Here is a 115,343-nt window from a genome sequence, read left to right on the forward strand (position 1 = left end):
TAATTCGCCCCTACACGCCGGTAGATCCTTTCCCGGAAATCACCTTAGTCGAGGACGACAACGACAACGACAACGACAACGAAGATGATCTCGGACGGTCTCGGAATCCACGCATCAGGTGCCGACGCAGCGACAAGCGCTGCCCCGCGCTCCAACCACCGGAGAGGATGATGAACGAAGAAGACAAAGGCACGACGACCGACAAACTGGTAGATGCCTACGAGCGGATGCTCAAGGAAACCCACGAGACCATCGAAAAGACCAAAGAGGAGTCGGTCCCGAAGTTTCGGGAGATCCTCGACAAGGCCCGCGACAACATGGTCGAGCTCGGCGAGCTGACACGCGAAGAAGCCGACAAGGTCTCCGACTATATCAAGCGCGACATCGAGGATGCGGCCAACTATATCGCCGAGACCGGCCAGGACATCCGCGACTGGTGGCGTTTCGACCTGCAGTTGATCGAGCAGCGCATGATGGACGCCTTTTCCAAGGTCGCCGACCAGACCAGCCTGCAGCTGGCCCAATGGGCCGAAGTTGCACGCCAGATGAGCCTCTATCAGGCCGGCGAGGTCACCGGCCCGGGCACCCTGGTGTGCGACCGCTGCGGGGCCGAGACCCATTTCGTCAAGGCCGGACGGATCCCGCCCTGCGCGGACTGCGGCGGCATGAGCTTCCGCCGCCGCAGCGACGAGCCAAGCGATAAGGGTTGAACCCGGACCCCGGCGCGAAGCCGTGGCGAGCCCGACGCCGCGAGCGACCCGATCAGCTCGTCGCCACGCAGTTGCATCACAGGCCCTGCGCCGACTAGCATCGAAACGCTCATACGACAACACAAACAGCGGGCACAGGCACCTCGATGCCCGCATACAACATCACCAGACGAGGACACCATCATGATTCGCCGCATCGCGCTCGCTCTCCCGGCACTCGCCCTGACCCTCTCCGCCGGCGCTCAGGCCGCAACCTTCATGGACGCCGATTGGGCGGCGTCCGCCTGCCAGGCATGGAACGGCGCCGGCACGCTTACCGCCGGTCTGGCCGGCGAAAACTGGGCGGCGAACAACGCCGGTCGCGGATACAAGGTCATCCAGCTCTACCGCACCCAGTGCGGCGAGGGCAGCCGTGTGGAGCTGCAGATCAGCGACAAGGACGGCAAGGCCCTCTGCACCTACGGCGGCGCAGTGAAGACCACGACGCTCGACCCCGCGGTCGATTACCTGATGAATGCGACCGACGAGGACTGGGCCTGCATGGGCGAGGGCCGCTTCGGCTGCGGCGCGATGGGCGCGATGACGACCGGCAAGCTCAAGTTCAAGGGACCCAAGATGGAGGCCATGAGCGTCATGGGTCCGTTCGACACCTTCCTGCAGTTGACCGGCAAGGTCGCGGGCGATAAGAGCGCTTGCCCATAGGCGGAGCCGGAGGCGGGTTGATGGTGGCGCTTTAGGCGATTTCCGGAAATCTACCTACCCTAGGTTGTGCTGACGATAGGAGGCACAACTTGCGCCGACGGTTGGTTGTGCCTCGCACGGCTCGGCACAACCTACGAACGCGGACAGACTCAACAGGCAAGTGTAAGCAGTGCGTGCGAATGAATTCGCACTACACGCAGATTATTCCCTTCCCGGGAATGACTTAAACCGCGCCAGCTCCGAGGGTTGTCGGAGCTGGCGCGGTCAAGCCAATCCAACAAACAACGCATGCCGCACCGAGCGCGGTTTAAGTCCGCAACCGCCATGGCTGGAAATCCGACCGAACCGCGCTTATAGTCCTGTTTCGCGTCAAGTCCCGCGGGAGAGTCCGGCCTCGGCCGGCGCCGAAGGCGCAACACTGCCCGGAATCGCTCAGGCAAAAGGACCGCGGGAATAACGACCGACTCTGGAGAGCGGTCCGGACTGCACCGACAGTCGGGATCCACCGAAGGGGCAGCGGCGACCGAGTCTTCGGCCGCCTGCAAACTCTCAGGTCTGGGACAGAGGGGCGGTGTCGAGGATCCGGGTGGATCCCGAAGGAGCGTGCCTGCACGAGTCCGGAACGCGCCGCGCGCCTGCTCCGTCGTCCCCGCATCCGGGGTCGCACCCTCAAGCGCATTCGCATTCGGGCTCGCCGTCCTGTATCGGACGGTCGACCCGTACGCGGCCTTCGCGCATCACCCGTTTCCTTCGCCCTTTGTATCGAGCGCACCTGCGCCCGATATTGACCCTGGTCGACGCCTCGCGAGCGGTGACGACTCAACAGGCCAGCCCGTCGGGCGAGCCACCAGGCGAACGGAGAGTCGGATGGGATTTCGCACACCCTTGTTTTCGGAGCATGAGCGTCTCGGCGCCCGGATCGTGCCCTTCGGCGGCTGGGACATGCCGCTGCAGTACGGCTCTCAGATCGAAGAACATCACGCGGTTCGCCGCGCCGCCGGGATGTTCGACGTCTCCCACATGCGCCCGGTCGACATCGAAGGCCCGGATGCCCTGCCCTTCCTGCGACATCTGCTCGCCAACGATGCCGCCAAACTGAACGCAACGGGCAAGGCGCTCTACGCCTGCATGCTCAACCCTCAGGGCGGCGTGATCGACGACCTCATCCTTTATTTTCGCGGACCCGAGCGGTATCGCGCGGTGGTCAACGCCGGCACCGCAGACAAGGACATCGACTGGATGCAGTCACAGGTCACCGGCCGGCAGGTCGACATCCGAAGCCGCGACGACCTCGCCATGATCGCCGTACAGGGACCGGATGCGCGTACCCGCGTCGAGCCGCTGTTGTCCGATTGCCTGCGCGCCTCGGCGATGCAGGTCGGGCCCTTCTTCGCCGCCGAAGACGCGCACTGGTTTGTCGGGCGCACCGGCTACACCGGAGAGGACGGCTTCGAGATCATGCTGCCGAGCGCGGATGGCGCTGCACTCTGGCGCGCGCTTCTCGCGGAGGATGTGCGCCCCTGCGGCCTCGGCGCTCGGGATACCCTGCGCCTGGAGGCCGGCATGAACCTCTACGGTCAGGATATGGACGAGACGGTCGGCCCGCTCGACGCCGGCCTGGGCTGGACCATCGCCTGGCAGCCGCAGGAGCGCAACTTCATCGGCCGCGAGGCCCTGACCGCTCGGCGCGACCATCCCGAGAGACGCGACTTCGTCGGCCTCCTCTTGACCGGCCGCGGCGTCCTGCGCCCGCACCAGAGCGTCCTCGCGGACGGCCGGGTGGTCGGCGAGGTCACCTCGGGCGGCTTCTCGCCCACCCTGGAGCGCTCGATCGCGTTCGCGCGGGTCGAGCCCGGCACACCCGCGGAGTGCGCGGTCGACATCCGCGGTAAACCCGTGAGCGCACGCATCGTCAAACCACCGTTCGTGCGGCAAGGCCGGAGCTGCATCGACCTCTGACCGCTGCAGTCCGGGGTCCGGACATGTGAACCGCCAACGTACGACGACCGCATAGACAACCCGTCGATTGATCGGAGAGAACCATGAGCGACGTCCCTGCTGACCTGAGATACACCAAGAGCCACGAGTGGATCAGAGACAACGGCGACGGCACCGTCACCGTCGGGATCACCGATCACGCCCAAGAGGCGCTCGGCGACATCGTTTTCGTCGAGATCCCGGATCAAGGGCGCGAGGTCGACGCCGAGGAGGCCTGCGCCGTGGTCGAGTCGGTCAAGGCCGCCTCCGATATCTATTCACCGCTCGCCGGCGAGGTCATCGAGTCCAACGCGATCCTGAACGACAGCCCGGAGTCGATCAACAACAGCCCCTACGACGAAGGCTGGATCTTCCGCCTCGCCCCGAACGACATGACGGCGCTCGCCGGACTCCTGGACGCAGCCGCCTATCAGCAGGTCGTCGAGGACGAGGCATAGACTGCGTTGGGTGATTCGTGGACAAGTCACGAACGCAATGCCGGGACGCATGTAGGGGCGACTTAAGTCGCCCCTACGCTCGGGTGGTCAAGCCGAGCAGGCACTGCAAACGACCGCAGCAGACGCGGTTCGGCCGGGAACCTGAGTTATGCTCAACACACTTCGGTTTTTCGGCTTTCCGGTCGCTAAGCCACTGTTCAAGAAATTGTATCTAGCCACTAGCCACTAGCCACTAGCCACTAGCCACTCACCACTCATCACTATATGCCCTTTGTACCCCACACCCCCGACGACATCGCCGCGATGCTCGACACCGTCGGCGTCGCCTCCATCGATGATCTGTTCGACGAGATCCCGGCCGAGCTTCAGATCGGGGAGCTAGCCGCTATCCCCTCCGGCATGGCCGAGATGGACATCGCTCGACTGATGCAGTCGCGCGCGCGCGCCGACGGGCAGCCGCTCTGCTTCATCGGCGCCGGTGCCTACGATCATCACATCCCGGCCGCAGTCTGGCAGATCGCCGGCCGCGGGGAGTTCTACAGCGCCTACACGCCCTATCAGGCGGAGGCCAGTCAGGGCACCCTGCAGCTGCTCTACGAGTTCCAGTCCATGATGGTCGCCTTGACCGGACTGGACGTCTCCAACGCATCGCTCTACGACGGCGCCTCGGGTCTGGCCGAGGCGGTCTTGATGGCCGTGCGCGCGAACCGCAAGGTCAAGTCAGAAAAGGTCCTCGTACCGCGATCCCTGCATCCGGCCTATCGACGCACCCTGCGCTGCATCGTCTCCACCCAGGGGATCGAGCTGGTCGAGGTGCCGTTTGACCTGCGTGGCGGACACACCAGGATCGAGGCGCTGGATGCGCTGGCGGAGCAAGGCCCCTACGCCGCGCTCGTTGTCAATCAGCCTAACTTCTTTGGCGTGCTCGAAGACGTCGACGCGCTCACCGACTGGGCCCACGCCCGCGACGCACTGGTCATCGGGGTCGTCAACCCGGTCGCGCTCGCCCTGCTCTCCCCGCCCGGAGACTGGGGCAGCACCGGCGCGGATATCGCCTGCGGTGAGGCGCAACCCTTGGGCATGCCGCTCGCGTCCGGCGGACCCTATGCAGGGTTCCTCTGTTGTCGTCAGGAATTCGTGCGCCAACTGCCGGGGCGCATCGTCGGCCGCACGCTCGATCTCGACGGCAAACCGGGCTTCACCTTGACCCTGCAGGCCCGCGAGCAACATATCCGGCGCAACAAGGCGACCTCCAACATCTGCACCAATCAAGGGTTACTGGTCACCGCCGCGACCATCCACATGACCCTCCTGGGCGCCGAGGGATTGGAGCGTGTCGCCGCGGCCTGTCATGCCAACACACGACGGCTCGCCGAGCTGCTGTGCGCAGTCCCGGGCGTGGAGCCCCTGTTCGACCGCCCGGTCTTTCACGAACAGGCGCTGCGCCTGCCGGCACCCGCGGCGGTCGTCCTTCGCTCGCTGGCTTCACACAACATCCTGGGCGGATGCGACCTCGGCGCGGAGTATCCGGAGCTCGATCCCGCGGTCCTGGTCTGCGCGACCGAGCTGAGAACGGAGGAGGAAATGCACTCCTACGCAAGCAAGCTCGGGCGTATCATCGCAACCCAAACGCAGGCGTCCTACCCGGTGGCGCCCAAGATTTAGCAGCGCTTGCCTCAACCCTGTGAATCGGACCGGGCGTGAGTAAGGGGCGGTTTGAAAACAAAGCGTAAAGATATGTAAACGCCTTCAGCCGTAGGTTGGGCAAAGCGTAGCGTGCCCAACCCGCGCCGACATGGATGCAACATCCAACCACCAACGATCGGAACACACTCATGGCTCAAACAGCACTGCAAGGCAACCCCGTCCAGCTCGCCGGCGACCTGCCCGCCGTCGGCAGCACCGCGCCCGACTTCAAGCTGGTCGACAAGGATCTCGGCGACAAGTCCTTGGCCGATTTCGCCGGCAAGAAGAAGCTGCTCAACATCGTTCCCAGCCTGGACACGCCGGTCTGCGCGACCTCGACCAAGCACTTCAACACGGCAATGGCCGGCAAACCCGACTCGGTCGCCTTGGTGATCTCGGCCGACCTGCCCTTCGCGATGGGTCGCTTCTGCGCGGCCGAGGGCATCGAGAATGTCGTCGTGCTGTCCATGATGCGCTCGCGCAGCTTCGCAAAGGACTACGGCGTGCTCATCGAGGACGGTCCGCTCGCCGGCATCACCGCCCGCGCCGTCGTGGTCCTGGATGCCGACAACAAGGTCGTCTACACCCAGCTCGTACCCGACATCACCCAAGAGCCCGACTACGACGCGGCCTTGGCTGCACTCTGAGGCGCATTCTTGCCGACTCGAATTAAACCGCGCCCGGTGCGGTATGCGAGGTTTTTGGATGGGATCGGCCCCGGCAGTTTTGACGACCGCTGGAGTCGGCGCGGTTTAAGATATTAAAAAATATATTATTTTAAACCGCGTCCCCGCTAAGGGCGGTGGATGCACCAAACGTCGAGCCCACTCGAAAGTGAGCATCTCGCTCTGGGCGCGGTTTACCTCTCACGGAGACCTGGAGGGCACGGAGAATCCGAGATCCGTCCTACATACGCTCCGTGTCTTCGTGTCTCCGTGTCTCCGTGAGAGACTTTGAAGCTGATAGGTGCTCAGCCCGACGCCGTCACGCATTGCGCCGTTGTGCCCTTGCGGTTCCGACTCGACCCACTCACCGAAGCCGACTGCCATGCTGATACATGACCGCTCCAGACCCGGACGCCGCGCCACCGCGCAGGCACCGCTCGCCATGCCCGAGGTCACGGATATTCCGGCCGCGCTGCGGCGTCGGAGCCGACCCGTCCTGCCGGAGGTTTCCGAGCTTCAAGCGGTCCGCCACTACACACGGCTGTCGCAGAAGAACTTCTCGATCGACACCCATTTCTACCCGCTGGGCTCCTGCACGATGAAGTACAACCCGCGGGCCTGCAACACGCTGGCGATGCTGCCCGGATTCCTGGCGCGGCATCCGCTGGCGCCCGAGTCCCATAGCCAAGGCTTCATGGCCTGTCTCTACGAGCTGCAGGAGATGCTCAAAGAGGTCACCGGGATGCATGCGGTCTCCTTGGCCCCCGCCGCCGGCGCACAAGGCGAGCTGGCCGGCGTCGCCATGATCCGCGCCTATCATCTGGCCCGCGGCGATCTCGCCCGCACCGAGATCCTGGTCCCCGACGCGGCACACGGCACCAACCCGGCATCCGCAGTCATGTGCGGCTTCAAGGTCCGCGAGATCCCGACCGGACCCGACGGCGACGTCGACCTTGCCGCGCTCGAGCAGGCCGTCGGGCCTCGGACCGCCGGCATCATGCTGACCAACCCAAGCACGGTCGGCGTGTTCGATCGCAACATCCAGGCGATCGCCGCGCGCGTCCATGCCGCCGGCGGACTGCTCTATTACGACGGCGCCAATCTCAACGCCATCCTCGGCAAGGTCCGCCCGGGCGACATGGGCTTCGACGTCATCCACATGAACCTGCACAAGACCTTCTCCACGCCACACGGCGGAGGTGGTCCGGGCGCCGGACCGGTCGGTGTCTCGGCGCGGCTTGAGCCTTACCTGCCGGTCCCGTTGGTCGCCTTCGACGGCGACGCGTATCGTTGGCTCGCCGAGCCCGAACGCCCCGAGAGCATCGGGCGCCTCACCGCGTTCGGCGGCAACATGGGCATCCTGCTGCGCGCCTATATCTACGCGCGACTGCTGGGACGCGAGGGGATGCGCCGCGTCTCCGAATTCGCGACCCTGAACGCCAACTATCTGATGGCGCGGCTGAAGGCCGCCGGCTTCGATGCCGCCTATCCGCAACGTCGCGCCAGCCACGAGTTCATCATCACGCTCAGGCGCGAGGCGAAGGAGCTGGACGTCAACGCGATGGATTTTGCCAAGCGCCTGCTCGACTACGGCTATCACGCCCCGACCACCTACTTCCCGCTGCTGGTTCCCGAATGTCTGCTGATCGAGCCAACCGAGAGCGAAAGCAAGGAGGAGCTCGACGGCTTCGTCGCGGCCATGATCGCGATCCGGGAGGAGGCACAAACCAATCCCGAGTTGGTCAAAACCGCTCCCCACACCATGCCGGTACGTCGACTCGACGACGTGCGGGCCGCTCGTAACCTGGATCTCGCCTGGAATCCGCAAGAACACCACAAGGACATGCATGGCTAATCAGAATGCCAAGGGGTGGCGCCGAGTCATCTATGCGTTTGGATACTCGATGAAGGGTTTCAAGGCCTGTTTCGAGCTGGAGGAGGCCTTCCGTCAGGAGGTCTTCCTGCTGATCCCGCTGCTCCCGTTGGGACTGTGGCTCGGCGACTCCGCAGTCGAGCGCGCCATGCTCGTCGGCAGTCTGCTCATCGTCCCCATCGTGGAGCTGTTGAATTCTGCGATCGAAGCGAACGTCGATCGTGTCGGCATGGAGCGCAACGAGCTGTCGGCCCGCGCAAAGGACATCGCCTCGGCTGCGGTCTTTTCGAGTATCGTGTTCGCCTTGGTGGTCTGGGGATTGATCCTGATTCCGAAGTGGATTTGACGGCCGTTCCGCCGGAATGCTTCGAACCGAAAACCGGGTGCACTCGAAGCGCGTTCATTTCGCGCCACGCCACCGGTGTAAAATGAATACATGACCGCGGGCTGTTCTTCACCCACCCCGGCCGCGCCCCCGATCGCTGAACCTATTTTTCCAACCAACGCTACGGCCATCCCGTCAGTAGCGCGCAAGGGGTTAGATCACACGCCATGACGATATCGCTGACCTCAGCCAACAGCCACGCCCATTCAAACTGGATCCCGTTTTGGCTTTTTCTGATCGCTTTTTCGCTACGACTCGTCGTCCTTCTTCTTACCATCGATGTCCCGGGCGACGGACCGACTCGCGCCATTCAAGCGTTTCAATGGTTCCACGCACCTTCGATAATGATCTCCGGGGTTTGGCTTCCCGGGAACACCTATCTTCATGGCCTATTTTACGTTCTCTTGGATGATCCGACCGTTACATCGAGACTCGTCAATCTGTTGATCGGATCTTTCACCGTCGTCATCCTGTATTTTCTTGTTCTCAAGGTCTTCGACCCCCTCACCGCCCTGCTGACTGGGATTGTCCTCACACTCCTTCCGATTCACATCGGGCTTAGCGCGACCTCACTCACCGAGCCAACGTTCCTGTTCGAGGTCCTGACCGGAAGCCTGTTTCTGGTTTCCGCGGCAAACACCAGGAGCAACACCCGCTATCTTCTCCTGACCGCAGCTGTGCTCGTCCTCGCGTTATCGGTCATGACCCGTTACGAGGGGTGGGTCCTCGCGCCGATCTTCGTCGCGTATTATTACGCCAAGACCCGCAGCCGCACCGAGTCCATCTTGGTTCTCTGTGGACTTTTCCTGTACCCACTGATCTGGACCTACGGCAACTATCTGCATACCGGAGATCCTTTCCTCGGCTTCAGTCAGGCCAAGGGCTGGTATCACGGCGTCAAGCCCGTCGGAGCGATTGAAGCCGCTCAAGTTATCAGCGAAAAATCCACGAAACACCTAGGCTACGGCATAGCGATTGCTGTTATCATCGGCCTCATTCTTCTCCTCTCAGACATCGCGCGCCGTCGATTCTCGCTGGAGAAAGCATTTTACCTGCTCTTGTTTGCGGTCTACTCGACCATTATGTATCGTTTCACGCTTGATCGCGGATGGGATCTATGGGACCGATATCTTCTATTTGGTTTCGTGTTGGCACTTCCGCTCGCCGTTTCGCCGTTTGCACGCCTGACAGTCAGCTGGCAACCTCGCTGGCGAAACGTGCTTGTCGTTCTTGTTTTGCTTTTCCCAATGCTCTACAAGCCTAAGCTCTACGATACGCTCGACCATCTCTACAACGACTTTTATGTCACGCTTTGGAGACCGAACGAAATCACGCAGATCTCGTCTTGGCTGCAAGAAGGCCCATACCGCGATTACGTCATACTTCTGACAGAGATCGAAGGACAATCCTGGTATCTTCCTACGTATGTGGCTCGCCCCGAGCTACAACATTGCGTTTTCGCCTATTATGCCGAGGATCATTATGTGCGATCGTGTTTGGATTTAGGCAACCACGTCCTGTTTGTGACCAGCGATCAGGATCGAGACGTGCAGAGCCGAATCGAAGGCCTGATCGGCGCTTTCATCGAAGACCATATGCTCGTGCATACCGAAGGAGACATCAGGGTCTACGACATCAGTCGAATCCATCAAACCCGCACGAGCGATTGAGAGCGGCTTCTTTATTTCGGCTGAACCGGGCGTGGACCATCGCTTCGGACAACACGTAAGACCGAGGCGGAACGCCGGGACACAAAATGTGGGCCTTATTCATCAGGCCCGCCGGGAAAGCTCCGTACGCGCGGGTGAACTGCGCAGCGCTTGTCCACCCGACCACTCCGATCGGCGGCTTAACGGATCTTTGAGTGATACCGCTTTCTTCTTCTGCACATCGATTCCTCATGTCGACTTGCCGGAATCCGGATCCACCAGGTCCAGATAGCGTTTCGCGATCGCAGTCCAGTCCAGCGCATCGACATAGGTCTTGGCGCGCTCGGCGATGGCTCGCGCTTCTCGCGGATGTTCGAGCAGCCGCACGACCGCGTCAGCGATTCCATCAAAATCGTCGACGATTACAGCGTGGATACCCGGCTCGGCGGGTATCCCTTCGATCCCCTTACTCGTGGTCACGACCGGCACAGACGCGGCAAAATACTCCAGGATCTTCATACGCGTGCCGCCACCCTTCTGCAAGGGCACCACGGCAATGTCGGCGCTCTTCAGGTAAGGTGCGAGGTTATCGACCGCCCCCGTGAAGACGACATCCGGATGCGGACTCTCTGGGGGTGGCTCCGGGCCGATCGCGAACACCCTCGCATCAATCCCCCTCGTTCTCAAACGAGGCAGGATCTCGGATGCAAGTAATTCGACCGACTCAAGATTGGGTCGATAACTATAGATCCCGTGATACACGATAATCGGGCAGTTCGGCGGCACCTCATGGAGATCCCGCAAACCGAAGGAATAGGTTTGATCAAAGAGTCGCAGATCCACGCCATGAGGCACGACCTGCACCTTCCGCGGCTCCACCCCGTGAGCGATCAGGAGATCGCGATCCGGCTCCGATACGGCTATCACATGATCGACCTGATTGCAGACCCCGATCTCCAGTTTCCGCAACCATTCATAAGCCTTCGGCGTGGTCATCGGGTATTGAGATAGGATACGATCACATTCCACGTTATGCTCGACGAGCAGGGTTTTCGCGGGTTTGATTCGGCTGATCTGCAAACATGGCCTGGCATAGGCTGGAAACTCGGCCTGATAGAGTTTGATCCTATACTTGAATGCCAGATAAAGAAGCCTCGCGGTATAGCTCCAATCATGCCATGCCTGATAGATGTATGCCTCGTTCAGCGGCATTCCAGAGCGCAAGACCCTCTTGCGGCCGAACCGATTCATGAGACCCGTAAGCCGGATCCACCGCGGAAAGAGATGCTCTTCGGCGACACCGGCTTTGAATAGATAGTAACGGCCCCAGTCACCGCTGATCAGGAGAACACCATCGACAAAATGAGAAAGCCCCCAAGCGGTTCGTTCGATCTTGACCGCCGCGCCATGATTGGTTGGAAAGATATCTTCGCGGGAGACGATGGCGACATAGCCCGATCGACGCTCTTCGTTAGGCCTTAACAGCGTAACTGCGGAACCGGTATATCGACCGGCCGAGGCGAGAAAGTCATCCGAAGGCGCGGGCTCTTCCCAGGCCAGCCTGATCGCCTGCCATCCGCGATAGCGCAATGATCCAAACCAACTACGCGCCTTGTTCAAGGTATTGCGGAGCGGCTCGGTCAGTCGCCAGCTTGTGCTGTTGAGAATTTCGTCAAGGCGCTGCTGCAATTTCTCTTCATGATGACTCAGTTCGGCGATACGGTGACATTTGTTATCACTCTGATGGCGCAGATCATCAATATTACCGCGCAGATCATCAATATGACTGCGCAGATCGCTCATCCAGTCGTTCCTAAGTCGAATATCGCGGTCTAGCCTAGCTAGTTGTAGTTCGGCGTCGATGAAAAGCCAATCCGCCTGTTTCTCGGGAGGCTTCAAGTGTTGAAGGTACTCCATGAGTGGTCGAATCGTTTTAAAATAATGATAGCGCTCGTCGACCAGGCGGATCGCATTGGCGGATTTTCGGGAGAAACCCGAGGCCGCCTTGGAGATCGAGCCGAGCAGCTCGGGCAGATCCTCCGGACCATCGATGACCCAACCGGCGTCATAGTCCATGAGCTCCCGAGCCAGCTCCAGGGTTCTATTACAAATCACCGGCAGGCCGCAGCGCAGGAACTCGACGGACCGGAATGAGGCGCTGAAATCCCTTTCGATATTGTAGTCGGACAATTCGATCCCGATGTCGCATTCATTCCTGAAGAATTGCGCCATGTCGCGATAGGGCAGCAACCCCATTGTCATGAGTGTCGGATCCGGATCGGAAATTGCCACGTCATTCGCGTCCGGCGCATCGTCTGACGCCGCCTCTTGAACATAGCCTCCAGACAGGATGACCAATTTCCCCGACATCTTGGAGCCGTCGGCAAGCGTTTCGCGGATGCTTTGGTGATAGCGTTCGTCCATCCGCCAGGGCCAGGATACGCCGCCGGTCACGATCGACCAATCGTCCGAGGACCCTCGATCCGGCAGGGGCGAAAATGGCTCCGTGGAAATCGGGATGATGTCGATTGGAACATGGAATCGACAGTCGAATCCAGCCAGTATCAACCAGGGAATCAGGAATTGGCGCTGGCGCGGTGTTCCACAAATGAAGCGGCTCGCCTTGCGATACTGTGCCAACATTCGACCGGCGTAGTGACTGACATTCTCACTCTCCTGAAACAGGATCTCGAGGATCCGGGGAGCGATCAGATCGACGATCAGCGGGATCTCGAAATCGTACGGGAAGGATTCCAGCAGCTCCCAATAACCGACCAGGATCGCTTGCGGCCGGACCTCGCGAATCAATGCGTGCAGATCAATGCTGTTTCCGAAGTACCGGATGTGAGGTTCGGAAACGCTGGGTTCGCTGTGACTTTCCCGATGAGATGAACGCGATCCTGGATAAGCGATTTCGACATCGACCCCATGCTCTGCGAGCCCTCGACCGAGGTAATATGCCCTAATGGAATTACCCGACAGGACGTGGTCAGGCTGAAATGACGAGCCGTGGGTAACAATAAGCACTTTCATTACAAAAAAGCCTGAGCGACGGGGACGCACACTGACAACCTAAATGCATGTTTATGCCTTTTCGATTGCCTGATTTAAGGGCGTTTAGTGACTTTGATTAAAAGTAAATGGGCGGGAAGCAATTTCCGGCAATGCAGGTCGAGGCAGGGAGCACGACTACCGGTTCGTGGAGACCTCGGCGGGTTACCCCGCCATGATGCAGGAAGCCAAGAATCAAGACAAGTGAACTCGGAACCAAGCTCAGAACCCCGTCATCTCTCGACCTCGGGAAGGGGTCATTGATCACATCAAACAGCCGAAAAACAGCCTGCCGGCGGCAACGCTATCGAGATCAAGGGCCGGGCAAACAACTCGACACAGTATCTGCAGCCTCGGGTCGATGCATCTGAGCCGCGTGAGGCGACAAACATCGAGCACGACAACGCCGCCTCAAAGCGCATCGTTTCGCGCGCAGATGCCGTAGAATAGCGACATCGTAACAACAGCGAAGCACGACGATGGAAAGTTTTCGCGGTACGACGATTCTCTCGGTTCGGCGCGGCGGCAAGGTCGTGATCGGCGGCGACGGGCAGGTCTCGCTCGGGCAGACGGTCATGAAGGGCAACGCGCGCAAGGTCCGTCGGCTCTTCAAGGGCCAGGTGATTGCCGGGTTCGCCGGCGCCACGGCGGATGCCTTCACGCTCTTCGAGCGCTTCGAGGGCAAGCTCGAAAAACACCAGGGTCACCTAACCCGATCCGCCGTCGAGCTGGCGAAGGACTGGCGAACCGATCGCATGCTGCGTCGGCTCGAGGCGTTGCTTTGCATCGCCGACGCGCAAACCTCGCTCATCATCTCCGGAACGGGCGACGTGGTGGAGCCCGAGAACGACCTCATGGCCATCGGGTCCGGCGGGGCCTTCGCTCAGGCCGCGGCCCGCGCGCTGCTCGAGAACACCGAGCTGGGAGCCAGCGAGATCGTCGAGAAGGGCTTGAACATCGCCGCGGACATTTGCATCTATACCAATCACAATCTGGTGCTTGAGGAGCTCGACACGAACCGGTGAAGACTGTTTGTCGCGCCATAGCTGAGACAATCACCGGGGACCGGTATTGTTTCCTGCAGAGACGGTCGTCGGCACGCGCAGCAGACCTTGGCGACGATCTGTTGACGCCGGCACCCTGGTTCAAGCTCAAGAGACCTCTTACGAACACACGGAGAGCACGGAGAAATCGAGATCTTAACGTCGCCCCCACACTTCCGCAGTATCTCCGTGAGAGATCTTGGAAACTGATTGGTACTAAGGCGAAATCCGGAAACCTTCATGCCGAGGACGTAGGTTGTGCCGAGCCGTGCGAGGCACAACCAACCGTCGGCGCAAGTTGTGCTTCCTATCGTCAGCACAACCTACGGGTATGGAATTTTGCGGAAATCGCCTAAGGCCTCCGTTCCCGGTTCTTGAACAGGCGCTGGTCCACAACGAAGCCTCTTGAGGTCGCTCCTCCATCCAACCGGTCGCGCGATCCAGGCGACCCTCTCGACGGACAGATCCAGATGTCGGAAATCACCCCACAACGCATCGTTTCGGAGCTCGACAAGCACATCGTCGGTCAGGACGAGGCGAAGCGCGCCGTCGCCATCGCCTTGCGCAACCGGTGGCGTCGCTCCCAGATCCCGGAGCCGATGCGCTCGGAGATCACACCGAAGAACATCCTGATGATCGGCCCGACCGGCGTGGGCAAGACCGAGATCGCCCGGCGCTTGGCCCGCCTGGCCAACGCGCCGTTTTTGAAGGTGGAGGCGACCAAGTTCACCGAGGTCGGCTACGTGGGACGCGATGTCGAGTCCATCATTCGTGATCTGGCGGACATCGGGATCAAGCTCGCGCGCGAGCAGGAGATGGCGAAGCTCGCCGGGCAGGCCGAGGCGGCCGCGGAGGAGCGCATCCTCGATGCGCTCCTCCCGCCGCCATCGAGCTTCGAGGAAGAAAGTCGCTCGACCACGGGCTCGGCCACACGCGAGAAGTTCCGCGAACGTCTGCGCGCCGGCGAGCTCGACGAGCGCGAGGTCGAGGTCCAGGTCTCAGCCTCTCCGATGGGGGTCGAGATCATGGCCCCGCCCGGGATGGAGGAGATGACCAATCAGCTCCAAGGGCTCTTCCAGAACCTCGGCCAAGGGCGCATGAAGCGACGCAAGCTGCGCATCCGCGACGCCCGACAACTGCTCAAGGATGAGGAGGCCGCCAAGCGGGTCAACGACGAGGAGCTGAAGCTGCGCGCCATCGAGAACGTCGAGCAGAACGGCATCGTCTTTCTCGACGAGCTCGACAAGGTCACCAAGCGCGGCGAAGGCATGGCAGGCGCCGATGTCTCGCGCGAGGGCGTGCAACGCGATCTCTTGCCGCTGGTCGAGGGCAGCACCGTGTCGACCAAGCACGGCTCGGTGCGCACCGATCACATCCTCTTCATCGCCTCCGGGGCCTTCCATCTCTCCAAGCCGTCGGATCTGATCCCGGAGCTGCAGGGCCGCCTGCCGATTCGCGTCGAGCTCAAGGCCCTGACCACGGAGGATTTCGTGCGGATTCTGACCGAGCCGGACGCCTCTCTGACCGATCAGTACCGCGCCCTGCTGGCCACCGAGGGCGTCGGCCTGGAGTTCACCGAAGACGGCATCCGCCGACTCGCCGAGATCGCCTGGCAGGTCAACGAGCGCACCGAGAACATCGGGGCGCGACGGCTGCACACGGTCCTGGAACGGCTGCTCGAGGACGTCTCCTACAACGCCTCGGACTTGGACCGCGTGACCGTGACCATCAACGCCGCCTATGTCGATCAAAACCTCGCAGGGCTCGCGGCAGACGAGGATCTGTCGCGCTACATCCTGTAAGGAACCGTTCAGTAACAACTGATCCATCTTAGCCCCTCTCCCCTCGCGGGAGATGGGTTGGGGAGAGGGGGAGAATGAACCAGAATGGCTAAGTTGTTTCTGAACCGTTACTCAGTGAGACGCCGGAAATAAGGCGAATACCGGAAACCCTCATACCAAAGGCGTAGGTTGTGCCGAGCCGCGCGAGGCACAACCAACCGTCGGCGCAAGTTGTGCTTCCTATCGTCAGCACAACCTACGGGTATGGAATTTTCTTTCTTGATCCGACCAATCCCATTCAATAACGTCCGCGGCAGATTCGCGGGCGCCGGAGAACACCATGCCGACACCAACCGAGCTGAACCTGCATCAACAATCGCGGATCCTCGAGATCACCTTCGACGACGGCTCGCACTTCAACCTGCCGTGCGAGTACCTGCGCGTTTACTCCCCCTCGGCCGAGGTCCAGGGTCACGGCCCGGGGCAGCGCGTCCTGCAGCTCGGCAAGGAAGACGTCGGGGTCGACAAGGTCGAGCCCGTCGGCAACTACGCCGTCTGTCTGCACTTCGACGACGAGCACAACACCGGCATCTACTCCTGGGAATACCTCTACACCCTCGGGGTCGAGCAGGAGCCCCGTTGGAAGGCGTATCTCGACGAGCTGGAAAAGGCCGGACAGAAACGAAAGGTCCGTGCCTCCTGATCCGCGACGCCGATGTTGTAGACCCGATGTTGTAAACTTAGCCGCGCTCGGCCCGACGCACGACTGATGTTCGCGTTGACCGTCCCGGACCTCACGGCCGTCGCCACACAACGGCCGCGACCTTCGAAACAATCACTCATCATGAACCGCGCCGCCAAGGGCCCGCGTTTGCGACAAGGCGAAGCAGACCCCCGAAGCGGTGCGGATCCACTCGAGCGCGGCTCAACAGGGACACAGCATGTCCGACGACAAGACGACACATTTCGGTTATCAGCAGGTTCCGGTCGATGAGAAGGCGTCGCGCGTGCGCGCCGTGTTCGACTCGGTCGCCTCCCGATACGACCTTATGAACGACCTCATGTCCTTGGGCATCCATCGGCTCTGGAAGCGTCACACCATCGAGCTCTCGGGCGTGCGGCGCGGGCAGAGGGTGCTGGATCTCGCGTCCGGAACAGGCGATCTCGCCGAGCGCTTCTCCGGCATCGTCGGCTCGACGGGTCTGGTGGTCATGTCCGACATCAATGCCTCCATGCTCACCGAGGGGCGCGAGCGCATGCTCGACCGGGGTCGCGTCGGCAACCTGCACTACGCCCTCATCAATGCCGAGAGGCTGCCGTTCCCGTCGGACTATTTCGACTGCGTCACCATCGGTTTCGGTCTGCGCAACGTCACCGACAAGCAGGCTGCACTTGTGGAGATGCAGCGGGTGCTGCGGCCCGGCGGACGGGCACTGATCCTGGAGTTCTCCCACCCGGTCAGCCGCCCCCTGAGCAAGGCGTACGATCTCTACTCCTTCTCGGTCCTTCCGACACTCGGTCGCCTGGTTGTGAACGACCCCGAGAGCTATCGCTATCTGGCCGAATCCATCCGCATGCACCCGGACCAAGAGACGCTGCGCGCCATGATGGAAGCGGCCGGGTTCGAGCGGTGCGACTACTTCAACCACAGCGGCGGTATCGTCGCCATCCACCGAGGTTACACACTGTGACCGAAGGCATCCAGATTCCGGACGCGGTGCTGGCCGTCGTCGAGCAGGCACTGAACGGCTATATCGCGCTGGACCCGGAGGGTGCGGCTGCATTCGCTGCACTGGAAGGGCGGATCATCGCCATCGAGCTCAAAGGATTCGGCACGCGCGTGACCATCATCCCGAGCGACCGGCGCCTCCAGCTCTTCGGCGCCTACGACGCCGAGCCCGACTGCCTGATCCGCGGCACCCCGCTCGCACTCGCCCGCATGGGCATGGCCGAGCGCAAGGAGACCCAGATCATCCAGGGCGAGGTCGAGATCCTCGGCGACACGTCCCTGGCGCAAGCCTTCAACCGTGCGATCGCCGGTCTCGACGTGGATTGGGAGGAGCAGCTCGCGCGCCTGATCGGCGACCCCTTCGCCCACCAAGTCGGCAACCAGGCGCGCGCGGCGGCGCAGTGGGCACGCAAGACCTCCGAGTCCCTGACCGCGGATCTCCAGGAATACCTTCAGGAAGAGGCCCGCCTGACCCCGACCCGCTACGAGGTCGAGGCATACCTGGCGCAGGTCGACATCTTGCGCGACGATGTCGCGCGCGCCGAGGCGCGCATCGAGCGCCTCGAGCGAACGCTTGCGGGGCGCGGCACTCGGTCATGATCGGACCCCGCGAGGCCCTGCGGCTCTTCCGCATCAATCGGATCCTCCTGCGTCACGGACTCGACGAGGTCATCCTCGCGACCCACCTGTTTCGGCCGCTGCGTTGGATCACCTACATCTCGCCCTGGCACTGGTACAGACGTGACCTGCCGACGTCCTACCCGGTGCGCGTGCGCCTCGCGCTGGAAGACCTAGGGCCCATCTTCGTCAAGTTCGGTCAGATCCTCTCGACCCGACGTGATTTGATGCCCGACGACTTGGCCGTCGAGCTGGCCAAGCTCCAGGATCGGGTGCCGCCCTTCGACGGCGCCGAGGCGCGCGCCATCATCGAGAAGGCTTGGGGCTGCTCGGTCGACGACGTCCTCGACGAGTTCAACCCCATCCCGCTCGCCTCCGCATCCATCGCACAGGTCCACACCGGACGTCTGAAGAACGGGACCGAGGTCGTGGTCAAGGTGCTGCGACCCGGCATCGAGCGGACCATCCGCGGCGATCTCGGGCTCATGTATACCGTCGCCCAGCTCGCCGAGCGCTACTGGAAGGACGGGCGGCGACTGCGCCCGGTCGACGTGGTCCGCGAGTACGAAAAGACAATCTTCGACGAGCTGGATCTGCAACGCGAGGCCGCCAACGCCTCGCTGCTGCGTCGCAACTGGATCCACAGCGAGATGCTCTACATCCCGGAGGTTTACTGGGACTGGACCCGCCCCGGCGTCATGGTCATGGAGCGAATCTACGGCACGCCGGTGAGCGATGTCGCGACGCTCAAGGCCCAGGGCGTGACCATGAAACAACTCGGCGAGCGCGGGGTCGAGATCTTCTTCACCCAAGTCTTCCGCGACAACTTCTTCCATGCCGACATGCACCCGGGCAACATCTTCGTCGAGCCGTCCGGGCGTTATATCTCAATCGACTTCGGCATCGTCGGCACTCTGACCACGGAGGACCAGCGCTATCTCGCCGAGAACCTGCTCGCCTTCTTCGAGCGGGACTATCGGCGCGTCGCCGAGCTGCACGTCGAATCCGGCTGGGTCCCGTCCGGCACCCGGGTCGACGAATTCGAGTCCGCGATCCGCACCGTCTGCGAGCCCATCTTCGAGAAACCGCTGGCCGAGATCTCCTTCGGCCACTTCCTGGTGCGGCTGTTCCAGACCGCGCGGCGCTTCGATATGGAGATCCAGCCGCAGTTGGTGTTGCTCGAGAAAACCCTGCTCAACATCGAGGGCCTTGGCCGTCAGCTCTACCCCGAGCTGGACCTCTGGACGACGGCAAAGCCTTACATGGAACGCTGGATGAAGGATCAGATCGGGCTCGTCGGCCTGCTCGAGCGGACCAAGCGCAACTTCATCTCCGTCGCCGATCAGACCCCCGAGATCCCCTTGATGGCCTACCGGATCCTCAGCACCTACGACAAGCGTCTGCGGGCAGCGGAGGCCGGGGCATTCGGAGACCACCGCCACAACTCAGGGCACGACAAGGCCGCATCGACATCCCAGTCGGTCCGCGCACTCGCCGGCGCCACCGTCATCGTCTGCGGAACTCTCATCCTCCTGCTCGGCCCAGGTCCCTGGCTGCCGGCGACGACCGGGGTTGCGCTCGTCGCAGGCTGTTACCTGGTCGGCGCGTTGCTGTTTTTCTCTGCGGGACGGCAGGCTTAGCGACGACTCCGTAACAAGGTGAACACCTTGACTAACGGGTAGGATGGGTAGAGCGCCAGCGAATCCCATCCAGCCCGCGCCAATGGCATCAGACCGAAACCCGGCAACGCGGCGGTTTGGAAGATGGGTTTCGCTGACGCTCTACCCATCCTACAGCGTTACGGCACCGGTGTGCCGAGCCGTGCGAGGTACAACCAGCCGTCTCGACGGCAGGCTTAGGCCTAAGCGTAAGCACTCAACTCTTCGACTCAGGACGCGCGAGCAACTCCACCTCGTTCACGAGACGCTCCAGATCCACATCTTGCCAGCGGCGCTCACGGAGCAGATGCGCTGTTCGATCCGCCCAGGTAGCGCGATCCTTTGCGGAGGCGTCTGCACCTGCCTCACGGGGCGCCGGCGCAACGGCTTGCTCGGTCGCAGACGCACGCGAGATCGCGGCCTCGAGCGGCGGCGCCTTCGGGGACCCGTCGCGCAGCTCCTTATACTGCTCCAGCACATCCGCGGTCGTTCCTGCCCCGACCACACGACCGTGCTCCATCAACACTGCCTTCGTGCACATCTTCGAGATCAACGCCTCCGAATGAGACGAGAGCACGATAATCGAAACCTGTTCGGTAAACAGCTTCAAGCGCTGGCTTGCCTTTTCCAGGAAGGCCGCATCGCCGGCCCCGATGCCTTCGTCGATCAAGAGGATGTCCGGCGCGACCGAGGTCGACACCGCAAACGCCAGACGCATCCGCATACCGGCCGAATAGGTGCGAATCGGAAGGTTGAGGAAGTCTCCCAGCTCCGTAAAATCGGCAATCTCGTCCAGCCGCTCCCGCATTTGGGAGCGGCTCAGGCCCAGATAGAGTCCGCGGAGCAAAATGTTTTCGTAGCCGGTGCTCTCGGGATCCATCCCTAGACTGATATCGAACAAAGGCACGGTCGAGCCATGAATGGACACCCGCCCTTCGTTCGGCTCGTAGATGCCGCCAAGGACACGAAGCAGCGTCGTCTTACCCGCCCCGTTATGCCCGACCAATCCGATCCGATCCCCGCTTTCGAGCTTGAGATTGATATCCTGCAATGCCTGCACGACCGAGATCCGATCCGAACCCGAGTCGGAGCGAATCTGTCCGCCCGTCGCACTTTGGATCAAGCGATTCTTGATGGATCGCGTCGCCGAGCTGTAGACCGGGAAGGAGACCGAGACCTTCTCCAGAGTGATCGATGCCATCGTCCCTATCCTCAAACCCAGTAGGCGATCCGCCAACGGTAGGCGGAGTAGAAAAAGAGCGTGATCGCCCACCCGAAGACCGCGATCAGCAGGACCGCCAGCCAGTTCTCGAAGGCAGGGGGGTTGCCCAGCATCGGCGCGCGGAGGATCTCGACCATGTGATAAAAGGGATTAAGCTGCAGGAACAATGCGCGATCCGGCAACATATCAGGTCGCCATATCACCGGCGTCAAGAAAAAGAGCACCTGAACCACACTGCCGACAATGAGAGGAACATCGCGAAAGCGCGCACTCAAAAGACCGAAAAAGAGCGCCATCCAGAAGCCGTTGATCAGGAGAATCAAGACTGCAGGAAATAACCAGAGAATGTTCCAGGTCACACCCACGTCATACCACCAGGCCACGGCCACGAAGATCCAGATATTGTGGGCAAAGGAAATGACCGCCGACCACAATTCACGGTAGGCATAGATGGAGACGGGCGCATTGAGCTGCCGGATCATGCCCTCCGCCGCGATAAAGGTTGTGCAACCGCCCAAAATGATTGCCGAGACAAGGCCCCATATGATAAAGCCTGCAGCGAGGAACGGTAGATACTCTTGCAGATCCTGGCCGAAGATCTGACCGTATAGAAGCCCCAACGCAAAGACCATGACGCCCATCGAGATGGTGATCCAAAATGGACCGAGGGTTGAGCGCCGGTAGCGCTGACGCACATCGTGGAGTCCGAGCGTCGCCCAGAGCTCGCGACGGCGCCAACCTTCAAGGATATCGTCCAAGGCACGGCGTAATTGCTCAGGCTGCAAGCCGAAACGAAGCTGTTGGATCAAAGGCGACTGGACTCGTTCGGCGTTAGTCGACATCACAGTAGGTTTCCGCAGGGGCGATTATAGACAAAAACTTATATCGCATAATCAACTTCATAAAACTCCAGAAAAGCAAAAGAGGCGCGCATCAAACACACGAATCTCAAGCCACCCTGGCGACAAGTTTAGCCGTGACAGGGATGACAAACAACGCATGTCGCGCCGGCCCCACCGCGATAATCACCAACACGCCGGTTTCGCGAGATCATTCGCTGTTAAGTTGAGTGCTGAAGTTTCCGGCTTCCGGAGGGGGTCGGCGACAGGGGTGGGGAGTATTCTGAGGGGATTTGCCTAGATTCGCGCAAACCCTGTTGAAATCCCAGCCTCCCGAAGCACTACTGACGCCTGCCCGCGCCAGAGCCCGGAAACTTCAGGTTGAGTGCTGTATGCTTGATTTCAGGTAACCTTGCGAGAGCTTGTCGGTTGAACAGGAATCGCCAGCAAAGGCACCTCTAAAGATCAAGCTCCATGACAGTCAGGATCGCTGCCGCTGCGCCACGGGCGGAGCTAAACGATTCAAAAATATACTATTTTAAACCGCGCCACGCTAGAGATCGTAGATGCAGCAAACGTCGAACACACGCGAAAATGAGCATCTCGCTCTTGACGTCGCTCCCGATGCGGTTTAGTACATTAGTTTTTTGATAAAGCTGCTCCGTTCAGCGTGACCCCTTACTGCGGCAGTATTACGTACAGCCTTCGCTGACGGTTTTCAGCGTGAATTCAACACCGGATTTGCCCAAGAATCCTGTCAGTTCCCAGGAGTGGCTCACGGCTCGCCTCCAGCGTCGCATCTCGACACTAAAACGTTGATCTTAACTGATTAGGCTCGGAATGATTGAAGTTGATACACGTTACGGCAGTCTAACGGTTCCGGACACGGCGACGGATCTGATCGGGCGTTTTCTGGATCGCTATGGTGAGTGGGCATGGGAAGAAGCTCGTTTCGTTGCCAATACGTTACCGGGAGATCGAGTGCGTGTTCTCGACGCCGGTGCATTTATCGGCACCTTTGGTCTCGGTTTAGCGCTCCAGAGGCCCATCGATTTTCTCTGCTCAATCGAAGCCAACGGCGCACTGATTCCCTTTCTCAAGGGGAATATCGCACGCAACTATCACGGCACGTCATGTGTTACCGAGGCGATTCTCGGATGGCCCGAATTCAATTTCCATGATGGACACACCGACCCCTGCAATCTTGGTGCAACTTCCTTCGTTGCTGGAGATGAAGAAGTTCCCCTATTGTCGGAGACCGAAACCGTCTTTCAAGAGCGTCTCGTCACACTCGCTGAGCTTCGCGCGGAGCACGGGGCCTTCGATCTCATCAAGCTTGATTTGGAAGGCATGGAGCTCGGAGTTCTCGAAGGCGACCGAGAGCACCTCGCATGCGGCAAAACCAGCATCTGGGTCGAGTGCAGAGAAGATCCGAAATCCTTGGACATTGCATCCGTACTTCTATCTTGGGGATTGGATCTTTACTACTTTGCTTTTCCTGCCTACAATCCGGACAACTTTCGAGGTGATCCCGTCCTGATTTTACCGCTGGCCTACGAAGCCGGAATACTCGCTGCACCCAAATCTCCGCCTGTGTTGGACGGTGAGATGCTCCGTCATGGCTGCATCCTCCGCCGCGTTAACCACCAAGACGACCTGAAAGAAGCTCTTTGGCACACCCCTCGCTGGGGGGAACGAGATTGGGTCGGTCTCGGCACTGCAGAGGTGATCGCTCTTGCGGTACATAGGCTTCGGGGCGAGGAATATGAGACCTATCTCTGCCCTGGCTGGCACCCTAAGCAGCTACCGGACATCGGTGTCTTGGCCCGGCTAGCCGAAACCGAAGCGGGACTGAGAAAAGCCGAGAAGCTCGCCCTCGAGCGCCTCGCTCTACTCGAAACCGAGCGAAAGCGGGCGCTGAGCGCCGAGGCGCGCATGACACACGCCTGTGTTGAAGCACTCGACCGCCTGTCCGACCTTGGAGCGGAGCGAGACCGTGCCGACGAATTCGAGAAACGCGCCCTAGCCGCTGAGCGGCGAACCAGCGAGATCGAAATGAGCACAACCTGGCGCTTGACGTCGCCACTCCGTCAAATCCTCAACGTGAGTCCACGTCTCCGCGCCGTTTTGCGCCGGATCCTGGTCAGGCATCAAGCCTGATAACGCCTTGCCGTTAGCCGATTCAACAACCAAAAGGCGATCGCGTGTGGATAGCTTAGATGCAAGATGTTCCGACTTGGTGCGACGCGCAAGCGAAGAGGAACGCCGAGCGGTCGCCGCGCATTTCGACTGTAGCTATTATCTGACGTCCAATAGTGACGTGCGCGACGCGGGCATCGATCCACTAACGCACTTTCTCGAATGTGGTTGGCGCGAGGGCCGCAACCCCAGCCGATTTTTCGACACGGACTACTACCTCGCAAAGTATCCCGACGTCGCGGCAGCCGGCATCAACCCACTTCTACATTTCATCCGGGCCGGTGCTCGAGAAGGGCGACAACATCGCCGTCCGCTCGATGCGTTCCGCCGGCAGCTCGAGGACAGCGTGTCGCTGCGAGTCAAAGCGAAGCGTTGGGCCGCAACTACAGAGTGCTCGCCAACGATCTCGACAGCCGCGCTATCGGAAGCCATCGCAATTACATCGGGTCGCGGATTAATCCTGTCCCTTAGTCATGACGACTACGCGCGCAATTACGGTGGTGTTCAGTTGGTCATCGGCGACGAGCAGGCCGTGTTCAGCCGAATCGGTTGGCGTTACCTCCACGTTTCGCCAGCGACGCCGCTTCCGATGCTCGCAGACCCCGAACCTGCCGACGATTTCGCTGTGAGCCTTCGCGTCGACGCCGAGTGGATTGGAATCGCCAAGCTCGCAGACCTCATTGCCGTCGTTGCAGAGCAGCGTCGTCAGAGCATCGACATACGATCCGTTATTCACCATCTAATGGGTTTCGCTCCTGAGCTTGTTTGCGAGCTTCTCCGCGCGAGCGGCGATCGCCGCCCGATCATCTGGATTCACGATTTCTTTACAGTCTGCCCGAGCTACGCACTCATGCGTAACGACGTCGTTTTTTGCGGCGCCCCGCCACCCACATCTGCCGCCTGCGGCATCTGCTCTTACGGGGATGAGCGTATACCTCATCACGCAAGAATGAGAGAGTTTTTCGAGGCAATGCACCCCTCCGTGCTGGCACCGTCCGAAATCGCCCTAAGCCTTTGGCAACGGCTTGCTGGCTTGCCTCATGCGCAGGGCGAAGCGCATCCTATTGCCCGAATCATAACCGCACCCTCGGAGCGACGGCCCCCCCCCAACGCATCAAGTCGACCGCTTCGCGTAGCTCACCTCGGCGCCCGGGCGTTCTTGAAAGGATGGTCGATTTTCGAGGATCTCGCAGAACACCTGGGCAACGACGGCCGATACGAGTTCCTGCAACTCGGGTCGCCGGACTCCGGTTCCCCCCTACCCAGCTTCATTCGCAACATTCCGGTCATTGTCGATATGAGAAAACGCAATGCAATGGTTGAAGCGATCGCCGAGGCACGCGTCGACGTCGTCGTGAGTTGGCAGCTTTGGCCGGAGACCTTCTCGCTGTCCGTCCATGAAGCGCTTGTCGGCGGTGCATTCGTTGTTGCGCGAATCGGTGCAGGTAACGTCTGGCCCGCTGTCGAAGCGAATGCTCCCGAGCAAGGCTGCGCTGTCGTTGACGAAGCAGCGCTGATCAATCTTTTCGAGCGCGATCGGCTGCGGCTACTCGTCGAATCCTCTCCAAAGCTCCGCGGCGCGCTACTCCCGATCGAAGTCACCGTAAGCTGGCTCCAGATGCATTTAACAGTCCGTTAACAACCAACGCTCAACGACGGCGGCGGAACGCAACAAGAAAACATCGTGAACAGTCATGTCTGAGACCCATTGTTTTACCAGTGCCTCATTCGCATCTCTTGACCGCGTGCGCGTACTCGGCAAAACACTGCGCCGCCATCACCCCGAATGGACATTTTGGCTGTGCCTATCCGACCGTGAGCCAGCGGGCTTCATGTTCGACGCCGCACACGAGCCGATCGATCACGTGGTGCGTTTGGAAGAACTCGGCATCGCAGACCTTGAGCGTTGGACGTTCGATCACGATGTCATCGAGTTGTGCACAGCCGTGAAGGGGCCGATGCTCTGTCGACTTCTCGAGACGGGCGCAAACAAGGTCGTCTATCTCGACCCCGACATCGCGCTCTTTGGAGATCTTCACGACGTCGAAGAGCTTCTCGACCTCCACGATGTCCTTCTGACGCCTCACCATCTCGAGCCCGACGGCGAGCGCCAGACGATTCTCGACAACGAGATCGGTTCACTAAAACACGGTATCTACAACCTTGGATTCCTTGCTGTCGCCAACACCGACGAGGGCTGTCGCTTCGCACGCTGGTGGCGTGACCGGCTTTTTGAGTTCTGTTTCGACGATATCCCCAACGGCATCTTTACCGACCAGCGTTGGTGTGATCTTGCACCGGTCTTCTTTCCGGGTGTCCATGTGCTGCGCGACCCCGGCTACAACGTTGCAAGCTGGAACCTGAGTCGACGGCCGATCTCGATCGGGGAAGACGGCAACCTCTACGCTGCAGACCAGCCGTTGCGTTTTGTCCATTTCGCAAATATCAACGGGGCCGGAGAAACCATGCTGGAACGCTACGCAGGCGGACGATTAGCCGTCTTCGAGTTTATCCATTGGTATCGATCCCGCTTGGCCGCCTACGCGTCTTCCGGACTCCCGTCCGGTTGGTGGGCTTACGGTACTTACTCGAATGGCTCGCCAATTCTGCGTGAGCATCGACTCGCTTACCGGACCCAGCCGGATCTTCGCGAACGCTTCCCGTCTCCTTTTACTGTTGGACCCAACTCCCTTGCCGCATATTTCGCGGCTACTGAACCCTAACCATAAAACACAGATGACCGCATACCCTCCATGGATTAAGGATCTGGTCACTTTCAAGCGGGCAAACCCAGCTCAACCAACAGATTCTTGATCCGAGGCCGATTCGCAGCAACCGAGAAACGTTCGGTGACTGCTCGCAGACCAGCCAACGAAGAACGCTCCCACTCATCGGCACTCTCGTAGAGCTGCACGATCGCCGCAGCGAACGCCTCGGACTCTGCAGCCACAAGAATGCCCTGACCGTCGTCCAACCCAAGTCCCTCGGCGGCCGTCGGGGTAACGACACAGGGCACTCCGTACCCAAGACTGGTCACCACCTTGCCCTTAAGGCCAGCGCCGTAACGCAGCGGCGCGATTGTCAGACGCGCCCGAGCAAACAGCGGCTCAATGTCCGCGACATAACCCAGAACCTCCACGCCGTGTCCCTTGAGTCCAAGAATCTGTGGAGACGGATAGCTCCCCACAATCGAAAGCTCGGTCTCGGGCAACCGACGACGCAAGCTAGGCCAGACGCACTCGCAAAACCAAACGATGGCATCCACATTGGGCGGATGACGAAAACTGCCTATAAAAACAAGACCTCGTCTCCCGCCATAGCCCAAACTGCGGCCAGGAATCTCGCGAAGCAGCGGAATAACATGTAGGCGTGCTGCCGGCACCTCCTTGGCGAGCAGCTCGCGCTCGAACGGACTGATGACAATGGTACTGTCGGCCCCACGCACAACCTCAAGCTCTTGATCCTTCATGCGGCGGGCAATCGATCGGCTTCGCGTCTCGGACTGCGTCGCCTCCCGTCGCTCTGCGCGCAGATAATGCAGATCGACCGTATTGAAGATCACCTTGGCGCGCGGACAATGTGCGCGAACATGTTTCAGATACCTTAATCCTTGTCCCAGGCGCATGAGCATGACGACATCGAACTCATCGCCGCGAGTTCGGAGAACTTTCTCTACGGAATACGCGAAAGGTAAATAGAGACACTCGACGCCCAGATCCTGGAGATCCCGGGTATAGGGTCCTGCATACAAGAGATCCGCTGGCAGAAAGGTGACACGATAGTCAAGCGATTCGAGGACACGCAAGTAGTTGAGTAGGTCGATCGAGCCAGAGTCCCGGTCAGGCGTCGGAGTGCAGGCGTCGATGATCAGCATCCGCGCCCTGGGTTGGCGATCGGCATTGATGCCGTCCTTCTGCGCGTCTTGCCCGAAACGCGCAGCAAGGTTCTCCCGCCACTTCGTACGGTCCGACCACTGCAGCTGTTCGAGCCAATCCCGATAGGCGGGCGTACCTCTAAACCATGGCCGGAGGAGCCGAAATGCGAGAGACTTGACGGCGAACCTGAGCCGTCCACTGAGCGGCAAACGATGCCAGAGCACCTGCAGCGCCCGCTCGATCCCAAACATGCAAGGTTTCATTCTGATTTCCGGCGTCTCGTGAACGACGATATCGAGGTGATCACTTCGGATTGGCTAGCGGAAATGGTTTCCCGGGCGTGTCGATCCGAGACCGGCGAGGTTGGCGCCATGATCTATCCTCCGGATGGTAGCATCCAGCACGCTGGCGTCATTCTGGGCTAGCGCGGAATCGCGACACATGGGTTCGCGGGCATGCCGAGGGGTTAAAGTAGGTCACGGCGGTCGAACCCGCGTGGTACAAAACTTTTCTGCTGTTACAGGCGCTTGTTTAGCCGAATACCGGAAACCCTCATACCAACGGCGTAGGTTGTGCCGAGCCGCGCGAGGCACAACAAACCGTCGGCGCAGGTTGTGCTTCCTATCGTCAGCACAACCTACGGGTATGGAAGTTTGCGGAAATCACCTTAGTCGTCCGGAGGACCGTCTACGAACAGGTCGGCGGCTTGGACGAACAACTCGCCGTTGACTACAACAACATCGATTCTTGTCTGCGTGTGCATGAAGCCGATTACGTCGACCTGTGGTCGCCCTTTGCCGAGCTGTGCCATCATGAATCGGCATCGCGGGGTACTGAGGATTCGCCCGATAAGATCGAACGATTCCGAGCAGAGGAGATCCTGATGGAAGTGCGCCCGGGAGGCCTCCTGCGTAAGGATCCGACCTACAATCCAAACCTGAGTCTAATGGATTTTTATTTCGCTATAGCCTTTCCAACATGGATCCAATCGGCTACGTCGAGGCTGATCAGCTCCCCGCGGTCGATGTCGAACTCGATTGCACCATGAGATCATACACACGCTTAGCGACCACCTCGGGTCCCTGGACCGCCGGTAGTTGATCCGAGATCGAATGATCAAATTGGCTTTCCAGGGCGGCGAGGGTGGTGACAGAGAAAGAGAGTAGATCTGCCTCACTAAAGATCGTCACGGGATCCTCGAATTCATCCTCCTCCTCGAGCGCGAAGCCGAGGTGGCTTTGGATATAACTTAGGCCATCGCGGTTCTTCTCGATGAGCGGCGCGATGAGCGAAGGATCTAGAACCAGCTTACTGCCTCCGAGTGGAGCGACTCTGGAAATCAAATGATCACGAAGCTGATGATGATCGGGGGTCACGGCGCCGTATTTATTGAAGATATAGATCAATTGCAGGGCTTCCAGCGATAGGGATCGATTACTTCTTTCTGGGGCTAGGTTGAATTCAAATTCGATTCCAAACGTTTGACAAAAATCTTCGACGACATCGCGTTTGAAGAGTCGGCTCGGCACATAGGGCTTCAATAGGACGTTTTCGCGGGAGAATACCTGCTCGAAGGTTTCGAATCGCACGTATTTGGGGTCGCAGTCATCGAAACTGAACCGATTTTTGCCGTGCTTGATAATTTCGCAAAAAGCGCTCGTGATATAACTGTGTGGCGGACGAACGTAGATCATGATCTGTATTCGCTCGAAATGCTTACCGAGGAATGACTTGACTCGGATCAGTTCTTCATGGTTTAAAAAGCCGATTTCCTCCCCTGAAATGATTTCAGTGACACCTGGGGCGATGGCAGAAAAGCTATTTAAGAGACGATTTAGTACTTGGTCGTTATAGCTTTCAATTTGCTCAGGAGTACGCCCGAGTAAACGATGAGGAAGCAAGCACTTTGGGTCGCTGATAAAGACGCTCGAAACGGGAATACTGTGATTAGCTTCGTGGAGATCGGAATAGTGAAATCGAGGGTCCTTCAGCCCTCGGAAAAGCGCGTTCTGAATGCTAGAAGTTCCTGTTTTATGCATGCCGACATGTAAGATACATAATTCTTTTTTCTTGGCGGAGGTTTGTCTCGATGTCGTTGTTGCATTGCCCTCGTCGGCTCCCTCATTGATGCGGGAAAGGGTTTCGAGTAGGGCCCCCTTGAATCGAATAGGATCACAATCATCGCGAATCTTTACGAGTGCGCCGTCTCTTAGTGTCGACCAGAGGCCAGATTCCCCGTGGAGACGATGGCAAGCCTCGGCGAAGTGCCGCGCGGTATCCGCGACTAGCAAATGTGACCCTGATGACCATAAGAGTTGTTGCGCGAGAATCGTGGTGGCGACGATTGGCACGCCGTTAGCCGCCGCCTCGTGGATCTTCATCGGTACGCCCGCCGCGTAGCGAGTTGGCGCTATGAATACGCGAGCCGTAGCGTAAAGCGGACGCAAATCATGTACGCGACCGAGAAAACGAACACGTGGATGATTGATGGTCGCGAGGCTAGGTGCTGAGCAACGTCCCGCGACTGTGAGTGAGATCGTATTTTTCGATGCTTGGTCTAGAATTGGCATGACATCCTGCACGAACCAGAGCAGTGAGTCGACATTCGGGGAATCGTCTTCATCTAATGCGCCAACAAAGAGTAAGCCCCAGCGCTCTTCGAATGATGGCTCAGTTGGCATGGGCGTTATGGCATGTCCGAGCACTCGCACATCCCGCTTTCCCGATGCGCGGAACCGGTCGGCGTCGATCTCATTAACTGTCAGAACAGTCCGAGCGAATCGAGCCAAAGCCAATTCGGCATCGACGAGATGCTGCTCGTGCTCGACATCCATTGGTCGACCGAGTAACGAGCAGCGCATCGCGTCGCGCGCGGCGAAAATTGCCTCGGCATCGTAAATTAGCGCAATTTCCTTGAGTCGATCGGATTCCGCTCGAACGGCATCGAGGAAAACTCGCATGTTGTGGGGGCGACTGACCAGAATGACATCGTAATATCCGATACGACTCGATAGGAAATCGACCAGACCGTCCGCGCCAGTTCCCACTGAAAATTCGATTGAATTTGGGAAACTGTGATAGGTTTCCTCGTAACATACATCTGGGTAAACCAGCGGATAGAATGTCACGAACCATCCGGAGCTCGCGATCGTTTCAAGAATATGCGCTGCTCTCGGGTAACCCGCTCCAAGAGACGCAAAAGGTACGCGATCGTCGACGATGAGCAAGCGGCCTTGTCGATTTGGACGCATGCGTGCGGCGAGTGCGCCTACCTTTGGCTCGAGATGAGAGGATTGTAGTGCCTCGAAGTGACGTTCTACAAAGACAGCGCGATTCCTGGACTGTAGAACCAATGCATCCTTCGATGATTTGGAACTGCCGAACTCGAAATGAGTCACTACGATTCTCGGATCATAGGCCACTCGATATCCCATTTCTCGTACACGCATGCAAAGGTCGGTTTCCTCGTAATAGGCTGGCGCGAATCTCGTGTCGAGGCGACCAAGTCTCTCGAATAGCTCACGACGGATCATCAAGAATGCCGCGGAGCAATAATCGACATCTCGCTCGAACTGAAATTCAGCTTCGCCGGGATCACGTCCTCGTCCGTAACCAAGACAACTGCCATCGCGCCAGATAATGCTCCCCGCTTCTTGTAGACGACCGTCGAGCAAAACGAGCTTGCCGCCGACGGCGCCGAGGTCTGACTCGGCATCGAGACGCCGGCATGCAGCCGAGATCGAACCAGGCTTCAAGCGTGTATCGTTGTTCAGCAGCAGAATGTAGGAACCACGGGCGTGCGCCGCTGCTGCATTCACACCTTTCAAAAAGTGTAGATTTTCCTTGCCGCGAATGACCCGAGGACCTTGCAGGCGATCGAGCAACTCACCCGTAAAATCGGTCGAGCGGTTATCGAGGATGATGATCTCGCAGGGTACATCGAGCGCATGTTGCAGGTTTTTCAAACAATGGAAGGTGAGCTCCCCCTGATTGAAAAGTACGAGCAGTATGCTGACCTTGGGGGCGCTGAAGGTGGGGAACCATAAACGTTCATCCCGAGCGAGAAAAATTTCGATATCCTTGCGACATTGCGAGCGGAAGTCCTGCTTGATCCGTTCGAGCCCATAGTCAGCAGTCATTGCATCGATATCGGCGGGTCTCGGGCGGATACCTGGAAGCAGCAATGCTGGCATCTGATCGCTGACGATGCGCCCGAGACCGAACACGGAATCAATCCTAGACGGGCTTTCGGGCGGCCGAAGATTGCCCTCGAGTCCGACGCGGACCCAGCGATAACCGGCTTTTTCGCAGGCATAGAAGTAGAGACGCTCGATGACATGAGCGAGTGTCGAATCGGTCTGTCCCTGCTCGACCGGAAAATCATCGAAACTAAGGCCCATATGCAAGAGTGGTTGCAAGGCGGCTGTGCGTGCCCAAAACATCGAGCCAGCAGGGAAATCGAGAGGGCTATCGATTGCTAAGTCGACACCCATGCGCTGGGCCATGTCGCGAGCCAACTCGAAATTGCTCTCCCAAGTCATGTAGCGGCGAACGAACGGATGTGTTCGAGGCGCGATCATGCCGAGCTTTGGCAGGCGAACAAAGGCGCTCAGGATACTCTGCACAGCCGCGGTCGAGCCCAACAATGACGTGAGTATGAGTCGACGCCAATTCGCTAAGGCTTCATTATGAGTTGATTTTTTGGTGTGAAGATGCAGGACGAGATCATGATGTTCGTAAATGTCACTCAAGCCGATCAATTTCGGTGCGATATCTCGTCCCCGATTCGGATAGACTCTGACTTCGGCATGTTGTTGACAAGGTGTTTGAGCGAGTGTGAGATGAATCGCACTCGCTTTTTGCTCTGTGTCGGTGGTCAGGAAGAGATTAAATGGAATGTCGATATTGTCGAGAGCATCCAGGAGTTCAGGCAATAGCTCAAGATGGAATGCGTGGAGACAGACTGCGAGTCGGAGTCCAGATAGATCCTGATTCTCTTGGTAGTTGAATGGAATAATCGTGACAGGCTCTCGGTATGAGGGCGAGTTCGTGTGAACGAACGATGCCTTGGGTGACCGACCTTCTTTGATTCCGTGCAACATGTAATGTGCGAGTGGATTGATGCCCTTTCGGGCGACATCAGGATTATGGCTCAAATACCAGCCGCTATCGAATCGGGGGCTCGGATCTCGACCTTCTTGAGCGCCGTACAGGATGTAATGTGCGAGCGGATTTTGGCCGGTCATGGCGACATCAGGATACTGGGTTAAGTACCAAGTGGTATCGAACAATGGATTGGGATTACGACCGGAGGGGGCTCCGTGCGCGAGATAATGGGCGAGCGGATTGAGCCCAACCGCAGCGACATCGGGATACCGGGTCAAGTACCAAGCAGAATCGAACAATGGATTGGGATTACAACCGGCGGTGGCACCGTGCGCAAGATAATGGGCGAGCGGATTGAACCCAGCCGCGGCGACATCGGGATACCGGGTCAAGTACCAAGCGGAATCGAACAATGGATTGGGATTACGACCGGCGGTGGCACCGTACGCGAGATAATGGGCGAGCGGATTGAGTCCAGCCGCTGCGACATCGGGGTACCGGGTCAAGTACCAAGCGGAATCGAACAATGGATTGGGATTTCGTCCGGCGGTGGCGCCGTGCGCAAGATAATGGGCGAGCGGATTGAGCCCAGCCGCAGCGACATCGGGGTACCGGGTCAAGTACCAAGCGGAATCGAACAATGGATTGGGATTTCGTCCGGAGGTGGCGCCGTGCGCGAGATAATGGGCGAGCGGATTGAGCCCAGCTGCAGCGACATCGGGATACCGGGTAAAGTACCAGTCGGTATCGAACAGTGGGTTGGGATTATGACCGGCGGTAGTGCCATGATTGAGATAATGGGAGAGCGGATTGAGCCCAACCGCGGCGACATCGGGATACCGGGCCAAGTACCAAGCGGAATCGAACAGTGGGTTGGGGTCAAAGCCGGTGGTTGCACCCTGCTCGATATAATGAAAGAGCGGATTCATCCCGCTAGACTCGATCTCCGGGTATCGACTGAGATACCAATGCATATCAAAAAGTGGATTTGGGTCGCGCTGCTCTTTCCAACCCGCGACCATCCAGTGAAGGACGCAGTTGTTTCCATGCAATACGATGTCTGCATTCTGTTCGACATACCAATCACGATCGAACAGCCCACTGATCAAGAGCTGCGTTGCTTCACGGCGAATGCGTAACCGCTGCGATAACCCCAAGCTTAAGGTCCACCGTATGAGCTTGAGCGGTGCGAGGAAACCTCTAATTAGTCTCGGCGACCGTCTTTCGATCGCAAGGAATGGTCGAGTGAACTGCCATGCCGCTGTCGTCTGGATGAGGTCGAGTCGATGTAGTGCTCGATTTCTGGTGATCTTTTGCTCTTGAAGCGTTTTCTGCGCGGTATCCAGTCGTGCATCAAGCTTGGCAATGGCGTGCTTGAGCTCGCCGATGCGGGTCTCGCGCGCGGTGCTTTGGGTTTGCTGGTCGGCCAGGGCGTGCTCGAGCTCGCCGATGCGGGTCTCGCGCGCGGTGCTTTGGGTTTGCTGGTCGGCCAGGGCGTGCTCGAGTTCGCCGATGCGGGTCGCGCGCGCGGTGCTTTGGGTTTGCTGGTCGGCCAGGGCGTGCTCGAGCTCGCCGATGCGGGTCGCGCGCGCGGTGCTTTGGGTTTGCTGGTCGGCCAGGGCGTGCTCGAGCTCGCCGATGCGGGTCTCGCGCGCGGTGCTTTGGGTTTGCTGGTCGGCCAGGGCGTGCTCGAGCTCGCCGATGCGGGTCTCGCGCGCGGCGAGCACGTCAATTTTGTCGGCAAGGTTGTCCGCTGTCTGCCGAAGGGTTTTTTCATCGAGTCGCAGGATGGCTCCGAGTGCGTCGCTGGCTCGATCGAATTCCTTGCGCGTGCGATCGAGTCGGGGCAAAGGCTCGATCGAAATCGGGTCCGATTCCAAGATTCGCAGTGCAGCGTAGGTCTCTTTGACCCAAGGCGCCAATGCCGGATGTCTGGCGACCTTCTCGGCGTCGAGCGCGTGATGGCGGTGACGCGCCTCAAGGAACTCGTCGATCTCGATGGCCGATGTCGCCGAGTAGCGGGGCCAAGCAAGGCCGATTCGATCTCCTAATGACGTCATGACGCCACGCCAATCATCGAGCAAGTCGTCGTAGCTCAAGAAGGCCCGAGCCAATCCACGAGAATCATGCTCGGCATCGAGCGCATGACGGAGCCAAAGGATGGATGAGAGCGAAGGGCTGAAACCATTGCGTTTTTTGAGCGACGCGGCCACCTCGAGCGGATTGCGAATCGGTATGATGCACTTGGTCTCGGTCTGGAATGTCTCAAGGACGTCCAGCCAAAAGGGTAGCAAGCGGCAGATACGCGGATCTTTGAGAACGAAGAGCGATGATCTGTCGAAATCCTGCTCCAAAATCCTAAGTGCCCTACTCTTGAATGCGAGCGGCGTGGGGGACGCGAACCAGTCGGAATTGAACCGGCGCCAGTCGTCCCAGCTTGAGCCAGCGCTTTCAAGGATCTCGTCGTTGAGTCGATAGATGTCAATCGACTCCCAAAATCCGGCCTCGTTGTCGTCGTCCGGGGGCATGAGGTTGGAGGGTAAATCCCCCCCCAGCCGGTTGACCACGCGTGTCAAAGCTGAGGTTCCGCTACGATGCATCCCGAGCACGAGGATCGCAACGCGTCGCGGACCCGTTGCTGGCCCGAGCAACGCCATGCTGGTGGGAGACATGTCGACTCGGGCCGGCGATTGAGTCTGGTTCACGCGATTTGTATCTCCATGGGCATTGACGCCAGTCGGGGATGAGTCGTGTCTGGGGCGTTGATCATCGTTTCGCCCAAAACCCTAGTCAAGGAAAATGCATCACATGGCATGGCGTTGCAAATCATAATGTTACGGCAGGAGGTCGCCCGACTATCCCGCAAGTGGACGAAACGATGATCAAGGCCGTCGCGCGGGAGTAGTTTGGAAAAGCCGAATGAAATTCTGTTCGAAGTATCTGACTGTGTCTCAGTTTGGCTCAACATCATAGCCCAATGCTGCAACAAAGGCTACATCGCTCGAATCGAAAAGATCCATCTTATGTGACTTGAATCGATTAATCGACAATGGGGGAGCTACTCGATCCAATAATCTTGAATAGTCTCCCGGTGGAACCGAGTCCCCCAAGAACTCCAGCAATCTGTGCAACTCGTAAATTGGCTCAGCACAGAAGCGTTCGTATTTGATCAGGAGAAAATCTCCACCCATATCGTTTCCGACGGCGAGAGCCCGCTCGTTTACTAGTCGCCAGAACTTAAGAGAAGAACCGGGCGTAATTTCAACATCCTGCCCCATTAAGACGGGCCCCCATAAGCGAAGCTGATTCTGGTTTTTGCTGTGGGCCATATCTAAACCGTTGCGCATAACATGAATATACTTCAATCCGGGGAGGATCCTGCGTAGACGCGCGATAAAAAAATGGGTATTGGGCTCTTTCCAACCCCAGTTCTGACCGGCATCGGCGCCGATTCCGTTCACGAGGGAAGTTGCTCGATTTTGAGCCCATTGCAGTGGAAATTCCGGCAGTCTGTCCTCGAGGGCCAGAGATTCGATGATCTCAGCAGAGGACGGATCGATTGTCTTCTTGCCTGTCATTCGCTCACGAAAAATCCGCACGAGCTTCGTGAACTCATCGTCCGGAACGGTAAAGATCTTTGGACGTTTGAAGAGCAGGGTAAACCAGAGGTTATCGAGAGACTCATTGAGGTCTCCGCCCATGAAGTAGCCAATATCCATCATCAGCCTAGCGATCAGACGCGTTCCACTTCCCCCGAGCCCACCAACAGCGACCGGCGCAGGCGCCGATTGATTACAACGACCGATGACGCACGTACCCACTGCCTGACTATTCACGGACGCTCTCACTTCACGATAATCATTCAATCCGATGTTTCAATAACGCCTGCTCAAGAGACCAAGCAAGTTTCGGTAGAACCGGGACAGGGATCCTGCCTACATACAGGGGAGTAATAACGGGTGCTCGATATGGTTCGGCGCGAATCTGCCGATATTCCTCGTCGAAAACTGAAAACATGGGGCGATCCGCGTTGGTCGCAACACCGCCATGAAGCTGATGAAAGGTTCCTTCGCCAAGTAAGATGATGACTTGGCTCCTCTCGGCCATGCAGGCGCGTCGCCAGATATCGAGATTGGCGAGCCCCCCTCCCGGCATCTGAAAGCGCTCGTCGTATCCACCCAGCTCTTGCCATTGGGCACGAGTAAGAAAGAGCGCATTGCTTTCCCCCAGCGGCGCGAACCAGCCATGTGCCGATGAACCACCGAAAGACGAGATCTCAAATAGCCGATAGGCGTCCGTGGTCCAGTCGACCGAGGCCAGTAGGGCATCCTCTCGCTCTTGATTATATCCGGCCTTGATGGAAAGGCGCTGAATGTCAGGTCCTAAATGGAGATTCACGGTGCCGATCACCGGCCGCGGATGAATTCGGGCGGCACGCATCGCCCCACTTAGAATGCCGGGGGAGGCAAGCCGTGCCCCATCAATCCAAACGCCGATCAAATCCCCTTTCGCCAACCCGAGTCCCTGATTGATTGCGGCAACAGGAGATGCTTGAGCATCTCGTATGGTGTGAATCCGCAGGTTCGGATACCACTCCCTGCAGGCTGCGGCCTCGACAGGCAATCGTGAGCCGTTGTCGACCAAGATGAGCTCATAGTCGGAGGGATCGATCCCCCTCTGGATATCCATAGACAGAGAGCGGATCGTCCTTGGGATCTCGCGCGCCATGTTGTGCGCAATGATCACGATTGAGAGTGCAGGTTTCGACACGGGACCACCAATAACGCATTACGATGAGTACACAGGTGATGCCGGCAGTCATCTGCGATCGCGGATCAGCGTTTGCAGCTCGGCGGTCACATCGACGCGGCGCGCCATCTTATCCCGGAGCTCGCGGAGCTTGCAAAGAAGCTGGGCAACGATCGGGGCGCATGGATCGAGCGCGCCGTCTCGCGCGATGACTGCCGCAGGCAGCGTCTCCGGTTGACGTTTGACGTAGCGATTGACGATTGGATTGTAGCGGTCCCAGAGGGTGCGGTTGGATGCGTCCAGGCCCGCGATGAGCAGCAAGCCGGTGGGGCTTGTATCCAGGGACAGCAGGAGCAGGTCGGGGCGTTCTTCGGCGAGACAGGCGTGCAGCTTCCAGACATCGCCGGTCCACACGCGCGTGCACCGTTCCCGAGTTGCCTGATCCGGGTGATTCGGGAAGATGTCATCGACGATGACAAGAGAGGATGACTTTGACCATCGCTCAACATTCATGAAATCGCGGAGTGCGTACTCGAACAGATGCATGCCATCGATGAAGCTCAAATCGGGCGGAGTGGTAAGCGCTTCGCCGGCCTTAAACTCGAAGAACTCATCACTCGTAGCCTGAATAATGGTGGTCGCTGCATGCAGCGGTTGTTCAACATCCGGAGCACAGTCCACCCCTACAGCCGGCCCATGGGCCAACGCCAAACTATCGCCATGACGTACGCCGATTTCCAAGTAGAGCTCAGGCTTCAGGATCTCGTGGGCTTGGGCCAGTATGGCTCGATAGTGCACCTGGCCGGCGGTGACTTCCGCATTCGGCGAGCCGGAAGGTGGGAATCCGTGAGGGACTGAATTCGACGATGGCAGCCCGGAGCGGATTTGCATTTTGGTGCCCTTGAGCGCTTCATCGACGAACGGCTGAAGTGGTGTCTTCCGGAAGACACCGACGAGATCCTGCCAAGGTCCCCGTTCGTCGCGCCACAGTGCTTCCAGGCGACAGTCAGCGTGCCGCGCGAGGGCAGCAAAGGCATCCGGGAAGAATCGGTAACAATCCACTGGATAACGATGAATCGGACCTGAGGATGGCGCAATCAAAAAGAGAAAGCCATCCGGTTTCATCAGACGAACCATTTCTTTGAAGGCCAACCAAAAGTATTCGCAATGCTCCAGCATCTGGCCGCTGAGAACGATATCGACACTCTCATCGGGAAGTGGGATTTGGTAGGGATCCTCAAGCAAGATATCCACCCCTTCGGCAGCAAGATCCGCGGTTAGGTATCGAAAAACGGGATGAGAGAAGATCGGGCGATAATTTCCGTTGATGTCGGCGCCACCGATATCAAGAACCAAGACATCACTGCGCTGCTCTAGTCCGGCCGGCACAACGTAGCGGTCGTAGCACTTGCGCATGTTTTCAAGGGACGTCGGATGCATTGCGCCATTCACCGCGATGTTTAGGATTGTTTTCGGGGCACAGCGTTCAGGCGAACCGGTGGCGGGGCGCCGGTTTACTCCCTTCGACACGAGCGGATAAGGCTCCGATATGTCATTGGGATGCGCATTTGCTATGTAAAAAGGCGCCCGAAGGCGCCTTTCGTTATCGATGAGGATTGCCGACTACCTACAGCCGGGCCCCGACATCAATTAATTACCATTCGGCACATCATCAAAGATCGCTCTTAGCTCCCCGGTGTTGCGGTTCAGCTCACGAAGGGATCCGTTGTTGATCGTCGGATCATCGGTCGAGCGCAGAAGGAACAGCAAACCTGCCGTTGCCGCACCGTCACGAACATTTGTCGCGTGTGTGGGAATAATCCTATTGGACACCCAGTTGAAATACACCTCAGCCCAACCACGGTTACCCGGTATGGTACCTGTTTGATTGAACTCGAGAATCACGCGTTGGGCGGCCGTTTGCAACAGTGAAGGCTGGATAACTTGACCAGGCTCCGCGAAGGTATACACAGTGGTTTCATTACAGAAGTCGAACAGGTCAGCGTTGGACGGCGAGAATAAGGTGTCGCGCCTTTCTTCCGTATTGAACACGGTACCAATGTCTTCTCCGGGTGCGGAGATGATGCAGTTATCGTCGCCGTTGAAACCGAAGGGCGTGGGTGTTGTGCACTTCGGACGCTCACCAACCACCCTGTTTCCGACGTTGACGAATTCCCAGTCCTGAATCGGGCTGCAATCCTGGTCGATATAGACGTACTTCGTCGGGAACGTGGTGATCCAGTCAAAGCCCACGTTGTTTGTCGGATTGTTGGACCAGTCTCCTTGCAACGACACTGATGCTGTCAAGAGACCATCCATGCGCGCGACGGTGTTGTTGCGACCAATCGGTTCCTGACCCGGGAGATCCCGCGAAACCCAGTTGATGTCACCGAGATGCGGATGATTTTCTTCCTTTGTGTCCCAGGTGTACAGCGAGGAGCATCCGTCGGTGCCTTGGTTGACGCCGTTGTTGACGAGCGTGCAAAGCTGCGGGCTCTGGGCCGCCAGGAATCCGCGATTGAAGGTATTTCTGACATGGATCGCATCTTCTCCGGCCTCGATTCCGCCGCCTGGGATCGTGATCACATGAGCGCCGACCAATGCGTTTTCGACATCCTGGCGGGCCAGGAGGCCAATATCCCCGCCTATCGGTCTGCCTTCGAGCCTGATCGCATTGACATTGGCGCGCGTTCTGAATGCCTCCAAGGCGACATTACACGCCAACGGAATTCCGTCGTCGTTGTGCCTGACAACAACATCCAGATCGACATTCGCTCTGTCCTGAAGACCCTGGAGGTTGATCATCCCGATCACTTCGACGTGACCGACAGCCAGATCCGCATCAACAATTTTTCTACCGGCTTCTACCGCCGGCATAAGAAGTCTCTTAGTCTGATTTGGCGTATTCAAGACGCCGGTGACACAACTGTTATCATTCCAACTGACTACTGGGCGGCCTTGGTTTACAGCCGGGTCGGCGGAGATGAAGAAGTCGAACTTATCGTTTGGCGACAGGAATACGATGAAATCCAGCACATCGAACGAGTATTTCTGCTCGCGGAAACGAACCTTAGCCGCGATCGTCTGCTCGGACGAGGTGTTGGTCAAAGAATAGCTCGTCGTTGCTCCGTTGACCGTGGTGTAGAAGGGGTAAATCACCGAGTCACCGGCCCCAGGAACAGCGATTGAGTTGGTGTTGAGATCGACCGAGAAACCGTAGCTGGTGGCCGGGACGATCGCGGAAACTCCGAGAACGACCCCGAGCGCGACGCTCAAGCGTGTTTTACGAACAGCATTCATTTGCATTCTCCTGCGTTGTTGATCAAGGTTGGTTTCACATGGCTCACAGTTCAGAATCCTAACAAGCAGGTCACTAAGCACGATACGACCCGGCAATGTTCAAGGCACGGGTAACAAAGCTATCTTGAGGAGCATGATCGACCTAAAGTCCGATGTTAGGCCATTTTAGCGCCCGAGCCAAGCACAACACGTTAACCCTCTGTACCTTAATTCGGTCAGATTATCTGCAGATAGTAACCGGTTTTTGCGCAGTCGATTTCGATGGACTGCGGACTGGGCGTTGTTTATTTACCAATAGAGCGAACAACCGTTCCTCATGTACAACGTAGCAGACCAACAGTGTGGCGTCAACGACGAAAGCACAAAAAAGCAAATCACGCTCCGGCAGCGCCGAGCCGAGGGTTATCGGTGCTGACGGGTGGGCGACGAAGCACGGACAAAACGCTTCCTTCACCGTCGCGACGGCACGCCGCGTTGATCGATGACTACCGCATTAAGGTGCCGTTCGACTCAAAATCGAAACATGTCCGCCCTGTCACGCAACCGAATGCTGCCGACAAAGCCCGCTCCCAAGAGTATCATCCAAGGGAGGGAGGATTCGCGGCCTGGTCGTGTCCCGATCAGAATCGCCGATGTCAGCATCGCTCATGCAACGGGTCTTCGCTGCGTTTCGGCGGAACTGCTCGGAACACTACCCACGATCGATGCCTGCCGACCCATCGCCCCATCGCGTTGAAGTCTTCAGAGGAGTCGACATGCCGGACACCCCTGCCGAACCGAAACCATCCGTGGCCGCTTCGCTATGCGATCGCAGCCGATGCCTGGACACTGACAACCTCGGGGGGCTCGGCGAGCTCAAAGGCGCCCCGGTCTTCATCCTGGGACATCATCGGTCCGGGACGACCCTGCTCTACGAGCTGCTCGAGCGCACAAAGTCGCTCAATATCATCACGGCCTATCATGCCGTGTGCTACGACTGTCTGCTGACGCACGCGCAGCGGGGTGAGTCCGATGCCTACAAGCAGAGGCTGAACGACTACCTCGCCGAGCACCGCCTGCAGACGCGACTGATCGACAACGTGAAGATCGACGCGGACATGCCCGAGGAGTACGGCATGATCTTATACAAGAGAAGCGGATCCTTCTCGATCACCCGCAAGAACGTGCCGCTGCTGCGCGAGCTGTGCCGGAAGGTCCAACGCATCGGGGATCCAAGCAAGCCTGTGCTGCTCAAGAATCCTTGGGACTACGACCGTTTTCCGCTGATTCACGAGTTGCTGCCGAATGCGAAGCTGGTCTTTATCCACCGCGATCCTTTGAATGTCCTCAACTCTCAGATCAAGGCGTTGCAGAAGAATTGGACAGCCGACCCGAATCCCTACATCGGGATCCTGTTCGACAGCTACGCACGGGCTCAACGCAATCCGCTGATCAAGACCTTCATGCGCTGGGCGACAAATCCCGATTCCAAGGCCCAGCTCGTGCGGCGCTTCCTGACACGCAAATACATTCGCATGGAAACCTTCTTCCGCCGGCAAATCGGCGCCTTGCCGCCCGAGAGCCATCTCAGCGTCCGTTACGAGGAGCTGTGCGCGGACCCCAACGCGGTCGTGGATCGCATCATGGCCTTCATCGGTGTGGAGGCGGAATTGACCTGCGACTATGCGTCTTTCGTGAATCCTCGCGAGGTTCGGTTGCTCCCCGGGATCGAACGGAACCGAGAAGCCCTACTCAAGAAGCTCGCGACCGTGTCGCAGATTCCCGTATCCGGATCGAGCGTCTCATGAAAATCAGTGTCTTGACCTTCGGCTCACGCGGCGACGTGCAACCCTATGCGGCACTTGCAAAGGGCTTTCACGACGCTGGCCATGAGGTGTGCCTAGCCTGCGACGCCTACTTCGAGACCTTCGTGAAGGAGCAAGGGCTGGCGTTTTGCCAAGCCGGCGATTATGTCCGCGAGATGCACGACGTCATACGCGAGCATCTGAAGATGCCCGCCATCCTTCAGCCCTTGAGCTTCACGCGTTGGGTGGGCTCCAAGCTGCCTGCGATCCTCGAAGGATCGCTCGCCGCCTGCGAGGGCGCGGACGTGATCCTGACATCGCCTGCGGCGATCGGCAGTCTGCATATCGCGGAGAAGCTCGAGATCCCCTGCATCTACTCTGTGGTGGGTCCGCCGCTGACGCCGTCGATCGACTCGCCCAGCGGCTATGTCCCAGGCTTTCGGTACCTGCCGAAATTCCTGTACCGCGGCAGCTATACCCTCACCGAGCAGGCACTGTGGCAGCCCTTCCGCAAGGCGATCAATCATTGGCGCTCGGAGACCCTCGGGTTACCGCCGCTCGCGCTTGCAGGGCCGTTTGCGCGGATGCGCGCATCCAAATCGCCGGTGCTGTACGGGTTTAGCCCGCAGGTTATTCCGCGCGACCCGATCTGGCACGAGAATATCCATATCACCGGGAATTGGTTTCTCCAAACCGATCCGGGTTGGTCCCCACCGCCGGACCTCGCGGATTTCCTCGCGGCCGGCCCGCCCCCCGTCTATATCGGATTCGGGAGCATGGTCAGCGACGACGCAGCACGCTACGGCGAGATGGCCGTCTCTGCCCTGCTGAGGACCGGACAGCGGGGTGTGCTCGCCCGCGGATGGGGCGGGCTCGACCCGGCGAGCTTGCCCGAGACGATCCACGCCATCGAGGCCGCACCCCATGATTGGCTGTTCCCCAAGATGGCTGCCTTAATCCATCACGGTGGAGCCGGAACCACCGGTGTCGGGCTGCATGCCGGCGTCCCGGCCACTGTGATACCCTTCTGGACGGAACAGTTCTTCTGGGGATCTCGGCTGCGGCAGTTGGGCATCGGCCCGGCGCCGATCCCGCATCGTGCCATGACGGCCGATAAGCTGGCCACGGCCATCGACACCATGCTCAATGATTCGGAGATGCGCCGGAGGGCGTACACGCTGGGTCAGCGAATGCGTTCGGAGGATGGACCTCGGCGCGCCGTCGAGATCGTAGAGCAATTCGTGGATCGGGCGGATCCTGTCGCCGATCGACCACATCATCTTTGAGCGAGACATCGTCAGTGAATCAGTCGACACCCAACCAAGGTCGCGGAGCGTCTTTGCGCTGTCCGAGTTGCAAGCAGGTGGGCGGATTCACACTGCCGCCGGCTCGGGCCGGTGCCGAAGCAAACCAGCCTCCGACATGCCGTTTCTGCGGTCATCGACTCGCATGGCACGAACGTGCCATCGCGGATGTCCTGCCTCCCGATGAGGACCGAAGCGATCGGCCCTTCACTCAAAAGGTGATGGAGACGAATCTGTTCGCGCTGATGTACGAGACGCCGGTGTGGCGTCCGTTGCACACGCTGGTGGGCTCGGGCATGTTCATCGGGCGTTGGGTGGAGCGCCTGCTCGATCTTTCCGAGACCGCCGAGCCGAAGCGCGCAATCCTGGATTTGGCGTGTGGGACCGGCCATTATGCCCGCGCCCTCGGCTTGCGTGATCCGGAGGCGGAAGTCTACGGTCTCGATCTGTCGTTGAGCATGCTGCGGCAAGGCGCCCGGATCCATGCCAAGCGCGAATTCCGGCCCGAGCGCCTTGTTTGGGTGCGCGGCGACATGATGGAGCTGCCGTTCGGCGATGCCAGCATGGACCAGATCAACTGCTGCGGTGCCTTGCATCTCTTCCCGGATTTGGTTCCTGTCTGGAAGGAGATCGCCCGAGTGCTGAAGCCGGGCGGCATTCTGACCGGAGAGGCGGTCTGCGTAAATCCGCTGGTCGCGCCGCTGCAGCGACGGCTGATGCGCCGAAAAAAGGCGACCTTCTTCGAGGAAGCCTGGTTGCGCGACGCGCTCGCCGCGGTTGGCCTGTTCGATCTCCACTACGAGCGTCATCGCGTCCTCGCGATGTTCCGGGCGACGCGGCGAGACTGAAAGGTCTATGGGCGACTCCTGGCGAGGTCGGCGCGTCCTGATCACCGGAGCCTCCTCCGGACTGGGCGAGGCGCTGGTCCATGTTTTGGCGCGCGAAGGCGCCGAGCTTGCATTGGCGGCGCGCCGGGTCGAGCTTCTGGATCAACTCGCCACAACGCTGGCGGTTCATGAGCCGACCATTCACACCTTCTATTGTGATCTTGCGCAGCCAGGCGCTGCTGCCGCGCTTGTCACTCAGGCCGAGGCGGCGATGGGCGGCGTCGATCTGCTGATCCTGAATGCCGGCGCGGTCCGAGAAGAGCACCTGCTCGACAGTGACGAGCAGGCATCGCGAGCGATGATGGAGGTGAACCTCTGGTCCGGTTACTCGGCGATTCGGGCGGCACTCCCCGGGATGCTCGAGCGCGGGTCGGGGCACATTGCCGTGGTTACGTCATTCTGCGCCTATGCCCATTTGCCCTTGTCCTCCGCCTATTCCGCAAGTAAAGCCGCGATGGCCAGTCTCTCGCTGGTGCTGGCGAACGAGCTCCCGCGCAAGATCGGCGTGACCTTGGTCTATCCAGGGATCATCCGCACGCCGATGTTCGATCACGTCCAACGCCAGGTTCCGGCGATGCGCAAGCTGTCGTTTCTCGGAATCGACCCGGAACCCGCCGCACGCGCCGTCTTGCATGCCGTGCGAAGACGCAAACGGCGCCTGTATTTGACCGCTGCAGCCAAGGCCATGAACCTTTCGATGCGCCTGGCACCACAGTGGACCGACGCGGCCGTCGCGCACATCTACCGTCGTCTGCCTTCCGAATGGCTGGGTCCATCATGACGCATCTTGTCGCCGTCACGGGCGCGAACGGATTTCTCGGCCGGCTGCTGGTGCCGGCCCTGCTGCGATGCGGTTGTGCGGTGAGGGCGGTCGTCCGCGACCCATTCAAGTGGCAAGAGGTCGCAGCCGACCTCGGAGCGTCGGCCGACGCAGTCACCTACGCGGTTGCCGAGCTGGGCGATCGTAACGCCCTGGCACGCGCCTTCGACGGCTCGGACATCATCCTCCACAACGCCGCACTGGCCAACCCGTTCAAAAACGGCTGGGACGAAAACTATCGGCCCAATGTACTTGGAACCGAAAACGTGCTGCATGCCATGGCCAGGAGCGGAATCCGCCGGCTGATCTACGTCAGCTCGATCGGCGCCTACAAGCTTACGGCACGTCACGCACTCGGTTTACGACTCGTCCGAGAAGAGGATCCCGTCTACAGCGATACCGGACGCCCGCAGCGCAATGCAAACCGGGTCACCAAGGCGCTCGCCGAGGAACGCTGCCGAGCAGCGGCTGGCGCCGGAGCGATCGATCTCACGATTCTGAGAACCTCGGCGATGTACGGCCCCCACGACCCTAATGTGACGCCGATTATGCAATTCGTGACGAGCAAGCGCGTGATGCCGGTGCCGAAACTCTATTTTCCGCTGGCCTTTGCACCCGATGTCGCCTCGGCCATCGCGGAGGCCGTCGTCCGGGCAGACTCGCGCGGCCGGACCTACAATCTTGCCGGACCCGCAGACGTCTCGATCGATCGTTTTTGCCGGACCTGGCGCGATCGCATTCAGGCAAGGACGCGGCTCGTCCCGATTCCGCTGCCCGTGAGGATCGCCTTCGACAACACCCGCGCGATGCGCGAGCTCGATTTCAGGCACACGCCGTTGATAGCTTCGCTGGATTTTCTGGAAAGCGACGGTCCTTCCCAGTAACTCACCGCGCGAGGATCAAGCGCGACCGTTCCGGATCACCATGACAGACAAACAACCCACAACGCGAGCCGCCGACGGGTCGACCTTCGAGACGAAGGTCCGGGAGACCCTGCCCTATTTCACGAACCGCGCCCCCCGATTGGCCAAGATACAGCGGCTGTTTCCCGTCGCACACGCACTCTACAGGCTGATCGGGCGCCCCCTCCATGAGTTGCGTTGGATGACTCAAGATCCTGCGGCGCTCGACGCGTGGGTCGAGCAACGACTCGACCTCGGGCACAGCCCTTGGCTGTTTATTCTGGGTCTCAACAACTCCGGGACGACCCTCCTCACGCGCGTGCTGGAACAGCATCCGATGATTCGCTCGTTGCCGCACGAAGGGCAATGGCTGACCCCCGCGCTTCCGCACCCGCCGACATTCGGTGCTGCGCGCGCTTGGTCGAGTCGCACGGACATCTTTCACTGGATCGAGACCGACGACCCGACACCTGCACGCAGGATACGCTACGATTGGGCTCGTTATTACCCTGTTCGACCAGGTATCCTGTTGGAAAAAAGCCCTCCCAATACGCTACGCTCGCGTTGGCTGGAAGCGAATTTTTCGCCGAGCCGATTCATCGGAATCGTACGTCACCCTTACGCCTTATGCGAGGGCGCGCAGAGACGGCTCGGTGTACCGATTGAGGAGACCGCCCGACATTGGCGAGACGGCACCGGGATTCTACTCGACGACGCTGAGCACCTGCAGCAGGTTGTCCTGATGCGTTATGAAGACCTCACCGCACACCCCGCTCCGCTGATGCGACGCCTTGAAACCTTCCTTGATGTTCCTGCCGCATCCTTGAACGAGGCCGTGCTGGGCGAGATCAGAGCAAGTTATATCCGCAAGGAATCGGCGCCGCTCCGAAACATGAATCCGGAGAGCTTCGCGCGGCTTTCCGACGCGGATCACAAGCGCGTCGCCGCGATTTGCGGCGATCTGATGGAACGCATCGGATACGAGACGCAGCCCGTCGAGGGTGCCGACGGATTGGTGGACGGCGTCGCGCCAAAAGGCCGCGCTTGGCTGATACCCGCCCTGATCCGCCGTGACTGAACGCCGAGCTTGATTCGATCGCCGCGCGTCCAGACTCAGATCCGCAAGCTCAGATCCGAGGGTCTTGAGGTGCGCGTCCGTCCCCGCGCGCGAGCAGGTAATCGATCAAAAGGCCGTTGATGACGGCAAAGATCATCACCTGAATCGCCAAGATCAGCGTGAAAGCCCAACCGAAATAGCCGATGATCAAGGGGAGGAAGAAGATTTGAATGGTGCGGGAGAAAAAGAAGGCCGCGATCAAGCCTTCGCGCATCCCCTTAGCACGCAGATCCTGCAGGATCGCGACCCAGACGTGCATCGGCCCCACCGACAGCGTACCTGCCGCCAGCGCGATCAACCAGCCGCGTGGACCCGAGGAGTATCCGACCCAGCGGCCGATCGATCGCGCATCCAGAAAGGTTTCGGACAGGGCCACCATTAGAAGAACGAGGATGAAGAGTGGCGCAAGCTTGAGCATAAGCGTCCAAGCCTGGATTAAAGTCGCGACAACGAGATCGGCGTCGATGAGTGCAACAACGCCCAACATAACAACCACACATAAAAGAAATAGCCATCCAGCGGGCCGAAACAGACGCATTCTACATCCACTCCAACATGTGGGCGGTCACGTAAGCGATCATCAAGGTCGAAACAAAGGCCAACAAGTTACGCAGGATCGCGAATCGGTTGCCGTAGGCACGCATTTCATAAGGCAGAAAGGTCAAGCCGACCGTTGCCCAAGAAACGATTAGCGCAGTCGCGGTCGCGAGGCTGAGCCCGTTTCGGACCAACTCACCGCCGACGAGGTATCCGACGAAGACTTGCCCCATGGCAAGACCGCCGACAACCGCACCAACGAGCGCATCAAGTGCCGGATTATTGCCGAAAAATCGCTGCAAAGGCTGATCGGGCAACAACTGCGTTATCAGGCTGAAGGCCAGCAGCACCCCCGGCACCAACGGCATCAGAAAAAAAATGCGCTCAATGGCTCGCTTTGCGCTGACCGTTCCTCTTTGTTTCAAGGACACTTGGATGCCTCATTCGAAATCGGTCGCGGGTCGACCCCTGCGACATCTGTCGGCTCATCCCGCTTCGGCGGCAACCTGTCCTGAAATCGCTCGAACCTTTGATGGCGACATCCGAACAAGGTGCACGAACGCCAATCAGACGCGCCGTTGCGCCAGAGCTCGCAAGTGGGACCAGTCTCTTTAACGCTAACGAAAAGGTGCGAGCCTCACGGCGCTCGGACAAGACGCCGCACCGGCGGCGGAGCTCTGGCGCCTCAGCGAGGGTTACTGCGGGTTTCTTGTTCTAATTTAACGTGAGGAATCCAGTCCTTACTTTTTTTCGGCCGAATTGCCGCCCAAATATCTGTTTTAAGGCATCAATGTATCGGGGTAAACGTCCGACCGGATCTGCGAACCGGTCCCGTTACGAACCGCGGCTCCATGACAGATGATCCCCAGGCATACGCACCTGATCGGCTTCAAAAACATGTCTAACCCCAACGCTTCCCTCAGACCGACGCCCAGTCCGACACTTAATGCCTAACGAAAAACCAAGATGACGAGTGTCCTGTCCGGCCAAGTTTCAGTTGCATCATCAATGTCGAAAGCACAATCGCTCGCGCTCTGCAGACTCCTCCTTGGATTATCCGAAGTACTACGCGAATGGCGTTTCGGAAGCCTCCCGTGTAACCTTCATTCGTGTCGCAGTGCCTCGATCGGATCCAAGCGCGCGGCACGTCGGGCCGGAACATAACCGAACACGATACCGACGGCTGCCGAAAACAGAAAGGCGAAGACAACCACTCCGACGTTAAAGACAAAAGGCAGGTTCAGCAAGGCGGCCAACCAAACAGAGACGCCGATCGCCAAAACAATGCCGATCAATCCACCGAGCGTCGAAAGCACGACGGCTTCGACGAGGAATTGAAGCATCACCTCGTCCTCTTGAGCCCCGATCGCCAACCGAATCCCAATCTCCCGTGTGCGCTCGGTCACCGACACGAGCATGATGTTCATGATTCCAATACCGCCGACCAACAAGCTGACCGAAGCCACTGCACCCAAGAGGGCGGTCAATATCTTGGTCGTCGTCGTGAGCAGTCCGGAGATCTCGCGCATATCCATAACCATAAAATCGGCCTGATCGCCCGGAGAGATCATCCGGCGCTCCTTCATGAGTCGCTCGATATCGGCCTTTGCGATGTCGATCGAGTCTCCGGCACGCACCGATGCGTAGATGAGGCCGACGTTCTGATTTCCAGTGAAGCGTCGCTGAAGCGTCTTGAGCGGGATGAGGATGAGATCATCCTGGTCCAGCCCTACGCTGCTTTGCCCCTTGGCCTCAAGCAAGCCGATGACGTCGCACGAAGCCCGCCTTAGGCGGATACGCGACCCGATTGGATCCTCCTGACCGAACAACTCACGCTGAACGGTCGCACCGATCACGCACACCGCCTTACCTGCACGAAGCTCGGTTTCGGTGAAGGACCGACCCGAAACCAGTGTCCAGTTCCGTACCGTTAGATAGGCGTTGTCGCTGCCTGTGACGGTCGTTGCTCGTTTCCGATTTCCGACCACGGCCGTCATCGGCTGCGACGCGGCCGGGGCAACCCCATCCAAGCCCGGGATTTCATTACGCAGCGAGATTGCGTCGTCCAAGTTAAAGGATCTTGCATCAGACAGGACACCCGGACCAACACGCTGCCCAGGCCGCACAATCAGCAGATTACTTCCCAGGCTTTCGATCTGACGCTGCACCTCGAGAGTAGCGCCTCCTCCGAGGATAACCATAATAATGACCGCTGCAACACCGATCACGATTCCGAGAATGGTCAGAAACGAACGTAATACATTGCGGCGGACTGCCCTCCCGGCGAGCACGAGGCTACCCCAAAGCATCAGATCGTTTCCTCGCGTGAAACATCCTTGGCAACGAGCCCGTCGAAGAACTCGACGATGCGACTCGCATATTCCGCCATATCGTGCTCATGAGTGACCATGACGACGGTGATCCCACGCGCTCGGTTTAACTCAGTCAGCAACTCCATGATTTCGCGGCTTCGCGCCGAATCCAAGTTACCCGTGGGCTCATCGGCGAGCAGCACGGCCGGTTCGCTGACCAAGGCTCGTGCGATCGCAACTCGTTGCTGTTGCCCGCCGGACATCTCCGCCGGGGTATGATGCTCCCAGTTCGAGAGCCCGACCGCATTCAATGCCTCGCGCGCACGACGACGACGTTCTTGGACACGCACACGTCGGTAGATCAAAGGCAGCTCGACATTCTCGATCGCGGATGTTCGGCTCAAGAGGTTATAACCTTGGAAGACGAACCCAAGATACTCGCGACGCAGAATCGCACGCTGATCGCGCGACAAACTGCCGACTTCGGTACCGCGAAACAGGTACGCACCGGAGGACGGCGTATCCAGGCACCCGAGTATGTTCATCGACGTCGATTTTCCCGAACCGCTCGGCCCCATAACGGCAACAAACTCGCCGTCCCAAATCGTCAAGTCCACTCCTCGGAGCGCCTGCACTGCCGCGTCGCCTCGCCCGTATATTCGCGTGACGTTACACAGCTCGATAACCGGAGGACGATCGGCCACGTTCGAGATCGAGGCCACGCGTCAGAGCACCGGGGTCGACACGCCGACCACCAAATCATCCCCCTCCTTGATGTTCCCGCCGAGAATTTGTGTCACGCTGCCATTGGATACCCCGATCTGAACGGGGACCGCTGCGGGGACTCCCGACTCCAAAACCCAAACCAGGCGACTATCACTGCCGGCATCGTCCGGGGTGGGAGAAGGCGGCTTCTCGCGCGCTTGGCCGGCAAATCGATTGAACAGCGAAGGCTTCGCCGAGCCGATGTCGACGTCTTCCCGCGGGCTGAAGCGAAGCGCAGCGTTGGGAATCAGCAAGGCGTCTTGGAAGCTCGCGACACCGATCTCGGCGGTCGCCGTCATCCCGGGCATTAACAAGAGCTCCTTGTTATCGACGTTCAACAGCGTTTCGTAAGTCACAACGCCGTCCAAGCTCTTGGGCGAGAATCGAACCTGCCGAATGTCGGCCGGGAACTGCTTTTCGGGATAGGCATCGACACTGAAAAATGCCGTCTGACCGGCAAGCACCTGCCCGACGTCTGCCTCGTCGATATCGACATGAAGGACCATTTCGCTCAAATCTTCTGCCATGACCAGCAGGATCGGCGTCTGCAGGGCCGCTGCCACGGTCTGTCCGGGTTCAACCCGCCGCTCAAGCACAATACCGTCGATCGGTGAACGAATGATCGCCTTCTCCAGCGCTCGCCGATCGGCATCCAGCTGCGCCTGCGCCTGCTCGACCTTTGCTTCGGCGACTGCAAGTCCGGCCTCAGCCCTTGCGAAAGCCGCAACTCCACGATCCAACTCTTCTTCCGTAGAGAGGTCTTTGCCGATGAGATCTCTGATTCGTTTCAGACGATTTGCGGTTTCGGTCAGTGTCGCATTCGCCTCCATAACTCCGGCTTGCGCTAAGCTTAAAGAGGCTCTTGATTGACGATAACCTGCCTCCAGTTGCTCGGTGTCGAGCTTAACCAGGATTTGACCAGTAATAACATGGTCATTGAAATCAACCTCGACCGACTCGATCGTCCCCGAGACTTCGGTTCCTACGTCGACTTGGTTGACGGGTTGAAGTCTGCCCGTCGCCGTAACGGTAAGAGTCAGATCCCCTCTCGTTACCTTCGCCGTCGCGTAGGAAACCTCACTTTCGCTCCCGTTGAAAACGAAATAACCGGCCGCCCCAAGGAAGACGAGAATGAGGAGGAAGGTGAAATTCCGTCGCGAACGCGCGCCGCGCGCCTTCGTTTCCGCACGCGACAAGGCTTCGCTTATTCCCTGTGCAACAACCTCCGAACCGTCTTTCATGACGGCGTCTCCGCGCCAGACTCATTACACAATGTGATCATTTGGTGCCCCGAGGTCAAAAAGCCGCAGCCGAGATCGGCGCGACGTGTGGAGCGGACCCTTCGACCGCCCGGAAGCGAACGCACAAGACGGGGCTTTCCGAGACTCGTCTTGACCCTGAACGGGCACGCGAATTGACCGAAGACGCCTAGCACCTCGCCCGCAGTCTCCGAGGAGAATTGGACGTTATAGAAGGTCATGGATTGCCGGAAAATCACTCTAGATCTGCGCCGCACACATGAGCTCCGCAATCGCTACCTGGACACCGCCGACGCAGGCTTCCGCATGAAACTTTCCCACTCCTTGAGTGGCCCGTAAAACCCGCACCTTGATCGCTAATCGATCGCCGACCTCGACATGCCCCGAAAAAGACGTGCGATCGACGCCGATTAAAAAAAACCGCGAATCGGCGGAAACCTCTTCGGCACTAAGCACGGCTAGGATCCCTGTAGCCTGGGCCATCGCCTCGACAATCAGGACCGGTGGAAAGTAGCGCGATTGGCTTGCCACGTAGTGCTCGTTGCCCGTCACAAGTTTAAGCGCCTCGAGCGCAAGACCGGCTTTGTAATCAACCACGCGATCAACCAAAAGGAATGGGAAGCGATGCGGCAATAGGGAGAGAATTTCCGCAATCCTGACCGGACTCAGACATTCACTCGTCATCACCGATTCCCGGATGGTCGTCAATTTGCTCGAAGAGGCATCGAACCCGGCGAGTGGCAAAGAATTCACGGTACCACCTTTCAACACACGGTCAGCAGCATCCCAGCCACGGTAAAACGAGCACTCTCAGGCACTGCACAGAAAAGCGTCTCGCCCTCCCGAAGGCGACCCGATCTCGCAAGCTCATCCAGCATGATGAAGATCGATGCCGATCCGGTGTTTCCTTTGTCAGCGAGGTTTGTAAACCACTTCTTCTCTGGAATCTTCACACCGTTCGCTTCGAATTGCTCCATCAGAACATCTTTAAAATACATGGAGGACAAATGCGGCAAGAACCAGTCGACGCGGCCGACATCGAAACCCTGATCTTTGAAGAAATATGTCATCCCCTGTACGGCGACATCCACCATATGAGCTTCAAGTACTCGTACGTCCTGCTGCAATAGGAGGTAACCTTTCTGAGGAATCTGGCTTCGGTCATCCTCATCGAACCAGAAGGTCAAATCACCGTCTTTGCTTTTGTTCATCCCGGCATACATACACACGGGAAGGCTTCCTGCCCAAGACCTTAATACCACTGACTCGACCTTGAAATTGACCGCGCCGGGCCTCCGCTCGGGCTCCAACAGGACCGCCCCGGCTCCATCCGACAGCATCCAACGCAGAAACTCTTTCTCGAAAGCGACCATCGGAACTGTATCAGGATCGGCAAGTAGCGCATCAATCATCGGTTCGTATTGCTTGACCTCCATGGAGACCGATGCGCATTCCGACCCCGTCACGATGAAGTTGCGCGCGCCGCCAAGCGCCACATCCATGTAGGCATACTTGAACGCAGACATCCCGGACGCACAGACCCCGGCAGTCGACACAATCTCGGCCGGCGGCATCCCCAACTCTCCGGCCACCATGTTGGCATGCGACGGGATAAACTGATCCGCAGAGGAGGTTCCGCACGCCAGACCTTCGACTTGCTCCAGCTGTAGACCGGCATCGCGTAGGAGTGCGGTAACTGATTCGCTTGCAAGTTGAGCGTTGGAGTGCGTCTTTTTTCCGGTTCTCGGGTCGATGGCGTAGTATCGAGTCCGAATTCCGTTGTTGGCCAGCACGAACTGTTTGACGCGTTCCGGCTGCTTTTTCAACCGCCCGATGACCGACTCGATATCATCGTTACCGACCGGAGCGTTCGGTAGGTATGAACTGGTGCGTGTGATATAAACGTCTTTCATGAAAGCCTCAAAATTTGGTGCGTCGCCGGTAGTTCATCAAGGTAAACAGCACTTAGCCGCGTCGCGGGCAATGGAGAAATGCCCTCGATGAGCTGGAGCGCGTCTCCGGGGTTCGTCGGGCACAAAGCTCATCAGAGGGACGTCGAGTATGAATCCCGCAAACGCAGGTGACTTACAGAAACTTGCGAGCGACGAGAATTGCGTTATTTCCACCGAAACTAAACGAGTTGGAGATCGCGACGTCGATATCTGCGGATCTTGATTGGTTGGGGACATAATCCAAATCGCAGTCGGGATCGGGAGTCTCGAGGTTGATGGTAGGCGGAATCATCTGTTCACGGATCGTCATGCAGGTCGATGCAAACTCGATTGCACCGGCAGCGCCGATACTATGACCGATCATTGACTTGATTGATGAGATCGGAATCCTCTGCGCCTGCTCGCCGAAGATCGCCTTGATCGCGTTCGTTTCAGAGACATCGTTGGCCGCAGTGGCCGTGCCATGAGCATTGATATAATCGACGTCGGCCAAGCCGACGTCCGCATCACTCAGTGCCAAGCGGATCGCCTTCATCTCACCTTCCATGGAGGGCCTAGTCACATGATAGGCATCGTTGGTGACACCGTATCCGATGATTTCCGCATAAATCGAAGCCCCGCGATCAACCGCTTGCTCGCGTTCCTCGAGGACCAGGACCGCCGCACCTTCGGCCATCACGAAACCTGTGCGATCCCGGCTGAAGGGACGCGACGCACCGGCCGGATCCTCATTTCGCTTTGCCATGACGCGCAGGGCGTCCCAAGCCGCAAAGAAACCGGGGGTGATCGCGGCTTCGACGCCTCCGACCAGCATCACATCCGCGTACCCGTGCGCGATGATTCGCGATCCTTCGCCGACCGCATTGGCACCCGACGCACAGGCTGTCGATATCGTCAACGACGGACCCCGTACACGATAACGAAGACCAATGTGCCCTGCTGCGGCGTTCGGCATCACCATGGGAACGGTGAGAGGATTCACGAATCGGCGACCCTTCGTCCGTATCGCCTCGTACTGGATATCGGTAGTGGTGGCCCCGCCCATCCCAGTACCCATCACGACCCCGGTTCTCTCCGATGGCGGACTCAAGCCGCTATCCGCAAGAGCTTCGTCGGCCGCCGCCATGGCGAACAGGGAAAATCGGTCATAGCGGCGAGCCTCGGAGGGATCCACTACGATCGAGGGATCGAAATCCAGGCACTCACCGACGACATGAGAACGATAAGGCTCCGGATCAAACGCTTGAATCAAGCGAGTAGCGGAACGCCCTGCCAATGCTTGCGACCAAAAAATAGCGCGACCCACACCGAAAGGTGTAATCATGCCAATCCCTGTGACAACGACCTTGCGCTTCTTACTTCTACGCTGACTACTCATGATCGTTTGGAAATCTGCTCCCGAATCATATCGGCCAGTTTCTCGAGGTTGAGATCACGCCCCCCCCCGACGTCCGGCAAACTGATATCGAATCGTGTTTCAATCGCGAAGAGTGTTTCAATAAAATCGAGCGAATCACCACCCCAGTCATCAAGAGAAGAGTTTTTCTGGATCAAATCTTTGTCGACCTTCAGGCTTTTTGCGATGATCTCACGCAGGGTTTCTTCAATTTCATCGAACATGCGGAAAACTCCGATTCATAAATAAAGATTGGGCCTGTGCAAGACGTCTTGACACCATCAGTATAAGGACGATACTGCATCGCTCGATCCCAAGTTGGCGCACCTCGATAAGCACGCAGCACCCCGACGCCGAGTAAACCGTCGAACCTGAAGAGCAGGCCGTCAGTAAAAGCCATCCTCAGTAAATGACATTGCAAGCATGGTCTTACAGCTGATTGAGGTGTATAGATAAGCTAAAGGCCTTGCAAGCCGTGTTGATTTGTGGATAAACGACGCGTTTGTTACACAAGTATCGCGCCGTTCTGGCCAAAATGCCATACCCGCGAGGCAATCTCCTGACCCGGCAGCCAGGGAGCTTCGGTGCAAGCCGGTCCACCCGACAGCCAGAGCGCACCTCAGCAAGGCCCCCGGCGCCCAACCCGCCGCTGCAGGGTCAGGGACGACACCTCACACTTTCAGCGACTTTGCCTGATAGTATGCCTCATCAGAGCGGTTGCCTCATTGACATTGGCCCAGGTATCGGGACTGAGTCGGCAGCCGAGAACAAAACGAATACTGTCAGTCAAAGAGAATTCTCCGTTTCTGTCGAGGTCGCATTCCCATGTCGCCGTAGCATTTTTGCAACCGATCGCAAAGATCCTAATGTCCAGAATGCCAAACTTCCTGTCTCCGTTCAGATCGCACTGCTCTGGAGTCGGCGGCACGACCGCCAGGGGGATTGTGAAAGTCGTCGCCAAGACCTGCTGCCCTTGAGGAACATCACATTCGCCGCGCAGGTAAGGCAACATTTCGCACGTCCGAGATAGGTTTCGAACGGTCATATTCATATCGCCGGTCATGAGCCCCTTGCTTGCAAGCAGCTCTTCGACATTGAGGTCCGCGATTGTATCACCGTCGGTATCGAGCCAGCGACCTTCCGTGTTCGGCGTCCGGTAGGTCATCTCTGCGATGTCTGTCGCTTGGCAGCAATCGATCGAGGCCGTTTTACCCACAACTTCGACATTCGGATTGAACGAAACAACGTCCGGGTTTTCGACCACAACAGGAAACGCGAAGCCTTGAATAAACCCAGTCGATGTCGAGAAGGCCGTCCCAAACGTGTAGTCGGTGCCGTATTGGCCGAGATACGGGATGCATGCGTCCGTGCCTTCATCGGGGATTGCGGATTCATCGAACGTGATCATTTCGTAATTGAACCCGGTCTGCCAAAAGGGATCTACAGCGTCGACTGCGAGATTTCGAATGCCGAGCGTCACCGTATCCAGGATCAGCAGGGACAGCATATTCGCTTGCAGCGTGTGGGGAATATTGTCGATTGTATTAGGCCACAACGCATTTTTCAGCCCGGTTTCATTGGCATCGTCTATTACAGCTTCACCGCCGGTCGTCCAAGTCACAGCGGCGACGACCTCATTGGGTCCGAGAGATTCGACCGCGGACGTCGAGCCCACTGCAGCGACCAGCATCACGACGCCTAGAGATGCCCGCGTCATCGATGATTTCGTCATTGGAGATATCCTCTGATTTTCAGAAGAAACCAGCCGACCAGTTCCTGGTGCGACGGATCTAGGGGTGATCGAGGACGCTGCCTGCCCTGAAAGTTCAAGCCTCGGGGTCGTGCACGCTGCTGATCACCCGCAGACACGGTCATCCTCTTGCCGGGGTTTCGTTGAACGCTCGGGCGGATCAATGGCGCACGAGCGAGGCTTGGTCACGACGGATCTCTTCTCGACGACTCGGTCAGCCAGTCACCTCGATCCGACACGATAAAAGAGTAGCGCCTGTCCTGTCGCAAGAGATGAGACGTCCGTCATGGTTCTCCGGATTGGCGCAGGAGCTCGAACACAACCGGGGCATGCGGAGAACGCAGAGCACGCAAAAAGTCAAGGTGCGGCGAGCCCGTGACGAGCATGCTCGTGAGGCCGGTCGCGGCGGGCCGATGAGCTCGCCGCTGAGGTAGGTCGCCTCGCCGGCGCTGCCGCCGTTGCCACATACAAAATGGGTGCCGCGGCGCGCCGGATGGCCTCGGCCGTTCGGATCGCGGCGTCGACGGTTGCGGCCAACAGCGCGGTGTCGCTTTGAACGGCTTCGATCAATCTAACCGTTTCTTTCAGTCGCGGATCCAGCAGTGCGGTGAGGTCTGCAGGTGGATGCGTTGCGGCCACTCGCGTTTCCCGTGACTCACCGATCCTCCTAAATGGCCTAAAGATCACTCCCTCCGACCTTAACCACCGTGTAAGTCATCGAACAATGACACCATCAGGGCTCCAGCAACACCCGCCAGTCATCGAGACCAGCACGAAGGCGTGTAGACAGCCTTCAGGCATCGTACGCATCACCCCGCCGGGCGGTGTTGCTGGAACGGTTTGCTGTAGGCCTCGCGCACGCGGCAGTCGCCCTCGCCCGGAGCCGCATCCAGTCTGCATTCTCCACGCACCAGTGAACGCGCACGGCTCCTCCGAAGCCGGCGACGCCGTTGTCGATGTCGATGCCGATGCTGCCGATGAAATATAGTGAGTTTCACGCGAAACCATGCCGTCGATCTCGCGCGTGCGCGCAACCACGCCGACCCTATTCATGCCATCTCACAAAGCGCGGCGCGCAATACCGGACAAATCACCAAGTGTGGGGTAGCGGCAGCGTCTCGACCCGGCCCTTGGCCGGGCTCAAGAGTTTAGACCGCTCTACGCACCAGGTGAGTGACACGCGACGACCCCTGATATGTCGGACTCTCCTTCGCTTTCGGAAATTTCAATAATACGATTGCCGATTTGCCCGGAAAGAGTCTGCAGTACTCCATTCGGCCACCTGACTGTTATCTTATCGATGACTTCATTTGCGCCCAAGCCAAAATGAAGCCGCGTGTGGTTCTGCGCCTTAGTGTGCATGCCACCAGACTGCTCACGCAACTGCGTTTTGCCGCCCGCCTCGACGCTAACGATAGCCCCGATCCCGTCACGGTTGGACACTGTACCGACGAGGTCGATCTGGATCCAGTTGTTCGAATTCCCACGATTCCGGAACAACTGATACGGTCCGTCGCTGTTCCGGAACCCCATCAGACCCCACTCGCCGTTTGTCACGAATAGATCCAAAAACCCATCGCAATCAAAATCGGCATTTACCGCTGTATCGCCCCGCCCAAGTGCTCTCGGACCAGCTGCACCGCCGGCATTAGGCACAACTTGAAAAGTGCCGTCGCCGTTGTTTGCATATAAACGATTTGGCTGGTTCGTGACTTCAGTTGTATAGACAACGTATAAATCGATGTCCATGTCGTTGTCGAAATCACCGGCTATTACGCTTTTGCCCCCGTATCCCACATCCATCAAACCTGACTCGGCCGTCTTGTCCACCAATCCCGAGGCCGAGTTGATCAGCATGATGCCAGGAGACCCGATACGCGTGCGATAGATATCCATCAATCCATCGCCGTTAAAGTCCGCAGCCACGGCGTCGGTGTCGACTTTGACAGGATCGACAGTTTGACCGGAGGGAAAGACTTCATCAGTGATGTCATCGAACGGGAGTGTTGAGATGTCGTATACAATCAGCGATTGTTGTTTAACGACGAGCTGTAAACTACCCCTACCTGCTACGTCTGTCAAAAACGCAAAGGGCAGTTGGCTAGCATCAAAGGGCCCGAAGCCTGCCTGCTCACCAATGTCTTCAAATCCATTGTCGGTCTGCCTGAAGACAGTTGAAGGCAGCTCTGCATCCTTTTGCTCGGCATCCTTTTCAGAGTTGCTCTCCGAAGACGGGCTTTTCGCCATCGACACGAGGTCTAATCGACCGTCGTTATCAATGTCCACCCAAATCGGCGTCCGTCCGTGATGCCAGCGGTCGACTAAATTTTGGACCTCTGGATTTTCCCTGAAGATCCCGCCATCGTTAATGAAGAACAGATTCCTATCAAATTTGCGGTCGGGGAACCACAGCGAGCGTGGACCGGCTCCGGAGAGGACGACCAAGTCCTTATCCCCGTCGTTATCGAAATCTGCCCAGGCCCCTCCATGCGTATCATTGGCACATTTCGCTGGGTTGACACATTTTTCGCAGCCCGTGGAGCACGTAGCGGTCTGCTGGACGACACTCGCAGACGTAACGTCGCGGAATTTCCCGCCCCCCTCGTTGGCGTACCAAGTCGCTGGTCCAAAATGATTGCTCATCCAAAGATCAGGTCGCCCGTCGTTGTTGAAATCGGCCCAATTGGCGCCCCAGCTCTGTCCGCGATAAGAAATTCCACTCGATGCCGTAACATTATCGAAGCTGATTTCGCTTTTCGCAGAAGCACTATCGCTCGACACACGACCAGCCCCCAGAGTTAAGAAAGCGGCCGTCAATCCAATCATTACCATTGTGTAATGAGGCCGGAAGCGACGCGTTTCGACGGCGATTTGCGTAGAGACCGGCGGTGTGATGTGAGAATCCATAGTGATATCCAGAATAAATCGCACTAAAAAACAAGTGAGGGGGCAATCCTAAGCCTATGAAAATCTACAGAAAGGACCGACCATCCCCCAGGCTGAGCCAGCCGAAGTGAACTCATCGCCTCGGACCGTACACCAGTTTTATCCCAAACCATCCAACCGCGCAACGGCAATGCGTCCCGAGCTATTTGCGCTGCAGTGTTTTCCCGGGCCCGTGGAGTGTCGTCGGCGGTTGATCCGGCATGCGCATCATGGCTATGCGGCCATCGGGGACACACAGCACAGCGTCAATGTCTGTAAATTAGGATTCACTCGCCGCAGAACCAGGCGACGGACAGCCGTGCCCGCGGGCGACCCAGCGGGCGGACTTGAGAGGACAAAGCGAGAAAAGCTTGCCGGGGGCGAGGGTCGGTCGCAGCAACCTACGAGCGCATCAGCGCGAAGCGCCCTTCACGGATATTCCCCAAGGCCATCGCCATCACCTCGACGGGCGTTGCCTCGAAGCACGAATCTCGGTGCCATCACGCGAGCCTGAAAAGGTGTTGCTTGCCTGTTCCGGCAACGCCCAGCACTCAACACCCCAATCCAGGCACAACAGCCTTTCTAATCTTTTGCGCAAGAAAGCGTTTAGGCGATTTCCGCAAACTTCCATACCCGTAGGTTGTGCTGACGATAGGAAGCACAACTTGCTCCTACGGTTGGTTGTGCCTCGCACGGCTCGGCACAACCTACGCCCTTGGCATGAAGGTTTCCGGAGTTCGCCTTAGCTTGGTATCCGCGCACCCCGAAGGGATGCGCAGACTACTCCGCGTTCTCCTGTGATTTCGACAGTTTCTGCGAAGCTGCCCGAACTAGCCAGCATTGTTTTCCGGTTCGGACCGGGTTCGGTGGTCCCCTTTTACCGGTAACAATTGGCCGAACTGGCCCGGAACACTCAGGACCCTAAACCTGCTCGAAATGGCAGGTTAAAAAGGCTCGGCATTTCTTCGCATTTGAATGCGGGAAGCTTTAGAAGCAACCAAACAGCTATTTGTTTTGTCGGCGGGGCAGGGATCAACAGCGTCGAGGATTCCATCCTGATCACGATCGACCGCCATACGATGCCCTGACCCTGGGGGTACGCAGGTAAAGGTTAGCGGATAATTGTCACTCAAAACCCGGAGATTACTGATCATCGTATAGTCGCCACTATCGGTAAGGAAACGTCCGTCACCAACGTGGAGCCAACCGCGCTGAACGCCATCTAGCGATCCCTTGACCACCACCTCGCACTCCGTGGTTTCACCCCCGAGCACTTTGGAGACAAATGGAACCTCCGAGCGCGCTAGTAAAAGGTCGATTCGCGAATCAACGGCATGCCCATTGGCATGTCGCGTGACTTGCTGCCCTACAATCGGCGCGAGATCGCTATCGTAGGCAAGCACAAATTGGACTACATCGTGACGCTGAGGATCACCCTCGTCAAACCCGCCGCCACGGATAGGATTTGCAAGGTTGGGTAATGTTTCTGGATGCGCAAAAAATTTTCCGCGGAAGAATCGGAAGAGGGTATCGACCGACCCGTCGTGTACGTAGCCGAACCCCCTAACCTGAGGCCCTTTAGGCCCGTTGTCACCTTCAAGATAGAGCGGATTCGGAGCGACACCGAACATGCCGACTTTTTGGTACATATTTCGGATCTGAGGAATTTTCATGATCTGCTCTTCTTGAACGAAGGCTTGATCTCCGTCTGTTCCGAAGAAGCCTTGAGCAGGGTCCAGTCGATGGCAACCATCGCAAGTAAAACCAGTGCGCCCTGGAATGAGTGGCAAGCCTCCGGCAACATGAGTACCGTCAGGTCCGCCGAAGTAGAATGTGCGACCGGCCTCTTGTCGAGCCGTAAGAGAATTATCCAGTGCCCGAACTGGGTTTGGTGGCATGGTGATTTCGAGCGCGAAATCGGTCAACCGCGAGGTCATCTCTTGAAGCTGTGAGTCTTCGCTCGACATCTCGCTTCCGAGCAACCCATCAAACGCAACAATAAAGTTCATGAACGAGAGACGGGCATCGTTAGTGTTGTCTTCGTCTACGCCGAAGAACCCATTAGACCTGTCGCCGCGCCAGTGCATGTGACCCGAGTTAACCATACCCCGCAGCGTCTGGGTCGTCATCGGCCCTTTCATAGGGCTGAACTCGTTCGCATCTCCGGTGCCATTAAGGCGAGGGAAGTAACCTTCGGGTAGAACGCGCCGTACGGCCTCCAAGACGACCTGCATTTTTACTGTGAGGGGGCTTTCTGTTGGCTCATCGTCTGGATTGCCAAGATCCCACGCGAGGCTGTCGAGATCTCCGAAGACGTGGCAGGCCGCGCAGGACGCTTCGCCGTTACTGGATGTGGCTACGGCGTCGTATAATACCGGGCGGCCGTCAACGACATGCTGGGGCTCTGGGTTGGGCATCAGGATATGCGTCACCTCCTTACCGTTAGAGAGGTCGATAACCGAGATACCATTGTCGAAGCGAGTCAGGGTGTAAAGCTGACGGCGAGCCTCGTCAAGAATGATGCCGCTGGGACCTCCACCGGTGACACTCACGTAGTTACTACTGGATTCGGTCGGGTCGAAGCTGTTATCTTCCAATGACTCCGTGCTGAATATACCCACTTTACTTGAGCCGAAAGCAGCCACATAAAGCGACTTTCCATCCTTGGATACCTGTATCTCCAAGGGCGTTGCAAGGCTGTGTTCCTTTGTTCCCTGTGGAGCAGGATGGACCGCGTAATCTATGTGCTTGTTTAGATGCCTAGGTACCACGGAGCCATCGCGAATCACCGTAATACGTGCTTCGTGAAGGTGGCCGAGGACGGTGCTTCCAGCGAAATGCCCAGGTCCTTCAAAACGCACTTCGTTTCTGGCTTCCGTGTTTGACACGTAGATGGCACCGGTTTGGGGGTTCACGGCCATATTGAAGAGGATTGTTCCTACGCCTCGATATGCCGCAATCTCCTTCAGGTCGACTGCATCGATCGCGAAGACGTCCAGATCAGGTAAGTCAAGTCGAATGATAGAATCCCAATTTCGACCAAGCTCGTCTTCCCAATGACCGGTGCCGTTGTTGTATTTAACAATCAAGCCGACCTCAGGCGCAGGCACACCGGAAGCGTTAGTAGCGGGTCCGGGGTTACCGCCCGGTGCTATCGCGTCGCCTGCTTCGCAGGGCTCGAATGGCTTGAACCCGTCACAGACCAGTCCGTCCGGGATCACCGTAGTTTGATTGCCACTATGGAATACAGCTGCGTATACAGTGCGTCCGTCGGGACTGACGGCTAGCGATCGCGGCGTGTCACCAAATAACTCGATGATTTGAAGTGGCTTACCCCCGACTGCGTCTCCCGGCTCCGCGGCATCGAATACCCAGACGTCTGCACGCGGGACACTGGGCTCCAGAAACAAGGGATCCCCTGACCCCGGCACATCGGCAATGGATGGATGGGTGCGATGTTGCCCGCGATGCGCGGTTGCCACGAACGCCCGCCCGCTAGCGAACACAATATCGCGTGGCTCGTCACCAACAAGTAAGGTTCGCCGGACATGGCGTGCCTTCAGATCGACAATACTTACACTGTCCGATAGATGATTCACTACCCAGACCTCACGATCGTTTCGCACTGCGATTGCAGTGGGCTCAAGACCGACCGGTATCGATCCGTCATGCAGGAGAACACCCTTGTCGATGTTGAAGATTTCGATGCGGTTATCGGGAGTGTTGAGCGCCAGCAATTGCTTTCCGTCTTCCGTCAACGCCAAAGGCCGAACCTGCCCTGTCTCGAAGGTGATGAACGATGGCTGCGAGCCGGCGGCCGAGACTGCGTAGGAAAGGAGAAGACTGACAGTTAGAGCCAGACTGGTAAGTTGTCGGCGATCCATGATTACAACCTCTTGAAGCTAGATAATGTTGACATCAGACGAGCTAGATCCAAGCCGCAGTGACACAACGAACGCTTCGTCACGCCGGTCCAGCTTGTTGAATCGTGTGGAGATTCTGCGAAAGTGCCTTTACGACAAAATAGGTGCTCGCTCAGGTTGCGCTTATTGTGGTGGTCGAAATGGTGCCGTGCGATGCGTTTAGCGCGCGGGAATGCCCGTTACGGCGAAGCCGGCAGACCAGGGTTTTATGCTATCGTGAACCGATCCGCATACAATCGCGCTTGCGGCGACACGCTTGCCTTGTCGTCGCCGACGAGGGCCCGTTGCACGGTTTTCCGAGGAAACGTAGATCGGGGTCCGATCTTCTTTGGCAAGACCGGTTATAAGGTGTTCCCTGATGTGCTTGCAGCGCTCGCGACGAGCGTGCCGGTTAGTGTCCACTCTCATGCCCTGATGACCAATCATGGTCATTTGCTGGTGACATCCGCGACCGACCGCGGACTCGGACTTGCTCATGAAGTGCTTCGGGCAACGCTAAGTTCAGCACATTAGCGGCACCTATCGGCGGACCGGCACGCTCTCCGAAGGCCGCTTCCGTTCTTCGATAACCGAGGCCGAAAGCCATCTCTTCGCCTGCAAACGTGACATCGAGCTCAACCCTGTCCGGGCGCACATGGTACCGGCCCCAGTACAATACCCCTAGTTGGGCTACCTCGGCAATGCGCTCGGTACCGCTGCGCCCCTTTAGTTTCGGCGCGCCCGCATTGATGCGGCGCTCGGCGAGAGCGAAGACGCACGACGCGCGCTACCGGCCCCTGCGTCTGTTCGCCCAAACGGCCTCGGAGGCCGAGACGACCGCGCAGCGCAATGTAACCAACCGCGGATTCGCCTTGGGTAGCGATCGCTACCAGCGACAAATCGCTGTGGTCGGTGCGCGCAGCCGGGTTTCGGGCTCGGCGATGGTCTTGGTCCCGTCGAGACTGACGGTGCCGAGCTTGACCAGCCCCATCGCCTGCGCCCGACGGTTGGCGCAGGGAGCAGCACCTCGGTGAACACACCCGCCATCTCATCGAGAAAGCGCTTGAGTAAAGATGGAGTCCTGCCTGATCTGGTGGACCATTCCACCCAATTGCCCGATCGCGTGCGCACCGGCGTTTCAACGACCGCACCCGACTTCGGGGGAAACGACAGTACCTCGACCCGGTGCAGCGTTCTCCCTCAGCGGCTTACTGAGAGAGCTAAAGGCTCTGTTGAAAACGCTAAATCGATGGCCGCAACACGCTTCTCCCCATAAACCGACACCAAGTGATCGGCCAGAGAACACCGAAATTGCTCTGATCTCCGCTCCGTGCCTGGCTGAGGCCGCTTGCGTGCTGCCATTCCGGGATTATCGGCAAGTTCGAAGCGGACACCGTTGGATGGAGATTCCCGAGGAGACCGCGATCGTGACTCGGGAATCGGCGCGGCCCAAAGAAAAAACCGGACGCCATATAGCGTCCGGTCAATGGCGAGCCCACTCGGGGCACGAGGCCCGGTTGGCTTCGTTATTTGAACAGTTTGCTCTTGTCAACTACATCGACGTGGGCGCGCTTGAAGCAGGTCCAGGTCTTGGTCTCTTTGTCGTAGACCGAGTTGACGAAGCATTTCCAGTTCTCCTCGTCTAAAACGTTGTCAACCATCCGGTAGTAGAAGCCGGGGTAGCGGCTCTCCTCGCAGAATTGGCTGTACTTCATGTGGGCCTCGGCCTTCATGGCGGAGCCGGTTTCGGAACCAACCTGGTCCGGCTTCATCAGGTCGTGGGGGGCAGATATCCATGCAAGCGATCTTGTCTTGACCTTTGCAACCATCGCGCTTATTTCTCCTGACAGACGCGGGCATGGTGCTCGACATCCTAGAGTCTCACGCGTAGTGGTCGTCGCCCTTGACGGGACACGGGAGGTGGCTCTGCAATTCCGAAAGCGATTATTCTTGCGAAGCTCTTCAAACTCCAGCCGGTCGACGCTCGGTAGCCTCCCGCTACGTACATCCCCGGTACGACCGTCATCGGGACAGGTTTTTTGCGCCGACTCGGTCGATCAAAGTGCTGAGTAAGGGTGGAGAGTGCACCCCTCGCGGTCAAAACAGAATTTCGGCCTGCTTTCATAAATCCGCCTTATTGGGTATTTCTGATGACACCGGAATCGGCAGGTGAAAGCAGATGAATCGACCACGATTTTGGATGACGACGGGCGCTTTCTGCGGGTTGGTCACGGTCGCATTGGGTGCCTTCGGCGCACACGGTTTGAGAGACATCGTGAGCCCGGAGCGACTCGCGAATTGGGCCACCGCAACGGACTATTTGGGACTACATGCGCTTGCTATCCTGGCCTGCGGGCTGTGGCTGCTGCAGCGGCCCGATGATCGGCTCGTCCACGGGGCTGCCGGTGCCTTCCTGGTCGGCATCCTGCTCTTCAGTGGCAGCCTTTATGCGCTCGTGCTGACGGATCAGCGTGCGATCGGGATGATCACCCCGATCGGCGGCGTGCTCCTCCTTGCGGGTTGGGCGCTGCTCGTAGTCGGTGCCAGAGGTATCCGCGTCAGCAGCCACGCGGACTCCCCGCCCGGAGCGGATTGACGTCTCGCCGATGCGAATCCCGCGCGTCTATGTCGACCTGCCTTTGGAGCCCGGCGCGGCCCTCGAGCTGCCGTCGGCTCAAGCCCGTCACCTCACCCAAGTCCTGCGTCTGCCACCCGATGCACCCTTGGTGTTGTTCAATGGCAACGGATATGACTACCCGGCGCACCTCACGCGAGCCGATCGCGGCGGGTCGAGTGTCCGAGTCGGCACGCCCGACGCTGCGGAGCCGATCGCGCCGTTAAACATCCACCTCGCGGTCGGCGTCTCCAAAGGCGAGCGGATGGACTACGCGCTGCAGAAGGCCGTCGAGCTCGGCGTGGGCCGCATCACGCCTCTGTTCGCCGAGCGCAGCCAGGTCCAGCTGAACGGCCCAAGACTCGAGCGGCGTCTGGATCACTGGCGCGGTATCCTCATCGGGGCCTGCGAGCAGTCGGGGCGGCGACGGCTGCCGCATCTCGCCGCTGCGGCAACCACTAGCGATTGGCTGAGCAAACACGCGGGCGGCGGACTACTGCTCGACCCCGCTGCCGTTCGGCCCTTGACCGCCTTGCCCGCGCCAGGCGCGACGGTCACCTTGCTGATCGGCCCGGAAGGGGGGCTTAGCCCACGCGAACGCGCGAGTGCTCGGGCTCGGGGTTTCGAGGGGGTGCGCCTGGGGCCGCGGATCCTGCGGACCGAAACGGCGCCGCTCGCCGCCATCGCCGTCATCCAGGCGCTTTGGGGGGATCTCGGCGTCTAAACTGCGTCCAGAGCGACATGCGTCGTTCTCATGATGCGTTTGGCTTCGGAGATCTCCTCGATCCCGGTGAGACGCGATTTAGAATTTAATCCGGTGACTCCAGGTTCAGCTTGACCAAGGCGTCCATGACGGCCTCGAGGAGTTTCGCTTGTCGCGCCCGCGGCTCGGCCGACGCCTGTCGATCAGCGATCAGTCCTCGCCTGACGCTCTCCAGATCATCGAGGATCTCGCCCACGCGACCGCAAAACTCGCGCTGCCCGAATCCCTCGCCCATGTCGTCCACCCCTAAGCCAATCGGCCCGCCGCCTGGGTGCGGATCGCTCTCGAGGCGATCGACAAGGTCGCGCAGACGGGCCAGCCCAAGGTCGAGCGCGGCCAAGCCGGAGACCTGTTGCGCATGGGTGATATCCAACTCTGCGCGACACCGCGCAATCTCGGCAATCTGTTCCACTAAGGGTGCCGCCAGCGGGATCGGATCCACCTCCGGTAGCCGCGGCGCCGACGGAGCGAGCGCCGGATCCGGCGTGAACTCCGTCGACGGGTCGAGGAGACCGGAGAACGCCTGGTCGAGCTCCTCGCCGAGGGTCTGCTCCGAGAGCCCGAGCACGTCGTCCGAAGCCGAACGCGCGTCGACTGCCTCGCTATCGGGAGACTCATCGACATCGGGCAGCACCGATTCGCCCGGAATCTCCGGCGCGGCTTCGTAGGTGTCGAGCAGATCCTCGATCGGGATCTGCGGGGCGTTGTCCCAACTCGTCAAACCATCCAAGGGGACCAACGCCGACAAGCCGTCGACCGCGAGGTCCGTATCCGTCGCCGCCCCGATGATCTGCCCGTCGATCTCCTCGAGAAAGATCTCCGCGAGCGCCGGAGCGATCCTCTCCTGCTCGGAGATCCGGGCAATCGGGAGACTCGGCACATCCGCGGACGCGCCGTTCGGCGGCGTGGGCGGCATGGGTGGACCGGACGTCTCCTCGATCGCACGCGCGGACGCGATCAACGCCTGCTCGACACACCCCGTCGGAGCCGACGCCGCAAGCCCTGCGGCCAAGCGGGCGGCGATTTCTCGCCGCAAACAGGCCAGCGCCTCTGCCATCGTCTCGCGACCGACATCGACCGAGCGTGTATCGGGGACTGCGTCGTGTCGACCCACCCAGCCTGCGCAGACCGTCGCAAGATCGGCAGCCCCAGCCAGCCCGAGCAGGCGCAGGACGCCCGCGATGCGGGCAAGCATTGCCCCGACCACGTCCGAGCGTATCGACACCCCCTCGAGACCCGGGGCAGCGAACAGCAGATCGGTCACCCCGAGAAGCTCGCGATCCAGCTCGCGCAAGGCGGCGAGTGTGAGCTCGGCCGGATCTATCCCGGAGCCGAGCGAAGGCGCTTCGGCGACAACACCGTCATCCACCCAAGCCTGCAGGATCGACTCCAAGGCAAGAAGGTCGGCGGCCAGGGCCTCCAGCAGCGTCGACTGCTCGGACACGTCGGCCGACACCAGCGCCTTCATCTGATCGGCGATCGCGGCCAGTCGCGGCACCAGCCGACAGGCATCGGATGGATCCATGACACCGACAAGCTCGTGGAGTGCTGCGTAGGAGGCATCGAGCGCGGCCGGATCGACGAAGGCGCCGCGGTCGATCAACTCGAGCAGCTCCTCGAGGGCGACAAGCTCGGCAAGTCTCCCGCCGGTGCGATCGAGGTCATCCTCTCGGGATGGCGCCGGTCGATCGCGACGCAGGCTCTGCGCCGCCCGGATCGCCTCGGACGACCGGTAGACCGCTGCCAGATCGAGCACCCGGCGGTCTCCCGACTCCAAGCCCACCAGGAGATCCAAAAGCCGATCGATCAACGCTCGAGCCTCGGCCTCCGGCCACACAGGCAGCGGCTGCGCAAGTGGCTTCAAGACCCGATCGAGCTGCCCCATCAAGGAGCGCGTACCCGCATCGCAATCCAGTCGCCCGTCGCGCAGCGCCGCCGCGAAGATCTCGGCCAGGCCGAAGAGATCGGCCAGAACACCAGTGCCGATGCCGGCATTCACCTTACGAAACAGCATCTCGAGGCGCATCAATCCACGCAGATCCGTCGCGCCTCGATACCAGTCGACCAGGTCGAGATGAAACCTGTGGCGCACCCGCTGCATCGCCTCGGCAAGCGTCTGCAGGTTCGTCGTCGCTCGCGGCGTCTCGGCGTCGAGCGCGACGGAGGGGCGCGAATCAGCCATCGGAGAGCGCCCCGGCAACGGCATTCAACAGCTCGCCGGCGGTGAACGGCTTCGAAAGGAAAGACAGCGCGCCGGCCTGATGAGTCCGAACGCGCGCGTAAAGCCCCCCGCAGTCCGAGACAATGACGATCGGCAGGTCGGCAAACCCGGGGGCTCGCTTCACGAGAGCACAGACTTGAAAGCCGTCCAGACGCGGCATCCGGCTCTCGAGGAGCAGAAGGTCGGGCTTCACCTCGAACACCATGCCGAGCGCATCGAAGCCGTCGAGACCGACCTCGACGCGGTAACCACGATCGCGCAGAAGCTTGGCGGCGAAGCGTCGCGCGACCGGACTGTCGGCGGCCAGCAGAATACGGGCATCGCTCCGAGCGGCACCCACGACAGGCGGCACCATCGGCGACACATCGGGCCCCGGATCGAAAGCCGGGTCCGACGGGAGCAGATCGGAGGTTGCCGGTAATCGTGTCGTCATTCCTGACAAGCCCCCGGCCACTGAAGTACACTCGGGTATATGTCTATCGAGCTCGGCGTCGTGATGGATCCGATCGGGTCCATCAACATTAAGAAGGATAGTACCTTCGCCATGCTGTTGGCCGCGCAGAAGCGCGGCTGGCCCCTGTGGTACATGGAGGTGGCGGATCTGTCGCTGCGCGACGGGCGCACCCTGGCGCGGATGCGACCGCTCGAGGTCACGGACGATCCCGCGGGTTGGTATCGTCTCGGGGCCGAGATCGAGCGCCCGCTCGATGCGCTGGGCGCGGTGCTGATGCGCAAGGACCCGCCGTTCGACATCGAATATATCTTCACGACCTATCTCCTCGAGCAGGCCCACGAGGCCGGCTGCATGGTCGTCAACCATCCGCGAAGTCTGCGCGACGCCAATGAAAAGGTCTACACCGCCGCCTTCCCGCAGTGTACACCGCCCACCCTGATCACGCGCAGCGCGGGGGCGATCCGGGACTTCCATCGCGAGCACGGCGACATCATCCTCAAGCCGCTCGACGGCATGGGTGGGGCCTCGGTGTTTCGCGTTCGCACGGACGACCCGAACCTAAGCGTCATCATTGAGGCCCTGACTCTGCACGGCCGGCGTTTCTGCATGGCCCAGCGCTTCATCCCCGAGATCCGCGACGGCGATAAACGCATCCTGATGGTGGACGGCGAACCCGCTCCCTACTGTCTTGCGCGCATCCCGGCGCCGGGCGAGACCCGCGGCAACCTCGCGGCGGGAGCATCCGCCGAAGCGCGGCCTTTGACCGAACGGGATCGCTGGATCGCCGCGCAGGTCGGCCCGCAATTGCGCGCCCGCGGGATCCTCTTCGCCGGTCTGGACGTGATCGGGGACTTCTTGACCGAGGTCAACGTCACCAGCCCGACCTGTATCCGCGAGATCGATGCCGCCTACGGCACCGATATCGCGGGGGATCTGATGGACGCGATTCAGGCACGAGTCATGCGCTACACCTGAGACCTTACCCACCGGTCAACCGACCCGCTCGGCCTCGCGAGCGACCGCGACCGGCAACCCATTCCCGGAGATGTCCGTGCTGTATTCATCCTCCCGCCCCGACCGGCTTCGGCGCGCGCCGCGTTTGTATGCGATCGCGGCGGCCCTCTTCGGACTCGCCGCCTGCGGACAAGAGACCCCGGTCACCACGATACGCTTCGACGCCTTCGGTGGTCAGGTCGACCTGAGCCTGGTCAGCGTCGACCGACAAGAGGCGCAACAGGCGGCCTCCCTGGTCCAGCAGGACTTCGCCTTCCTGCAGGATGCATTGCATTCCTGGCAACCCGGCCCGATGGGTCGGGTCAATCAGATGCTGCTGACCGAGGAGCCCTTCGTGGCCCCCCCGTCGACCATGCCGTTGGTGCGTCTGAGCAAGGACTTCGAGTCACAAAGTGGCGGACTCTTCAATCCCGCCATCGGCTATCTGATGGACCTCTGGGGGTTCCATGCCGACGCGGTTCGCAGCCGCCCGCCGCCGCCCGAACAGCAAATCGCGCGATTGGTTGCAGCAACCCCCAGAATGAGCCAGATCGATATCGAGGGGCTCGAGCTGCACGGCCACAATCCGGCCATCAAGCTGGATTTCGACAGCATCGCCAAGAGCCATGCCATGGATCTGGCCATCGAGCACCTGCGTGAGCTCGGGATCAAGAGCGCGCTGTTGCAGGCCGGCGGCGAGGTTCGATTGATCGGCGATCGCAGCGGCCAGCCTTGGCGGATCACGATTCGCCGACCCAGCGGCTCGGGTGTACTCGCTATCGTGCCGATGCGCGGAGACGAGAGCCTCGTCACCAAGGCCGACTACGACCGGAACTTCGTGTTCAAGGGTGAGATCTATCATGCGATCATCGATCCGCGAACCGGCTCGCCCGCGCGCGGCACCCGCTCGGTGACCGTGCTCCATCGGGACGCAACCACTGCGGCCGCTGCAGCCACGGCCATGTTCGTGGCGGGGCCGACCGACTGGGAGGCGGTGGCGCGCGCGATGGACATCAGCTATGTGCTTCTCGTCGATGCCGAAGGCACCCTGCACATGAACCAAGCGATGGCCGATCGGATCGAATTGGTCGACACAAGTGCTCCGATCGCGCCGAGGATTCAGGCGAGCGAGGTGCCCGGGGCGACTGACCCCTGATCCCCGAGCAGATCCCCGGATGGGGTGATTTCATGGCAAGGATCTAACTCCACCTCGGGTCGCCCCGACAGCCGCAACCTTCCGGGGCCGTTGGTTGTGCCGAGCTTTGCGAGGCACAACCGACCGTCGGCGGACGTTGTGCCTCTTACCGTCAGTACAACCTACGTCTTCGGCATTCTCCGGAAATCGATCCACAGTCATGCCCACCCGCTCGACCGATCCGCAGATTCCGCGTGCGCTCCTCGCGACGCCCGGTCACGACTCCTCGGGCTTGACCCTCTCGTTTGCCCTGTTGGCCGCAACGCTGCTGCATGTCGGTGCGATCACCCTCGTCTCCTTCGAGCCACCCCGGCGCGAGGCCAGCAGCGTCTCGGAAACGGCGCTGGAGATCTTGATCTTGCGCGACGCCGGTCGGGGTGCAGCGGCCCCGAACGCGGCCCTCTCTCGGATCGATCGGTTGGGCGCGTCATCCAGCGGCAATGCGGTCTACGACGATCCGATCCCGATCGTCTCGGAAGACATCGCGACGACAGAGCCACCGACGCCGATCTCCGAGACGCAGACGGAGTCGGTCGAGGAGTCTCCTGTCGAGCTAGAACCGGAGACCGACACATTGGCCGATCGGGATCCGGTCGTACCGGAGCCGCCCCCGAGCACGCTCGATGCAGACGCCGTCGATCCGCCTCTCGAGCCGATCGGTGTCGAGACGGTTATTCCGGACCCGACAGAGATTACTGAGCCGCCGGCGTTGGACCTCGAGACGCTCGCACGATTGGAGCCTCCGCCCGAACCCGCGCCAGAGATCCAACCCGAGCCACTCCCTCCTCCCGACCCGATGGCCGCACGGGAGATGTTCGCCCGGGAAACGCCGGTCGACGCAGCTGCGATCCTCGCCAGCCGCGGCGAGGAAATCGATCGACTCACGGCCAACCTCCAAGCCAAGACCGCCGCCTACGCAAGCCGGGTCCGGCGCAAATCGGTGAGCGCGAGCACGCGGGAGTTTCGGTATGCAAGCTATCTTGGCGCGTGGGCGCGCAAGGTGGAGCGCATCGGCAACCTCAACTATCCGCAAGCGGCGCGGGATCAACGCATGTTCGGCAGCCTCATCCTGCATGTTGCCGTGCGCTCGGACGGCAGTGTGGAGCAAATTCGGGTCGTGCGCTCCTCGGGTTACGACCTGCTCGACGAGGCGGCCGTGCGGATCGTGGAGCTTGCGGCACCCTACGCGCCCTTCCCGCCCGACATCGCCGAGGAGACGGACGTGCTCGATATCGTGCGGACCTGGCAGTTTTTGCGCGGCGGCGGATTGGGGTGGGAGCAATAAGCAGGGCATGCGGAGCGGGAATCAGGCACTGCGAAAACCGCCCTCCAGCAAGGCCAGAGCAGCTTGCCTGCTGCGATGATCAAGGCGGCGATGGTGATGATGAAGCCGATCAACCACAGAATATGGCGGTCGTTGCGTTTGATCAACTCGTCGAATCGACGGTCGAGCTGCTCGAAGCGCTTGTCGATCTGCTCGAAACGGTAGATACGCGTAAACTCGCAGGAAAACGCCGACGTTTGTTGGAAACCGCGGACTCTTGAGCCCCTGAACATGAGTTGTTGAGCGACTCTATCCCGGGCATGCAGTTGCCGCAAGCCCACGCTCGGGCTTGCTTGAGATCTCCCCGACCCGGATACTAACGCCATGTCATTCAGCACCTCGCTCACCAACCACTTCCTGATCGCGATGCCGGGTCTTCAGGATCCGAATTTCTCGCGAACGGTGACCTATGTCTGCGAGCACACGGATCAGGGCGCCATGGGCATCGTGATCAACCGCCCGCTCGATGTCAGGCTCGGCGAGTTGTTGGACCAGCTCGAGATCGTCGCGTTGCGCCCGAGCGTCGAGCAGATCCCCGTCTATCAAGGTGGACCGGTCCAGACCGATCGAGGTTTCGTGCTGCACACCTCCGGGCCAACCTTCGATTCGACCTTGAGCATCACGTCGGATATCAGCGTCACCACCTCGCGCGACGTCCTTGAGGCCATCGCCTCCGGCGAAGGCCCGGAGCTGACCCTCGTCGCTTTGGGTTATGCCGGCTGGGGCAGCGGCCAGTTGGAGCAAGAGATGAGTGCCAATGCCTGGCTGAGCGGTCCGGCCAGTCACGAGATCATCTTTCGGATGAGCCCGAGTGCCCGCTGGCTCGCCGCGGCGCAGCTGTTGGGGGTCGACCTCAACCTGCTCAGCGGCGAAGCCGGACACGCGTAGATCGCGCCCGGACGGCCAACCATCGGATCGATCTCGTTCGAGAATGGCATGACCACCCTACTGGGTTTCGACTTCGGTCCGCGCAAGATCGGTATTGCGGTCGGTCAGACCATCACCCGCTCGGCCACACCCTTGGTCACGCTGCGCAGCCGCAACGACAAGCCGGATTGGGTCGGTATCTCCGCCTTGGTGCGCGAGTGGCAACCCGAGGCCTTCGTGCTGGGACTGCCCTTCACCATGGACGACAAGGAGGTCGACTGGTCCGCTCAGGTCCATCGGTTCGGGCGTCAGCTCGAAGGACGTTTCCGCCTCGCCGTGCATCTCATCGACGAGCGCCTGACCTCGATCGAGGCGCGGCGGCAGCTCGCGGAGACGCCGGGCGGACGCTCCGCCGACCGGGATGCGGTCGATGCGGTTGCCGCCGCCCTGATCCTGGAAACCTGGCTGTGCGAGCAAGGACCGGCGTAAACGAGTGGTGAGTGGTGAGTGGCCAGCGAGGCATGCCATCTTGACTCAAACCAATCACCAATCATCACTTCAATTCACTCACCACTCACCACTCGCCACTTGCGCAGCACCCAACCCCGAGCATGCGTCCGTGATCAACTCCGAGATCTGGAAAGACAGCGCCGAGATCGACAGCATCATCGGCCGGATGGCCGACGAGCTGCGCGCTCTCATCGCCGAGCGCGAAATCGAAGCGCCGCTGATGATCGGCATCCACACCGGCGGGGTCTGGGTTGCGGACCGGCTGCATGAGATGTTGGAGCTGACCGAGCCGCTCGGTCATCTGGACATCTCCTTCTACCGCGACGACTTCACCCGCATCGGGATGCATCCTCAGGTGCGCCCCTCGTATCTGCCGGTCGGGATCGACGACCGCCATCTGATCCTGGTGGACGATGTCCTGCAAAGCGGTCGCACCATCCGCGCCGCACTGAATGTCCTGTTCGACTACGGCCGGCCGGCCTCGGTCATCCTGGTCACCCTCTCCGAGCGCGACGGGCGCGAGCTGCCGATCGAGCCGAACGTCGTCGGCCCGCATGCCAAGCTCGAGCCGGGCGAGCAGATCAAGCTCAGCGGACCGCACCCGCTCGTTCTGCTGCGCGGTCAGAGCGCGAAGAAATCGACAGCCAAGACCGACAAGGCGTCGGTCGATGCCCCTGCGACAAGCGCCAAGGGCGAGGCCCGTCGATGAAGACCGGTCACCAGCAGCTCGACGGGGAGGGCAACCTCAAACACTTTCTAACGATCGAGGGGCTGAGCCGAGCGCTCTTGGTCGAGATCCTGGAGCGGTCCGAAGGCTTTCTCGGAGTGACACGGCAGGCGGTCAAAAAGGTCCCGCTGTGTCGCGGCAAGGTTGTCGCCAATCTTTTCTTCGAGACCAGTACCCGCACCCGCACCACCTTCGAGCTGGCCGCTAAACGGCTCTCGGCGGACGTGCTCAACCTCAACATCTCCACCTCCGCCACCGCCAAGGGCGAGACCCTGCTCGATACGCTGCGCAACCTCGAGGCGATGCAGGTCGACATGTTCGTGGTGCGCCACGCATCGAGCGGTGCTGCGCATTTCATCGCCGCCCATGCCGCGCCGCACGTGAGCGTCATCAATGCCGGGGACGGGCGCTATTCGCATCCCACTCAGGGTATGTTGGACATGTTCACCATCCGCCGCCACAAGGGGGATTTTGCGAACCTTCGGGTGGCCATCGTCGGCGATATCCTGCACTCGCGTGTTGCGCGCTCCCAGATCGCGGCACTCAATATCCTGGGTGCAGCCGAGGTACGGGTCATCGGCCCGCGCACCCTAATTCCGGCATTCGCCGAAGAGGCGCTCGGCGTACGGGTCTTTCACGATCTGCGCGAGGGGATCCGCGATGTCGACGTCATCATCATGCTGCGCCTGCAACGCGAGCGCATGACCAACGCGCTCCTGCCGAGCGAGCACGAGTACTTTCAGTTGTACGGCCTCACCGAAGAGCGCCTCGGCGTGGCCCATCCCGAGGCCATCGTCATGCATCCCGGGCCCATCAATCGCGGGGTCGAGATCGAGTCACAGGTCGCCGACGGGCCCCGCTCGGTGATCCTCGAGCAGGTCACCAACGGGATCGCGATCCGCATGGCAGTCATGTCCATGTGTATCGGCACCCAGAACATCGCTATGCAGGCGGACGGCAAGACGGATGGTGAGACCAATGGCTGAGGTCGAGCGCATCAGCATTCGCGGCGGGCGCCTGATCGACCCGGCCAACCGGCTCGACCGGCAGATCGACCTGCACCTTGCGGACGGGCGCGTGCTCGCGATCGGCGAGGCGCCCGCCGGTTTTCGACCGGAGCGCGTTCTCGATGCTCGGGGATTGATCGTCTGCCCGGGTTTCGTGGACCTCAGCGCCCGGCTGCGCGAGCCCGGTCTAGAGCAGAAGGCGACGATCGCGAGCGAGACTCGGGCGGCGGCGGCATCCGGGATCACGACGCTCTGTTGCCCGCCCGACACCTCGCCCGTCATCGATACCCCGGCCGTCGCGCAGCTGATTCGGCAGACCGCACAGCGGCATGGCTTCGCGCGTGTCGTGCCGGCCGGCGCCATGACCCGAGACCTCGACGGCAAACAGATCACCGAGATGGCCGCACTCAAGCTCGCCGGCTGCCCGGTGTTGAGCCAGGCCGATCGGCCGATCCGCAGCGCTCAGGTGCAGCGACGGGCGATGGAGTACGCCGCCACCTTCGGATTGACGCTCTTCCTGCACCCGCAAGACCCCGATCTGACCAGCGGCGGCTGTGCCCACGAAGGCCGGGTGAGCGCCCGGCTGGGGCTTCCCGGCATCCCGGAGGCCGCCGAGACGGTCGCCGTCGCCCGCGACCTCGCATTGGCCGGCCAGACCGGCGCACGCATCCATTTTCGCGGTCTCTCGACCGCACGGGCGACCGTGATGCTCGCCGCGGCGCGCGGCCGCGGGGTTCAGGCGAGCGGCGACGTCGCCATCCACCAACTCTTCCTCACCGAAGACGACCTGGACGGCTTCGACGCCAATTGTCATCTGGTGCCGCCGCTGCGCACCCGGGCGGACCGCGATGCCCTGCGCCATGCGCTCGCGGCCGGCGAGATCGGCGCCATCTGCTCGGACCACCAGCCGCACGATGCCGATGCCAAGCTGCTGCCCTTCCCCGAGACCGCGCCCGGCATCTCGGGGCTCGAGACCCTGCTGCCGCTCGCGCTGCGACTGGTCACCGAAGGCGTGCTCGACCTGCCGGGCGTCGTCGCCCGACTTACCGTCGGTCCCGCCGAGATCTTGGGTCTGGACCTCGGGCATCTCTCGCCCGGGGCGACCGCGGATGTCTGTCTCTTCGATCCGAATGACGGCTGGATACCGACGCGCGGGACACTCCTGAGCCACGGCGAGAACAGCCCCTTTCTCCACATGCAGATGCACGGGCGCGTCATGGCCACGGTGCTGGATGGACGCATCGTCTTCGAGCGGGCGAGCGATCGCTGATCGAGACGATCGAGGCAGAGCCCAGTGCCGGGGCGCCCTCAAGCGCCGGCCCGGAGTGCCTCCGGGTTCAAGACCTGCATGGTCTCGTCGCCCATGCCCATCACCAACACGCCGCGGCGCGTGGCACGACGCACGACACCCGCATCCGGATAGAGGCTCGCCAGGACTCCGACGGCGTGACGATCGGCGTACTCGGGGAAGACACGGGGGATCTCGGCGAGCCGCTCGAGAATCCCCTCGACATGCGCATCCGTGAGGCGTGACTTGGTCTCGTTGACCAAGACCACTTCGGGGCAGACCAGCAGCGCATCGTACTCGCGGGTCTCGCCGCCGAAACGGCGCACGACGCGGACCCCGAACAGATCCGCCACGGGACAGGAGAAGAGCTCGGCCGCCACCCGCGGAAGATTGGGCGCCACGATGTCCTCGACCAGCGTGCCGAGGCGATTGGCGAGATCGCCCCATTGCTTGTTCATGCTCCGACGCTCGCGCTGGCTCTCTTCGTTGAAGGCGAGCATCTCGTCCTTGAAGCTGCTCATCTCGTCCTTGAAGCTGCTCATCTCGTCCTTGAAGCTGCTCATCTCGTCCTTGAATTCGCGCATCTCGTCCTTGAACTCAAGCATCTCCTCGGACAGACGGGCCAGCGACATCTCGGTGCGCATGGCCTGGTAGCTCAGCTCCTTCATGTACTCCCGCAGTGTGTCGACCTCTTGCTTGAGCGCGGCTTGTCCCATGACGATGACCCTCCAACGAAGTCCGGTTGCCTCGTGAAAGCATAAACCCAAAAGGAGGAGTGAGGAGTGAGGAGAGAGGAGAGAGGAGTGAGGAGAGAGGAGAGAGGAGAGAGGAGAGAGGAGTGAGGAGTGAGGAGTGAGTGGTGTGAGTCTCGAGGGGAAGACCTCGGCGCCTACTCTCCACTCTCCACGCGCTGATGCAGCACGGCAGATGTGTCGAGACCGTTCGTTGTCGTTGTCGTTGTCGTTGTCGTCATCGACCATCGATACGACGGCGGCCACGACTACGACAACGACAGCGGCAACGAAGAATGATCTCGGAGGGTCTCGGAATCTCTGCACTGCTCCACCAAGCCTTTCTCGAAACTTCCGGGTCTTCCGGCTAGACTCGTCGCGTCACCTCGCCTGGAGCCCATCTTGCCCCCGACTTCGACTCATCCTTTCCCGGATTTTTCTCGCGCCCGTATCCTGGTGGCCGGCGACCTGATGCTCGACCGCTATTGGAGCGGCGCGACCCGTCGGATCTCGCCCGAGGCCCCGGTGCCGGTGGTGCACGTCGCGCGGGTGGAAGACCGCCCGGGCGGTGCGGCGAACGTGGCGCTGAATCTAGCCGCGCTGGGCTGCCATGTCACCCTGACGGGCGTGACGGGCGACGACGAAGCGGCCGATGTGCTGGCCGCACGACTCGGTATGCAGGGCATCCGCACCCGGCTGCACAGACGCGCGGATGTGCCCACCGTCACCAAGCTGCGGGTCTTGAGCCAGCATCAACAACTGATCCGATTGGATTTCGAGGCGCCCTTGACGCCGCTCGGCGACGACCCGCTGCCGACGCTGGTCGCGGAGGCGCTCGATGCCAGCGACCTCCTGGTCCTTTCGGACTACGCCAAGGGGACGCTGGCGGACCCGCAGCGTCTCATCGCACTGGCGCTGAACGGCGGCAAACCCGTGCTCGTGGACCCCAAGGGACTGGATTTCACGCGCTACCGCGGCGCCACACTCCTGACCCCGAATCGGACCGAGCTGGAAGCGATCGTCGGTGTCTGCGCCGACGATGTCGCGCTGATCGAGCGGGGCCAGCAGCTGCGTGCCGAGCTCGACTTGGAGGCCATGCTGATCACTCTGGGCGAGCGCGGCATGCTGCTGCTGCGCCCGGATGCCGAAGCGCTGCACCTGCCTACACGGGCTCGCGAGGTCTTCGACGTGACCGGTGCCGGCGACACCGTGATTGCGACCTTGGCCGCCGCACTGGGCGCGGGCGTCGCACTCGACGAGGCCTGCGCACTGGCCAACTGCTCAGCCGGTCTCGCGGTCGGCAAACTGGGCACCGCGACGGTCGCCGCGCGGGAGTTGGAGCACGCCTATCGGGGCAGCGAATGGCACACGGTGCTGGACCAGCCTGCATTGGTCGACGCGGTCGAGACCGCGCGCGCGGCCGGCGAGCGGATCGTCATGACCAACGGCTGCTTCGACATCCTGCACGAGGGCCATGTCGCCTACCTGCAGCAGGCCAAGCGGCTTGGCGATCGGCTGATCGTGGCGGTCAACGACGATGCCTCGGTGAGCCGCCTGAAGGGTCCGGAGCGACCGATCAACGGCATCGAGCAGCGCATGGCCGTGCTCGCCGGTCTCGCCTCGGTCGACTGGGTCTGCGCCTTCTCCGAGGATACGCCCGAGGCACTCATCTGCCGGGTCAAGCCTGATCTGCTGGTCAAGGGAGGGGACTACCGGCCGGCCGAGATCGCCGGGGCGGACTGCGTCCGCGCAAACGGCGGCGAGGTGCGCGTCCTCGACCTGCTGCCAGGGCGCTCCACCACACGGATCCTCGGCGCGATCCGGGGCACGAACCCGAGCCGCTGAATCCATGTCACTGCACCGCCCGATTTCGAACGCCTAGAGAGCCGTCCCCGGACGATGACACGATCCCTCTACGCGCTCCTCCTGAGTATCCTGCTGCCGTTTGCGCTGCTGCGTCTCTACTGGCGCAGTTTGAAATCCCCGGCGTATCGCCGCCGTGTCGGCGAACGTCTGGGTCTCGGTCCCGCAGCGCCCGCGACACAGATCTGGATCCATGCCGTCTCGGTCGGCGAGGTCCAGGCCGCGGAGCCTCTGATTCGGCGCCTGCTCGACATTGACCCGCCACTGTCCATCCTGGTGACGACCACGACACCGACGGGCGCCGAGCGGCTGCGCGAGCGCCTCGGCGACAGCGTGGCCCATCGCTACACCCCCTACGATCTTCCCGGAATCCTCGATCGCTTTCTGGACCGAACGACCCCGGCGCTGCTGATCGTCATGGAGACCGAGATCTGGCCCAACACCCTGGCGGCCTGCGCGGAACGCGGCATCCCGGTGATCCTGGCGAACGCCCGGCTCTCGGAACGATCCGCGCAGGGCTATCGACGGGTCGCGCAACTCACACGGGAGACACTGCAGGGCTTCGACCTGATCGCCGCCCAAGCGGAGCCGGACGCCCGGCGATTCATCGCACTGGGGGCCGATCCCGAGCGGGTCCAGATCACGGGCAGCATTAAGTTCGACATTCGACAACCGGCGAGCCTGCTCGATGAATCCGAAGCCATGCGACGCGAGTGGGGCGGGCAACGCCCGGTGTGGGTCGCGGCCAGCACCCATGAGGGGGAAGACGGACCGCTCCTCGCGGCTCACCAACGCATTCGTGCAGTGTTGCCCGAGGCCCTGCTGGTGCTGGTTCCGCGCCATCCGGAGCGTTTCGATCGCGTCGCCGAGCTGGTGGCACGGCAGGGTGTGACGCTCGCCCGTCGCAGCCGCCAAGAGCCATGCACACCAAGCACGGCGGTGTTTCTCGGCGACACCATGGGGGAGCTTCCGGTCTTTCTCGCCGCGGCCGACGCGGCCTTCATCGGCGGCAGCCTGGTGCCGACCGGCGGTCACAACCTCCTGGAGGCGGCAGCGGCGGGCGTTCCCGTCGCCATCGGCCCGCACCACTTCAACTTTGCGGCCATCACGGAGCTGCTGTGCGCCGAAGAAGGCGCAGTGGAGATCGCCGACACCGAAGCGCTGGCGCGACTCATGATCTCCTGGCTGAGCGACGCCACCGAGCGGGCACGCATCGGCGAGAACGGCCGTCGCGTCGTCGCGGCCAATCGCGGCGCACTCGATCGGCTGATGACCCTGATCGAGACCCGCTTGCCGAAGACGCGAGGGCGAGCGACGTTCGGGCCGCGGGAATGACCCGTGATCGGCCGCCCAGGCGCATCAATCCTCAGCCTTGAACAGCGACAAAAGCTCCCGGAACTGGACGTCGGTCGAATCCCCGAGCCACTCGAAGCCGACCGACTCGGTGCAGACGACTTGGGTCCCGGCATGGCGCATGCGATCCAGTACATTCTGTTTGAACACGGATTTCCGCGAGATGATGGCATCGGCCGGAACAAACACCTGGTACCCCCAGCGCTGGAGGCCGGAGACGGTCTGGACGATACAGATGTGCGCCTCCATGCCCACGACGATCAACTGGCGCCGGTCCGGATGGGCGGAGATATTGCGCTCGAACCCAGGCGCGGTGCAGCAGGAAAAGGCGGTCTTCTCGGTCGGATCCGCGCCCTCGGGCAGGTTCTCGCGGATGCTCGCCATGACCGGACCGAGACCTTTTGAGTTGTGCTGAGTCGCGATGATCGGGATCCCGAGGATCTTGGCGGCCGATACCAGCCGATTGATGTTCCCGACGACCAGGCCCAGCTCGTCGGCAGGCATTGCATGTGCCAGACGCTCTTGGGCGTCGATGATCAGGAGCTGGGAAAAGGCCCTCTGACAGAGCGGCATCTGCGCTTGATGAGTACTCATGGCGTGTCCTCGCGATATCGTTATCGGTTCGCACGTGGCCGGAATCGCCCGTGTCGCGGGGGAGTGTGCGTCAGTTTCCCGACGGGAATCAAGGAAAAAGCAGCCTACTATCCGAGCCGCACATGGCCGGAGACCGGCTGCAGATCAGTAGACCGGCATCGCGGGATCCAGATCACGCGCCCATGCCGCAACCCCGCCGTCGAGATTGACCATGCGGGTGAACCCCTGCTGCTCGAGGAAGCGCGCGACCTGATAACTGCGAATCCCGTGATGGCAGATCACGACGATCTCTCGAGTCGGATCCAACCGCGCCAATGCCCCCGGGATTTGTCCCATCGGAATGGATAAGGATCCCTCGATTCGACAGATCTGAAACTCCCACGGCTCGCGGACATCAAGCAAGACCGGCGGCTCGCCGACCGTGGCCAACCACTGCGCAACCTCTTTCGGCCCCATTCGACGCATCACCAACCCCCGTATTCAGCCACGCCCGACGGACATTCATTTCCGAGGCTCGACCTACCGCCCCCCCGGAGTCAGCAGCCAGCCCCCGAACGCACCACAATGGTTCAAACCTTTCTTTCCAATTTCCTGAACCGCGTCCACTGCAACGCCCGTTGATTCAAACGACACCGAGTCCGCACTCAAGCTCCGCATAAAACCCCTGACGCGGTTCAGCGCGGTTCAGAACTCGAACTCATTCGCCCGGGCGGCATTGTTCAATGCGAGCGTCGATGTCTCGAACAACCCCTCTCGGCGAACATCACGCTCACCGACACGGGTGACGAGCAGTGCCTCCATCACGGGCTCCACTCCGAGGATACAGAACAGACGCCCGCCCGGGGCCAACTGCCCCTGCAGCAGAGGCAAGGCAACCTCGGTTGGCATCGATCCGGTGACGGCGATGACGTCGAACGGCCCACCCTCGACAGGCTGGCTCAGCGCATCGCCCGCGCGGATCTCGATTGACTCGAAACCCAAACCGGCCAACCGCGCACGCGTCTCCTCCGCCAGACCGGCGTCGACCTCTACCCCGATTACCCGCCCGCCCAAACGATCGAGACAGGCACTGACATAACCCGTCCCCGCACCAATCTCCAACACCCGCTCGCCGGACTGCACGTCGAGCGCTTGAAGCATGCGCCCGACAACCTTGGGCGCCAACATGCAGGCGCCTGCGCCGATCGGAATCTCGATATCGGCATAGGCGAGGCCCTGGTAAGCGTCGGGCACGAACGCCTCGCGTCGAATCTCCGCCATCGCCTCAAGAACCCGGTCGTCCAGGACTTCCCATGGACGAATCTGCTGTTGAATCATGTTGAAACGCGCACGTTCGGCGGTGGTGTCCATCGGATTCGAGTCCTCGTCTTCTTGTTCTGGGCGACCGGGAAGCGTACTGAGTTTGGGCGGATCGAGCAACAGGGGGGTAGTGGCGTAGTGGCGCGAGTGGTGATTGGCAAGGCGAATTGCGGGGACCTCGACACCCGTAGGTTGGGTAAGGCGTAGCGTGCCCAACACACCGCCTGCAGGGCTTCCGCACGGTGCAGGTCTGCGAAACGTCCCGCAGGGCGGTCGGTTCGTGATCGATGGCCAGGATCACCGGGGCCGCTTCGTCCACTTGAGCGGCCTCCAAGAGCACCACATCCCCGATATCGCCAAATTCCAAAAGGGTTGCATGCGAAGCCCGAGCTGCCCTCGGGCGGTATATCCTATGGCGTTCGGTCGAGACATCCTTCCAGAGACAGGACGCCATGCCATCCTCCCCCTCCCGGCGACCGAGGGTCGCCGTCGCCGGTGCCAGCGGCTTTATCGGCACCGCGGTCTGCCGCGCCCTGACGGACGCCTTCTCGGTTCGGGCACTGACACGATCGCCCGCCCGGGCACAAACGCCCGACCCGGATCAGCGCGTGACCTGGCGCCATTGCGATCTCTTCTCCGCGTCCGATCTGGTCGAAGGGCTCGCGGACTGCGATTACGCCGTCTATCTGGTGCATTCGCTGGCACCCTCGTCGCGCCTGACGCAGGCCAATCCGCGCGACATGGACCTCATCCTAGCCGATAACTTCGCACAAGCCGCGGCGGCAAACGGGATCAAACAGATCATCGTCGTCGGCGGGCTGATCCCGGACAGCTTCCGAATTTCGCCGCTGCTCTGGAGTCGACGCGAGGTGGAGCTGGTGCTGGCCTCGCGCGGAACACCGGTCACGGCGCTGCGTGCCGGACTGGTCGTCGGCCCCGGTGGATCGGCCCCGCGGCTGCTGGTGGACCTAGTCAGGCGCCTGCCGCTGCTCTTGCTGCCGCCGAGCGCCCGTTCGATGACGCGGCCGATCGCGCTGGTGGATCTTGTTCGGGCTGTTCGCCACTGCCTGGGGCATCCGGAGACCTGTCGCGGCGCATACGACATCGGTGGTCCCGAGTGCTTGAGCTACGAAGAGATGCTCCGTCAAACGGCCGAGGTACTCGGGCTGCGGAGACGCATCCTGACCCTACCTTGGATGCCGCTCTGGCTGGCCTCGGCCACCGCGCGGTTCTTCAGCGGCGCGCCATCGGCCGTGGTCGGTCCGGCCCTGGAGAGTCTGCCGCAGGACACCGTGATTCGCGACAACTCGATTCTGCGCGCGATCGACCCGGCTGCAATCCCCTTTCGCGAGGCCCTTCGCGCCGCGCTCGACCCGTCGGGTCGACGCCTGCTGCCGAGCCCGCGTCAGCCGATCGAGGGTCAGAGCCGCGAGTTGATGCGACGCGCGCGGCTGGTGCGCTCCATCCAGCGGGTGATCCTGCCGCCCGGGCAGGATGCAGACTGGGTTGCCGGCAATTATTTCCGCTGGCTCGGCGCCTGCTGTTGGCCCATGGTCTGCACCCGCATCGACGAGACGGGGCGATGCAGCGTCTATACCCGCTTCCCGCGCCTGCACCTGTTGACACTGCAATGGCTGGCCGAGGAGAGCAGCCCGCAACGTCAGGTCTACGCCATCGTCGGCGGTCTCCTGAGCCGCTCCGACGGCCAGGGCCGTGCCCGCTTCGAGTTCCAGACCCTGCTGGACGACCGCTACACCATGGCGGCCATCCACGACTTCGCACCTGCCCTGCCCTGGTATGTCTATCTCTGGACCCAGGCGGTCGCGCATCTGCTGGTCATGCGGCGGTATCAGGGCCGGCTCGCGCGTTTGGCGCGGTGAGGCTCTCGCCGCCTGCCGCCGGCTGTTAGGACCGTAGGTTGTGCCGAGCCGTGCGAGGCACAACCAACCGCCGGCGGAAGTTGTGCTTCCTATCGTCAGCACAACCTACGGGTATGGAGTTTTGCGGAAATTCCCTGATCGCTGGCGGCAGGAGCCAGGAGGCTAACCTCAGATGTACGGTCTCAGCATCCCCCCTAGATCCACCCGCGCGCGCAGACGCCGGCAGAGCATAAAGGCGCCCATGAACTTGCGATGCAGGAACATGGTCTCGGGTGCGGGCACTGTGCTGAAGGCACCCGAGTAGAACATCTCGCGACCGCGCGCATAGGCACGCTCGTAAAGATCTGAGACGCCGAAGTCGTAGTGGCCTGGGCTGCGCAGCGGCTCGCTGGAGATGCGCAAGAGGTCGATAAGAGCGTTCACCTGCTCGCTCGGGTCGTTCGCGCCGACATAGCCCAGATCGATCGAGGCCGCACGCATTGCCGCACGGTCATCGGCGAACGCAGCACGGGCGAGCTGTCGATAGCGCTCGACGAGGTCCGACCTTACCGGCAGCGCCGCGCCGAAATCGAGCAGGACGATGCGCCCGGACGTCGCTTCGTAGAGATAGTTGCCGAAGTTCGGGTCAGACTGCACGAGACCGAACTCGAAGAGTTCGCGCATGGACAGACGCGTCAAGGCCGTTGCGGCGCGGTCACGCTCCTCGCAGCTGTAGCCGCTGCCGGCTAGGCGGTCGACCGGGACACCCTCGGCGAAATCCATCGCCAGGATGCGGGTTGTCGAGAGGTCACGATGGACGCCCGGAACGAGGAAATCCGGATCCGCGCCGACACCCGCCCCATACGCCTCAAGCGAATCTGCCTCCGCGCCATAGTCCGCCTCCTGATGGAGCTGGCGGCGCGCGCTATCCAGATAAGGCGTCAGATCCACGCCCGCCGGTGCCATGCCCAAGGTCCGGGCCAGGAAGGCGAGGTTGTCGATGTCGCTGTCGATGCTCTCGCGGACGCCCGGAAACTGGATCTTGAGCGCGAGACGACGCCCATCGCGCGTCTCGGCACGGTGCACCTGCCCGATCGAGGCGGAGGCCACGGGCGTGAATTCGAACCGCTTGAACTTCGCGTTCCAGCCCTGTCCGTATTCGCGCTCCAGAACCCCGGTGAGTTGGCTCATCGGCATCGGCTCGGCTCGCTCGCGCAGGGCGCTCATGATCTCCGCGGCCTCCGGTGTGAAGATGTCCGAGCCATCCATGGACATCAACTGCCCCATCTTCATCACAGCGCCGCGCATGCGCGCAAGGCGATCGGTAAAGCGGCGGGTGTGCTCGGGGGAGAGCCTGATCCGCGACGGCTCGGCGCTGCCACGGGTCCGGGCAAGCTCCATCAGACCCTTCACGCCGATCCCCGCGGCAAGATCCCCGGTGGCACGTCCGAGATGCCAAAGGCGACTCAGACGCGTGCTCGGGACGACCATGCCGGGTCGGTTAGGTGTCGTTGACATCAGATTTCCTCGGAGAATGAATCGGCGGCGTCCGGATCCTGTCCAGACTAAAGGTTGGACATGGTATCGCTCAATCCGCAGTACAACGATGAGGAATCGCAGTGGCGTAGCCGGAACCGTTGCGCATGCCGACCGCGGCTGCTAGCATTTTGCTTGCACCTGTTCCGCGAGAGCGCCGATGCACACACTGGTCCTGCGCAACGTCCCCGACGACATCTACCGACAACTGAAGGAGTCCGCCGCGATCCACCGCCGATCCATGACGCAGGAAGCGATTCTCTCTCTTCAAGCCGGATTGGAGGGCCACGACGCCTCTCGGGGGCGGGCGTCGCCCGAAGAGACGTTGGACTGGCTGCGACGCGAGGTCTGGACCCTGCCTGTAATCGATCGCCGCACGGACGAGGAGATCCTCGGTTACAACGCCGATGGCCACTTCGCCTAAACCGGCGCCTCACTTGGTGATTGACCTGGCGGTCGACACTAGCGCGCTGACCGCGGTCCTCCTCGGCGAACCCGAAGCCGCTGCCATCCTGCATCGGTTGGCCGCAGCAACCCGCCCCGGACTCTGCGCACCCAATCGCACCGAGCTCCTTTTGGTGATCCAATCGCGCCTCGGCGATCCAGGAGTCGAGCGCACCAAGCAATTCATGCGCATGCAGCGAATCCGAACGATACCGTTGGACGAAGCGATGGCAGATGCCGCTGCCGACGCGTACCGCCGATTCGGCAAAGGCCGCCACCCCGCAGGACTCAATTTCGGCGACTGCTTTTCCTATGCCCTGGCGATCCGTGCGCAGGCCCCGCTTTTATACAAGGGCGATGATTTCGCGCAAACCGACGTGCAGTCCGCGGCACCCCGAGCCGCGAATCAAACTTGATCCAGCCGCGACCCGCGCAGATAATGCCCTGTTACTTTGCGAATCCCCATGGATGGTCCGCCGGACTTCCCGCCGGACGCGCCATTCTTTCGAGGCCCCACGATGGACACCCCCGACACGAGTATCGGCTTCGGCCAGCTCGGCCTAGCCCCCGCAGTCGCCAAAGCTGTCGAGGATCTCGGTTACGAGACACCGACACCGGTTCAAGTTCAATGCATCCCGCACCTGCTCGCCGGACGCGATCTGCTCGGCCAGGCCCAGACCGGCACCGGCAAGACCGCCGCCTTCGCCCTGCCCCTACTCAGCCGCGTCGATCCCACGCAGCGCGGCCCGCAGGTCCTAGTGCTGACGCCAACCCGAGAGCTTGCGCTCCAGGTCGCCGAAGCCTTCCAGGGCTATGCCCAGCACCTGAAGGGTTTTCTTGTGCTGCCGATCTACGGCGGTCAGGGCTACGGCCTGCAGCTGAGCCAGCTCAAACGCAATCCGCAGGTGGTCGTCGGCACGCCCGGGCGTGTGATGGACCATCTCAAGCGCGGCACGCTCGCGCTCGACATGCTCAAGACGCTCGTCCTGGACGAGGCCGACGAGATGCTCAACATGGGCTTCGCGGAGGATATCGACTGGATCTTCGAGCAAACCCCGCCCGGACGCCAGGTCGCGCTTTTCTCCGCCACCATGCCCGCGGGGATCCGCCGGGTCGCGCAGACCCGGCTGTCGGACCCGATCGAGATCCGCGTCACGGCCGACTCCGAGACGGTCGACACCATCGACCAGCACCACTGCGTGGTCACCCGTTTCCACAAGCTGGACGTGCTGACCCGCATCCTGGAGCTCGAGCCGTTCGACGGCATGCTGATCTTCGTGCGGACCAAAAACGCCACGGTCGAGCTGACCGACAAGCTCAAGGCGCACGGCTTTGCGGCCGAGCCACTGAACGGCGATATGAGCCAGGAGATGCGCGAACGCACCGTGGAGCGGCTCAAGCAGGGCCTTCTGGACATCTTGGTCGCGACCGATGTGGCCGCGCGCGGGCTCGATGTGGAGCGGCTTAGCCATGTCGTGAACTACGACATCCCGACCGATCCCTCCGCCTATGTCCACCGGATCGGGCGGACCGGGCGCGCTGGGCGGGCCGGGCGCGCCATCCTCTTGGTGGAACCACGTGAACGCGGACTGCTGCGCGCGATCGAGCGCACCATTCGACGCACCGTCCCGGCGATGGAGCCGCCCTCGGCCTCCCAGCTCAGCGAGTCGCGCATCGACCGCTTCACCGCCGAGCTGCGCAAGACCTTGACCGAGCAGGATCTCGACTTCTTTTACCGCTTGGTCGCGCGACTGAGCACGGAACAGGAGCTGGAGATGATGGACATCGCCGCGGCGCTGGCCTATCTCACTCAGCGCGAGCGCCCGCTCGATGTCAAAGCGGATCTGCCGCGCCCCGCGGCAACCCGGCCCGAGCGTCCGGAGCGCGGCCCGCGGAGCGAAGGTCGCGACGGGGAACGTCCGCGCGCCGCCCGCGACGGCGAGCGTGGCGCAGCGCCACGGCGCGACGGGGCTCGCGAAGACAGTCGCGACCGCCCGCGTCCGCAGGGACGCGGATCCGAGGGACTCACCAGCTATCGGATCGAGGTCGGCCACCAGCACGGCGCGACCCCGCGTGAGATCGTGGGCGCCATCGCCAACGAGTCCGGGCTGGAGGGCCGCTATATCGGCCGGATCGACATCCGGGACGATCACTCCTTGGTCGATCTCCCGGAAGGTATGCCGCGCGAGATCTTCAACCATCTCAAACGGGTCTACGTCCGTGGGCAGGCGCTGCGGATCTCGCTCGCGGATGGCTCGGCCGGTGGGACGCGGCGCAGCGGGGCAGAAAGCGCCGCCGGCGCTGGATCCGATCAGCCATCTTATGAACGCAAGCCTCGGGAGCCGGGATTCCATCAGGAACGACGCCGCAAGCGCACGGACCCGAGCTGAACCGCGTCCGAGATTCGGCTCAAGGCTTGAGAGCGGGGCGGACGTTCGAGTGCTGCCTCGGACCTGGAGTTGACGCAGTTCAGGAGATTTAGGCGATTCCCGGAAAATCCCATACCCGTAGGTTGTGCTGACGATAGGAAGCACAACTTTCGCCGGCGGTTGGTTGTGCCTCGCACGGCTCGGCACAACCTACGGCTCGCTTGGCGTGGAGCGCTCCCGTGCGCAGCTTGGCATAACGGTTTCCGGAATTCGCCTTAGGGGAAAGGTCAGATGTCAAAGGGCAAGGGGCAAGGGGCAAGGGGCAAGGGGCAAGGGTCAAATGGATTGGGCTGGATTGTCGGGAAGGGAACAAGGGGGCGGAGGTTCGGGGACATTAGAGGTGGCGTACCGCTAGGGACTGGCTGGGATCTTGGGACATAGGAGGTGGCGCTGTTCTTGCTTAGCCACTCAGTGTTCTCTCTCGGTCGCTATAGGTCCTCAAGATGCTTCAACGACTCGCCGCCGCGCTCACGCGTGGTGATCTGATTCCCTATCTCGGTCCCGGCGCGCTCGCCGGCGTGGTGGATACCGCCACCGGCGAGCCCATCCCGGCGGACAGCGACAGCCTCATCCTCGCGATGAACAACGGCAAGCCCATGTCGCGGCGGCTCATGTGGGAATTTCCCCGTGCGGCCATGGACGTTGAGCTCAAGCGCGGACGCAGCGCCGTCAACCGCTTTCTGGATACCACCTACGGCCAGCGAACTTGGACGCGCGCGCCTCTGCATGACTGGCTGAAGGACCTGCAGCCGCGCTACGTGATCGATATCAATCGGGATACCCAGCTGCAGGATTCCTACCTCGGGGTCCCGCATACCCTGGTGCGCGGCATCGCGCGCATCGCCGGCACCGACTATCGCTTTCGGCTCGATCACTACGACGGGGCGGCCTACCGCCAAGTCGATCTGGAGGAAATCGATCAGCGCCTTCCGGTGCTTTTCAAGCCGATGGGCAGCCCGCGGCCCGACGCGACCTATATCGCCTCGGATGCGGACTTCGTGGATTACCTCACCGAGCTGATGGGCGGATTCGGGATCCCCGCCTTTCTAAAGACCTATCGGCAGGAACGCCAATACCTCTTTCTGGGGCTGCGTCTACTGCGCGATACCGAGCGCATGGTGATGTCGGATCTGATCTACGGGGCAGGAACACCGGCCGGCTGGGCGCTGATTCCGGATCCGACGGACAAGGAACGGCGGTTCTGCGAGAGCAAGGGGGTCGAGGTCGTCGAGGCGGACATTCCGGATTTGCTTGCTGCGGCAGGGCTCGGGGATACGGTGGGGGAGTTGATTCCGGCCACGCATGAGGTCGGTTGCTGAACTGAACCGCGTCCGGTGGATCCACGCAAGGTCTTCGGGCTGGATCGACGTCGTCGGTGCCAACCGATGTCGGTGGTGACGCGGTTCAGGATAGGAAAAGCGGGCTTGACGATCCAGTCGAACCGCTCCGTGTTCTCCGCCATCGGCTGTCCATCGCTCTCGGGGTAGGGATCGTCCGGATCGAAATAGGCGAGCGGGTTCACGTGGATTGCTCCATCGCCGCGACCTTCGCCATCACCATGGATTCGAGATCCTGCTTGAAGCGCACGATGCGCTCGCGCACCTGCGCGTCCGAGGCGCCGATGATTTGGGCGGCGAGGATCCCTGCGTTCTTGGCGCCGTTGATGGCGACCGTGGCCACCGGCACGCCGGCCGGCATCTGCACGATCGAGAGTAAGGAGTCCTGCCCGGAAAGGCTGGAGGTCTTCACCGGGACTCCGATCACCGGCAAGGGCGTGATGGCGGCCGCCATGCCGGGCAGATGTGCAGCACCGCCGGCACCCGCGATGATCACGCACAGGCCCCGAGCGACCGCACTCTCGGCATACTCGTAGAGCCGTTTGGGCGTGCGGTGCGCCGAGACAATGGTCATCTCGTAGGGGATTCCGAGCTCGCCAAGCACGGTGGCGGCATCCTGCATCACCGGCAGGTCTGAATCGCTTCCCATGATGATGCCGACCCGGGCCGGGCGATCCGCCGACGACGGGGGTGGGTTGGATGTGGTCATGGGTGATCCTCTCCCGAGATCTCGATCAGAAGACGGACCCGCTCGGCCTTGATGCGGGCCTGCTCGATGTCCCGGTCAAGGACCGTGACATGGCCCATCTTGCGATAGGGCGAGGTCGCCGCCTTGCCGTAGAGGTGCAGACAGACGCCCGGAATCGCCAAGGCCTCGGCCATCCCCTTGATGACGGGGCGCCCGCGATGACCTGGCGCGCCCAGCAGGTTGATCATGGCCGCGGGGCAGAGCTGCTCGGTGGACCCCAGCGGCAGACCCACAACGGCGCGCAGATGCTGCTCGAACTGATCGGTCATGTTCGCTTCGATGGTGTGATGACCCGAGTTGTGGGTGCGGGGCGCGACCTCGTTCACCAGCAGATCGCCCGCCTCGGTCAGAAACATCTCGACCCCGAAGATGCCCACGCCGCCCAAGGCATCGACGGTGCGCACCGCGAGCTGCTCAGCCGCGGCGGCCGTTTCCGCCGGGATCTGCGCCGGGGCCAGCAGCATCTCGAGGACATTCGCGTCGGGGCGAAAACACATCTCGACCGCGGGATAGCAGCGGTGATCCCCGTCGAGCCCGCGGGCCACCAGCACCGCCAGCTCCTTGGCCGCCGGGATGAAGCGCTCCACCAGGGAAGGCACGGGCAGATGCGCGTCGAAGTCCTCGGGGCCGTCCAGGATCGAGACGCCTCGGCCGTCGTAACCGCCGCGACAGGCCTTCTGTACCAGCGGATAGCCGAAGGCCGCGAAGGCGTCGGCCGAGGGCTCGGGCATCGGCTCGAACGACGCCGTCGGGATGCCGGCCGCACTCAACGCCCGCTTTTGCGTGAGCTTGTCCTGAATCAAGGCGAGAACCGTCGGCGGCGGCTGGATATTGTGGCCCTCGCGCCCGAGCTGAATGAGTGTCTCGGCATCGATGTCTTCGATGTCGAAGGTCACAACATCGCAGGCGTCGGCCAGCTCGCGCAGCTTGGCGGGGTCGTGATAGGCACCCACAATCTGATGCCCCGAGACCTGACCGGCCGGGGAGCCCGGTGTCGGGTCCAGCACCACGCAGGTGCAGCCGATCCGTTTCGCGGCCTTGGCCATCATGCGGCCGAGCTGACCGCCGCCGATGATGCCGATACGTGCTATGGGAAGGGGGAAGACGTCCATGCGGTGAATCATCGGCGCTCGGGAGGAAATTGGAAAGCCCCAATGCCGCGGCGCGCTTTGCCGAGCATGCAAACCGCCCCTGGATCGATCTCGATGACGCCGACGCGTCGAATGGTCTACTCTTGGAGGCACGGGAACGGCCGGAATCCCTCGACATCCATCGGGTGAACCGTGCGCAATACCGAGCGAGGTCGGAGGAACGGCCGTTATGCCATCGTGGCGAGACGACTCGACCGAAGCACCCGATCCCGCCCGACAGGACAGGGCGACACAAGATCGCCGGAGACGCATGCGCGATCGCGAGACGCCGAAGATCGCCTCATCTTGGAGGATCGCACTCGCAAGCCTACTGGGTGCCCTCGCGCTGTCCGCTGGCATGGTCACCTACACGGAGCAACAACGCCTACGGGTGATCCGCGCGGATACCGCGGTTCTCGCCAAGTAGTACGCGGATACGATCACGGGCACCACCGACCGCGCCCTGTCCGCGACCTATGCCCTGGCCGCCCTCGTGCAGCAGGGCCAAGGCAGCATCTCCGATTTCCAGGCACTGGGTAAGGCGATGCTCCCCCATTACCCCGGGGTGGACGCCCTGTTCCTCGCACCCGACGGCGTCGTTCGGGAGGCTATTCCGCTGGCCGAAAACGAGCCGGTGATCGGTCTCGATCTGCTGAACGATCCCGTACGCGGCCCGGATGCCAGGTTGGCTCTGGAGACCGGCCGCTTGACCCTGTCCAGCCCCTACAGGCTGGTGCAAGGCCAGACCGGCACGGTCGGGCGCCTCCCCGTCTTCATCGACGATGCCCGCGGGAACCCGGTCTTTTGGGGCTTTACCATCGTCCGCTTGCCGTTCCCCGATGCCCTCGCACCCAGCGGACTGTCACAGCTCGTGGAGCGCGGCATCGCCTACCGACTCTGGACCACCACACCGCCAACCGGTGAGGTCCAGATCATCGAGGCATCGCCGGTCGAGCCGGTTTCCCCGGTTGAGGCAAAGCTCAAGGTGCCGAACGCCACCTGGACCCTGAGTCTCAGCCCGATCGACGGCTGGGGCGATCCGCTCGGGCTCGGTGTGCGGATTGGACTGGGTCTGCTCTTCAGCCTCCTGTTGGCGACGCTGGCAAAACTGCTGGCCGACGCAAGCCATCAAAAGGCGCGGTTGGCGATGACGGTTGCCGAACGCACGGCCGAGGTCCAGGCGCGTGAGGCGGAGTTGAAGCGCGCGGAGCAGATCGCGCAGGTCGGGAGCTGGGATTTCGATATCCAGGCAAACCGGTCGACCAATTCAGCCGTCGCCAGCCGCATCACCGGCGTGCCGCCCGATACGCCCGTCAGCCTCAAGCGCTTTCTGGAGAAGGTTCATCCGCTCGACCGCGAAGCGATCGCGAGCGCCTGGCAGGCGGCGCTTCGGGGCGCGCCCTACGATGTGGAGCACCGTACCCTTATCGACGGCCGGCTGCGGTGGCTGCGTCAACGGGCGGTTCTCGAATTCGATCATGACGGTCAAGCGCTGCGCGCCGCCGGCACAGTCGAGGACATCACCGAGCGCAAGTTGGCCGAGCTGGCGCTGTCGGAGAGCGAGTCAAGGCTCCGGCGGATCGTGGAAACCGCGCATGAGGGCATCTGGGCGATCGACCTCGATGGCCGTACCACCTTCGCCAATCCCCGTATGGCCAAGCTCTTGGGGTGTCGCGCCGATCAGCTTTTCGGCCGATCCATGTTCGACTTCATGGACCCCGACTCCCGTGCGGTCGCCGAGCAAAACCTCGACAAACGCCGGGCCGGGATCGCCGAGGCGCACGAGTTTCGCTTCAGGCGGCTCGACGGCTCGCACCTGTGGACGCTCGTCACCACGAACCCGCTCTACGGCGACGACGGCGAGGTCACGGGGGCCTTGGCCATGATCACCGACATCTCGGCACGCAAGCAGACCGAGGCGGAGCTGCGGATCGCCGCAATCGCCTTCGAGGCACAGGAGGGGATGCTCGTCACCGACGCCGAGGAGCGCATCCTGCGGGTCAACGAGGCATTCACACGGATCACCGGATACAGCGCCGAGGAGTCCTTCGGCAAGACCCCGAGGCTGCTGCAATCGGGTCGGCACGACCCGGACTTCTTCGCGCAGATGTGGGCGCGCATCGAACACCAAGGATACTGGGAGGGCGAGATCTGGAATCGGCGCAAGAATGGCGAGATCTTTCCGGATTGGATGACTATCAAGGCGGTGCGGGACGACCTCGGGCACGTCACCCACTATGTCGGCACCCTGAACGACATCAGCCAACGCAAAGAGGACGAGGCGGCGATTCGCCGGCTCGCCTTCTATGACCCCTTGACCGGACTCGCAAATCGCCGGCTGCTGCTCGACCGGCTGAAGCAGACGCTGGCCGCCGCGACACGCACCGGCCAGCACGGCGCCGTCATCTTCATCGACCTGGACAACTTCAAGCAGCTCAACGATACCCGCGGACACCATGTCGGCGATCTGCTCTTGGAGGAGGTCGCGCAACGCCTGAGCGAGACGGTGCGCAAGAGCGACAGTGTCGCACGCCTCGGCGGCGACGAGTTCGTTGTCCTGCTGCAGGATCTGGGCGATGATCCGGCTCAGGGCGCCGCGCTGACCGAAGCGGTCGGGGAGAAAATCGTCACCGTCTTGGGAGCGCCCTACATGCTTGCGGGCGCGGAGTACACCAGCACCCCCAGTCTCGGAATCGCCATGTTCAGCAGCGAACCGCATTCCGCCGAGGAGATCCTAAAGCACGCCGATCTGGCCATGTATCAAGCCAAGGCCGCCGGACGCAATCGGCTGCGGTTCTACGACCCCAAAATGCAGGCGAGCGTCAACCAACGCGCCGCGCTCGAACGGGAGCTTCGCCACGCCATCGGGGATGGTCAGCTCGTCCTCCACTACCAATCGCAGGTCGACGCGCAAGGGCGTGTCAACGGGGCCGAAGCGCTGCTGCGTTGGCGCCATCCCGAGCGCGGTCTGATCCCGCCCGCGCAGTTCATCGAACTGGCCGAGTCGCTCGGACTGGCCTTGGCGTTGGGCCGCTGGGTGCTCGCGAGCGCCTGCGCACAACTGGCCGAGTGGGCAAGGCGACCCGAGACCGCGGGACTCAACCTGGCGGTCAACATCAGCGGCGAGCATTTTCGCCGTCCCGAGCTCGTCGAGGACGTCCGCCGGGCGCTTGCCGAGAGCGGGGCAGATCCGGGGCGATTGCGTCTGGAGTTGGTCGAGTTGCCGTTGCTGGACGACCCCGAGGACGCCCTCGTCAAGATGCTGGCGTTGAAGGAGACGGGCGTTGGCTTTACGCTTGACAACTTCGGGTCTGGCTATTGCTCCTTGTCGTATCTCAAGCGTCTGCCGCTCGATCAGTTGAAACTCGCCCCGGCATTCGTGCGCGAGGTCCTCGCGGATAGCGACGACGACGCCACCGCCGAGAGTTTCGTCGCACTTGCCGAGAGCCTTGGTCTGGCGATCATGGCCGAGGGTGTCGAGACCGAGGCGCAGCGCGATTACCTGTTGCATCATGGCTGCCAGACCTTTCAGGGCTTTCTCTTCGGGCTACCGGGTCCGGCCGATGCGCTTTTCCAGGCAGAAGCACAACCCCCGACCCGCAGTGAGGGTGCGGCCGGAGAGGCATCCTGAACGGGGCATGCTCGAACCAGGATCCGTTGTGGCGAGATCGATCGAGTCGGTGCGTCGCGAGACGACCCGAAGAACTTATTTTCGTCGGCGGTACGGCACAACAACGGCGTAGTCTTGCGCTCCTCCGCGCGGATGTAAGGGCGCCTCGGGGGTATCGCTTGCGCTGCTGCTGGCTGCCATCGCCGGTCTGCTGGTGCAATCCCGGGTCGACCCTGAACGACTCTCCTGGCTTCGCGCCCGTCCCGAGCCCGCGCCCGCCACATCCGGCGGGCGCCGCTGCCGCGTCGGCACGCTGCAGGACATCACAGAGCAAAAGACTGCCGATACGGCGTTGCGCGAGAGCGAGGCGTTTCTCAACGCCGTGTTGGAGATCCTCCCGTTCGGGATCTGGCACCTGAATGCTGACGGGGAGATTCGATTCATCAACGTCGAGACGCCGACTCAGCGAACCTTTCTCATCGAGCACGGATGCCCTGCCTTTCAGGGCTATCTGTTCGGGCGACCCGGCGGCGCCGAAGATCTGCTTGCGCAGTCGCAAGCCCTGGATTGATCGGCAGGGGCATGTCCGTGCAGGCGCGCCTGCAGCGCGACGGTGGTATCCTTGTGGCGAGCGAGTCACCGTCCTCCCGTTCAGGCAGTTGCGCGCATGAATCTTCTCTTCGTCGTTCTCATTCCCTTCATCGGGGCCGGTCTGGCTGCGTGGGTCTCGCGCTTCGGCCGGCTGCAATCGGCCTGGATGGCCGGTGTCGTCGCCATTGCCTCCCTGGCAGCCCTGGCGCCGAGCGTGACCGCCCCGTTTCTGGGCGAGACCCTGGTGCAACGCATCCCCTGGATACCTGCGCTGGGACTCGACCTCGCATTCCGACTCGACGGATTGGGTCTGCTGTTCGCCCTGATGATCCTGGGGATCGGTCTGCTGGTCATTCTGTACGCGCGCTACTACCTGGCCGAGCGCGACTGTATGGGCCGGTTCTATGGCTATCTGCTGCTCTTCATGGGCTCGATGCTCGGGATCGTCCTGTCCGAGAACCTAATCCTGCTCCTGATGTTCTGGGAGCTCACCAGCCTCTCGTCCTTCCTGCTCATCAGCTACTGGCAGCATCGCGAGGATGCCCGAACGGGGGCGCGCATGGCGCTTGCCGTGACGGGGCTGGGCGGGCTCGCCATGCTCGGCGGCTTCGTGCTGCTGGGCGAGATGGTCGGAAGCTACGATCTGTCCGTGGTCCTCGCCAACGGCGACCTGATCCGAGCCGACCCGCTCTATACGCCGATGCTGGTGTTGATCCTGCTCGGTGCCTTTACGAAATCGGCACAGTTCCCGTTCCATTTCTGGCTGCCGCACGCAATGGCGGCGCCCACGCCCGTATCGGCCTATCTACACTCGGCAACCCTGGTCAAGGCGGGTGTCTTCCTGCTGGCACGTCTGTTTCCGGCCCTTTCCGGCACGACCGAGTGGTCGATCCTGGTCATGGGCGCGGGGCTTTCGACCCTGTTAATCGGCGCCTACTTCGCCCTCTTCAAGCATGATCTGAAGGGTCTGCTTGCCTACTCGACCATCAGCCATCTGGGCCTGATCACGCTGCTGTTCGGCATCGGGACACCGCTCGCCGCGGTCGCCGGGCTCTTCCATATCATTAACCACGCGACCTTCAAGGCATCGCTCTTCATGGCTGCGGGCATCATCGACCACGAATGCGGGACGCGCGACATGCGCCGCATCAACGGGCTCTGGCGGTACATGCCCTACACGGGGACGCTGGCGATGGTCGCCGCTGCGGCCATGGCCGGTGTTCCGCTCTTCAACGGATTCCTCTCGAAAGAGATGTTCTTCGGCGAGACGGTGACCTTCTCGGCGAACCATACCTGGGAGTGGCTCTTGCCCGGCGCCGTTGTCGTCGCAGGGATCTTTGCCGTGGCCTATTCGCTGCGCTTCATCCACGACGTCTTCTTCAACGGCGACCCGGTGGATCTGCCCAAGACACCGCACGAGCCGCCGCGCTGGATGAAGGTTCCGGTGGAGATCCTGGTCGCGGTCTGTCTCGTGGTCGGGATCCTGCCGGCCTTTACGGTGGCGCCGCTGCTCTTGGTGGCGGCGACGGGCGTGCTTCAGACCGCCCCGCCGGACTACGATCTGGCCATCTGGCACGGCGTCAACGCGGCGCTGATCATGAGCGTCGTCGCCCTGATCGGAGGCATTCTCATCTATACCGGACGCCGACCGCTGTTCAAGCTCGCGACCAAGCTCGAAGGGCGCCTCGATGCCAAGGCCGTCTTCGATTGGCTCCTCAAGGGGGTCCTCGCTCTGGCGGGCGCCGTCACGCGCACCCTGGACAACGGCTCCCTGCAGCGCATGCTGCTGGTCTTCATCGGGTCTGCGCTGACCCTGGGGACAATCGGCTTCCTCGGCGGCGGCGCACCCCTGACCGGCGACCGCGCCCTCTTGCCCGCCGATGCGGTGAGCCTGCTGGTGACACTCGCTCTGATCACCGTCGCACTCTGGACGGTGATCCTGCACCGACGCCGCCTGACTGCGTTGATCGTCATGGGTGCGCTGGGTCTGCTGGTGTCGCTCATCTTCGTGAAGTTCTCGGCACCCGACCTCGCCTTGACCCAACTCTCGGTGGAGGTGGTCACCATCGTGCTGCTGCTGCTGGCGCTCTATTTTCTACCGCAGTACAGCCAGAGCGAGTCGAGCTGGCCACGACGGATCCGCGACATCGGGGTTGCCGGCCTGGCCGGCGGCGGCGCAGCGGCGCTGACCTGGTCGGTGCTGACGCGACCTTACGAGAGCATCGCCGATTACTTTCTGGAGAACAGCGTGCCTGGAGGCGGAGGCGGGAACGTCGTGAACGTCATACTGGTGGATTTCCGAGGCTTCGACACCCTGGGCGAGATTACGGTCCTGGCGCTGGCGGGATTGGGCATTTATGCCATGCTGAAGGATCTGCGTCTGCCCGGACCGGCCTGCGACGCACGCGGACGGCCCTGGAACTGGGACATGCATCCCCCCATCATGGCCGCCCTGACGCGGTTGCTCTTGCCGCTCGCCCTGCTGGTCTCGGCCTTTATCTTCCTGCGCGGACACAACCTGCCGGGCGGCGGTTTCATCGCAGGGCTGATTACTGCAATCGCCTTGATCATGCAGTACCTGGCGAATGGCGTGGACTGGACGCACAACCGGATGACCTCCAATCTGCATCCGGTCATCGGCGCCGGCCTGCTGATCGCGTTGCTCACCGGGCTCGCGAGCCTGCTCTTCGGCTATCCCTTCCTGACCTCCACCTTTACCCATGTGCACTGGCCGGTCATCGGGGACTTCGAGGTGGCCTCGGCGATCGCCTTCGATCTCGGGGTCTATCTGGTCGTGGTCGGGGCGACGCTCCTGATCCTGGTGCATCTCGGCCTGATGCACCATGCCAGCCATCCAGGCGAGCCGGCACCGTCCGGGGCGAACCATGCTTAACGAACTGTTGTCGATGGAAGCCCTGATCGCCGTGATCATCGGTGTTTTGACCGCCTGCGGGGTCTACCTGGCACTGCGGGCGCGGACCTTCCCTGTGGTGATCGGGCTGACCCTGCTGTCGTACGCCGTGAATCTGTTCCTCTTCGTCACCGGGCGCCTGACCGTCGGTCTGCCCGCAGTGATCTCGGATCAGGCCACCGGTTATACGGATCCGCTTCCTCAGGCACTGGTGCTGACCGCCATCGTCATCAGCTTCGGCATGACCGCCTTCCTCATCATGCTGGCACTCAAGGCGCGGGGCGAGCTGGGGACGGATCAGGTGGACGGACGACTCGACAGCGGCGACGCCCGCGACACCCGGGGGGGGAAGCGCGAATGAATCATCTGGTCATCGCGCCGGTCCTCTTCCCGCTTTTGGTGGCCACCTTGTTGCTGCTGGTACGGCGCGTCATGCCTTTGCGCGTGCGCCGCGTCCTGAACCTCATCGCACTCGTCGTGCAGATCCTGCTGGTGTCGCTGCTGGTTCAGCGTGTCGCCGGGGGCGAGATCCTGGTGTATGCGCTCGGCAACTGGCCGGCACCCTACGGGATCGTCATGGTCGCGGATCGTCTGAGCGTCTGGATGCTGCTCATCACGAGCCTGGTCGCCTTCTTCGCGATGCTCTACGCCGTGCGCGGCACGGATGCCGGAAGCCGGCACTTCCATCCGCTCTTCCAGCTCCAGATCTTCGGTCTAAGCGGCGCCTTTCTGACCGGCGATCTGTTCAACCTCTTCGTCTTCTTCGAGATCCTGCTGCTCGCCTCCTACGGGCTGCTGCTGCATCGCGGCGGGGCGAACCGGGTGCGCGCCGGGCTGCACTTCGTCGCCCTGAATCTGGCGGGGTCCACGCTCTTTCTGTTCGCGGTCGGCACCCTCTACGCCATCCTCGGGACGCTCAACATGGCGGACCTGGCGGTGAAGGCGGCGGCGACACCGCCGGAAAACCTCGGCGTGGTGCGCGCGGCCGGGCTCCTGCTGTTCGTGGTGTTTGCGCTCAAGGCGGCACTGATCCCGCTCTATCTCTGGCTGCCCGCGGCCTATTCGTCGACATCGGCGCCGGTGGCCGCGCTCTTCGCGATCATGACCAAGGTCGGCGCCTACAGCATCCTGCGGGTCTATACCCTGATCTTCGGCGCCGAGGCCGGTCCGGTCGCGAATCTGATCGGCCCCTGGCTGTTGCCGCTCGCGCTCGCGACCATGGTGATCGGCACCCTGGGCGTGCTCGCCGCGCACGAGCTGCGCCGGCAGGTCGCCTATCTGGTGGTGGTGTCCGTGGGGTTTCTGTTGACGGCCTTCGCACTGGGGACCGAGGCGAGCATCGGTGCCGGTCTCTATTATCTGGCGCACAGCACCTTCGCCGCAGCGGCCTTCTTTCTCCTGGCGGACATGATCGCCATGGGACGCGGCATGCTTGCGGATCGCCTCGATCCGGGACCGGTGATCGCCAATGCCAACCTGGTCGGTGCCTTCTTCTTCATCACCGCCATCCTGGTGTCCGGGTTGCCGCCTCTGTCTGGATTCGTCGGCAAATACATGGTGCTGAACGCCGCGGTGGGTCTTCCGAGCATGCCCTGGGTGTTCGGCGTTATCCTGAGCGCCGGTCTTTTCGGCGTCATCGCACTGGCGCGAAGCGGCAGCCTTTTGTTCTACCGCGCCGAGGGCGTGATCGAGCGGACCGGGGCGCCCGGCCGATCCACTATCGGCCCGAATTGGGGCCGCCTCTTACCGATCATCGGCCTGCTGCTGCTCTGCGTCACGCTGGTCGTCTTGGCCGGCCCCTTGTCGGACTACACCCGTGCAACCGCCGAGCAGCTCCTGGAGCCGGGTGTCTATATCCGGGCCGTACTGGGCGACCCCCGAAGCGTATGAGCGGAGTGCATCAACCATGAAGCTCAGGCTGCTGCCCCATCCGATCCTCACGCCGGTACTGGCTGTCATCTGGCTCCTGCTGGTCAACAGCCTGTCGCCCGGTCAGATCCTCTTGGGACTTCTCCTGGGATGGGCGATCCCGGTTTTCACGCTGCGCTTCTGGCCGGAGCGAGTCAGGATCCACAAACCACTGACCTTGATGCGCTTTCTCGCGGTCGTCATGTACGACATCCTGATCGCCAATCTCGCGGTCGCCGCACTGATCCTGGGCGGCCCGAAACACGTCAAGCCGGCCTTCGTCCGCGTGCCGCTCGCCCTGCGCACGGATCTCGGGATCAGCCTGCTCGCCAACACGGTCTCTCTGACGCCGGGCACCGTCTCGGCCTGGCTCAGCCCGGATCGCAGCCAACTGGTCGTGCACGGGTTGAAGGTCAAAGACCCCGACGCACTGATCGCAGAGATCAAGCGCCGCTACGAGGCACCGATCAAAGAGGTCTTCGAGCCATGCTGAGCATTGCCGTCTCCATCGCCTTCGCACTGGTTTCCGCAGCGCTGCTGCTGAGCCTCTGGCGCCTGCTCCGGGGCCCGGACAAACCGGACCGCATCCTGGCGCTCGACACCCTCTACATCAACACGATCGCCCTGCTGGTCCTGCTCGGGATCCATCTGAGCAGCTCGCTGTACTTCGAGGCCGCGCTTCTGATCGCCATGATGGGTTTCGTGGGTACGGTGGCGCTCTGCAAATATCTGCTGCGCGGCGATATCATCGAGTGATGAAAGCGCGTCTTTTGGTGGACTTGTGTCATGTTCGAGGGTTTGGCGAGCGTCGTGGTCATCTGTGTGCGTTGGAGCTGACGCGCTTTCATGATGTTTAATTCTTTCTGATTTTTCTTCAATCGCGTCGACTCCATGCTCTGATGGGGCCACGTGGGTATGATCCGGTACAGCCTCTATCCATCACGCCGAGGACGCGATTGAATGCTTGAAGTGACGTTGTCGGTTCTGATCGTCGTCGGTGCGCTCTTCACCTTTATCGGGTCATTGGGGCTTGCCCGGCTCGGCGATTTCTACACGCGTCTGCACGGCCCGACCAAGGCGACGACGCTCGGTGTCGGGGCGTTGCTGATCGCCTCCGTGCTCTATTTCAGCACCCGCGGCGAGGGGCTCAGCCTGCATGAGATCCTGGTGACCCTCTTCCTCTTCATCACGGCCCCGGTCAGTGCACACCTGCTCGCGAAGGCCGCGCTGCATCTGCGGGTGCGCTCGCTTGCACCGCCGCCGCCCGAGGCCGAGGATCCGTTGGGCGGTACCCGCGCCCGTGCCGGCGACTAGATCCCACGAAGCCTTATCGGCCTCCGCCTCTGCAACCCCGGCGGCCCTCGAGCGCGACCCTCATTCGCCATGATCATCGTCGGCATCGACACCGGAGGGACCTTCACCGACCTGGCGCTCTGGCGCGACGGCTCGGTACAGACGCATAAGGTCCTCTCGACCCCGGCGGCGCCCGAGCAGGCGATCCTGCGCGGAATCGCCGAGCTGGGTCTGGATCCGGCCGGTTTGCACGTCATCCACGGGAGTACCGTGGCGACCAACGCCGTTCTGGAAGGCAAGGGTGTCCGCACACTCTATGTCGCCAATCGCGGGCTCGGTGATCTCTTGACCATCGCTCGCCAGGCGCGACCGGATCTCTACGATCTCCAGCCGCCGGCACGGCTCCCGCCCGTTCCGCCCGAGTTCTGTGTCGAGACCGGCGGACGTCTCGGCGCCGACGGCCACTGGGTCGAACCCCTGACCGCGGCCGACCTGGACGCGCTGAAGGCAAGGGTCGCGCGGCTCGCCCCGGAGTCGGTCGCGATCAACCTGCTCTTTTCCTATCTGGACGACAGTGCCGAGCGGTCCTTGAAGGACGCGATGCCCGAGGGTCTGTTCGTCGCGCGCTCCTCCGAGGTCCTGCCGCTCGTCGGCGAGTACGAGCGTGGGATCGCCACCTGGATCAATGCCCGGATCGGGCCCATCGTGGCCCGCTATATCGGGCGCCTTGCCGACGGCCTTTCCGGGGCGCGGGTCTCGGTCATGCAGAGCAGCGGGGAGGCGGTGACGGCGAGTCAGGCCGCCCGGCACACCGCGCGCCTGCTGCTCTCGGGTCCCGCCGGCGGGCTCGCCGGGGCGACCTTCGCCGCGGCGAAGGCCGGTGGCGCGCGGTTGCTGACCTTCGACATGGGCGGAACCTCCACGGATGTCGCCGTGGTCGACGGCGAGCCGCGTCTCACCACCGACGGGCGCATCGCCGGCTTCCCCGTCGCGCTGCCGATGGTCGACATGCACACCATCGGGGCCGGCGGGGGCTCGATCGCGCGGCTCGATGCCGGCGGGATGCTCCTGGTCGGACCCGAGTCTGCCGGAGCCGATCCGGGGCCCGCCTGTTATGACCGCGGCGGATCCGAGCCGACCGTGACGGACGCCAACCTGGTGCTCGGACGGCTCGACCCGAACGGCTTCCTCGGCTGGCGCATGCGGTTGAACTCGGACGCCGCCCGCACCGCACTCGCGCGACTCGCGAAAGCCATGGGACTCTCGATCGAGGAGGCCGCGCTGGGCGTGATCCGCCTGGCCGACGAGCATATGGCCCGCGCCCTGCGGGTCATCTCGGTGCAGCGCGGTCTGGATCCGCGCGACTTTGTCCTCACTTCATTCGGAGGTGCCGGTGGTCTGCACGTCTGCGCCCTGGCCGAGGCGCTGGGCATGACCCGCGCCTTGGTCCCGGTGCATGCCGGTGTCCTCTCCGCACTCGGGATGCTGGTGACCCCGGCCGGGCGAACCCTGACCCGGACGCGCCTCGGGCTGCTCGCCGAGGTGGGCGATACCGAGATCGAGGAAGCACTTGCCGCGCTCGGCGAGAGCGGGATCGCCGAGCTGGAGCAGGAAGGTGTGGCCCCCGAAGACCTGCGTGTCGAGCGCTCGCTCGATCTGCGCTACCGCGGCCAATCGCACACGCTCAACCTGTCCTGGGATGGCATCGTGGACACCATCGCCGCCTTTCACGGACAGCACCGGAAACGCTACGGCCACCGGCTCGATCTCCCTGTGGAGCTGGTCAATCTGCGGGTGCGCTTGCGCGGCCCGATCCCGAATCTTGCGCTGCCGCCGATCGGCGCATCGGTCCGACGGCATCCGACGGGAGGCGCCACGGCCTACGGATGTCCGACGCCGGTCGCCTGCTGGGCCCGCGAGGACATCGGAGAAGGGTATTCGCTGGTCGGCCCGGCGATCATCGCCGACGCACTGGCCACGACCTGGCTCGCCCCCGGCTGGCGGGCCGATCTGGACGCGGTCGGGAACCTGATGCTACAAAGAGGGGTCGGAAGACAACCCTAGTGGAGCGGTGCAGAAGATTCCGAGACCGTCCGAGATCATCTTCGTTGTCTTTGTCGTAATCGACGATCGATACAATTACGACAACGACAACGAACGGTCGCGACACATCTGCCGTGCTGCACGAGCCGGACAACGGCAAAGGGACAGATCGCCGTCCGTCGACGACCGGACCGGCATGCCACCACCACTCTTTCAGGACATCCATGACGCCCTACGGATTGCTCGACGTCGACATCTTTTCTGCCGTGCTCATCGCGCTCGGCATGACCCACATCACCATCGTCGCCGTGACGGTCTATCTGCACCGTGCACAAGCGCATCGGGCGCTCGACCTTCATCCGGCGGTCTCCCACTTCTTTCGCTTCTGGCTCTGGCTCACGACCGGGATGGTGACCAAGGAGTGGGTCGGAGTGCATCGGCGCCACCATGCCAAGTGCGAGACCGCCGAGGACCCGCACAGCCCGCAGGTCTTGGGTCTGCGCAAGGTCTTGACCGAGGGCGCGGAGCTCTACGCACAAGCCGCGAGCGATCGCTCGGCCGTCGAGCGCTACGGCCAAGGCACCCCGGACGACTGGCTCGAGCGCCGGCTCTACAGCCGCTTTACCTGGCAGGGAGTCGCGCTCATGCTGATCCTGGACGTCGTCCTGTTCGGCGTCTACGGCATCGTGATCTGGGCCGTTCAGATGCTGTGGATCCCTATTTTCGCCGCCGGAGTCATCAACGGCGTCGGCCACTACTTCGGCTATCGCAATTTCGAGCCACCGGATGCCTCCACCAACATCGTCCCGTGGGGCATCCTGATCGGCGGCGAGGAGCTGCACAACAACCATCACGCCTTCCCGAGCTCGGCACGGCTCTCGTCGAAGTGGTGGGAATTCGACATCGGCTGGATGTATATCCGCATCCTGCAGGCGCTGCGCTTGGCGAAGGTCCGTCGGGTCGCACCCAACCCGCAGGTGGTAGAGGGCAAGTCGCAATTGGATCTCGAGACCCTGCGTGCCGTCATCACGAGCCGAATGCACGTCTTTGCCCGCTACGGGAAAGAGGTGATGGGCCCGGTCTCGCGCGAGGAGCTCTGCCGCGACGCGGAGCACTGTAAACGTTTGGTCAGGCGTGCGCGACGACTGCTCCTGACCGAAGGGCAACGACTCGACGTTGCCGCGCGCAGCAGCTTGGAGCAAATCCTGGCCAAGAGTCAGACGCTCGCTACCGTCTATCAGTTTCGCGAGCGTCTGCAGGAGATCTGGGACCGCAAGGCGCCCAGCCAGGAGGCACTACTTCATGCACTGCAGGACTGGTGTCAACAGGCCGAGGCGACCGGAATCCATGCGTTGGAACGCTTCTCCAAGAACCTGCGCGGTTTTGCACTGGCGCCGACGCTGGCTCGGTAAGGCGATTTCCGCAAATTTCCACACTCGTAGGTTGTGCTGACGATAGGAAGCACAACTTGCGCCAACGGTTGGTTGTGCCTCGCACGGCTCGGCACAACCTACGCCCTGGCGCCGACGCTGGCTCGGTAAGGTGTCGAAGTCATCAGGAACCAGATGTCGGTTGTACCCCGCGGGCGCGGAAGCGCGACCAACCTTCCCGCTCGCGCAAGCCGCCCGCGGGTCAACGCCGGGTGTCGTTCCGGGTCGTCAACTCCTCGAGCAACCCGTCGATGCCGCGACGCTGCGCCACCGACGTAAACTGATTCCGATACGAGGCCAGCAGGCTGATCTCTTGAACCGCTACGTCGTAGGCTCGCCAACGCCCGTCGGTGAAGGCCATCCGATAATCCACCCGCACGGTCTGCCCGCCCGGCTGCTGGATCTCGGTGCGAACAAGCGTGCGCGTGGCGCCGGGCTCCAACTGCATGGGTAAGAAACGGATATCCCATGAGCTGAGTGCGTCGAGCGCGGAGGCATAGGTCTGGATCAAGAGACGCTGAAACTCCGCTTGGAACACCCGGCGCTGCTCCGGCGTCGCATCCCGCCAATAGGGTCCGAGCGCCATGGCCGAGACGCGCGGGACATCCACATGCGGCAAGAACAGCTCGTCGACCAGACGATGAACATAGCCAGGGTCGGTCTTGAGCAGGTTCCGATCCTCGCGCAGCACCCGCATCAGGCCGTCCGAGACCTGCTGGATGATCCGCTGTGGCTCGTTCAGCCCGCTGTAAGCCGTCGCCGGAAACAGCACTGCGCATTGGAACAAAAGGAGCGTCGCCCAAAGGGCGCGATGTTTCACTGGGGTCATAGGTCAATATCCGATCGGGTTGCCCGTTCTCCTGTGAGGACATAGACCGAGCGCACCTGGGTTTTTCGCCGCATTGCACGCCCCGCGCACCCTGCTTACCGAAAAACCCACGCGCGCTCGGTATACTTCGACACCTCGTCCGGCGAAGGGGTTTCATGCCCATCCGCCAACATTCGAACCGCAAGGTGTGCAGGAGAGAGCCATGACGCCCCCCCAGCCGACCCCCGAGCTCACACAGGCCGATCTGAAGGACTTCTTTCTCAAGGACCGTTTCGCCGCACACGTCGGCATCGAGCTTCTGGAGATGGCGCCGGGGCGGGCCAAGGCCAAGCTCGAGATCCATGACCACCACCGCAACGCCGTCGGCGTCGTCCACGGCGCCGCCATCTTCAGCCTGGCCGATCTGGTCTTCGCCGTCGCCTCCAACTCACACGGCACGGTCGCGCTCGGGATCAACGTTACCATCTCCTACATGACCGCCGCACGCGGCGGGACACTCGTCGCCGAGGCCGAAGAGGTCTCGATCAACCCCAAGCTCGCCACCTACCTGATCCGCATCCTCGACGATGAGCAGACCCTGATCGCTCTCTTTCAGGGGACGGTGTATCGGAAACGCGAGGCGCTTGCCGAGCACTCGGGGTTGTAGCTCGAAATATTCCTCACGGAGACACGGAGATTACGAGATTTTTCCTGAATGTGCGCCGTGTCTCCATGTCTCCGTGTCTCCGTGCGGCTTTCAGGGCCGTAGGTTGTGCCGAGCCGTGCGAGGCACAACCAACCGCCGGCGGACGTTGTGCTTCCTATCGTAAGCGCAACCTACGGGTATGGAATTTTCCGGAAATCGCCTATGACCGGCCGGTAGGGCCGTAGGTTGTGCCGAGCCGTGCGAGGCACAACCAACCGCCCGCGGACGTTGCGCTTCCTATCGTCAGCACAACGGGTATGGAATTTTCCGGAAATCGCCTATGACCGGCTGGGATGGACGAGCAACAGCGAAGTCCACCGAGCCCCGCATCGGCGCTCGGACTTACACCGTCAGGTATTGCTTCACGAGATCCTCGGTCAGATCGGGCATCGCCCCGCTCGCCATGAGCCGTCCACGGTCGAGAATGATGAAACGATCGGCGACGCGGCGGGCGAAGGGAAGCTTCTGCTCGACCAGGATAACGGTGAGGTTCAGGTCGGTCATGAGGCGGCGGATGATGTCGCCGATCTCGTGGACGATGTTGGGTTGAATGCCTTCGGTGGGCTCGTCGAGGATTAAGAGCTTGGGGTCAATGACCAAGGCGCGCCCGATGGCAAGCTGTTGTTGTTGACCGCCGGAGAGATCGCCGCCGCGGCGCCCGAGCATTTCCTTGAGCACCGGAAAGAGCTCGAAGATGTAGCCGGGGATCTGTTTGACGCGATCGGGACGCGCGGACAGACCGATCCGCAGATTCTCCTCGACGGTCAGCAGCGGGAAGATCTGCCGGCCCTGCGGGACATAGCCGATCCCGAGCGGTGCGCGACGCTCGGCGGTGAGACGCGCGAGATCCTGGCCCTGATAGCTCAGGGAGCCTGAGCGCAACGGGAGCAGCCCCATGATGCATTGCATCAGTGTCGTCTTGCCGACCCCGTTGCGACCCATGACGCAGGTGCACTGACCCTGCGGGATCTCCACCTCAAGGTCCCAGAGCGTGTGGCTCTCGCCGTAGAACTGATTGAGTCCCGAAATCTCAAGCATGTTGAATCGCGTCCGAGGTGTGAATCGATGTCGTCAGGTGCCGCCGCGTCGAGGGCTCAGGATGCCTTTCACTCGACGCGATTCAAGATAAAAGAAGAACATTCCTAAAACGCGTCCCCACTGAGATCGCTGGCACATCGGCGGCTCGTCCCAAGCGATTCCATCGCATACTGCACAAGACGCGTTTTAGCCAGGCAGAAAGGTGCCTTGGATCTGCGTCTCGTCCCAAGGGCAGCTTTCGGGAAAGGCATCGTAGTCCAACGGCGTCTCGGCGACGGCGAGGTCGATCGCGTCCGGATAGGCGTCGCGGATGATCTCGTCGAGTCTCGCGGCCAGGCTCGGGTTTTCGTCCAGCAGCTTGGCGATCGCGCGGCGTTGGGTGTTGATGGTCGCGCGCCAGGATTTGCGGCTCGGATATCCCGGCTGGTACTGCCATTTCAGAAGATGGCCCAGCAAAACGGCGAGCCGACTTTCCAATGCGCGCCGTTCCCGCTTTCCCAAGTCCTCGATCTCCTCGACGAGGTGCGCGACATCCAGTCGCCCGTACTGGCCGGAGCGTAGCAGGCTGGCCTGCTCTCGCGACCAGGCATAGAAGTCTTGATCGTAGTCCGTCGTCATCGCGTGGCCTCCGAGGGCGTTCGCGTGCATGGCGCGCCGTCTCGAGCAGGATACATGAGGCAATCCCTATCGGACTCATTCCCCCAGATAGACTTCGACCACGCGCGGGTCGTTCTGCACCTCGTCCATGCTGCCTTCGGCGAGGACCGAGCCCTGATGCAGCACGGTCACGCGTTTGGCGATGGAGCGGACGAAGTCCATGTCGTGCTCGACCACCACCACGGAGTGCTTGCCCTCCAGCGAGAGCAGCAGCTCTGCCGTGCGGTCCATCTCCTGGTGCGTCATGCCCGCGACCGGCTCGTCGACCAGCAGCAGATGGGGGTCCTGCATCAGCAGCATGCCGATCTCAAGCCACTGTTTCTGGCCGTGCGAGAGTGCGCCGGCCTCGCGGTGGGTCTGTTCCTGGAGACCGATGATGCCCAGAACCTCGTGGATGCGGTCGCGTTGCTCGCCGCCGAGTCGGGCGAACAGGGTCGGGAAGACGCGTTTGTCGCCGGCCATCGCGAGCTCGAGGTTCTCGAAGACGCTGTGGGACTCGAAGACCGTCGGCTTCTGGAACTTGCGGCCGACCCCGAGCGCGGCGATCTCGGGCTCGGAGAGTCGCAGCAGGTCGATGGTCCGCCCGAAATAGGCGCTGCCGGTATCCGGACGGGTCTTGCCGGTGATGATGTCCATCATGGTCGTCTTGCCGGCGCCGTTCGGGCCGATCACGCAGCGCAGCTCGCCGGCGTTGACGTAGAAATTCAGGTTATTGATCGCCTTGAATCCGTCGAAGCTGACGCTGACGTCTTCCAGATAGAGGATCACGCCCTGGCTGACATCCAGATCCAGATCCAGCATGGAGTACATGAAGCTCCACTGCCGGTCCTTGCGCATGGATTCGCGCAGTTGCTCGACCGGTTTCATGGTGCGGCCTCCGCTGGAGGAGGCCCGGCGGGGGATCGCGATCGTCGCCAGGTCCTGATCATGCCGACCAGGCCGGCGATGCCCTTGGGCAGAAAGAGTGTGACGATCACGAAGAGCGCACCCAGGGCGAAGAGCCATGCCTCGGGGAAGGCGCCGGTGAAATAGCTCTTGCCGTAGTTGACCAGAATGGCGCCGATGACGGCCCCGTAGAGGGTCGCCCGACCGCCGATGGCCACCCAGATCACCAGCTCGATGGAGTTGAGCGGGGAGAACTCGCCCGGATTGATGATGCCGACCTGCGGGACATAGAGCGCCCCGGCAACACCTGCGAGCATCGCCGAGAAGGTGAAGATGGCGAGCTTGACTCGGTCCACCCGATATCCGATGAAGCGGGTGCGGGCCTCGGCGTCGCGGATCGCGACCGCCACGCGCCCGAGCCGCGAGGTGACGATCCAGCGACAGGCCAGATAGCCCAGCGCCAAGGCACCCGCCGAGGCGAGGAAGAGTCCGATCCGCGTCGCGTCGCTCTTCAGATCGAAGCCCAGGATGTCCTTGAAGTCGGTCAGACCGTTGTTCCCGCCGAAGCCCATCTCGTTGCGGAAGAAGGCCAGCATCAGGGCATAGGTCAGCGCCTGGGTCATGATGGAGAGATAGACGCCGGTGACCCGCGAGCGGAAGGCGAGATAACCGAAGACGAAAGCGAGCGCGCCCGGGACCAGGATGGCCATGAGCGCAGCGAACCAGAAGAGGTCGAAGCCCTGCCAGAACCAGGGCAGCTCCGACCAGTTCAGGAAGACCATGAAATCCGGCAGCACGGGGTGACCATAGACACCGCGGTCGCCGATCTGACGCATCAGGTACATGCCCATCGCATAGCCGCCGAGACCGAAGAAGGCGGCATGGCCCAGGCTCAGGATGCCCAGGTAACCCCATACCAGGTCGACCGCCACGGCGAGCAGCGCATAGGTCAGATACTTGCCGAGCAGGGTCACCGTGTAGGTGGAAACATGCCAGGGGCTGGACTCGGGCACGACCAGATTCAGGATCGGCACCACGACCGCGACAACCAGCAGGACGGCCAGCATCGCCTGTCCGCCTTTGTCGCCTCGCATGACACTGATCACACCCATACTCGTCTCTCCGAAACCTCAAAAAACTCAACCTGTCGGTTCTACTCGTCCCACCGAACCGCCTACCCGTCCGCCGCGCGTCCGCGTTGCGGGAAGAGTCCGCGTGGGCGCTTCTGGATGAAGAGGATGATGAAAACCAGCACCAGGATCTTGGCGAGCACCGCGCCGGCCCAGGGCTCCATCAGCTTGTTGGCGACGCCCAGGGTCAAGCCGGCGACCAGCGTCCCCCAGAGATTGCCGACCCCACCGAAGACCACGACCATGAAGGAGTCGATGATGTACGCCTGCCCCATGTTGGGCCCGACGTTGGTGAGCTGGGACAGGGCGACACCAGCGACGCCCGCCACGCCGGCACCCAGACCGAACGTGAGCGCATCGACCCGCGCCGAGCGCACACCCATCGAGCGCGCCATCGCCCGATTCTGGGCGACCGCGCGCACCTGCAACCCCAAAGCGGTGCGCTTGAGGATCAGCAGCAGTGCCACGAAGACCATCAAGGCGAAGATCAGGATGTAGAGCCGGTTGTACGTCAGGGCGAGCGCCGGATTGATCTGAAGCGCCCCGCTCATCCAGGACGGATTCTGCACCGCCACGTTTTGGGCCGAGATGGTCGTGCGCACCAGTTGCTGAAGGATCAGGCTGATGCCGAAGGTGGCCAGCAGGGTTTCCAGCGGTCGGCCATAGAGGAAACGGATCACCGTGCGCTCGATCAGGATGCCCAGCAACCCCGCGACCACGAAAGCCGCCGGGATGGCGACGAACAAGGAGTAGTCCAGGAATCCGGGCATCGCCTGCTGGACCAGATAGGTCGTATAGGCCCCGATCATGATCAACTCGCCGTGAGCCATGTTGATGACGCCCATGACCCCGAATGTGATCGCCAGACCGATGGCCGCGAGCACCAGCACCGAGCCGAGGCTGAGCCCGAAGAAGAGCGTCTCCGCCGCCGCGTTGAGCTTGAGCTTCTGCTCGATCGCGGCGAGTGAGCGCTCGGCGGCAGCACGCACCTCCGGGTCCGGCTCGTCGCTCAGGAGCTTGGTCAGGGCATTGCGTGCGGCCGGATAGAGACTGCCTGAAAGCGCATTCACTGCGGTGAGCCGGGCCGCCGGAGCCTCGTCACGCAAACTGGCCAGTGCCAGGCTCAGGTCCAGGTAATCGCGGACGCGCTGATCGTCCTCGCGCCCGATCTGCTCGCGGATCGCCTCCACAACGATCGGGTCGGCATCGCCCAGCATCTGCTGCGCGGCTTTGAGGCGAACCGCCGGATCCGGACTCGCCAGCGTCAGGGCTGCGATCGCCGTGCGCAGTTGGTTGCGCATGCGGTTGTTGATCGTGATCTTCTTCACGGCGCCACGCTCGACATCGCCGAGATCGCTGCCGTCGAGTGCGTCGGTGAGCCGATAGCCGCCGGGGACGGGGGCGACCAAGACCGGGCGTCGGTCCGACTCGCGGGCATAGAGGTTGCCGCCCAAGAGGGCTTCGAGGAGCGTCGCCGCACGCGGATCGCCGCCGACGGCAATCACATCGACCGCGGCCTGCTTCACCTCGAACGAGCGGTCGCTCAGATCGATCAAGGCCGCATCGATCTCATCGGCAATGCTGCCGAGAGGCAGCACCATCAACAACAGGAAACCAGAGACGAGACCAAGGCCCGCAAGGTGCGGGGATCGTCGCGATCGGCATGTTGGACTCATGGGCATCTTGATACTCGCTGCGGTCGGAAGCTGTCTGGAAACGCCCATTCACTAAACTGCAGTGATCTTCGGAAAATCCCCTACCGTAGGTTGTGCTGACGTCAGGAGGCACAACTTGCGCCGACGGTTGGTTGTGCCTCGCAATGCTCGGCACAACCTACGCCACTGAACCGGATCGGTGAATAAACATCCCGACTGCGCGTGACCGGAAGACCAAGGGGCGAATAAATTCGCCCCTAGAGGCCAACACTTGAACCGCGTCCAACGCCGTCCTCATACACCCCCGGACGCGGTTCAATGACTACTGCGCCTGAGCCCCGAGACAGGTCTTGGTCAGGGTGTTGAAGTTGCCGCACATGACGGGCGGGGTCCAATCGGCCGTAAGATCCTTGGAGCCTTCGAGGAAGTCCGACCAGGCGTCGCCGGGAACCTCTTCCTCGGTTGCCCAGACGACGGCGAACTGCCCGTCTTCCTGGATCTCGCC

At 61.3% G+C, this 115,343-nt stretch carries 94 protein-coding genes, 1 pseudogene and 1 riboswitch (1 of these 96 running past the window's edge); of the genes and pseudogenes, 56 read left to right on the top strand and 39 right to left on the bottom strand.

The window, feature by feature from the left end; all coding sequences use genetic code 11:
* Positions 1-170: 170 nt before the first annotated feature.
* The 9 genes from AADX97_RS11560 to AADX97_RS11600 all read left to right on the top strand — a co-directional run bounded on the left by AADX97_RS11560 (position 171) and on the right by AADX97_RS11600 (position 10,126).
* Positions 171-710, top strand: a complete 540-nt coding sequence (locus AADX97_RS11560; RefSeq protein WP_374233733.1) for a zinc ribbon-containing protein — start codon at positions 171-173, stop codon at positions 708-710.
* Positions 711-893: 183 nt separating this feature from the next.
* Entirely contained in the window at positions 894-1,412 is a 519-nt protein-coding gene (locus AADX97_RS11565) for a sterol-binding protein (RefSeq protein WP_374233675.1), read from the top strand.
* A 369-nt stretch (positions 1,413-1,781) separates the two neighbouring features.
* Positions 1,782-1,870: riboswitch (glycine riboswitch) on the top strand.
* 409 nt (positions 1,871-2,279) lie between these two features.
* Positions 2,280-3,371, top strand: a complete 1,092-nt coding sequence (gene gcvT / locus AADX97_RS11570) for a glycine cleavage system aminomethyltransferase GcvT (RefSeq protein ID WP_374233674.1) — start codon at positions 2,280-2,282, stop codon at positions 3,369-3,371.
* 83 nt (positions 3,372-3,454) lie between these two features.
* Complete coding sequence (gcvH, locus tag AADX97_RS11575; RefSeq protein ID WP_374233673.1) at positions 3,455-3,847, top strand: glycine cleavage system protein GcvH; 393 nt, start codon at positions 3,455-3,457, stop codon at positions 3,845-3,847.
* Between the two features lie 264 nt (positions 3,848-4,111).
* Positions 4,112-5,512: an aminomethyl-transferring glycine dehydrogenase subunit GcvPA gene (gene gcvPA / locus AADX97_RS11580; protein ID WP_374233672.1), complete on the top strand. Its 1,401-nt coding sequence runs from the start codon at positions 4,112-4,114 to the stop codon at positions 5,510-5,512.
* Between the two features lie 170 nt (positions 5,513-5,682).
* Positions 5,683-6,180: a thiol peroxidase gene (gene tpx, locus AADX97_RS11585; RefSeq protein ID WP_374233671.1), complete on the top strand. Its 498-nt coding sequence runs from the start codon at positions 5,683-5,685 to the stop codon at positions 6,178-6,180.
* A gap of 400 nt (positions 6,181-6,580) precedes the next feature.
* Positions 6,581-8,053 carry an aminomethyl-transferring glycine dehydrogenase subunit GcvPB gene (gene gcvPB / locus AADX97_RS11590; RefSeq protein WP_374233670.1) on the top strand — a complete coding sequence of 491 codons (1,473 nt, stop codon included), beginning with the start codon at positions 6,581-6,583 and terminating at the stop codon, positions 8,051-8,053.
* Positions 8,046-8,417, top strand: a complete 372-nt coding sequence (locus tag AADX97_RS11595; protein WP_374233669.1) for a diacylglycerol kinase — start codon at positions 8,046-8,048, stop codon at positions 8,415-8,417. The genes gcvPB and AADX97_RS11595 overlap by 8 nt, the downstream gene beginning before the upstream one ends.
* Positions 8,418-8,623: 206 nt before the next feature.
* Positions 8,624-10,126, top strand: coding sequence for a glycosyltransferase family 39 protein (locus AADX97_RS11600; RefSeq protein ID WP_374233668.1), 1,503 nt, complete (start codon positions 8,624-8,626; stop codon positions 10,124-10,126).
* Positions 10,127-10,354: 228 nt separating this feature from the next.
* Here the strand turns inward: AADX97_RS11600 and AADX97_RS11605 are convergent, their stop codons facing one another.
* Complete coding sequence (locus AADX97_RS11605; RefSeq protein WP_374233667.1) at positions 10,355-13,138, bottom strand: glycosyltransferase; 2,784 nt, start codon at positions 13,136-13,138, stop codon at positions 10,355-10,357.
* Between the two features lie 497 nt (positions 13,139-13,635).
* On the opposite strand from AADX97_RS11605, the gene hslV reads away from it, so the two are divergent.
* The 6 genes from hslV (at position 13,636) to ubiB (ending at position 19,967) form a co-directional block, all read left to right on the top strand.
* Positions 13,636-14,181 carry an ATP-dependent protease subunit HslV gene (gene hslV / locus AADX97_RS11610; RefSeq protein ID WP_374233666.1) on the top strand — a complete coding sequence of 182 codons (546 nt, stop codon included), beginning with the start codon at positions 13,636-13,638 and terminating at the stop codon, positions 14,179-14,181.
* 488 nt (positions 14,182-14,669) lie between these two features.
* Positions 14,670-16,001: an ATP-dependent protease ATPase subunit HslU gene (gene hslU, locus AADX97_RS11615; RefSeq protein WP_374233665.1), complete on the top strand. Its 1,332-nt coding sequence runs from the start codon at positions 14,670-14,672 to the stop codon at positions 15,999-16,001.
* A gap of 319 nt (positions 16,002-16,320) precedes the next feature.
* Positions 16,321-16,683, top strand: a complete 363-nt coding sequence (locus AADX97_RS11620) for a gamma-butyrobetaine hydroxylase-like domain-containing protein (protein WP_374233664.1) — start codon at positions 16,321-16,323, stop codon at positions 16,681-16,683.
* A 238-nt stretch (positions 16,684-16,921) separates the two neighbouring features.
* Positions 16,922-17,671 (top strand): bifunctional demethylmenaquinone methyltransferase/2-methoxy-6-polyprenyl-1,4-benzoquinol methylase UbiE, encoded by a 750-nt coding sequence (gene ubiE, locus AADX97_RS11625; RefSeq protein ID WP_374233663.1) that lies wholly within the window; start codon positions 16,922-16,924, stop codon positions 17,669-17,671.
* Positions 17,668-18,309 carry an SCP2 domain-containing protein gene (locus AADX97_RS11630; protein ID WP_374233662.1) on the top strand — a complete coding sequence of 214 codons (642 nt, stop codon included), beginning with the start codon at positions 17,668-17,670 and terminating at the stop codon, positions 18,307-18,309. Before ubiE ends, AADX97_RS11630 begins: the two co-directional genes overlap by 4 nt.
* Positions 18,306-19,967 carry a ubiquinone biosynthesis regulatory protein kinase UbiB gene (gene ubiB / locus AADX97_RS11635; RefSeq protein ID WP_374233661.1) on the top strand — a complete coding sequence of 554 codons (1,662 nt, stop codon included), beginning with the start codon at positions 18,306-18,308 and terminating at the stop codon, positions 19,965-19,967. Before AADX97_RS11630 ends, ubiB begins: the two co-directional genes overlap by 4 nt.
* Positions 19,968-20,202: 235 nt before the next feature.
* Here the strand turns inward: ubiB and AADX97_RS11640 are convergent, their stop codons facing one another.
* Positions 20,203-21,186 carry a DUF29 family protein gene (locus AADX97_RS11640; protein ID WP_374233660.1) on the bottom strand — a complete coding sequence of 328 codons (984 nt, stop codon included), beginning with the start codon at positions 21,184-21,186 and terminating at the stop codon, positions 20,203-20,205.
* Between the two features lie 11 nt (positions 21,187-21,197).
* A complete protein-coding gene (locus AADX97_RS11645; RefSeq protein ID WP_374233659.1) occupies positions 21,198-22,049 on the bottom strand; it encodes an ABC transporter permease in 852 nt (283 codons plus the stop codon).
* 837 nt (positions 22,050-22,886) lie between these two features.
* On the opposite strand from AADX97_RS11645, the gene AADX97_RS11650 reads away from it, so the two are divergent.
* The 3 genes from AADX97_RS11650 to AADX97_RS11660 are packed head-to-tail and all read left to right on the top strand — an operon-like array spanning position 22,887 to position 26,968.
* Positions 22,887-24,206, top strand: a complete 1,320-nt coding sequence (locus tag AADX97_RS11650) for an FkbM family methyltransferase (RefSeq protein ID WP_374233658.1) — start codon at positions 22,887-22,889, stop codon at positions 24,204-24,206.
* 46 nt (positions 24,207-24,252) lie between these two features.
* Positions 24,253-25,884 carry a hypothetical protein gene (locus AADX97_RS11655; RefSeq protein ID WP_374233657.1) on the top strand — a complete coding sequence of 544 codons (1,632 nt, stop codon included), beginning with the start codon at positions 24,253-24,255 and terminating at the stop codon, positions 25,882-25,884.
* Positions 25,885-25,939: 55 nt separating this feature from the next.
* Positions 25,940-26,968 carry a glycosyl transferase gene (locus AADX97_RS11660; protein WP_374238568.1) on the top strand — a complete coding sequence of 343 codons (1,029 nt, stop codon included), beginning with the start codon at positions 25,940-25,942 and terminating at the stop codon, positions 26,966-26,968.
* A gap of 53 nt (positions 26,969-27,021) precedes the next feature.
* On the opposite strand, the gene AADX97_RS11665 is transcribed toward AADX97_RS11660, so the two are convergent.
* Complete coding sequence (locus AADX97_RS11665; protein ID WP_374233654.1) at positions 27,022-28,383, bottom strand: glycosyltransferase; 1,362 nt, start codon at positions 28,381-28,383, stop codon at positions 27,022-27,024.
* Between the two features lie 443 nt (positions 28,384-28,826).
* Between AADX97_RS11665 and AADX97_RS11670 the strand changes: the two genes are divergently transcribed.
* Positions 28,827-29,168: a hypothetical protein gene (locus AADX97_RS11670; RefSeq protein WP_374233653.1), complete on the top strand. Its 342-nt coding sequence runs from the start codon at positions 28,827-28,829 to the stop codon at positions 29,166-29,168.
* On the opposite strand, the gene AADX97_RS11675 is transcribed toward AADX97_RS11670, so the two are convergent.
* The 5 genes from AADX97_RS11675 to AADX97_RS11695 form a co-directional block, all read right to left on the bottom strand.
* Positions 29,128-35,898 carry a rhamnan synthesis F family protein gene (locus AADX97_RS11675; RefSeq protein ID WP_374238566.1) on the bottom strand — a complete coding sequence of 2,257 codons (6,771 nt, stop codon included), beginning with the start codon at positions 35,896-35,898 and terminating at the stop codon, positions 29,128-29,130. The genes AADX97_RS11670 and AADX97_RS11675 overlap by 41 nt on opposite strands.
* Positions 35,899-36,177: 279 nt before the next feature.
* Positions 36,178-37,062 carry a sulfotransferase gene (locus AADX97_RS11680; protein WP_374233650.1) on the bottom strand — a complete coding sequence of 295 codons (885 nt, stop codon included), beginning with the start codon at positions 37,060-37,062 and terminating at the stop codon, positions 36,178-36,180.
* 22 nt (positions 37,063-37,084) lie between these two features.
* Positions 37,085-37,996 (bottom strand): glycosyltransferase family A protein, encoded by a 912-nt coding sequence (locus tag AADX97_RS11685; protein ID WP_374233649.1) that lies wholly within the window; start codon positions 37,994-37,996, stop codon positions 37,085-37,087.
* Between the two features lie 48 nt (positions 37,997-38,044).
* Positions 38,045-39,415, bottom strand: coding sequence for a methyltransferase domain-containing protein (locus AADX97_RS11690; RefSeq protein ID WP_374233648.1), 1,371 nt, complete (start codon positions 39,413-39,415; stop codon positions 38,045-38,047).
* Between the two features lie 210 nt (positions 39,416-39,625).
* Positions 39,626-41,275: a hypothetical protein gene (locus AADX97_RS11695; RefSeq protein WP_374233647.1), complete on the bottom strand. Its 1,650-nt coding sequence runs from the start codon at positions 41,273-41,275 to the stop codon at positions 39,626-39,628.
* A gap of 755 nt (positions 41,276-42,030) precedes the next feature.
* Between AADX97_RS11695 and AADX97_RS11700 the strand changes: the two genes are divergently transcribed.
* The 6 genes from AADX97_RS11700 (at position 42,031) to AADX97_RS11725 (ending at position 48,050) form a co-directional block, all read left to right on the top strand.
* Complete coding sequence (locus tag AADX97_RS11700) at positions 42,031-43,062, top strand: sulfotransferase (protein WP_374233646.1); 1,032 nt, start codon at positions 42,031-42,033, stop codon at positions 43,060-43,062.
* Positions 43,059-44,345 carry a glycosyltransferase gene (locus AADX97_RS11705; RefSeq protein WP_374233645.1) on the top strand — a complete coding sequence of 429 codons (1,287 nt, stop codon included), beginning with the start codon at positions 43,059-43,061 and terminating at the stop codon, positions 44,343-44,345. Before AADX97_RS11700 ends, AADX97_RS11705 begins: the two co-directional genes overlap by 4 nt.
* 77 nt (positions 44,346-44,422) lie before the next feature.
* Entirely contained in the window at positions 44,423-45,211 is a 789-nt protein-coding gene (locus AADX97_RS11710; RefSeq protein WP_374233644.1) for a methyltransferase domain-containing protein, read from the top strand.
* 7 nt (positions 45,212-45,218) lie between these two features.
* Entirely contained in the window at positions 45,219-46,031 is an 813-nt protein-coding gene (locus tag AADX97_RS11715; protein WP_374233643.1) for an SDR family NAD(P)-dependent oxidoreductase, read from the top strand.
* A complete protein-coding gene (locus AADX97_RS11720) occupies positions 46,028-46,954 on the top strand; it encodes an NAD-dependent epimerase/dehydratase family protein (RefSeq protein ID WP_374233642.1) in 927 nt (308 codons plus the stop codon). The genes AADX97_RS11715 and AADX97_RS11720 overlap by 4 nt, the downstream gene beginning before the upstream one ends.
* A gap of 40 nt (positions 46,955-46,994) precedes the next feature.
* Entirely contained in the window at positions 46,995-48,050 is a 1,056-nt protein-coding gene (locus AADX97_RS11725; protein ID WP_374233641.1) for a sulfotransferase, read from the top strand.
* 49 nt (positions 48,051-48,099) lie between these two features.
* Here AADX97_RS11725 and AADX97_RS11730 read toward each other — a convergent pair whose 3' ends face one another.
* From AADX97_RS11730 to AADX97_RS11785, 12 genes are all read right to left on the bottom strand, one after another.
* On the bottom strand, positions 48,100-48,576 hold the full coding sequence (locus AADX97_RS11730; RefSeq protein WP_374233640.1) for a hypothetical protein: 477 nt from the start codon (positions 48,574-48,576) through the stop codon (positions 48,100-48,102).
* A 52-nt stretch (positions 48,577-48,628) separates the two neighbouring features.
* Positions 48,629-49,057, bottom strand: coding sequence for a hypothetical protein (locus AADX97_RS11735; RefSeq protein ID WP_374233639.1), 429 nt, complete (start codon positions 49,055-49,057; stop codon positions 48,629-48,631).
* A 672-nt stretch (positions 49,058-49,729) separates the two neighbouring features.
* Positions 49,730-50,935, bottom strand: a complete 1,206-nt coding sequence (locus AADX97_RS11740) for an ABC transporter permease (protein ID WP_374233638.1) — start codon at positions 50,933-50,935, stop codon at positions 49,730-49,732.
* Positions 50,935-51,660 (bottom strand): ABC transporter ATP-binding protein, encoded by a 726-nt coding sequence (locus tag AADX97_RS11745; protein ID WP_374233637.1) that lies wholly within the window; start codon positions 51,658-51,660, stop codon positions 50,935-50,937. Before AADX97_RS11745 ends, AADX97_RS11740 begins: the two co-directional genes overlap by 1 nt.
* 3 nt (positions 51,661-51,663) lie before the next feature.
* A complete protein-coding gene (locus AADX97_RS11750) occupies positions 51,664-52,944 on the bottom strand; it encodes an efflux RND transporter periplasmic adaptor subunit (protein WP_374233636.1) in 1,281 nt (426 codons plus the stop codon).
* A gap of 258 nt (positions 52,945-53,202) precedes the next feature.
* Complete coding sequence (gene fabZ, locus AADX97_RS11755; RefSeq protein WP_374238564.1) at positions 53,203-53,715, bottom strand: 3-hydroxyacyl-ACP dehydratase FabZ; 513 nt, start codon at positions 53,713-53,715, stop codon at positions 53,203-53,205.
* An 11-nt stretch (positions 53,716-53,726) separates the two neighbouring features.
* On the bottom strand, positions 53,727-54,875 hold the full coding sequence (locus AADX97_RS11760; RefSeq protein WP_374233633.1) for a StlD/DarB family beta-ketosynthase: 1,149 nt from the start codon (positions 54,873-54,875) through the stop codon (positions 53,727-53,729).
* Positions 54,876-55,047: 172 nt separating this feature from the next.
* On the bottom strand, positions 55,048-56,292 hold the full coding sequence (fabF, locus tag AADX97_RS11765; protein ID WP_374233632.1) for a beta-ketoacyl-ACP synthase II: 1,245 nt from the start codon (positions 56,290-56,292) through the stop codon (positions 55,048-55,050).
* On the bottom strand, positions 56,289-56,534 hold the full coding sequence (locus AADX97_RS11770) for an acyl carrier protein (protein WP_374233630.1): 246 nt from the start codon (positions 56,532-56,534) through the stop codon (positions 56,289-56,291). Before AADX97_RS11770 ends, fabF begins: the two co-directional genes overlap by 4 nt.
* 455 nt (positions 56,535-56,989) lie before the next feature.
* A complete protein-coding gene (locus tag AADX97_RS11775; protein ID WP_374233629.1) occupies positions 56,990-58,042 on the bottom strand; it encodes a hypothetical protein in 1,053 nt (350 codons plus the stop codon).
* Between the two features lie 1,176 nt (positions 58,043-59,218).
* Positions 59,219-60,967, bottom strand: a complete 1,749-nt coding sequence (locus tag AADX97_RS11780; protein WP_374233628.1) for a CRTAC1 family protein — start codon at positions 60,965-60,967, stop codon at positions 59,219-59,221.
* A gap of 962 nt (positions 60,968-61,929) precedes the next feature.
* Complete coding sequence (locus AADX97_RS11785) at positions 61,930-64,869, bottom strand: YncE family protein (protein WP_374233627.1); 2,940 nt, start codon at positions 64,867-64,869, stop codon at positions 61,930-61,932.
* 719 nt (positions 64,870-65,588) lie between these two features.
* On the opposite strand from AADX97_RS11785, the gene AADX97_RS11790 reads away from it, so the two are divergent.
* Positions 65,589-65,921 carry a hypothetical protein gene (locus AADX97_RS11790; protein ID WP_374233626.1) on the top strand — a complete coding sequence of 111 codons (333 nt, stop codon included), beginning with the start codon at positions 65,589-65,591 and terminating at the stop codon, positions 65,919-65,921.
* A gap of 492 nt (positions 65,922-66,413) precedes the next feature.
* Here AADX97_RS11790 and AADX97_RS11795 read toward each other — a convergent pair whose 3' ends face one another.
* Entirely contained in the window at positions 66,414-66,716 is a 303-nt protein-coding gene (locus AADX97_RS11795) for a hypothetical protein (protein WP_374233625.1), read from the bottom strand.
* Positions 66,717-67,087: 371 nt separating this feature from the next.
* Here AADX97_RS11795 and AADX97_RS11800 point away from each other — a divergent pair, with 371 nt between their 5' ends.
* Positions 67,088-67,483, top strand: a complete 396-nt coding sequence (locus tag AADX97_RS11800) for a DUF423 domain-containing protein (RefSeq protein WP_374238718.1) — start codon at positions 67,088-67,090, stop codon at positions 67,481-67,483.
* Positions 67,484-67,493: 10 nt separating this feature from the next.
* On the top strand, positions 67,494-68,225 hold the full coding sequence (locus AADX97_RS11805) for a 16S rRNA (uracil(1498)-N(3))-methyltransferase (RefSeq protein WP_374233623.1): 732 nt from the start codon (positions 67,494-67,496) through the stop codon (positions 68,223-68,225).
* A gap of 85 nt (positions 68,226-68,310) precedes the next feature.
* Here the strand turns inward: AADX97_RS11805 and AADX97_RS11810 are convergent, their stop codons facing one another.
* Together AADX97_RS11810 and AADX97_RS11815 are read right to left on the bottom strand one after the other, a co-directional pair.
* Complete coding sequence (locus tag AADX97_RS11810) at positions 68,311-70,446, bottom strand: hypothetical protein (RefSeq protein ID WP_374233622.1); 2,136 nt, start codon at positions 70,444-70,446, stop codon at positions 68,311-68,313.
* Positions 70,439-70,918 (bottom strand): PleD family two-component system response regulator, encoded by a 480-nt coding sequence (locus AADX97_RS11815; RefSeq protein ID WP_374233621.1) that lies wholly within the window; start codon positions 70,916-70,918, stop codon positions 70,439-70,441. The genes AADX97_RS11810 and AADX97_RS11815 overlap by 8 nt, the downstream gene beginning before the upstream one ends.
* Positions 70,919-70,957: 39 nt before the next feature.
* Here AADX97_RS11815 and gshB point away from each other — a divergent pair, with 39 nt between their 5' ends.
* From gshB to AADX97_RS11860, 9 genes are all read left to right on the top strand, one after another.
* Positions 70,958-71,914 (top strand): glutathione synthase, encoded by a 957-nt coding sequence (gshB, locus tag AADX97_RS11820; RefSeq protein WP_374233620.1) that lies wholly within the window; start codon positions 70,958-70,960, stop codon positions 71,912-71,914.
* Between the two features lie 70 nt (positions 71,915-71,984).
* Positions 71,985-73,088 carry an FAD:protein FMN transferase gene (locus AADX97_RS11825; RefSeq protein ID WP_374233619.1) on the top strand — a complete coding sequence of 368 codons (1,104 nt, stop codon included), beginning with the start codon at positions 71,985-71,987 and terminating at the stop codon, positions 73,086-73,088.
* A 199-nt stretch (positions 73,089-73,287) separates the two neighbouring features.
* Complete coding sequence (locus AADX97_RS11830) at positions 73,288-74,412, top strand: TonB family protein (RefSeq protein WP_374233617.1); 1,125 nt, start codon at positions 73,288-73,290, stop codon at positions 74,410-74,412.
* Positions 74,400-74,672, top strand: coding sequence for a hypothetical protein (locus tag AADX97_RS11835; protein ID WP_374233616.1), 273 nt, complete (start codon positions 74,400-74,402; stop codon positions 74,670-74,672). Before AADX97_RS11830 ends, AADX97_RS11835 begins: the two co-directional genes overlap by 13 nt.
* 103 nt (positions 74,673-74,775) lie before the next feature.
* Positions 74,776-75,339, top strand: a complete 564-nt coding sequence (locus tag AADX97_RS11840) for a YqgE/AlgH family protein (protein WP_374233615.1) — start codon at positions 74,776-74,778, stop codon at positions 75,337-75,339.
* Positions 75,340-75,387: 48 nt separating this feature from the next.
* The gene (gene ruvX, locus AADX97_RS11845; RefSeq protein WP_374233614.1) at positions 75,388-75,807 is read left to right on the top strand and encodes a Holliday junction resolvase RuvX; all 420 of its coding nucleotides are present in this window, start codon (positions 75,388-75,390) and stop codon (positions 75,805-75,807) included.
* A gap of 130 nt (positions 75,808-75,937) precedes the next feature.
* The gene (gene pyrR / locus AADX97_RS11850) at positions 75,938-76,537 is read left to right on the top strand and encodes a bifunctional pyr operon transcriptional regulator/uracil phosphoribosyltransferase PyrR (RefSeq protein WP_374233613.1); all 600 of its coding nucleotides are present in this window, start codon (positions 75,938-75,940) and stop codon (positions 76,535-76,537) included.
* Positions 76,534-77,541: an aspartate carbamoyltransferase catalytic subunit gene (locus tag AADX97_RS11855; protein ID WP_374233612.1), complete on the top strand. Its 1,008-nt coding sequence runs from the start codon at positions 76,534-76,536 to the stop codon at positions 77,539-77,541. Before pyrR ends, AADX97_RS11855 begins: the two co-directional genes overlap by 4 nt.
* Complete coding sequence (locus AADX97_RS11860; protein ID WP_374233611.1) at positions 77,534-78,832, top strand: dihydroorotase; 1,299 nt, start codon at positions 77,534-77,536, stop codon at positions 78,830-78,832. The genes AADX97_RS11855 and AADX97_RS11860 overlap by 8 nt, the downstream gene beginning before the upstream one ends.
* Positions 78,833-78,870: 38 nt before the next feature.
* On the opposite strand, the gene AADX97_RS11865 is transcribed toward AADX97_RS11860, so the two are convergent.
* Positions 78,871-79,566, bottom strand: coding sequence for a hypothetical protein (locus AADX97_RS11865; protein WP_374233610.1), 696 nt, complete (start codon positions 79,564-79,566; stop codon positions 78,871-78,873).
* Positions 79,567-79,983: 417 nt separating this feature from the next.
* On the opposite strand from AADX97_RS11865, the gene hldE reads away from it, so the two are divergent.
* Positions 79,984-81,426: a bifunctional D-glycero-beta-D-manno-heptose-7-phosphate kinase/D-glycero-beta-D-manno-heptose 1-phosphate adenylyltransferase HldE gene (gene hldE / locus AADX97_RS11870; RefSeq protein ID WP_374233609.1), complete on the top strand. Its 1,443-nt coding sequence runs from the start codon at positions 79,984-79,986 to the stop codon at positions 81,424-81,426.
* Positions 81,427-81,480: 54 nt separating this feature from the next.
* Positions 81,481-82,779 (top strand): lipid IV(A) 3-deoxy-D-manno-octulosonic acid transferase, encoded by a 1,299-nt coding sequence (gene waaA, locus AADX97_RS11875; protein WP_374233608.1) that lies wholly within the window; start codon positions 81,481-81,483, stop codon positions 82,777-82,779.
* A gap of 24 nt (positions 82,780-82,803) precedes the next feature.
* Here the strand turns inward: waaA and AADX97_RS11880 are convergent, their stop codons facing one another.
* The 3 genes from AADX97_RS11880 to AADX97_RS11890 form a co-directional block, all read right to left on the bottom strand.
* On the bottom strand, positions 82,804-83,391 hold the full coding sequence (locus AADX97_RS11880) for an isochorismatase family protein (RefSeq protein ID WP_374233607.1): 588 nt from the start codon (positions 83,389-83,391) through the stop codon (positions 82,804-82,806).
* A gap of 144 nt (positions 83,392-83,535) precedes the next feature.
* On the bottom strand, positions 83,536-83,856 hold the full coding sequence (locus tag AADX97_RS11885; protein ID WP_374233606.1) for a rhodanese-like domain-containing protein: 321 nt from the start codon (positions 83,854-83,856) through the stop codon (positions 83,536-83,538).
* A 219-nt stretch (positions 83,857-84,075) separates the two neighbouring features.
* The gene (locus tag AADX97_RS11890) at positions 84,076-84,741 is read right to left on the bottom strand and encodes a protein-L-isoaspartate O-methyltransferase (protein ID WP_374233605.1); all 666 of its coding nucleotides are present in this window, start codon (positions 84,739-84,741) and stop codon (positions 84,076-84,078) included.
* Between the two features lie 401 nt (positions 84,742-85,142).
* Between AADX97_RS11890 and AADX97_RS11895 the strand changes: the two genes are divergently transcribed.
* Positions 85,143-86,570 carry an NAD(P)H-binding protein gene (locus AADX97_RS11895; RefSeq protein ID WP_374233604.1) on the top strand — a complete coding sequence of 476 codons (1,428 nt, stop codon included), beginning with the start codon at positions 85,143-85,145 and terminating at the stop codon, positions 86,568-86,570.
* A gap of 168 nt (positions 86,571-86,738) precedes the next feature.
* On the opposite strand, the gene AADX97_RS11900 is transcribed toward AADX97_RS11895, so the two are convergent.
* Positions 86,739-88,067, bottom strand: a complete 1,329-nt coding sequence (locus tag AADX97_RS11900) for an ABC1 kinase family protein (protein WP_374233603.1) — start codon at positions 88,065-88,067, stop codon at positions 86,739-86,741.
* Positions 88,068-88,245: 178 nt separating this feature from the next.
* Here AADX97_RS11900 and AADX97_RS11905 point away from each other — a divergent pair, with 178 nt between their 5' ends.
* The 4 genes from AADX97_RS11905 (at position 88,246) to AADX97_RS11920 (ending at position 92,277) form a co-directional block, all read left to right on the top strand.
* On the top strand, positions 88,246-88,509 hold the full coding sequence (locus AADX97_RS11905; protein ID WP_374233602.1) for a hypothetical protein: 264 nt from the start codon (positions 88,246-88,248) through the stop codon (positions 88,507-88,509).
* The gene (locus AADX97_RS11910; RefSeq protein ID WP_374233601.1) at positions 88,493-88,945 is read left to right on the top strand and encodes a type II toxin-antitoxin system VapC family toxin; all 453 of its coding nucleotides are present in this window, start codon (positions 88,493-88,495) and stop codon (positions 88,943-88,945) included. The genes AADX97_RS11905 and AADX97_RS11910 overlap by 17 nt, the downstream gene beginning before the upstream one ends.
* Positions 88,946-89,047: 102 nt before the next feature.
* The gene (locus AADX97_RS11915; RefSeq protein ID WP_374233600.1) at positions 89,048-90,919 is read left to right on the top strand and encodes a DEAD/DEAH box helicase; all 1,872 of its coding nucleotides are present in this window, start codon (positions 89,048-89,050) and stop codon (positions 90,917-90,919) included.
* Between the two features lie 482 nt (positions 90,920-91,401).
* A complete protein-coding gene (locus AADX97_RS11920) occupies positions 91,402-92,277 on the top strand; it encodes an SIR2 family protein (protein WP_374236583.1) in 876 nt (291 codons plus the stop codon).
* A 104-nt stretch (positions 92,278-92,381) separates the two neighbouring features.
* Here AADX97_RS11920 and AADX97_RS11925 read toward each other — a convergent pair.
* The 3 genes and pseudogenes from AADX97_RS11925 to purK all read right to left on the bottom strand — a co-directional run.
* A pseudogene (locus tag AADX97_RS11925) lies at positions 92,382-92,480 on the bottom strand (Uma2 family endonuclease); the annotation flags it as partial.
* Positions 92,477-93,004, bottom strand: coding sequence for a 5-(carboxyamino)imidazole ribonucleotide mutase (gene purE, locus AADX97_RS11930; protein ID WP_374236584.1), 528 nt, complete (start codon positions 93,002-93,004; stop codon positions 92,477-92,479). The gene purE and the pseudogene AADX97_RS11925, both read right to left, overlap by 4 nt.
* On the bottom strand, positions 93,001-94,155 hold the full coding sequence (purK, locus tag AADX97_RS11935; RefSeq protein WP_374236585.1) for a 5-(carboxyamino)imidazole ribonucleotide synthase: 1,155 nt from the start codon (positions 94,153-94,155) through the stop codon (positions 93,001-93,003). The genes purE and purK overlap by 4 nt, the downstream gene beginning before the upstream one ends.
* Positions 94,156-94,444: 289 nt before the next feature.
* On the opposite strand from purK, the gene AADX97_RS11940 reads away from it, so the two are divergent.
* The 11 genes from AADX97_RS11940 (at position 94,445) to AADX97_RS11990 (ending at position 107,941) form a co-directional block, all read left to right on the top strand.
* Positions 94,445-94,600 (top strand): hypothetical protein, encoded by a 156-nt coding sequence (locus AADX97_RS11940; RefSeq protein WP_374236586.1) that lies wholly within the window; start codon positions 94,445-94,447, stop codon positions 94,598-94,600.
* A gap of 66 nt (positions 94,601-94,666) precedes the next feature.
* The gene (locus AADX97_RS11945; protein ID WP_374236587.1) at positions 94,667-97,804 is read left to right on the top strand and encodes an EAL domain-containing protein; all 3,138 of its coding nucleotides are present in this window, start codon (positions 94,667-94,669) and stop codon (positions 97,802-97,804) included.
* A 193-nt stretch (positions 97,805-97,997) separates the two neighbouring features.
* Positions 97,998-98,354: a hypothetical protein gene (locus AADX97_RS11950; protein WP_374236588.1), complete on the top strand. Its 357-nt coding sequence runs from the start codon at positions 97,998-98,000 to the stop codon at positions 98,352-98,354.
* Between the two features lie 96 nt (positions 98,355-98,450).
* Positions 98,451-101,267, top strand: a complete 2,817-nt coding sequence (locus tag AADX97_RS11955) for a monovalent cation/H+ antiporter subunit A (protein WP_374236589.1) — start codon at positions 98,451-98,453, stop codon at positions 101,265-101,267.
* 13 nt (positions 101,268-101,280) lie between these two features.
* Positions 101,281-101,646, top strand: a complete 366-nt coding sequence (locus AADX97_RS11960; RefSeq protein ID WP_374236629.1) for a Na+/H+ antiporter subunit C — start codon at positions 101,281-101,283, stop codon at positions 101,644-101,646.
* Positions 101,643-103,175 (top strand): monovalent cation/H+ antiporter subunit D, encoded by a 1,533-nt coding sequence (locus AADX97_RS11965; protein WP_374236590.1) that lies wholly within the window; start codon positions 101,643-101,645, stop codon positions 103,173-103,175. The genes AADX97_RS11960 and AADX97_RS11965 overlap by 4 nt, the downstream gene beginning before the upstream one ends.
* Positions 103,176-103,191: 16 nt before the next feature.
* Entirely contained in the window at positions 103,192-103,686 is a 495-nt protein-coding gene (locus AADX97_RS11970; protein ID WP_374236591.1) for a Na+/H+ antiporter subunit E, read from the top strand.
* Positions 103,680-103,949 carry a K+/H+ antiporter subunit F gene (locus tag AADX97_RS11975; protein WP_120796843.1) on the top strand — a complete coding sequence of 90 codons (270 nt, stop codon included), beginning with the start codon at positions 103,680-103,682 and terminating at the stop codon, positions 103,947-103,949. Before AADX97_RS11970 ends, AADX97_RS11975 begins: the two co-directional genes overlap by 7 nt.
* Positions 103,950-104,153: 204 nt before the next feature.
* Positions 104,154-104,507, top strand: a complete 354-nt coding sequence (locus AADX97_RS11980; protein ID WP_374236592.1) for a Na+/H+ antiporter subunit G — start codon at positions 104,154-104,156, stop codon at positions 104,505-104,507.
* 69 nt (positions 104,508-104,576) lie between these two features.
* Positions 104,577-106,550, top strand: coding sequence for a hydantoinase/oxoprolinase family protein (locus AADX97_RS11985; RefSeq protein WP_374236593.1), 1,974 nt, complete (start codon positions 104,577-104,579; stop codon positions 106,548-106,550).
* Between the two features lie 203 nt (positions 106,551-106,753).
* The gene (locus AADX97_RS11990; RefSeq protein WP_374236594.1) at positions 106,754-107,941 is read left to right on the top strand and encodes a fatty acid desaturase; all 1,188 of its coding nucleotides are present in this window, start codon (positions 106,754-106,756) and stop codon (positions 107,939-107,941) included.
* A gap of 220 nt (positions 107,942-108,161) precedes the next feature.
* On the opposite strand, the gene AADX97_RS11995 is transcribed toward AADX97_RS11990, so the two are convergent.
* Complete coding sequence (locus AADX97_RS11995) at positions 108,162-108,788, bottom strand: phospholipid-binding protein MlaC (protein ID WP_374236595.1); 627 nt, start codon at positions 108,786-108,788, stop codon at positions 108,162-108,164.
* 202 nt (positions 108,789-108,990) lie between these two features.
* Between AADX97_RS11995 and AADX97_RS12000 the strand changes: the two genes are divergently transcribed.
* Positions 108,991-109,434 (top strand): PaaI family thioesterase, encoded by a 444-nt coding sequence (locus AADX97_RS12000; RefSeq protein WP_374236596.1) that lies wholly within the window; start codon positions 108,991-108,993, stop codon positions 109,432-109,434.
* A gap of 381 nt (positions 109,435-109,815) precedes the next feature.
* Here the strand turns inward: AADX97_RS12000 and urtE are convergent, their stop codons facing one another.
* The 6 genes from urtE to urtA form a co-directional block, all read right to left on the bottom strand.
* Positions 109,816-110,511, bottom strand: a complete 696-nt coding sequence (gene urtE / locus AADX97_RS12005) for an urea ABC transporter ATP-binding subunit UrtE (RefSeq protein WP_374236597.1) — start codon at positions 110,509-110,511, stop codon at positions 109,816-109,818.
* A 186-nt stretch (positions 110,512-110,697) separates the two neighbouring features.
* Positions 110,698-111,129 (bottom strand): DUF29 domain-containing protein, encoded by a 432-nt coding sequence (locus AADX97_RS12010; protein ID WP_374236599.1) that lies wholly within the window; start codon positions 111,127-111,129, stop codon positions 110,698-110,700.
* Positions 111,130-111,204: 75 nt separating this feature from the next.
* Positions 111,205-112,035 carry an urea ABC transporter ATP-binding protein UrtD gene (gene urtD / locus AADX97_RS12015; protein ID WP_374236600.1) on the bottom strand — a complete coding sequence of 277 codons (831 nt, stop codon included), beginning with the start codon at positions 112,033-112,035 and terminating at the stop codon, positions 111,205-111,207.
* On the bottom strand, positions 112,032-113,165 hold the full coding sequence (gene urtC, locus AADX97_RS12020) for an urea ABC transporter permease subunit UrtC (protein WP_374236601.1): 1,134 nt from the start codon (positions 113,163-113,165) through the stop codon (positions 112,032-112,034). Before urtC ends, urtD begins: the two co-directional genes overlap by 4 nt.
* Positions 113,166-113,227: 62 nt before the next feature.
* Positions 113,228-114,784 (bottom strand): urea ABC transporter permease subunit UrtB, encoded by a 1,557-nt coding sequence (gene urtB, locus AADX97_RS12025; RefSeq protein WP_374236630.1) that lies wholly within the window; start codon positions 114,782-114,784, stop codon positions 113,228-113,230.
* A gap of 376 nt (positions 114,785-115,160) precedes the next feature.
* A protein-coding gene (gene urtA, locus AADX97_RS12030; RefSeq protein WP_374236602.1) for an urea ABC transporter substrate-binding protein crosses the window boundary here: on the bottom strand, positions 115,161-115,343 show its final stretch. It continues 1,119 nt past the right edge of the window; the window shows 183 of its 1,302 coding nt (coding positions 1,120-1,302); the start codon falls outside the window, past its right edge; its stop codon occupies positions 115,161-115,163.

The sequence above is a fragment of the Thiocapsa sp. C2-2m genome (genome assembly GCF_041903745.1).
GTDB lineage: Bacteria > Pseudomonadota > Gammaproteobacteria > Chromatiales > Chromatiaceae > Thiocapsa > Thiocapsa roseilacustris.

Excerpts from the sequence above, each read along its gene's own strand:
- gcvT (WP_374233674.1), top strand. The coding sequence starts at position 2,280 with ATGGGATTTCGCACACCCTTGTTTTCGGAGCATGAGCGTCTCGGCGCC.
- ubiE (WP_374233663.1), top strand. The coding sequence starts at position 16,922 with ATGTCCGACGACAAGACGACACATTTCGGTTATCAGCAGGTTCCGGTC.
- AADX97_RS11975 (WP_120796843.1), top strand. The coding sequence starts at position 103,680 with ATGCTGAGCATTGCCGTCTCCATCGCCTTCGCACTGGTTTCCGCAGCG.
- gcvPB (WP_374233670.1), top strand. The coding sequence starts at position 6,581 with ATGCTGATACATGACCGCTCCAGACCCGGACGCCGCGCCACCGCGCAG.
- AADX97_RS11705 (WP_374233645.1), top strand. The coding sequence starts at position 43,059 with ATGAAAATCAGTGTCTTGACCTTCGGCTCACGCGGCGACGTGCAACCC.
- tpx (WP_374233671.1), top strand. The coding sequence starts at position 5,683 with ATGGCTCAAACAGCACTGCAAGGCAACCCCGTCCAGCTCGCCGGCGAC.
- hslU (WP_374233665.1), top strand. The coding sequence starts at position 14,670 with ATGTCGGAAATCACCCCACAACGCATCGTTTCGGAGCTCGACAAGCAC.
- AADX97_RS11800 (WP_374238718.1), top strand. The coding sequence starts at position 67,088 with ATGACGACGGGCGCTTTCTGCGGGTTGGTCACGGTCGCATTGGGTGCC.
- ubiB (WP_374233661.1), top strand. The coding sequence starts at position 18,306 with ATGATCGGACCCCGCGAGGCCCTGCGGCTCTTCCGCATCAATCGGATC.
- AADX97_RS11885 (WP_374233606.1), bottom strand. The coding sequence starts at position 83,856 with ATGCGTCGAATGGGGCCGAAAGAGGTTGCGCAGTGGTTGGCCACGGTC.
- AADX97_RS11620 (WP_374233664.1), top strand. The coding sequence starts at position 16,321 with ATGCCGACACCAACCGAGCTGAACCTGCATCAACAATCGCGGATCCTC.
- AADX97_RS11665 (WP_374233654.1), bottom strand. The coding sequence starts at position 28,383 with ATGAAACCTTGCATGTTTGGGATCGAGCGGGCGCTGCAGGTGCTCTGG.
- AADX97_RS11855 (WP_374233612.1), top strand. The coding sequence starts at position 76,534 with ATGAAGACCGGTCACCAGCAGCTCGACGGGGAGGGCAACCTCAAACAC.
- AADX97_RS11565 (WP_374233675.1), top strand. The coding sequence starts at position 894 with ATGATTCGCCGCATCGCGCTCGCTCTCCCGGCACTCGCCCTGACCCTC.
- urtB (WP_374236630.1), bottom strand. The coding sequence starts at position 114,784 with ATGGTGCTGCCTCTCGGCAGCATTGCCGATGAGATCGATGCGGCCTTG.
- AADX97_RS11650 (WP_374233658.1), top strand. The coding sequence starts at position 22,887 with ATGATTGAAGTTGATACACGTTACGGCAGTCTAACGGTTCCGGACACG.
- AADX97_RS11955 (WP_374236589.1), top strand. The coding sequence starts at position 98,451 with ATGAATCTTCTCTTCGTCGTTCTCATTCCCTTCATCGGGGCCGGTCTG.
- AADX97_RS11910 (WP_374233601.1), top strand. The coding sequence starts at position 88,493 with ATGGCCACTTCGCCTAAACCGGCGCCTCACTTGGTGATTGACCTGGCG.
- ruvX (WP_374233614.1), top strand. The coding sequence starts at position 75,388 with ATGACCACCCTACTGGGTTTCGACTTCGGTCCGCGCAAGATCGGTATT.
- AADX97_RS11595 (WP_374233669.1), top strand. The coding sequence starts at position 8,046 with ATGGCTAATCAGAATGCCAAGGGGTGGCGCCGAGTCATCTATGCGTTT.
- AADX97_RS11940 (WP_374236586.1), top strand. The coding sequence starts at position 94,445 with ATGCGCGATCGCGAGACGCCGAAGATCGCCTCATCTTGGAGGATCGCA.
- urtC (WP_374236601.1), bottom strand. The coding sequence starts at position 113,165 with ATGGGTGTGATCAGTGTCATGCGAGGCGACAAAGGCGGACAGGCGATG.
- AADX97_RS11970 (WP_374236591.1), top strand. The coding sequence starts at position 103,192 with ATGAAGCTCAGGCTGCTGCCCCATCCGATCCTCACGCCGGTACTGGCT.
- AADX97_RS11645 (WP_374233659.1), bottom strand. The coding sequence starts at position 22,049 with ATGTCGACTAACGCCGAACGAGTCCAGTCGCCTTTGATCCAACAGCTT.
- AADX97_RS11715 (WP_374233643.1), top strand. The coding sequence starts at position 45,219 with ATGGGCGACTCCTGGCGAGGTCGGCGCGTCCTGATCACCGGAGCCTCC.
- AADX97_RS11825 (WP_374233619.1), top strand. The coding sequence starts at position 71,985 with ATGTCCGTGCTGTATTCATCCTCCCGCCCCGACCGGCTTCGGCGCGCG.
- AADX97_RS11660 (WP_374238568.1), top strand. The coding sequence starts at position 25,940 with ATGTCTGAGACCCATTGTTTTACCAGTGCCTCATTCGCATCTCTTGAC.
- AADX97_RS11865 (WP_374233610.1), bottom strand. The coding sequence starts at position 79,566 with ATGGGACAAGCCGCGCTCAAGCAAGAGGTCGACACACTGCGGGAGTAC.
- AADX97_RS11780 (WP_374233628.1), bottom strand. The coding sequence starts at position 60,967 with ATGGATTCTCACATCACACCGCCGGTCTCTACGCAAATCGCCGTCGAA.
- AADX97_RS11810 (WP_374233622.1), bottom strand. The coding sequence starts at position 70,446 with ATGGCTGATTCGCGCCCCTCCGTCGCGCTCGACGCCGAGACGCCGCGA.
- AADX97_RS11760 (WP_374233633.1), bottom strand. The coding sequence starts at position 54,875 with ATGAAAGACGTTTATATCACACGCACCAGTTCATACCTACCGAACGCT.
- AADX97_RS11905 (WP_374233602.1), top strand. The coding sequence starts at position 88,246 with ATGCACACACTGGTCCTGCGCAACGTCCCCGACGACATCTACCGACAA.
- hslV (WP_374233666.1), top strand. The coding sequence starts at position 13,636 with ATGGAAAGTTTTCGCGGTACGACGATTCTCTCGGTTCGGCGCGGCGGC.
- AADX97_RS11815 (WP_374233621.1), bottom strand. The coding sequence starts at position 70,918 with ATGACGACACGATTACCGGCAACCTCCGATCTGCTCCCGTCGGACCCG.
- AADX97_RS11965 (WP_374236590.1), top strand. The coding sequence starts at position 101,643 with ATGAATCATCTGGTCATCGCGCCGGTCCTCTTCCCGCTTTTGGTGGCC.
- AADX97_RS11600 (WP_374233668.1), top strand. The coding sequence starts at position 8,624 with ATGACGATATCGCTGACCTCAGCCAACAGCCACGCCCATTCAAACTGG.
- AADX97_RS11830 (WP_374233617.1), top strand. The coding sequence starts at position 73,288 with ATGCCCACCCGCTCGACCGATCCGCAGATTCCGCGTGCGCTCCTCGCG.
- AADX97_RS11860 (WP_374233611.1), top strand. The coding sequence starts at position 77,534 with ATGGCTGAGGTCGAGCGCATCAGCATTCGCGGCGGGCGCCTGATCGAC.
- urtD (WP_374236600.1), bottom strand. The coding sequence starts at position 112,035 with ATGAAACCGGTCGAGCAACTGCGCGAATCCATGCGCAAGGACCGGCAG.
- AADX97_RS11890 (WP_374233605.1), bottom strand. The coding sequence starts at position 84,741 with ATGGACACCACCGCCGAACGTGCGCGTTTCAACATGATTCAACAGCAG.
- AADX97_RS12000 (WP_374236596.1), top strand. The coding sequence starts at position 108,991 with ATGACGCCCCCCCAGCCGACCCCCGAGCTCACACAGGCCGATCTGAAG.
- AADX97_RS11700 (WP_374233646.1), top strand. The coding sequence starts at position 42,031 with ATGCCGGACACCCCTGCCGAACCGAAACCATCCGTGGCCGCTTCGCTA.
- fabF (WP_374233632.1), bottom strand. The coding sequence starts at position 56,292 with ATGAGTAGTCAGCGTAGAAGTAAGAAGCGCAAGGTCGTTGTCACAGGG.
- AADX97_RS11995 (WP_374236595.1), bottom strand. The coding sequence starts at position 108,788 with ATGACCCCAGTGAAACATCGCGCCCTTTGGGCGACGCTCCTTTTGTTC.
- AADX97_RS11985 (WP_374236593.1), top strand. The coding sequence starts at position 104,577 with ATGATCATCGTCGGCATCGACACCGGAGGGACCTTCACCGACCTGGCG.
- AADX97_RS11695 (WP_374233647.1), bottom strand. The coding sequence starts at position 41,275 with ATGAATGCTGTTCGTAAAACACGCTTGAGCGTCGCGCTCGGGGTCGTT.
- AADX97_RS11895 (WP_374233604.1), top strand. The coding sequence starts at position 85,143 with ATGCCATCCTCCCCCTCCCGGCGACCGAGGGTCGCCGTCGCCGGTGCC.
- AADX97_RS11840 (WP_374233615.1), top strand. The coding sequence starts at position 74,776 with ATGTCATTCAGCACCTCGCTCACCAACCACTTCCTGATCGCGATGCCG.
- urtE (WP_374236597.1), bottom strand. The coding sequence starts at position 110,511 with ATGCTTGAGATTTCGGGACTCAATCAGTTCTACGGCGAGAGCCACACG.
- AADX97_RS11750 (WP_374233636.1), bottom strand. The coding sequence starts at position 52,944 with ATGAAAGACGGTTCGGAGGTTGTTGCACAGGGAATAAGCGAAGCCTTG.
- AADX97_RS11785 (WP_374233627.1), bottom strand. The coding sequence starts at position 64,869 with ATGGATCGCCGACAACTTACCAGTCTGGCTCTAACTGTCAGTCTTCTC.
- gshB (WP_374233620.1), top strand. The coding sequence starts at position 70,958 with ATGTCTATCGAGCTCGGCGTCGTGATGGATCCGATCGGGTCCATCAAC.
- purK (WP_374236585.1), bottom strand. The coding sequence starts at position 94,155 with ATGGACGTCTTCCCCCTTCCCATAGCACGTATCGGCATCATCGGCGGC.
- AADX97_RS11605 (WP_374233667.1), bottom strand. The coding sequence starts at position 13,138 with ATGAAAGTGCTTATTGTTACCCACGGCTCGTCATTTCAGCCTGACCAC.
- AADX97_RS11920 (WP_374236583.1), top strand. The coding sequence starts at position 91,402 with ATGCTTCAACGACTCGCCGCCGCGCTCACGCGTGGTGATCTGATTCCC.
- AADX97_RS12010 (WP_374236599.1), bottom strand. The coding sequence starts at position 111,129 with ATGACGACGGACTACGATCAAGACTTCTATGCCTGGTCGCGAGAGCAG.
- AADX97_RS11640 (WP_374233660.1), bottom strand. The coding sequence starts at position 21,186 with ATGGCATCGATCACTCTGGAGAAGGTCTCGGTCTCCTTCCCGGTCTAC.
- AADX97_RS11690 (WP_374233648.1), bottom strand. The coding sequence starts at position 39,415 with ATGCATCCGACGTCCCTTGAAAACATGCGCAAGTGCTACGACCGCTAC.
- purE (WP_374236584.1), bottom strand. The coding sequence starts at position 93,004 with ATGACCACATCCAACCCACCCCCGTCGTCGGCGGATCGCCCGGCCCGG.
- AADX97_RS11775 (WP_374233629.1), bottom strand. The coding sequence starts at position 58,042 with ATGACGAAATCATCGATGACGCGGGCATCTCTAGGCGTCGTGATGCTG.
- waaA (WP_374233608.1), top strand. The coding sequence starts at position 81,481 with ATGACACGATCCCTCTACGCGCTCCTCCTGAGTATCCTGCTGCCGTTT.
- AADX97_RS11900 (WP_374233603.1), bottom strand. The coding sequence starts at position 88,067 with ATGTCAACGACACCTAACCGACCCGGCATGGTCGTCCCGAGCACGCGT.
- AADX97_RS11795 (WP_374233625.1), bottom strand. The coding sequence starts at position 66,716 with ATGGTTGCAAAGGTCAAGACAAGATCGCTTGCATGGATATCTGCCCCC.
- AADX97_RS11560 (WP_374233733.1), top strand. The coding sequence starts at position 171 with ATGAACGAAGAAGACAAAGGCACGACGACCGACAAACTGGTAGATGCC.
- AADX97_RS11790 (WP_374233626.1), top strand. The coding sequence starts at position 65,589 with ATGCGCTCGGTACCGCTGCGCCCCTTTAGTTTCGGCGCGCCCGCATTG.
- AADX97_RS11725 (WP_374233641.1), top strand. The coding sequence starts at position 46,995 with ATGACAGACAAACAACCCACAACGCGAGCCGCCGACGGGTCGACCTTC.
- gcvH (WP_374233673.1), top strand. The coding sequence starts at position 3,455 with ATGAGCGACGTCCCTGCTGACCTGAGATACACCAAGAGCCACGAGTGG.
- AADX97_RS11720 (WP_374233642.1), top strand. The coding sequence starts at position 46,028 with ATGACGCATCTTGTCGCCGTCACGGGCGCGAACGGATTTCTCGGCCGG.
- AADX97_RS11730 (WP_374233640.1), bottom strand. The coding sequence starts at position 48,576 with ATGTTGGGCGTTGTTGCACTCATCGACGCCGATCTCGTTGTCGCGACT.
- gcvPA (WP_374233672.1), top strand. The coding sequence starts at position 4,112 with ATGCCCTTTGTACCCCACACCCCCGACGACATCGCCGCGATGCTCGAC.
- AADX97_RS11990 (WP_374236594.1), top strand. The coding sequence starts at position 106,754 with ATGACGCCCTACGGATTGCTCGACGTCGACATCTTTTCTGCCGTGCTC.
- AADX97_RS11980 (WP_374236592.1), top strand. The coding sequence starts at position 104,154 with ATGCTTGAAGTGACGTTGTCGGTTCTGATCGTCGTCGGTGCGCTCTTC.
- AADX97_RS11675 (WP_374238566.1), bottom strand. The coding sequence starts at position 35,898 with ATGTCTCCCACCAGCATGGCGTTGCTCGGGCCAGCAACGGGTCCGCGA.
- AADX97_RS11740 (WP_374233638.1), bottom strand. The coding sequence starts at position 50,935 with ATGCTTTGGGGTAGCCTCGTGCTCGCCGGGAGGGCAGTCCGCCGCAAT.
- AADX97_RS11915 (WP_374233600.1), top strand. The coding sequence starts at position 89,048 with ATGGACACCCCCGACACGAGTATCGGCTTCGGCCAGCTCGGCCTAGCC.
- AADX97_RS11960 (WP_374236629.1), top strand. The coding sequence starts at position 101,281 with ATGGAAGCCCTGATCGCCGTGATCATCGGTGTTTTGACCGCCTGCGGG.
- AADX97_RS11880 (WP_374233607.1), bottom strand. The coding sequence starts at position 83,391 with ATGAGTACTCATCAAGCGCAGATGCCGCTCTGTCAGAGGGCCTTTTCC.
- AADX97_RS11805 (WP_374233623.1), top strand. The coding sequence starts at position 67,494 with ATGCGAATCCCGCGCGTCTATGTCGACCTGCCTTTGGAGCCCGGCGCG.
- AADX97_RS11770 (WP_374233630.1), bottom strand. The coding sequence starts at position 56,534 with ATGTTCGATGAAATTGAAGAAACCCTGCGTGAGATCATCGCAAAAAGC.